Origin of the sequence: Arthrobacter sp. NQ7, from assembly GCF_029581595.2 — a bacterium.
In the GTDB taxonomy this organism is placed as follows: domain Bacteria; phylum Actinomycetota; class Actinomycetes; order Actinomycetales; family Micrococcaceae; genus Arthrobacter; species Arthrobacter phenanthrenivorans_B.
In genome coordinates this window covers 228442-343784 of record NZ_JARFXU020000002.1, presented here as the reverse complement: position 1 = coordinate 343784, position 115343 = coordinate 228442, and the positions used below count along the sequence as shown (strand labels likewise).

At 65.5% G+C, this 115343-nt stretch carries 90 protein-coding genes and 2 tRNA genes (2 of these 92 only partly in view); 57 read left to right on the top strand and 35 right to left on the bottom strand.

The genetic code is table 11. From position 1 onward, the window contains the following. Positions 1-1310, bottom strand: the 5' portion of a protein-coding gene (locus PUN71_RS04355; RefSeq protein ID WP_277797467.1) for a glutamyl-tRNA reductase. 7 nt of this gene lie to the left of the window's left edge; the window shows 1310 of its 1317 coding nt (coding positions 1-1310); the start codon lies at positions 1308-1310; the stop codon falls past the left edge of the window. A gap of 159 nt (positions 1311-1469) precedes the next feature. Between PUN71_RS04355 and hemE the strand changes: the two genes are divergently transcribed. The 10 genes from hemE (at position 1470) to hemL (ending at position 12499) form a co-directional block, all read left to right on the top strand. Then, positions 1470-2564 carry a uroporphyrinogen decarboxylase gene (gene hemE, locus PUN71_RS04350; RefSeq protein WP_277797466.1) on the top strand — a complete coding sequence of 365 codons (1095 nt, stop codon included), beginning with the start codon at positions 1470-1472 and terminating at the stop codon, positions 2562-2564. Between the two features lie 3 nt (positions 2565-2567). Further along, complete coding sequence (hemG, locus tag PUN71_RS04345; protein WP_277797465.1) at positions 2568-4016, top strand: protoporphyrinogen oxidase; 1449 nt, start codon at positions 2568-2570, stop codon at positions 4014-4016. A gap of 112 nt (positions 4017-4128) precedes the next feature. After that, positions 4129-5079 (top strand): hypothetical protein, encoded by a 951-nt coding sequence (locus PUN71_RS04340; protein ID WP_283532391.1) that lies wholly within the window; start codon positions 4129-4131, stop codon positions 5077-5079. 110 nt (positions 5080-5189) lie between these two features. Next, entirely contained in the window at positions 5190-5891 is a 702-nt protein-coding gene (hemQ, locus tag PUN71_RS04335) for a hydrogen peroxide-dependent heme synthase (RefSeq protein ID WP_277797463.1), read from the top strand. After that, complete coding sequence (locus PUN71_RS04330) at positions 5888-7132, top strand: ferrochelatase (protein WP_277797462.1); 1245 nt, start codon at positions 5888-5890, stop codon at positions 7130-7132. Before hemQ ends, PUN71_RS04330 begins: the two co-directional genes overlap by 4 nt. Further along, on the top strand, positions 7129-8127 hold the full coding sequence (gene hemC, locus PUN71_RS04325) for a hydroxymethylbilane synthase (RefSeq protein ID WP_043450618.1): 999 nt from the start codon (positions 7129-7131) through the stop codon (positions 8125-8127). The genes PUN71_RS04330 and hemC overlap by 4 nt, the downstream gene beginning before the upstream one ends. 25 nt (positions 8128-8152) lie before the next feature. After that, positions 8153-9016 carry a uroporphyrinogen-III synthase gene (locus tag PUN71_RS04320; protein WP_277797461.1) on the top strand — a complete coding sequence of 288 codons (864 nt, stop codon included), beginning with the start codon at positions 8153-8155 and terminating at the stop codon, positions 9014-9016. Between the two features lie 60 nt (positions 9017-9076). After that, on the top strand, positions 9077-10060 hold the full coding sequence (gene hemB / locus PUN71_RS04315) for a porphobilinogen synthase (protein WP_277797460.1): 984 nt from the start codon (positions 9077-9079) through the stop codon (positions 10058-10060). Continuing rightward, positions 10057-11133 carry an LLM class flavin-dependent oxidoreductase gene (locus tag PUN71_RS04310; RefSeq protein ID WP_277797459.1) on the top strand — a complete coding sequence of 359 codons (1077 nt, stop codon included), beginning with the start codon at positions 10057-10059 and terminating at the stop codon, positions 11131-11133. Before hemB ends, PUN71_RS04310 begins: the two co-directional genes overlap by 4 nt. Before the next feature lie 34 nt (positions 11134-11167). After that, positions 11168-12499 carry a glutamate-1-semialdehyde 2,1-aminomutase gene (hemL, locus tag PUN71_RS04305; protein WP_043450628.1) on the top strand — a complete coding sequence of 444 codons (1332 nt, stop codon included), beginning with the start codon at positions 11168-11170 and terminating at the stop codon, positions 12497-12499. A 146-nt stretch (positions 12500-12645) separates the two neighbouring features. On the opposite strand, the gene PUN71_RS04300 is transcribed toward hemL, so the two are convergent. From PUN71_RS04300 to PUN71_RS04285, 4 genes are all read right to left on the bottom strand, one after another. Then, positions 12646-13383 (bottom strand): amino acid ABC transporter ATP-binding protein, encoded by a 738-nt coding sequence (locus tag PUN71_RS04300; RefSeq protein WP_043450631.1) that lies wholly within the window; start codon positions 13381-13383, stop codon positions 12646-12648. Continuing rightward, positions 13380-14144, bottom strand: coding sequence for an amino acid ABC transporter permease (locus tag PUN71_RS04295; RefSeq protein ID WP_277797458.1), 765 nt, complete (start codon positions 14142-14144; stop codon positions 13380-13382). The genes PUN71_RS04300 and PUN71_RS04295 overlap by 4 nt, the downstream gene beginning before the upstream one ends. A 12-nt stretch (positions 14145-14156) precedes the next feature. Next, entirely contained in the window at positions 14157-15110 is a 954-nt protein-coding gene (locus PUN71_RS04290) for an ABC transporter substrate-binding protein (protein ID WP_277797457.1), read from the bottom strand. 334 nt (positions 15111-15444) lie between these two features. Then, positions 15445-16155, bottom strand: coding sequence for a 3'-5' exonuclease (locus PUN71_RS04285; protein ID WP_277797456.1), 711 nt, complete (start codon positions 16153-16155; stop codon positions 15445-15447). A 63-nt stretch (positions 16156-16218) separates the two neighbouring features. Here PUN71_RS04285 and PUN71_RS04280 point away from each other — a divergent pair, with 63 nt between their 5' ends. The 3 genes from PUN71_RS04280 to PUN71_RS04270 are packed head-to-tail and all read left to right on the top strand — an operon-like array spanning position 16219 to position 23557. Beyond that, entirely contained in the window at positions 16219-16635 is a 417-nt protein-coding gene (locus PUN71_RS04280) for an MGMT family protein (protein WP_277797455.1), read from the top strand. Then, a complete protein-coding gene (locus PUN71_RS04275) occupies positions 16632-20018 on the top strand; it encodes an ATP-dependent helicase (protein WP_502859977.1) in 3387 nt (1128 codons plus the stop codon). Before PUN71_RS04280 ends, PUN71_RS04275 begins: the two co-directional genes overlap by 4 nt. Next, positions 20015-23557 (top strand): ATP-dependent helicase, encoded by a 3543-nt coding sequence (locus tag PUN71_RS04270; protein WP_277797454.1) that lies wholly within the window; start codon positions 20015-20017, stop codon positions 23555-23557. The genes PUN71_RS04275 and PUN71_RS04270 overlap by 4 nt, the downstream gene beginning before the upstream one ends. A 96-nt stretch (positions 23558-23653) precedes the next feature. Here the strand turns inward: PUN71_RS04270 and PUN71_RS04265 are convergent, their stop codons facing one another. Beyond that, the gene (locus tag PUN71_RS04265; RefSeq protein WP_277797453.1) at positions 23654-24982 is read right to left on the bottom strand and encodes a macrolide 2'-phosphotransferase; all 1329 of its coding nucleotides are present in this window, start codon (positions 24980-24982) and stop codon (positions 23654-23656) included. A gap of 142 nt (positions 24983-25124) precedes the next feature. Between PUN71_RS04265 and nudC the strand changes: the two genes are divergently transcribed. From nudC to PUN71_RS04250, 3 genes are read left to right on the top strand one after another with little or no spacing between them, the layout of a single operon-like run. Further along, positions 25125-26147, top strand: a complete 1023-nt coding sequence (gene nudC / locus PUN71_RS04260; RefSeq protein ID WP_277797452.1) for an NAD(+) diphosphatase — start codon at positions 25125-25127, stop codon at positions 26145-26147. A gap of 54 nt (positions 26148-26201) precedes the next feature. Continuing rightward, a complete protein-coding gene (locus PUN71_RS04255; protein WP_043450642.1) occupies positions 26202-28337 on the top strand; it encodes an ATP-dependent DNA helicase UvrD2 in 2136 nt (711 codons plus the stop codon). Beyond that, a complete protein-coding gene (locus PUN71_RS04250; RefSeq protein ID WP_052259975.1) occupies positions 28334-28990 on the top strand; it encodes a M48 family metallopeptidase in 657 nt (218 codons plus the stop codon). Before PUN71_RS04255 ends, PUN71_RS04250 begins: the two co-directional genes overlap by 4 nt. A gap of 96 nt (positions 28991-29086) precedes the next feature. Here the strand turns inward: PUN71_RS04250 and PUN71_RS04240 are convergent, their stop codons facing one another. After that, entirely contained in the window at positions 29087-30544 is a 1458-nt protein-coding gene (locus PUN71_RS04240) for a zinc-dependent metalloprotease (RefSeq protein WP_349361801.1), read from the bottom strand. Between the two features lie 274 nt (positions 30545-30818). Between PUN71_RS04240 and PUN71_RS04235 the strand changes: the two genes are divergently transcribed. The 5 genes from PUN71_RS04235 to PUN71_RS04215 all read left to right on the top strand — a co-directional run bounded on the left by PUN71_RS04235 (position 30819) and on the right by PUN71_RS04215 (position 36475). After that, positions 30819-31847, top strand: a complete 1029-nt coding sequence (locus PUN71_RS04235) for a YlbL family protein (RefSeq protein ID WP_502860025.1) — start codon at positions 30819-30821, stop codon at positions 31845-31847. 176 nt (positions 31848-32023) lie between these two features. Then, positions 32024-35002 carry a UPF0182 family membrane protein gene (locus tag PUN71_RS04230; RefSeq protein WP_277797526.1) on the top strand — a complete coding sequence of 993 codons (2979 nt, stop codon included), beginning with the start codon at positions 32024-32026 and terminating at the stop codon, positions 35000-35002. A 120-nt stretch (positions 35003-35122) separates the two neighbouring features. Beyond that, positions 35123-35196 (top strand) — tRNA-Met (locus PUN71_RS04225). A 135-nt stretch (positions 35197-35331) separates the two neighbouring features. Then, a tRNA-Met gene (locus PUN71_RS04220) sits at positions 35332-35405 on the top strand. A 137-nt stretch (positions 35406-35542) separates the two neighbouring features. Further along, positions 35543-36475, top strand: a complete 933-nt coding sequence (locus PUN71_RS04215) for a cytochrome b/b6 domain-containing protein (protein ID WP_277797450.1) — start codon at positions 35543-35545, stop codon at positions 36473-36475. A gap of 40 nt (positions 36476-36515) precedes the next feature. Here the strand turns inward: PUN71_RS04215 and PUN71_RS04210 are convergent, their stop codons facing one another. The 3 genes from PUN71_RS04210 to PUN71_RS04200 all read right to left on the bottom strand — a co-directional run bounded on the left by PUN71_RS04210 (position 36516) and on the right by PUN71_RS04200 (position 40977). Next, a complete protein-coding gene (locus PUN71_RS04210; protein ID WP_277797449.1) occupies positions 36516-37943 on the bottom strand; it encodes a cryptochrome/photolyase family protein in 1428 nt (475 codons plus the stop codon). A gap of 88 nt (positions 37944-38031) precedes the next feature. Next, entirely contained in the window at positions 38032-38820 is a 789-nt protein-coding gene (locus tag PUN71_RS04205) for a PspA/IM30 family protein (RefSeq protein ID WP_043450647.1), read from the bottom strand. 105 nt (positions 38821-38925) lie between these two features. Further along, positions 38926-40977 carry a TPM domain-containing protein gene (locus PUN71_RS04200; protein ID WP_277797448.1) on the bottom strand — a complete coding sequence of 684 codons (2052 nt, stop codon included), beginning with the start codon at positions 40975-40977 and terminating at the stop codon, positions 38926-38928. A 282-nt stretch (positions 40978-41259) separates the two neighbouring features. On the opposite strand from PUN71_RS04200, the gene PUN71_RS04195 reads away from it, so the two are divergent. From PUN71_RS04195 to PUN71_RS04180, 4 genes are all read left to right on the top strand, one after another. Continuing rightward, positions 41260-42870, top strand: a complete 1611-nt coding sequence (locus PUN71_RS04195; protein ID WP_277797447.1) for a S1C family serine protease — start codon at positions 41260-41262, stop codon at positions 42868-42870. 235 nt (positions 42871-43105) lie between these two features. Next, complete coding sequence (locus PUN71_RS04190; RefSeq protein WP_043450652.1) at positions 43106-43897, top strand: electron transfer flavoprotein subunit beta/FixA family protein; 792 nt, start codon at positions 43106-43108, stop codon at positions 43895-43897. Positions 43898-43910: 13 nt separating this feature from the next. Beyond that, positions 43911-44858, top strand: coding sequence for an electron transfer flavoprotein subunit alpha/FixB family protein (locus PUN71_RS04185; protein WP_277797446.1), 948 nt, complete (start codon positions 43911-43913; stop codon positions 44856-44858). Between the two features lie 4 nt (positions 44859-44862). Then, positions 44863-45642, top strand: coding sequence for a PIG-L deacetylase family protein (locus tag PUN71_RS04180; protein WP_277797445.1), 780 nt, complete (start codon positions 44863-44865; stop codon positions 45640-45642). A gap of 75 nt (positions 45643-45717) precedes the next feature. On the opposite strand, the gene PUN71_RS04175 is transcribed toward PUN71_RS04180, so the two are convergent. The 4 genes from PUN71_RS04175 to PUN71_RS04160 form a co-directional block, all read right to left on the bottom strand. Next, positions 45718-46590 (bottom strand): anti-sigma factor, encoded by an 873-nt coding sequence (locus tag PUN71_RS04175; protein WP_277797525.1) that lies wholly within the window; start codon positions 46588-46590, stop codon positions 45718-45720. Positions 46591-46600: 10 nt separating this feature from the next. Next, the gene (locus tag PUN71_RS04170) at positions 46601-47209 is read right to left on the bottom strand and encodes a sigma-70 family RNA polymerase sigma factor (protein WP_056334776.1); all 609 of its coding nucleotides are present in this window, start codon (positions 47207-47209) and stop codon (positions 46601-46603) included. Positions 47210-47429: 220 nt separating this feature from the next. Further along, on the bottom strand, positions 47430-47897 hold the full coding sequence (locus tag PUN71_RS04165; protein ID WP_277797444.1) for a tRNA (cytidine(34)-2'-O)-methyltransferase: 468 nt from the start codon (positions 47895-47897) through the stop codon (positions 47430-47432). 22 nt (positions 47898-47919) lie between these two features. Beyond that, positions 47920-48867, bottom strand: coding sequence for a J domain-containing protein (locus tag PUN71_RS04160; protein ID WP_277797443.1), 948 nt, complete (start codon positions 48865-48867; stop codon positions 47920-47922). Positions 48868-49087: 220 nt separating this feature from the next. On the opposite strand from PUN71_RS04160, the gene PUN71_RS04155 reads away from it, so the two are divergent. Continuing rightward, on the top strand, positions 49088-49777 hold the full coding sequence (locus PUN71_RS04155) for a hypothetical protein (RefSeq protein ID WP_349361800.1): 690 nt from the start codon (positions 49088-49090) through the stop codon (positions 49775-49777). Between the two features lie 112 nt (positions 49778-49889). Here PUN71_RS04155 and PUN71_RS04150 read toward each other — a convergent pair whose 3' ends face one another. Next, a complete protein-coding gene (locus tag PUN71_RS04150; RefSeq protein ID WP_043450662.1) occupies positions 49890-50312 on the bottom strand; it encodes a DoxX family membrane protein in 423 nt (140 codons plus the stop codon). Positions 50313-50399: 87 nt separating this feature from the next. Between PUN71_RS04150 and PUN71_RS04145 the strand changes: the two genes are divergently transcribed. From PUN71_RS04145 to PUN71_RS04105, 9 genes are all read left to right on the top strand, one after another. Beyond that, positions 50400-51065 (top strand): helix-turn-helix transcriptional regulator, encoded by a 666-nt coding sequence (locus PUN71_RS04145; protein WP_277797441.1) that lies wholly within the window; start codon positions 50400-50402, stop codon positions 51063-51065. Positions 51066-51109: 44 nt separating this feature from the next. After that, positions 51110-52339: a cysteine desulfurase family protein gene (locus PUN71_RS04140; protein ID WP_277797440.1), complete on the top strand. Its 1230-nt coding sequence runs from the start codon at positions 51110-51112 to the stop codon at positions 52337-52339. Between the two features lie 125 nt (positions 52340-52464). Continuing rightward, entirely contained in the window at positions 52465-53598 is a 1134-nt protein-coding gene (gene mnmA / locus PUN71_RS04135) for a tRNA 2-thiouridine(34) synthase MnmA (RefSeq protein WP_082006986.1), read from the top strand. 253 nt (positions 53599-53851) lie between these two features. Next, entirely contained in the window at positions 53852-55492 is a 1641-nt protein-coding gene (locus tag PUN71_RS04130; protein WP_277797439.1) for an ABC transporter substrate-binding protein, read from the top strand. A 127-nt stretch (positions 55493-55619) separates the two neighbouring features. After that, positions 55620-56711 carry an ABC transporter permease gene (locus PUN71_RS04125; RefSeq protein ID WP_043450670.1) on the top strand — a complete coding sequence of 364 codons (1092 nt, stop codon included), beginning with the start codon at positions 55620-55622 and terminating at the stop codon, positions 56709-56711. Between the two features lies 1 nt (position 56712). Further along, on the top strand, positions 56713-57726 hold the full coding sequence (locus tag PUN71_RS04120; protein ID WP_277797438.1) for an ABC transporter permease: 1014 nt from the start codon (positions 56713-56715) through the stop codon (positions 57724-57726). Continuing rightward, positions 57723-59438 (top strand): ABC transporter ATP-binding protein, encoded by a 1716-nt coding sequence (locus PUN71_RS04115; RefSeq protein ID WP_277797437.1) that lies wholly within the window; start codon positions 57723-57725, stop codon positions 59436-59438. Before PUN71_RS04120 ends, PUN71_RS04115 begins: the two co-directional genes overlap by 4 nt. A gap of 102 nt (positions 59439-59540) precedes the next feature. Then, the gene (locus PUN71_RS04110; RefSeq protein WP_043450675.1) at positions 59541-59948 is read left to right on the top strand and encodes a chorismate mutase; all 408 of its coding nucleotides are present in this window, start codon (positions 59541-59543) and stop codon (positions 59946-59948) included. Between the two features lie 95 nt (positions 59949-60043). Continuing rightward, complete coding sequence (locus PUN71_RS04105) at positions 60044-61036, top strand: uroporphyrinogen decarboxylase/cobalamine-independent methonine synthase family protein (RefSeq protein WP_277797524.1); 993 nt, start codon at positions 60044-60046, stop codon at positions 61034-61036. A 12-nt stretch (positions 61037-61048) separates the two neighbouring features. On the opposite strand, the gene PUN71_RS04100 is transcribed toward PUN71_RS04105, so the two are convergent. From PUN71_RS04100 to PUN71_RS04075, 6 genes are read right to left on the bottom strand one after another with little or no spacing between them, the layout of a single operon-like run. After that, positions 61049-61762 carry a DUF4166 domain-containing protein gene (locus PUN71_RS04100; protein ID WP_277797436.1) on the bottom strand — a complete coding sequence of 238 codons (714 nt, stop codon included), beginning with the start codon at positions 61760-61762 and terminating at the stop codon, positions 61049-61051. A gap of 46 nt (positions 61763-61808) precedes the next feature. Next, positions 61809-63101 carry a DUF58 domain-containing protein gene (locus tag PUN71_RS04095; protein ID WP_277797435.1) on the bottom strand — a complete coding sequence of 431 codons (1293 nt, stop codon included), beginning with the start codon at positions 63099-63101 and terminating at the stop codon, positions 61809-61811. Then, a complete protein-coding gene (locus tag PUN71_RS04090; RefSeq protein ID WP_277797434.1) occupies positions 63101-64111 on the bottom strand; it encodes an AAA family ATPase in 1011 nt (336 codons plus the stop codon). Before PUN71_RS04090 ends, PUN71_RS04095 begins: the two co-directional genes overlap by 1 nt. Beyond that, a complete protein-coding gene (locus PUN71_RS04085) occupies positions 64108-65328 on the bottom strand; it encodes a DUF4350 domain-containing protein (protein ID WP_277797433.1) in 1221 nt (406 codons plus the stop codon). The genes PUN71_RS04090 and PUN71_RS04085 overlap by 4 nt, the downstream gene beginning before the upstream one ends. Then, positions 65325-65963 carry a DUF4129 domain-containing protein gene (locus PUN71_RS04080; protein ID WP_277797432.1) on the bottom strand — a complete coding sequence of 213 codons (639 nt, stop codon included), beginning with the start codon at positions 65961-65963 and terminating at the stop codon, positions 65325-65327. The genes PUN71_RS04085 and PUN71_RS04080 overlap by 4 nt, the downstream gene beginning before the upstream one ends. Continuing rightward, entirely contained in the window at positions 65953-66975 is a 1023-nt protein-coding gene (locus PUN71_RS04075) for a DUF7847 domain-containing protein (RefSeq protein WP_277797431.1), read from the bottom strand. Before PUN71_RS04075 ends, PUN71_RS04080 begins: the two co-directional genes overlap by 11 nt. Before the next feature lie 669 nt (positions 66976-67644). Between PUN71_RS04075 and mtrA the strand changes: the two genes are divergently transcribed. From mtrA to secA, 7 genes are all read left to right on the top strand, one after another. Then, the gene (gene mtrA, locus PUN71_RS04070; RefSeq protein WP_018768515.1) at positions 67645-68319 is read left to right on the top strand and encodes an MtrAB system response regulator MtrA; all 675 of its coding nucleotides are present in this window, start codon (positions 67645-67647) and stop codon (positions 68317-68319) included. A gap of 151 nt (positions 68320-68470) precedes the next feature. Beyond that, positions 68471-70243 (top strand): MtrAB system histidine kinase MtrB, encoded by a 1773-nt coding sequence (gene mtrB / locus PUN71_RS04065; RefSeq protein WP_277797523.1) that lies wholly within the window; start codon positions 68471-68473, stop codon positions 70241-70243. Next, positions 70240-71955, top strand: coding sequence for an LpqB family beta-propeller domain-containing protein (locus PUN71_RS04060; protein WP_277797430.1), 1716 nt, complete (start codon positions 70240-70242; stop codon positions 71953-71955). Before mtrB ends, PUN71_RS04060 begins: the two co-directional genes overlap by 4 nt. A gap of 396 nt (positions 71956-72351) precedes the next feature. Next, complete coding sequence (locus tag PUN71_RS04055) at positions 72352-73020, top strand: ComF family protein (RefSeq protein ID WP_277797429.1); 669 nt, start codon at positions 72352-72354, stop codon at positions 73018-73020. Positions 73021-73210: 190 nt separating this feature from the next. Then, on the top strand, positions 73211-73936 hold the full coding sequence (hpf, locus tag PUN71_RS04050; protein ID WP_043450750.1) for a ribosome hibernation-promoting factor, HPF/YfiA family: 726 nt from the start codon (positions 73211-73213) through the stop codon (positions 73934-73936). 32 nt (positions 73937-73968) lie between these two features. Continuing rightward, positions 73969-75195, top strand: coding sequence for a winged helix-turn-helix domain-containing protein (locus PUN71_RS04045; RefSeq protein WP_277797428.1), 1227 nt, complete (start codon positions 73969-73971; stop codon positions 75193-75195). Positions 75196-75278: 83 nt separating this feature from the next. Next, positions 75279-78020 carry a preprotein translocase subunit SecA gene (gene secA, locus PUN71_RS04040; RefSeq protein ID WP_043450694.1) on the top strand — a complete coding sequence of 914 codons (2742 nt, stop codon included), beginning with the start codon at positions 75279-75281 and terminating at the stop codon, positions 78018-78020. 95 nt (positions 78021-78115) lie between these two features. On the opposite strand, the gene PUN71_RS04035 is transcribed toward secA, so the two are convergent. Both PUN71_RS04035 and PUN71_RS04030 read right to left on the bottom strand, forming a co-directional pair. Further along, positions 78116-78616: an Rv3235 family protein gene (locus tag PUN71_RS04035; protein WP_277797427.1), complete on the bottom strand. Its 501-nt coding sequence runs from the start codon at positions 78614-78616 to the stop codon at positions 78116-78118. 99 nt (positions 78617-78715) lie between these two features. Continuing rightward, on the bottom strand, positions 78716-79591 hold the full coding sequence (locus tag PUN71_RS04030; RefSeq protein ID WP_277797426.1) for a LysM peptidoglycan-binding domain-containing protein: 876 nt from the start codon (positions 79589-79591) through the stop codon (positions 78716-78718). A 139-nt stretch (positions 79592-79730) separates the two neighbouring features. Between PUN71_RS04030 and PUN71_RS04025 the strand changes: the two genes are divergently transcribed. Beyond that, positions 79731-80309 carry a hypothetical protein gene (locus PUN71_RS04025; protein ID WP_277797425.1) on the top strand — a complete coding sequence of 193 codons (579 nt, stop codon included), beginning with the start codon at positions 79731-79733 and terminating at the stop codon, positions 80307-80309. Here PUN71_RS04025 and PUN71_RS04020 read toward each other — a convergent pair. Further along, positions 80306-80521 (bottom strand): helix-turn-helix domain-containing protein, encoded by a 216-nt coding sequence (locus PUN71_RS04020; RefSeq protein WP_018768505.1) that lies wholly within the window; start codon positions 80519-80521, stop codon positions 80306-80308. The genes PUN71_RS04025 and PUN71_RS04020 overlap by 4 nt on opposite strands. A 152-nt stretch (positions 80522-80673) precedes the next feature. On the opposite strand from PUN71_RS04020, the gene PUN71_RS04015 reads away from it, so the two are divergent. Genes PUN71_RS04015 through PUN71_RS04000 form a run of 4 tightly spaced genes read left to right on the top strand, consistent with a single transcriptional unit; the run spans position 80674 to position 89019 of the window. Further along, positions 80674-81315 (top strand): hypothetical protein, encoded by a 642-nt coding sequence (locus PUN71_RS04015; protein WP_043450700.1) that lies wholly within the window; start codon positions 80674-80676, stop codon positions 81313-81315. Next, positions 81312-82616 (top strand): CpaE/TadZ family protein, encoded by a 1305-nt coding sequence (locus tag PUN71_RS04010; RefSeq protein WP_277797424.1) that lies wholly within the window; start codon positions 81312-81314, stop codon positions 82614-82616. Before PUN71_RS04015 ends, PUN71_RS04010 begins: the two co-directional genes overlap by 4 nt. Positions 82617-82671: 55 nt before the next feature. Next, positions 82672-87525: an NAD-glutamate dehydrogenase gene (locus PUN71_RS04005; RefSeq protein WP_277797423.1), complete on the top strand. Its 4854-nt coding sequence runs from the start codon at positions 82672-82674 to the stop codon at positions 87523-87525. A gap of 27 nt (positions 87526-87552) precedes the next feature. Continuing rightward, the gene (locus tag PUN71_RS04000; RefSeq protein WP_043450705.1) at positions 87553-89019 is read left to right on the top strand and encodes a sensor histidine kinase; all 1467 of its coding nucleotides are present in this window, start codon (positions 87553-87555) and stop codon (positions 89017-89019) included. Positions 89020-89190: 171 nt separating this feature from the next. Here PUN71_RS04000 and PUN71_RS03995 read toward each other — a convergent pair whose 3' ends face one another. Further along, entirely contained in the window at positions 89191-89439 is a 249-nt protein-coding gene (locus tag PUN71_RS03995) for a WhiB family transcriptional regulator (protein WP_003804966.1), read from the bottom strand. Between the two features lie 231 nt (positions 89440-89670). Between PUN71_RS03995 and PUN71_RS03990 the strand changes: the two genes are divergently transcribed. Then, on the top strand, positions 89671-90156 hold the full coding sequence (locus PUN71_RS03990; RefSeq protein ID WP_043450707.1) for a hypothetical protein: 486 nt from the start codon (positions 89671-89673) through the stop codon (positions 90154-90156). Positions 90157-90256: 100 nt separating this feature from the next. On the opposite strand, the gene PUN71_RS03985 is transcribed toward PUN71_RS03990, so the two are convergent. Continuing rightward, on the bottom strand, positions 90257-94369 hold the full coding sequence (locus PUN71_RS03985; protein WP_277797422.1) for a type VII secretion EssC family protein: 4113 nt from the start codon (positions 94367-94369) through the stop codon (positions 90257-90259). A gap of 209 nt (positions 94370-94578) precedes the next feature. On the opposite strand from PUN71_RS03985, the gene glf reads away from it, so the two are divergent. The 6 genes from glf to PUN71_RS03955 all read left to right on the top strand — a co-directional run bounded on the left by glf (position 94579) and on the right by PUN71_RS03955 (position 103305). Beyond that, positions 94579-95766 (top strand): UDP-galactopyranose mutase, encoded by a 1188-nt coding sequence (gene glf, locus PUN71_RS03980; RefSeq protein WP_043450708.1) that lies wholly within the window; start codon positions 94579-94581, stop codon positions 95764-95766. Next, the gene (locus tag PUN71_RS03975; RefSeq protein WP_277797421.1) at positions 95763-97787 is read left to right on the top strand and encodes a glycosyltransferase; all 2025 of its coding nucleotides are present in this window, start codon (positions 95763-95765) and stop codon (positions 97785-97787) included. Before glf ends, PUN71_RS03975 begins: the two co-directional genes overlap by 4 nt. Next, positions 97784-98665 (top strand): ABC transporter permease, encoded by an 882-nt coding sequence (locus PUN71_RS03970; RefSeq protein ID WP_043450710.1) that lies wholly within the window; start codon positions 97784-97786, stop codon positions 98663-98665. The genes PUN71_RS03975 and PUN71_RS03970 overlap by 4 nt, the downstream gene beginning before the upstream one ends. Next, positions 98666-99391, top strand: coding sequence for an ABC transporter ATP-binding protein (locus tag PUN71_RS03965; protein WP_043450711.1), 726 nt, complete (start codon positions 98666-98668; stop codon positions 99389-99391). It abuts the gene before it with no gap. 111 nt (positions 99392-99502) lie between these two features. Further along, on the top strand, positions 99503-101518 hold the full coding sequence (locus PUN71_RS03960; protein WP_043450712.1) for a DUF6541 family protein: 2016 nt from the start codon (positions 99503-99505) through the stop codon (positions 101516-101518). 437 nt (positions 101519-101955) lie between these two features. After that, positions 101956-103305, top strand: a complete 1350-nt coding sequence (locus PUN71_RS03955; protein ID WP_043450713.1) for a hypothetical protein — start codon at positions 101956-101958, stop codon at positions 103303-103305. 14 nt (positions 103306-103319) lie between these two features. Here PUN71_RS03955 and PUN71_RS03950 read toward each other — a convergent pair whose 3' ends face one another. Beyond that, positions 103320-104543 (bottom strand): lipopolysaccharide biosynthesis protein, encoded by a 1224-nt coding sequence (locus tag PUN71_RS03950; RefSeq protein ID WP_277797420.1) that lies wholly within the window; start codon positions 104541-104543, stop codon positions 103320-103322. A gap of 146 nt (positions 104544-104689) precedes the next feature. Here PUN71_RS03950 and PUN71_RS03945 point away from each other — a divergent pair, with 146 nt between their 5' ends. Continuing rightward, the gene (locus PUN71_RS03945) at positions 104690-105613 is read left to right on the top strand and encodes a glycosyltransferase family 2 protein (protein WP_277797419.1); all 924 of its coding nucleotides are present in this window, start codon (positions 104690-104692) and stop codon (positions 105611-105613) included. 79 nt (positions 105614-105692) lie between these two features. On the opposite strand, the gene PUN71_RS03940 is transcribed toward PUN71_RS03945, so the two are convergent. The 3 genes from PUN71_RS03940 to PUN71_RS03930 are packed head-to-tail and all read right to left on the bottom strand — an operon-like array spanning position 105693 to position 108381. After that, positions 105693-106742, bottom strand: a complete 1050-nt coding sequence (locus PUN71_RS03940; RefSeq protein ID WP_277797418.1) for a glycosyltransferase — start codon at positions 106740-106742, stop codon at positions 105693-105695. Continuing rightward, positions 106739-107482: a glycosyltransferase gene (locus PUN71_RS03935; RefSeq protein ID WP_277797417.1), complete on the bottom strand. Its 744-nt coding sequence runs from the start codon at positions 107480-107482 to the stop codon at positions 106739-106741. Before PUN71_RS03935 ends, PUN71_RS03940 begins: the two co-directional genes overlap by 4 nt. Further along, positions 107479-108381: a glycosyltransferase gene (locus PUN71_RS03930; RefSeq protein WP_277797522.1), complete on the bottom strand. Its 903-nt coding sequence runs from the start codon at positions 108379-108381 to the stop codon at positions 107479-107481. Before PUN71_RS03930 ends, PUN71_RS03935 begins: the two co-directional genes overlap by 4 nt. Positions 108382-108646: 265 nt before the next feature. Here PUN71_RS03930 and PUN71_RS03925 point away from each other — a divergent pair, with 265 nt between their 5' ends. Further along, on the top strand, positions 108647-109528 hold the full coding sequence (locus PUN71_RS03925) for a glycosyltransferase family 2 protein (protein ID WP_277797416.1): 882 nt from the start codon (positions 108647-108649) through the stop codon (positions 109526-109528). A gap of 56 nt (positions 109529-109584) precedes the next feature. Here the strand turns inward: PUN71_RS03925 and PUN71_RS03920 are convergent, their stop codons facing one another. Genes PUN71_RS03920 through rfbB form a run of 4 tightly spaced genes read right to left on the bottom strand, consistent with a single transcriptional unit; the run spans position 109585 to position 113158 of the window. Continuing rightward, on the bottom strand, positions 109585-109995 hold the full coding sequence (locus PUN71_RS03920; RefSeq protein WP_043450719.1) for a DUF2304 domain-containing protein: 411 nt from the start codon (positions 109993-109995) through the stop codon (positions 109585-109587). 8 nt (positions 109996-110003) lie between these two features. Then, entirely contained in the window at positions 110004-110735 is a 732-nt protein-coding gene (locus PUN71_RS03915) for a glycosyltransferase family 2 protein (RefSeq protein ID WP_043450720.1), read from the bottom strand. Next, positions 110732-112156: a sugar nucleotide-binding protein gene (locus tag PUN71_RS03910; RefSeq protein WP_277797415.1), complete on the bottom strand. Its 1425-nt coding sequence runs from the start codon at positions 112154-112156 to the stop codon at positions 110732-110734. Before PUN71_RS03910 ends, PUN71_RS03915 begins: the two co-directional genes overlap by 4 nt. Positions 112157-112159: 3 nt before the next feature. Continuing rightward, positions 112160-113158, bottom strand: a complete 999-nt coding sequence (gene rfbB, locus PUN71_RS03905; RefSeq protein ID WP_043450722.1) for a dTDP-glucose 4,6-dehydratase — start codon at positions 113156-113158, stop codon at positions 112160-112162. Positions 113159-113213: 55 nt separating this feature from the next. Between rfbB and rfbA the strand changes: the two genes are divergently transcribed. Further along, a complete protein-coding gene (gene rfbA / locus PUN71_RS03900) occupies positions 113214-114080 on the top strand; it encodes a glucose-1-phosphate thymidylyltransferase RfbA (RefSeq protein WP_043450723.1) in 867 nt (288 codons plus the stop codon). 58 nt (positions 114081-114138) lie between these two features. Here rfbA and PUN71_RS03895 read toward each other — a convergent pair whose 3' ends face one another. After that, a protein-coding gene (locus PUN71_RS03895; RefSeq protein WP_277797521.1) for a lysozyme crosses the window boundary here: on the bottom strand, positions 114139-115343 show its 3' portion. 856 nt of this gene lie beyond the right edge of the window; 1205 of the gene's 2061 nt are visible here — the last part of the coding sequence; its start codon lies beyond the right edge, outside the window — the gene reads right to left on this strand; it ends in the stop codon at positions 114139-114141.

The window sequence follows — 115343 nt, the reverse complement described above, 5'->3', positions numbered from 1 at the left end:
GTTTCGCGGCCCTTGTGGTCCACCGGGCACTCGGCGGCCGGCGCAGCCTCGGCGGGCTGCTCCACGGTGATGCCGTACAAGGCCTCCAGCGCGGCAACGTAGTCGTCCTGCTGGCCGTTCGCGGCAAGCTCGCGGGCGCGGACAGTGGGGACATGCAGCAGCTGCTTGACCATGCGGCGGAGCGCGAACTCGACCTCCTCCGCGGCGGCGGTGCAGCCGTGGCGGGCGCGGACCTTTTCCATTTCGGCATCCAGCACATTCATGGTGTGCCGGCGCAGGGCAACGATGGCTGAATCGACCGAGCGGGCCTGGCGCTCCTGCTCGAAAGCCTTGGCGGCGCCCTTGACGATGCCGCTGGCCTGGACGAGGGACTCAGACTGTTCCTGCGGCGCGGCCAGGCGCACCGACTCAAGGGTCAGCAGCTCCACGCCGTCCAGTTCGCCGACCGCGGGGTCGAAGTCGTGGGTGAGGGCCAGGTCGATGGCGATCAGGGGCTGGGGCGAGTTGGCCCGGACCTGGGCGAGTTCGTCGGCCTCGACGCGGCTGTCGGATCCGCTGCAGCCGATCATGACGTCGGCGGCAGCCACGGCGTCCCGCAGTGAGTCGGCGTCCAGGGCCGTGCCGCCGCGCGAGGCTACGAAACCTTCGGCCCGGCCGGAGGAGGAGAAGACGGAAATGTCGGTGCAGCCGCGTTCCCGCAGCAGGGCCATGGTGGCGCCGGCGTAGGCGCCGGTTCCGAACAGCACAACCTTCTTGGTTGACCAGTCGGGATTTTCGGAAAGATCGGTGGCCAGGTCCAGGGCCACCGAGACGATGGACAGGCCACGGGAGCCGAGGGCCGTCTGCGCGCCCACTTCCTTGGCCGTCTTGGAAGCCGCCTGGAAGAGGCGGACCAGACCGGCGCTGGCGGTGCCGTCGTGCTGGGCCGTGATCAGGGCACGGCGTACCTGGCCGGCGATTTCGCGTTCGCCCACGACGGCGGAGTCCAGTCCGGCGCTGACGGCGAACAGGTGCTGGGTCACTTCAGGCCCGGTGCGGGTGCTGAACGAGCGTGAGACGAGGGGTTCGGGAAGTCCGCTGGCCTCGCTGATCCGGGCCACGACGGCAGCGCGGGCCGCTTCGACGTCGTCGGGATCGCGTGCCTCGCCGTAAATCTCGTAGCGGTTGCAGGTGGCAAGGACCACGGCGCCGGCGACGGCGGGGGATTCGGTGAGGGCGGATGCGGCAATCCCGGAGGAACCGTTGCTCAACTGAGCAACGGTTTCAAGGTCGATGTCGGCGTGTGTAGCCACCAATGAGAAAAGAACCACAGCAGACCAATCATAGCTTTTTCGTTGCCTGGTAGAACAACCTCCGGAAAGGATAGTCGCCACATGCGCCCGTGATCCCCGACACCTTCCCCCTGCAGGCGGCGGCGGGAGACAGGTTGTCGTTATCTTTTGGGGCTCTTTTTCGGCACAATCAAGAGCATGACTCCTAGCCCTGCCGTCTCCGCTGCCGGCGCCCTTGCCGCAGACCATCCACTGATGGACGGCCGCACAGCGGACTCACCGCTGATCACGGCCTACCGCGGGGGCAAGCCGTCCCGCCGTCCCGTCTGGTTCATGCGGCAGGCAGGCCGGTCGCTGCCGGAATACCTCAAAATCCGCGAGGGCATTGCCATGCTGGACTCCTGCCTGCGGCCCGAGCTGGCCTCCGAGATCACGCTGCAGCCCGTCCGCCGCCATGACGTGGACGCCGGCATCTTCTTCTCGGACATCGTCATACCGCTCAAGCTCGCCGGTGTCGGCGTGGACATCGTGCCCGGGGTCGGCCCGGTCCTCGATCAGCCCGTCCGGACGGCGGCGGACGTTGCCGCACTGCCCCAGCTCACGTGGGAGGCCCTGGAGCCGATCCGCGAAGCTGTCCGCCTTACCGTGGCGGAGCTGGGGAAGACGCCGCTGATTGGTTTTGCCGGCGCCCCGTTCACCCTTGCCGCCTACATGGTCGAAGGAAAACCCTCGCGCGACCACCTCGGTCCGCGGACCATGATGCACGCCGACCCGGAAACGTGGAACGCGCTGGCCAACTGGGCAGCCGACGCCTCGGGAATGTTCCTCCAGGCGCAGCTGGAGGCCGGCGCCTCTGCCGCCCAGCTCTTCGACTCCTGGGCGGGCTCGCTGGGACTGGCCGATTACACCAGGTACGTCGCACCGGCGTCGGCCCGCGCCCTGGACCATGTCCGCCACCTTGGTGCCCCGCTGATCCACTTCGGCACCGGAACCTCCGAACTCCTCGTTGCCATGCGCGACGTGGGCGTGGACGTGGTGGGTGTTGACTACCGGCTCCCCCTCGACGAGGCCAACCGCCGGCTGGGCGGAAGCGTGCCGCTGCAGGGCAACATCGACCCCGCACTGCTGGCCGCACCGTGGGACATCCTCGAAGCCCATGTTCGCGAGGTCATCGCCGCCGGTTCCATCGCTCCCGGCCACGTCCTGAACCTCGGGCACGGCGTGCCGCCGGAAACGGACCCTGATGTCCTGACCCGGGTGGTGGAGCTCATCCACTCCATCTCGCCGGAGTAACCGGTGGGCAGTGCTCCGGGCGGGCCCCGAACGGCGCTGGTGGTGGGCGGTGGAATCTCCGGGCTGCTGGCCGCACGGGACCTCGCCGCAACCGGCTGCACGGTGACCGTGCTGGAGGCGGGACCCGCCTGGGGCGGCTGCGTGGGCAGCCACAAGGTCGCCGGACTCACGCTGGACAGCGGCGCCGAATCCTTCGCCACCCGCTCGGACGCCGTCGCCCGCCTCTGCACCGAACTGGGCCTTGCCGGCAGGATCGTACCCCCGCGGCCGGGCGGTGCCTGGGTTCAGCTCCCCAGCGGACCCCGCGAACTCCCCAGGACCGGCGTTCTCGGCATCCCCGCCAACCCCTGGGACCCGGAGGTGCGCCGCACTCTGGGCGTCCTGGGCTCACTTCGGGCATCCCTGGACCGCCTGCTGCCTGCCTCCGTGGGGGCAGGCGGGGATGTCACCAGCGTCGCCGCCCTGGTTCGGGCCCGAATGGGATCGCGCGTCCTGGAACGCCTGGTCTCGCCGGTCGTGGGCGGCGTCCATTCCGGCGATCCCGGCCTGCTCGACGTCGACATGGTGGCCCCGGGCCTGCGCGCCGGCCTGCGGAAGCACGGTTCGCTCGCTGCCGCGGTGGCAGCGCAACGGCGAGGCCCCGGCACCTCCGCCACGTCTCCTGCTGCCCGGCCAGCCAAAGCCGGTTCCGCCGTCGCGGGCCTCGAAGGCGGCATGCACACCCTCGTGGACGCCCTGGTGGCGGACCTCCGCGGCCGCGGCGTCACCCTTATGGCGGGCACCGCCGCCGATGCGGTCTCCCGCACTCCCGACGGCTGGGAGATCGAAGCGGCAGGGAGCACCTTCCACTCGGCCCTGCTGGTGGTGGCCGTGGACGGTCCGGCCGCCGTCGGGCTCCTGGAAGGCGCAGTGCCGGCAATCGCCGGAAAGAAGCCGGCAGCCGGGCCCGACGTCAAGCTCGTCACCCTGGTCCTGGACAACCCGGACCTGGACCGCCGCCCCCGCGGAACCGGCATCCTGGTGGCACCCCAGACGCCGGGCGTCGAGGCAAAGGCGCTGACGCATGCCACGGGCAAATGGGACTGGCTTGAAGCCGCTGCCGGCCCGGGACGCCATGTGGTCCGCCTCTCCTATGGGCGGGTGGACGGTGCGCCGGCGCAACCGGCAGGCCCGGAAACCGACCAGGAACTCTTCGCGGCCGCGCTGCGGGACGCATCATCCCTGCTTGGCGTCCGCATCACGGAAGGGGACGTACGGGGCTGGGACGTCGTGCGGTGGCGGGGCTCCCTGCCGTTCGCCGCGGTGGGACACCGGGCGCGGGCAGCGGAGATCCGCCAGGCATGCACCGCCGCCGGCGGCCTGGCCGTCGTGGGCGGCTGGGTGGCGGGGAACGGCCTGGCAGCCGTGGTGGCCGACACACGTGAGCAAATCGGCCGACTGGCCGCCGCCTGAACATCTCCGCAGGTCAGCGACCCGGCCCGAGGGTGAACCCCGCCCGGGTTGCCCGCGCCGGCGCCCTTCCCGGTTTCCAATCGGGACGGCGTTCTGGTTAGGGTCGATGACTATGGTTCAACACAGGTCCGAGCTTTCCATGTCCCGGACCGGTATCCATGGGGGAATCCGACGCGGGGCCGCAGCCGCGGCCGTCGGAGCGGTACTGGTTCTATCCACCGGCGTCCAGGCGTCCCTGGCCGACGATTCCGCACCCCCTCCCCAGGACCCCGCCGCGGAAGCCCGGGCCCAGGACACCGCAGGCGGCGCACCCGCCCCTGCCGGCCGCACTCCCGGCGCCAAAGCCCCGTCCATCCTTGCCGTTCCCGGCGCCCTCGTGCCGGCGGTGAAGGCAACCCTGTCCACCGGTTCACCGACGGCCACGGCCGGCGCCACCGCCGATGCGTCCGCCAGCGCACAGCCCCTTCCCGACCTGACGCTTCCCACGGTCCCGGTGACGCCCCTGGCGCCCGGAGTGCCGTCAACCGCATCCGCGGCCGCCGGCAGTCCTTCGTCCCCGGCGCCTGCTGCGCCAGGTTCCGGCACAAAGGCAGGGACCGGCGCAGCGCCCGGGTCTGCTTCCCAGCCGGGACCCGCAGCGGCCCCGCCGCCCGGCACAGCACCTGCCGCCGGCCCTGGCAATGCCGCGGGCGCAGGCAACGGTGCAGGCGCGCCCGCAGCCGTCACTGAAGTCGACGCGGGCCCTGCGGGCGCAGGCGGGCCCGCAACGGGCCAGGACGGCCTGCCGGGAACAACCGGAGCGGCTGCAGCCGCACCCTGGGGCGCCGCCACAGCCGCCCCATCGGCTTCAGCCCTCCCGACGGCGTTGTCCATCAACGCACGAAACTCCCAACCCACCCGGGCGCCGCAGGCTGCCGCGGCTCCTGCCGGCCCCACGCGCGCAGTGTCCTCCACCCGGCCGCTGCCGGATCTGCAGGCGCCCATGGTCTGGCTGGGTGCTGGGCTGGTAGGCGTGGGAGCGGCGGCAGGGCTGGTTTTCCTGCGCATGCGCAGGCCCTTCTAAGGCTGGGGAGCGTGGCCCGCCGCACCGGGAAACGTGACATTGCTCACTTCTACGAGTTGTAGAACTCTTCGGTTTCGCCTTGGGGGCGGCGAAGGGGCAAACTTGTAACCATGAGCCACACTTCTGCCGAATCTGTCACTAAAACCGAAGAATCAGCCGAGCAGTTCTTTACCCTTTGGACGGTTTTCAAGCGGTCGGAGGCAGTGGTCCGCAGCGCTGATGCTGCGGCCGACTTCGAAGCACTGCTGGAACGCCTGGCCGCCGCCGGCGTCACGCACCGGGGCAGCTACGACGTCTCGGCCATGCGCGCCGACGCCGACGTCATGGTGTGGCTCCACGGGCCCAAGCCGGAGGCCCTCCAGCAGGCCATCCGCGACATCCGCCGCAGCACCCTGTTTGCCGGGACGGAGATCGTCTGGTCCGCCATGGGCGTTCACCGCGAGGCGGAATTCGCCAAGAACCACACGCCCGCCTACTCCCGCGGCGTCGCCCCGGCCGAGTGGCTCTGCGTCTACCCCTTCGTCCGCTCGTACGAGTGGTACATCCTGCCCGAAGCTGAGCGCGGCAAGATGCTCCGCGACCACGGCCTCCTGGGCCGCGACTTCCCCCAGGTCATCTCCAACACCGTCTCATCCTTTGCGCTGGGCGACTGGGAGTGGATCCTGGGCCTGGAGGCACCCGAACTTGTTGACCTGGTTGACCTGATGCGCCACCTGCGCGCCACGGAGGCACGCAACCACGTCCGTGAGGAAGTCCCGTTCTATACCGGACGGCGGATCACCGCCGATGAAGTAGCAGAGGTGCTCGCATGAATCCGCTCGACCCCACACTCTCCACCGCCGTCAACCCCGTCACCGAGGCCGGCCGCATGGCGCCCAAGAACTACGACGCCGTCCTGCTCGCCTCCTTCGGCGGCCCGGAAGGGCAGGACGACGTCATCCCGTTCCTCCGCAACGTCACCCGCGGCAGGGGCATCCCGGACGAGCGGCTCGAGGAAGTCTCGCACCACTACCGCGCCAACGGCGGCATCAGCCCCATCAACCAGCAGAACCGCGAGCTCAAGGCAGCGCTGGAAGCCGAACTTGCTGCCCGCGGCATCGACCTTCCTGTGCTGTGGGGCAACCGCAACTGGGCGCCGTACATCCCCGAGACCCTGCAGGCAGCGTACGACGCCGGCCACCGCCGGGTGCTGATGCTCACCACGAGTGCCTACTCCTGCTACTCCAGCTGCCGCCAGTACCGCGAGGACATCGGCATGGCGCTCACGGAGACCGGCCTGGACGGCCGGCTGGAAGTGGACAAGGTCCGCCAGTACTTCGACCACCCCGGTTTCGTGGAACCCTTCGTGGAGGGCACCGCCGCCGGCCTGGCCGAGGTCCGCGCCAAGCTCGCTGCTGCCGGGACGCCCGATGCCCCGGTGCACGTGCTGTTCGCCACCCACTCCATCCCCACCCGCGACGCCGAGGCCGCCGGCCGGTCCGAGGGTGAGCCGCGCGAATTCGAGGAAGGCTCCGCCTACGTCGCCCAGCACCTCGCCAACGCCGCCGCCGTCATGGGCAGGGTCGAAGCCGAATCCGGCCAGGCCGCGCCGTGGTCCCTGGTGTACCAGTCCCGCTCCGGCGCCCCGCACGTGCCGTGGCTTGAGCCGGACATCAATGACGCCATCGAGGAACTGGCGGGCCAGGGCGTCAAGGGCATCGTCATCGTTCCCCTCGGCTTCGTCAGCGACCACATGGAAGTCGTCTGGGACCTTGACACCGAAGCCATGGAAACCTGCGCCAACCTCGGCCTTGCCGCCACCCGGGTCCCCACGCCCGGCACCCACCGGAAGTTCGTCAACGGGCTCGTGGACCTCATCTGCGAGCGGACCGAGGCCAACAACATCAGCGACCGGCCTGCACTGACGGATCTCGGCCCCTGGTACGACGTCTGCCGCCCGGGCTGCTGCGCGAACTTCCGCGGCGAAAAGCCCACCATCGCAGGCGCCGACACCACCGTTGGCACCGGCCACGACCCGTACCCGGCAACTGCCGGCGAAACGGCCCAGCCGTGACCGTCCGCATCGGAACCCGTGCCAGCAAGCTGGCACTCACGCAGACCCAGCAGACCGCGGACCAGCTTGCCGCGGTCGGAGGATTTCCGGTGGAACTGGTGCATATCCGCACGGACGGCGATGTCCTCACCGGCTCGCTCTCCCAGATGGGCGGCACCGGCGTCTTCGTCGCTGCCCTGCGTGACGCGCTGCTGCGCAATGAATGCGACGTTGCCGTCCACTCCCTCAAGGACCTGCCCACCGGCGCGGCCGTGGGACTCAGCCTTGCCGCCACGCCGCGCCGGGTGGACGTCCGGGACGTGCTGTGTGCCCGTGACGGGCTGAAGCTGGCGGACCTGCCCGCCGGAGCCCGCGTCGGCACCGGTTCCCCCCGGCGTGCCGCGCAACTGCGCGCCGCACGGCAGGACCTGGAGATCGTGGACATCCGCGGCAATGTGGACACTCGACTGGGCCGCGTTCCCGGACTGCCCGGCAACGCCACGGACCAGGTGGTGCCCGGGAAGTCATGCGACCTGGACGCAGTGGTGCTGGCTGCCGCCGGACTGGAACGCATCGGCAGGCTGGACGCCGTGACCGAGTACCTCGAAACCGACGTCATGCTTCCCGCCGCCGGCCAGGGATCCCTGGCGATCGAATGCCGGACCGCCGACGCGCCGCCGAAGCCCGGCTCCGCCGAAGGCTCCCGGGAGGTTTTGGCCCAGGCCCTAACCGCCCTTGATGATCCCGACACGCGCCTGGCGGTTACCGCCGAACGCGCCCTGCTCGCCCGGCTGGAAGCCGGCTGCGCAGCCCCGGTGGGCGCCTACGCCTACCGGAAAGGCAGCATGCTGCACCTGGAAGCCGTGGTGTGCGCCGTTGACGGCACCGCGACGGTCAGGGACAAACGTGCCACGGACGGCCTGACGGAAGTCGGAGCCACCCTGCTCGGCATCGAGCTGGCCGAGGCACTCCTCGCCGCCGGCGCCGCCGGCATCGCAGATCTGCAGGCGTCCTGACCTGGCGATGACGGAGCCATCCCGCATGTCCGGATCCCGCCAGCCGCCCAGCGACACACCGCTGGGCGGAGCCAGGGTCCTGGTCACGCGCAGCCCGGAACGGTCGGCCGCCCTCGTATCGGCCCTCGCCAAGGCCGGCGCCGAACCCGTCCTGCTGCCGCTCATCGACTTCGAACGGGCACCCGACCAGCACGCCCTCGACGTCGCCTGCGATGCCCTGGCGGCGGGGGCCTTCGACTGGCTGGTGCTCAGCAGCGCCACTGCGGTGCACGTCCTGATCGAAAAGGCGGCCGAGCGGGGCCTGGGGCTGGGCAACCTGGTCCCCGCGGGCACGCGCGTCGCGGCCATCGGCCCGGCAACACGCAGGCTGCTCGAGGCCGGCGGACTGGCCGTTGCCCTCACCCCGCCCGAAGAACAATCCGCCGCCGGCCTGCTGACGGCCTGGGAGGGGAGCGGCAGGGTACTCCTCCCGCAGGCGGACATCGCCGCCCCCGCCCTGTCCGAAGGCCTGGCGGCAGCGGGCGCCGCTGTCACCGCCGTGACGGCGTACCGCACCGTCGACTATCCAGCGGCAGCGGAGCGCAGGCTCGCCGTGGCGCCGGAAGACGGCGACGGCGGCCCGCAGCCGCCGTCGTACGCCCTCCTCACGCCGGAAACGGCCGCCGCAGAAATTGCCCAGGGCCGGATCGCCGCGGTGATCGCGGCTTCTCCCAGTGCCGTGCGCCGGATCGCGGCGCTGGGCCCCCTGGCGGGCTGCCGGCTGGTGGTGATTGGCCGTTCGACGGCGGAACAAGCCACCACGGTGGGCCTCACCGTCGCCGCCGTGGCCGCGGAACCCACGCCGGAGGGGCTGGTGGCAGCCGTTGCCAAGGCCCTCAACCCGCCCTGACCGGCCCGATGTAAACCCCCGTTCGAGCACGCTTCTCCAGACAACGCGAAGACAGGATCCATGACTTTCCCCAACCAGCGCCCCCGCCGCCTGCGCACCACCCCCGCCATGCGCCGCCTGACCGCCGAAACCCGGTTGTCCCCGGCCGAACTCATCCTTCCCGCCTTCATCCGGGAAGGACTGACCGAGGCCAACCCCATCACGTCCATGCCCGGCGTGGTCCAGCACACCACCGACACCCTGAAACGGGCCGCCGCGGAAGCCGTTGAACTCGGCTTGGGCGGCATCATGCTGTTCGGCATCCCCGAGACCCGTGACGCCGAAGGCTCGGCATCCCTGGACCCGGACGGCGTGCTGAACAAGGCCATCCGCGACGTCCGCGCGGAGGTGGGCGATGACCTGGTGATCATGAGCGATGTGTGCCTGGACGAGTTCACCGACCACGGCCACTGCGGAGTACTCGACGCCGACGGGTACGTGGACAACGACCGCACCGTGGAAATCTACGCCCGGATGGCCGTGGCGCAGGCGGAAGCCGGCGCCCACATGCTGGGCCCCTCCGGCATGATGGACGGCCAGATCGCCGCCATCCGCACGGCACTGGACGACGCCGGCCATGCCAATACCTCCGTCATCGCCTACGCCGCCAAGTACGCCTCGGCGTTTTATGGGCCGTTCCGGGAAGCGGTGGACTCCCAGCTCAAGGGCGACCGGCGGACCTACCAGATGGATGCCGGCAACCGCACCGAAGCCCTGCGCGAGGTGGAACTGGACCTGGCCGAGGGGGCTGACATCATCATGGTCAAGCCAGCCATGAGCTACCTGGACATCGTGGCGGACACTGCCGCCATGAGCCCGGTGCCGGTGGCGGCCTACCAGATCTCCGGCGAGTACGCGATGATCGAAGCCGCGGCCGCCAACGGCTGGATCGACCGCCGCGCAGCCATCACCGAATCAGTCCTGGGCATCCGCCGGGCCGGCGCCCACATGGTCCTCACCTACTGGGCGGCGGAGCTTGCCGGCTGGCTGAAGGAGTCCCGGTGACGGAACAACCGTCCGCCGGACCCACCACGCCCGTGGGGGAGGACCGCATCCTCCTCGGCCTGAACACCTTCGGCGACGTCGGTGTCGAACCGGACGGCAGTCCCCAGCCGCACGCCCAGGTGCTGCGGCAGCTGCTCGAACAGGCCGAGCTGGCAGACGCCGTCGGACTCCATGCCTTCGGCGTGGGGGAGCACCACCGCAAGGACTACGCAGTCTCTGCGCCGGAAGTCTTCCTTGCCGCCGCCGCAGCCCGCACCACGCACATCCGGCTGGGCTCCGCCGTCACCGTGCTGAGCTCGGATGACCCCATCCGGGTGTTCCAGCGGTTCTCCACGGTGGATGCCATCTCGAACGGCCGGGCAGAGGTCATGCTTGGCCGGGGATCCTTCGTGGAATCCTTCCCCCTGTTCGGGCTGGACCTCGCCGATTACGAGATGCTCTTCGAAGAGAAGCTTGAGCTGTTCAGCAAGGTCCGGACCCACAAGCCCGTGCACTGGGAGGGCCGCACCCGGCCGGCCCTCCACGGCCTCAGCGTCTTCCCGCCCCTGGAGCACCACCTGCTGCCCACCTGGATCGGGGTGGGCGGAACGCCGGAATCGGTGCTTCGCTGCGCGCAGTACGGTTATCCGATTATTTTCGCCATTATCGGCGGCCAGCCGCGGGGCTTCCGTCCCCTGGCCGACCTCTACCGTGAAGCGATGGCCAAGTACGGGCACCCCATGCAGCAGATGGCTACCCATTCACCCGGCCACGTCGCCGACACCGATGAGCAGGCCCGCGAGGAGCTGTTCCCGCACTGGCTGGCCCTGCGCAACAAACTCGGGGCGGAGCGCGGCTGGGGTCCGGCTGGCCGCGGCGAGTTCGACGCCCTGTGTTCGTCCGAAGGTGCCCTCTACGTGGGATCGCCCGAGACGGTGGCGCAAAAAATCGTCCGGCTGAAACGGAATCTCGGCGTGGACCGCTTCGACCTCAAATACAGCAACGGGCCGCTGCCGCACGCCGCCATGATGCGTTCCATCGAACTGATGGGCACGGCCGTGGCTCCCCGCGTGGCTGAACTGCTCGCCGGCTAACTGAGCTTGCCGGCCAACTGAGAGAATAGGAACCATGACTTCCAGCAATCCTCGCAACGAGGCACTCTTCGACCGCGCCCGCCAGCTGATGCCGGGCGGGGTCAACTCACCGGTGCGCGCCTTCGGGTCAGTGGGCGGCACCCCGCGCTTCATGGTCTCCGCGAAGGGACCGTACCTCACCGACGCCGACGGCAAGGAATACGTGGACCTGGTCTGCTCGTGGGGTCCCGCGCTGCTCGGCCATGCCCACCCCGCCGTGCTGGAGGCCGTGCACGCCGCCGTTGACCGCGGCCTGTCCTTTGGTGCCTCCACCCCGGACGAGGCCAACCTCGCGGAAATCGTCAAGGAGCGCGTCCCGGCTGTCGAACGCCTCCGGATGGTCTCCACCGGCACCGAGGCCACCATGACGGCGGTCCGGCTGGCCCGCGGATTCACCGGCCGCAACCTGATCATCAAGTTCGCCGGCTGCTACCACGGACACCTGGACGGTCTCCTCGCCGCCGCCGGTTCCGGGGTGGCCACCCTGGCGCTGCCCGGCTCCGCGGGCGTCACCGAAGCCACCGCGGCCGAAACCCTGGTGCTGCCCTACAACGACCTCCAGGCCGTCAAGGAAGCCTTCGCCACCCACGGACCCAACATCGCGGCAGTCATCACCGAAGCCGCACCGGCCAACATGGGCGTCGTCACCCCGGCTGAAGGGTTCAATGCAGGGCTTTCGCGGATCACCCGCGAGCACGGGGCGCTGCTCATCGTTGACGAGGTCCTGACCGGCTTCCGCACCGGCTACTCCGGTTACTGGGGCCTGACCGGCGGCGCGGCGGACGCCGAGGATCCGTGGACGCCTGACCTGCTGACGTTCGGTAAGGTTATCGGCGGCGGCATGCCGACGGCGGCCCTTGGCGGCCGTGCCGACGTCATGGACCACCTTGCCCCCACCGGCCCGGTGTACCAGGCGGGCACGCTGTCCGGGAACCCGGTGGCCATGGCCGCGGGCGTCGCCACGCTGACCCATGCCACCCGCGACGTCTACTCGTTCATTGATGTCCGTTCGCTGGAGTTGTCCTCCGCATTGTCCACCGCACTGGACGCCGCCGGGGTGGACCACTCCATCCAGTTCGCCGGGAACCTCTTCTCGGTCGCCTTCGGCACCTCCGCCCACGGCGTCCACAACTACGCCGACGCCCAGGCGCAGGAAGCCTTCCGCTACGCACCGTTCTTCCACTCGATGCTGGAATCGGGCGTCTACCTGCCGCCGTCGGTCTTCGAGGCCTGGTTCCTGTCCGCCGCGCACGACGACGACGCCATGAACCGGATCTACGACGCCCTGCCCGCCGCGGCGAAGGCGGCCGCAGCCGCCCAAGGCTAGAACCGCCGTCGTCGTGCGCGACATGGCACATCGCGGCAATGTTGCGCCGCCGCATTGCCGTTAAGTGCCACTCGCAGGGCCTGAAATACAGGAAAACCCCGGTTTGCATGTGCAACCGGGGTTTTCCTGCGTCGTGGCCGGGTGGCCTAGAGGACGTCCGAGAGGAAGCCCTTGAGCCTGTCCGTGCGGGGCGCCGTGAAGATCTGCTCCGGGGGCCCGGATTCGACCACCACGCCGGCGTCCATGAAGGTCACGGTGTCCGACACGTTGCGCGAGAAGCCCATCTCGTGGGTCACCACCACCATGGTCATGCCGCCCTTGGCCAGGTCCGCCATCAGGGAGAGGACACCCTTTACCAGCTCGGGATCCAGCGCGGACGTGGCCTCATCGAAGAACATAACCTCCGGCTTCATGGCCAGCGCACGGGCAATGGCCACGCGCTGCTGCTGTCCGCCGGACAGGTTCGCCGGACGCGAGTCCGCCTTGTGCTTCAGCCCCACCAGGTCCAGCTGCTCCAGGGCCTGGCTGCGCGCCTCCTCCTTGGACAGCTTGCGCAGCTTCCGGAGGGCGAGCGAGATGTTCTCCTCCACCGTCTTGTGCGGGAACAGGTTGAACTGCTGGAACACCATGCCGATCCGGCGCCGGAGTTCGTCCGGGTTGTCCTTCAGCACCGAGCGGCCATCGAGCAGGATATCGCCCTGGTCCGGTTCGATCAGGCGGTTCATGACCCGCAGCAGCGTGGACTTGCCCGAGCCGGAAGGGCCGATCACGGAGGCCGTCGTGCCCTGCGGAACATGCAGGTCGATGCCCCGGAGGACATGGTTGCTGCCGAACGACAGGTGGATGTTCTTGGCGCTCAGTGTTCCGGACGTGAACCCGCTCATGCCTGCGCTCCCTTCCCGACGACGGCTGCAGCGTCATCCGGTTCTTTCTTTTCCGGCCGGCCGGTGCGCAGCCGGGCATCGATCCAGTTCACGAAGTGGGTCAGCGGGATGGTGAGCACCAGGTAGAACACGGCCGCAGCCACATACGGCGACAGGTTGCCTGTGGTGGCCGCCGCGTCCTTGCCGATCTGGAAGATTTCGCGTTCCGTGGCCAGCAGGCCCAGGAGGAACACCAGCGAGGACTCCTTGATCAGCGCGATGAACTGGTTCACCAGGGCCGGCAGGACCCGGCGGATGCCCTGGGGAACCACCACGAGCCGCATGGATGCGCCGTAGCCGAACCCCAGGGCCCGGGAGGCCTCGAGCTGTCCCTTGTCCACGCTTTGGATGCCGGAGCGGAAGATCTCGCCGATGTACGCCCCGGACATGAGCGACAGCGCCGCGATGGCCATCGGGTACGGGCTGGTGGAGCCAGTCAGCTCCCGCACGATGGGCCCGAACCCGAACCCGATGACCAGGATGGTCAGCACCGGTGGAAGGCCACGCAGGATGTCCGTGTAGACGCGGGCGATCCAGCGTGCCGCTGCGTTCCGGGAGATCCCCATCAGGGCGAGCAGCATTCCGAGAGCTGTGCCGATGATGCCCGAAATGATGGCCAGCACCAGGGTGTTCGGCAAACCGACGGCGAACATCTTGGGGATGACTTCGCCCATCGCCTTCCAGTCAAGGAAGGTGTCCGCGAGTTGCTTGAGGATATCCATGGAACGCCCTGGTTACTTGGCCGCGGGGATCTTGACGGCCTTGCTGCCCGGCTTCCAGCCCTGCGGGGTCTGCTCGGCGGCCGTGGGACGGTCCTTGTACCATTCCGAGGTCAGCTTGGTCCAGGTGCCGTCTGCAATCACTGCGTCCAGTCCGGAGTTCAGGGCGTCGATCAGCGGCTGGTTGTCCTTGTTCACGGCGTAGGCGGTGAAGTTCTGGGTGTTCACAACCTTCTCGGCGATCTTGGTGTTGTCGCCTTCCTTGACCTGGCCGGTGGCCTGCTGGGACGGTGCCACCCAGGCATCGATCTGGCCGTTCTTCACGTTGCCGTAGACCGTGTTGTAGTCCGGGAAACGGACCGGTTCAAGCTTCAGCGTGTTGGTGACGTAGTCATCCTGGACGGTACCCTGGACGACGCCGATCCGGACGCCTTCCTTCAGGTCGGCGAAGCCGTTGACCTTGGCACCGTTCTTGGTTACCACGGCCATGTAGCCGAAGTCGTAGCCGTTGGTGAAGCCAACGGTCTTGCGGCGGGCGTCCGTGGTGGAGATCGAGGAGGATCCGACGTCGAACTGCTTGTTGGCCACCTGGGACAGCAGGGCGGAGAAGTCCGTGGACGCGAACTCGACCTTGAGCCCGAGCTTGTCGCCGATGGCGCGCAGCAGTTCGTTGTCGTAGCCGGTGAACTTGCCGGACGGGTCGATGAAGATGTTCGGCGGGGCATCGGAAAGGGTTCCGACACGCAGGGTGCCCTCGGTGATGAGGCCGAGCTTGGTCTTGTCGATCTTGTCGATCGGGGTGACGTCGGCGGTGGTGTACTTGTCCAGCGTCTGCTGGTCGCTGCCGGCGAGTGCATCCGTGGGGGTGCCGCTGGGCTGGGAGGAGCCGCCGCCGCAGGCTGCGAGGGAAACCGCGAGGGCAAGTGCAACGGGAGCGGCAGTGAGCCACTTCATCGCTTTGATTTTCATCGGGTTGTCACTTTCGTATGAGTCATAAAGTCGACCGGGCCGCCAGGCAGCGCTGTGGCGCCTGGCACCTGCCCGAAGCCGGTCCGGCCATCCGGGGCAGGGGTGACCGCAAAACTTTATTGTCTCACTACGATGAATTCGGGGTGCTTCCCGAAGAACCGGCTCCTGCAGGAGACGTGGTCCGAATGATGTTCTGCTATTCGTGGAGTCCAGGTGCAGTGTGGGTCCTGCCCGGCGTGGATAGCGAATCCGTGCACGCCAGCGGGCAGGGGTTTTATTAACGAGCGTGACTGTGACTTGCCTCCCATATAGTTGGCGGCGTGCGCCGGGACCGCTAGAAGCCACCCGCCGTGGCATCCTGGGGCGGCAAGACCGGCCAGTCACCCTCGATGACGGCGGCCGGCTTCGTTTTCCGGAGGTACTCCTGGAAGTCCGATGCCTGGCTGGTGGCCCAGTCCACCTGCAGCTGGTGCAGCTGGCTGGCCGGCATCATCAGCTTGGGGAATTTGCCCGCCATCGCATCCAGGACCCGGAGGGTGGCCAGGGCATCAGCTGCCGAGGTGTGGGCGTTGTCCAGGACCACGCCGTACTCCTCGCACAGCGCGCTGAGGGTCCGCTTGCCCTTGCGGTACCGGTCCACCTGCTTGTTCATGATGTAAGGGTCCAGGACCGGGAAGCGGGTGAGCTGCGGGATACCGTAGCGGGCGGATTCCGCCGCGAGGACGGTGAAATCGTAGCTGGCGTTGAAAGCGATCACCGGGGTACCGGCATCAAAAAGCTCCTGCAGTACGGCGGCGACCTCGCGCGTGACCTCATGCGCGGGCCTGCCGTCCCGCCTGGCCTGGTCGGTGGTGATGCCGTGCACATCGCTTGCCTCGGTGGGAATCTCCACCCCCGGATCAGCCAGCCACTCGTGCTCCTTGATGACGCCGCCTTCGTGGTCCACCACGGTGATGGACGCGGTAACAATTCGTGCCGCCCTTGAATTGCGGCCGGTGGTTTCAAGGTCGAAGGCTGCGCGCGGGAGGGTATTCCAGGAACTCATGCTTCAACGCTACGGGGACCCACCGACAATTCCGGGGAACGCCACTGCGGCTACATTGGATCAATGCGCAACGAGTACGTCCAGGCGGTCCTGGCCATTGTCCGGCTGGTGCCGGCGGGGTCGGCAGTGGCGTACGGAGACGTTGCCGAGCTCCTGGGATCGGGCGGCCCGCGCCAGGTGGGCTGGGTCATGAGCCACCACGGGGGCAGTGTTCCCTGGTGGCGGGTCCTCAAGGCCAGCGGCCATGCACCCGAGGGCCACGAGGCGGAGGCACTGCTCCGCTACCTTGACGAGGGCACACCCCTCGCAGGCAGCTACAGCTCCTTCCTGAAAACGGGGGAGGGCCGGTGGCGGGTGGACCTGGCGGCAGCGCGCTGGGCGCCGACGGACAGTGATTTTGACCGCATTGACGCCATGGCCGAGGACCTGGAGCGCCGGCTCCATAAATTGTCGGTGCCTGATGATGGAATGATTGTGTGACAGTAACAATTCCTTTGACCGGCCCCCGGGGACCGCGCCGGCAGGAGCCTGACGAAGGCCAGGGGCAGGGCTATACCGGGGCTGGATCCCCGGCCGGCAGCCCGGCACCGCAAGCCAGCCCGGTCCTTCGCCTGCTGCCGCCACGGCGGGTGCACGCTGCCGCCCTTCCGCTCACCCCCGACCAGCAGGCGGCGGTCGACGTCGTCCAGGGTTCCGGGCCGGTCCTGGTGCCGGGGGCCCCCGGCACCGGAAAGACCACCGTCCTCGTTGAGGCAGCCGTCCAGCGGGTGGTCCGGGACGGCGTCGACCCGGAACGCATGCTGATCCTCGCGCCCACCCGCCTTGCAGCGGATTTCCTCCGCGACCGTTTCACTGCCCGGCTGGACCGGAGCCTCAGCACCACTCCGGCCAGGACGTGGGCCTCCTACGCGTTTGATCTGATCCGCCGCGCCAAAGCCGAAGGCGTCATCCCGCTTCCCCGTCCGCCCCGGCTGCTGTCCGGCCCGGAACAGGACCTCATCATCAAGGAGCTCCTGGAAGGCCACAGGATTCCGGGACTCGAACTGCCCTGGCCTGCAGATTTGCACGGTGCGTTGGAAACCCGCGGCTTCCGCCAGGAGGTGCGGCAGCTCTTCGACCGCATCATCGAGTCGGGCCGTACTGCCGGGGACCTCGCGCGGCTGGCGGATGAATGCGGCCGCCCGGACTGGAAGGCCGCAGCCGCCCTGTACGCCGAATACCGCGATGTCCTTGACCTGCGGATGCCGGAAGCCTTCGACCCCGCAGGGATCATCACCGCGGCCCGGCAAATCTTCCAGGACGCACCGGATTTCCTCGCCGCGGAACGCTCCCGGCTGCAGGTCGTCCTGGTGGACGATATCCAGGAGGCCAACCCGGCCATCTTCGAGCTGCTCGCAGATATCGCGGCCGGCAAGGACAGTTACATCACTTCCTCCCCGGACACGGTCGTCCAGGGTTTCCGCGGAGCCCGGCCCGACCTTGTCGCCGAGCTGCCCCGGCTGCTGTCAGCCCAGGGCCCTGTCCTTGAGCGGCCCCTGTGGCACGCCCACGGCCTGGCGCCGGCAGTGGCAAAGGCATGGATGAGTGTGGCCGGCCGCATTTCGCAGCGTGCGGGCGGACAGCTGGCACGGCGCCTGGAGCCTCCCGTCCGGTCCGGGCAGCCGGACTCCGGTGGCGGCTCCGGCAACGTTGAGGCACATCTGGTACCCACACCTGTGCACGAACTGCGGTACGTTGCGCAACGGATCCTGGACCAGCACATCAACCACAACCGCGACCTGGCGGACATTGCCGTGATCGTACGCAACGGCGGCCAGGTCAGCGAGCTGCAGCGCTACTTGTCCGGGCAGGGTATTCCCGTCCAGGTGCCCGTGGCCGAGTCAGCCGTCCGGGACGAGGTAGCCGTGCGCCCGCTGCTGGATGCTTTCGCCATCGCCCTCGATCCTGGGCTGCTGACGCCGGAGGCTGCGGTCTCGCTGCTTACATCCCGGATCGGAGGCGCCACCTCCATTGAGCTGCGCAGGCTCCGGCAGTCCCTGCGGCGTGAGGAACTCCTGGGCGGCGGCGGCCGCGCCAGCGACGCGCTGCTGGTTGAGGCACTGCTGGAACCCGGCGCGCTGGGTGCCTTGGGCATCGAAGGCCGGGCCGCGCGGCGTACGGCCCGGATGATCCAGGCCGGACGCGAGGCAGCCGGACTGGCCGGCGCTAATGCCGAATCCGTCCTGTGGGCCATCTGGAATTCCACCGGGTTGTCCACTGCCTGGACAGCCACCGCGTTGGCGGGGGGACCCCACGGGGCGCGTGCCGACCGCGACCTTGACGCGATGATGGCGCTCTTCCACACGGCGGAACGCTACGTGGACCAGATGCCCGGCGCCGGTCCGGAGCAGTTCCTGGAATACCTCCTCAACCAGGAGCTTCCCATGGACACCCTCGCCGCCCGGGCGCAGGTTGATGATGCCGTGGAACTGATGACGCCGGCCAGCGCGGCGGGGCGGCAATGGCCCGTCGTCATCATCGCGGGACTGCAGGAGGGAGTATGGCCCAACACCAGGCTCCGCGGTGAACTGCTGGGCAGCACACTGTACGCGGACGCGGTGGAACATGGTCCGGAGTACGCCCTCCGGCGCGACCCGCTAAGCCGGCTGCGCGACATCCGCTACGACGAACTCCGCAGTTTTTCCACCGCGGTATCCAGGGCGCGGGAACTGCTGCTCTGCACGGCGGTCTCGTCCGAAGACGACCAACCGTCGTCTTTCCTGGACTTTGTTGCACCCTTGGAACCGGGGGAGGAGGACCGGGCCTTCACCAAGGTGGAACGGCCCATGACGCTGCGCGCCCTGGTCGCTGAGCTTCGGCAGCACGCCCAGCTGGCCGGGAAGCGCTCCGGAGATGGGGCCGGCAATCTGAAGGACGGAACCGCGCAGGCGGAGGAAGCTGCACGGGTCCTGGCACACCTCGCGTCGGTGGAGCCGCCTGTCCCCGGGGCGCACCCCAACACCTGGTGGGGGCTTGCCCCGCTGACGTCCGTCGAAGCAGTGGTCCCCCCGGGAGGAACAGTGTCAGTATCCCCGTCCAAGGTGGAGACCGTGCAGAAATCGCCCCTGGATTGGTTCGTCCAGGCAGCGGGCGGGGAACCGGCCACGGACTTCGCCCGGAGCCTTGGCACGTTGGTGCATGCGATTGCGCAGGACATGCCCGATGCCTCCGGCTCCGAGTACGTTGCCGAACTGGTGCGGCGCTGGCCGGCCCTGGGCATGAAGGACAACTGGGAGGGCAGGCTGGACTTCCAGCGCGCCGAGGCCATGGTCCGCAAACTGGCGCAGTATGTGCTGACCATGAGGAGTGAAGGCCGGAGCCTGCTGGGAGTCGAGCAGGACTTTGAAGTGGCCCTGGGCAAGGTGACCGTGGACGAAGCGGCCCCGCGTGAAGCGGTGCTGCGAGGCCAGGTGGACAGGTTGGAGATCGACGGCGAAGGCCGTCTGGTGGTGGTCGACCTCAAGACAGGCAAGCGCCAGCCAGGCAAGGATGAGCTGTCCCGCCATCCGCAGCTTGGCGCCTACCAGGCTGCCGTGCTTGCCGGCGGCTTCGACGCCGGCCTGGGTGAAGCCCGGAGTTCATCGGGCGGCGCGGTGCTGGCCCAGCTCGGCACCAGTGCCGTCAACCCGGCAGTCCAGCAGCAGGAACCACTCGATCCCGTTGAGAACTGGGCACTGGACATGGTGACGGAGGCGGCTGCGGTGATGGGCGGAAACGAATTCACCGCCCGTCACGATCCGGCCAAGGGAAGCCACGGCGGCCACGGCTGCAGGCTCCCGGAGGTTTGCCCATTATGTGTGCGTGGAAGGCAGGTCACCGAATGAGCGAGGCCCTGGCAGCGGAGGACACCACCCCCGCGGTTCGCTTCAGTCCCGAAGAATTGACCGCGATGCTCGGCGGAAGCAACATGCCCACACCCGAGCAATCCGCCATCATTTCTTCCCCCCTTGCACCCAGGCTGGTCATTGCCGGGGCCGGTTCTGGAAAGACGGCCACCATGGCAGACCGGGTGGTGTGGCTGGTGGCCAATGGATGGGTCACCCCCGAACAAGTCCTGGGCGTCACCTTTACCCGGAAGGCGGCCGGAGAACTCGCCAGCAGGATCCGGTCCAAGCTCCTGGCTTTGCAGCGACTGGCCGCCAGGGAGACCGCACGCGGCGTCTTCCCGGACGGCCTGCTCAGCAGCGACGCCCTCGAACCCAAAGTATCCACCTACCACTCGTTCGCCAGCGGCATCGTCTCCGACTACGGACTGCGGCTGGGGGTGGAGCGCGACGTCGTCCTGCTGGGCGGCGCGCAGGCCTGGCAGCTGGCCAGCGAGGTGGTGGAGGCCTACGACGGCGAGTACGCGCACTTCCGGGCCGCAAAGTCCACCCTGGTGAAGGCCGTCATCCAGTTGGCGGGAGAGTGCGCCGAACACCTCCAGGAACCCGAGGACGTTGAAGCGTGGCTCATGGGGCGCCTTTCGGAGTTCGAGTCCCTGCCCTACGTGGCCGGCAAGAAACGGAACGCTTCCAAGGCCGCCCTGGATCTCGGGGCAATGCTCCGGACCAGGGCAAGCGTCGCGGACATGGTGGGGCGGTATGCAGCCGCCAAGCGGGGCCGTGGTGCCCTCGATTTCGGCGACCTGGTGGCGCTCGCCGCGAAGGTGGCGCAGGACGTTCCGCTGGCCGCCCGGATGGAACGACAACGGTACAAAGTAGTCCTCCTCGACGAGTTCCAGGACACGTCGCATGCGCAGTTGGTCCTCTTTTCCCGGCTCTTCGGCGAAGGCCATGCAGTGACGGCGGTAGGGGACCCAAACCAGTCAATCTATGGTTTCCGTGGCGCCTCGGCAGGCCAACTGTTCCATTTCGTCCGCGAGTTTCCCGTCCGAACCGATGCGACGGACGGGAGCAACGGCTGGGCGCCGGCTCCCACCTCATACCTGACAACAGCATGGCGGAACGGCCGGTCAATCCTTGCCGCGGCCAACGTGATGTCACAGTCCCTGAGCCGTACCGCGGCGCAGAATGCCCCTGCCGGAGGCAAGGCTGCCACGGCTGAAGTACCACCGCTCCAACCCAGCCCGCACGCCGTGGAGGGCACTGTGTTGCTTGGCCGCTTTGCCAGCGACGTCGATGAAGCTGCCGCACTGGCAGACGACGTCCTGAAATACCGGGTGACCGACTTTGAGCGGAAGGCTGACGGCACCACCGAACCGCCGGCGCTGGCAGTCCTGTGCCGCAGACGGGCCCAAATGGAGCCCGTCCGGCGCCAGTTCGAGGCGAGGGGGATTCCCTACGAGATCGTGGGTCTTGGGGGGCTCCTGGACACGCCGGAAATCGTCGACCTGGTGGCCACGCTGCGCGTCCTCGCCGATCCCGGCAGGTCGGACGCCCTCATGCGGCTGCTTGCGGGCGCCCGGTGGCGGATCGGTCCCGCCGACCTCATGGCTTTGCGCGACTGGTCCAGCCAGCTCGCCCGCAGGCGTGGAAAGGCGGTCAACAGTTTCGACGGCGATGACCCTGACAGCGACACCGATGAAGCTGACACTTTTGTCCTCGAAGGGGACCTGACCGACGGCGCCAGCCTGGTGGAGGCCTTGGATTTCCTGCCGCGGGAAGGGTGGACATCGTCCAACGGCCGCACCCTCACGTTCGAGGCGCGCAGCAGGCTGGCCCGGTTGTCCACGGAGCTGCGTCAATTGCGGGGTTACCTGGGTGACGACCTCATTACGCTTTTGGGCGAAGTGGAGCGGGCCATGTTGCTTGACATTGAAGTGGCGGCGCGGCCGGGGATCAGCATTCACCAGGCCCGGCGCAACCTTGATGCCTTCCACGACGCAGCCGCGGGATTCCTCCGCACCTCACAGCGGGTGGACATCCTGGCTTTCCTGGCTTGGCTGGAAGCCGCAGCGGCGGAAGAGAACGGATTGGAAGCCCCGGCGAGCGATGTCAACCGCGAAGCCGTCCAGCTGTTGACTGTCCATGCTTCCAAAGGCCTGGAATGGGATGTTGTTTTTGTCCCCGGATTGAATGCAGGTGCCTTTCCCAGCGACCGGGACTCGCGCTGGAGCAGCGGAGCGGCTGCACTGCCGTGGCCCCTTCGCGGCGACCGGGCCGACCTCCCGCAGTGGGATCTCGACCAGCCCGACCAGAAAGGCTGGCTGGACGCCGAGAAGGTCTTCAAATCCGACGTACAGGCACACGGTGAATCGGAGGAGCGGCGGCTGGCCTACGTCGCCTACACACGGTCGAAGCATGTCCTGTGGGTCTCCAGTTCCGCCTGGGTGGGTTCACGGGCCGGCCGCGCGGAAATGTCCCCCTTCCTGGCCGAACTCGAATCCTTGGCCCCGGCCGCCGGTGGTGCTGCCGCTGCCGGCGTCCGTGTTCATCCGTTATCGCTGGCGGAGGCAGCCCTGCCGGATTCGAGTCCGCTGACACTTGGAACGGAAGAAGCGTGCTGGCCCTACGACCCCCTCGAAGGACCCGTTGATCCTCAGGATGGTGCACGGTTGAGGCTGGTCCCGGGCCGCCGGACGGCCATGGAAGCGGCCGCGCAAAGAATACTCGCAATCCTGGAGGACGGCGGAAGCGGGTGGCAGCCCGCGGAAGCCCCGCAGGAAGGCAACGTCCCGACAGCGGGCAGCTCCGGGCAGGGGCGCGGGACCTTGGCGCAGGTACGGCCCGGCCTCAGCGGCGCGGCCGCGGGCTGGGCGCGGGAAGCAGCGCTGCTGCTGGAGCGCCGGTCACGGCGGCGGGATGGCCAGGATGTACACCTGCCCACCCATATCTCCGCCTCGACCCTGGTAGACCTGGGGGACGATCCGTCGGCGGTGCTGGGCCGGTTGCGGCGGCCCGTTCCGCGCGAACCGGGGATGTCGGCACGGAAGGGAACAGCTTTCCATGCGTGGGTGGAGGAGTACTTCGGAAATGCCGGAATGCTCGACCTCGGCGAAGCCCCGGGTTCAGACGACCACATCGATGCCGCCTACGATCTCGATGAGATGGTGGCTACCTTCAAAGCTTCCCCGTGGGCCCAGAGGTCCCCGGCGTTCGTTGAAGTCCCGGTGGAAACCAGGGTGGGGGAGGTAGTGGTGCGCGGCCGGGTGGATGCGGTGTTCCGCGACGCGGACGGTCGCTGGGACCTGGTGGACTGGAAGACCGGCCGCCGCCCGTCCGCCGCAGAACTGAGGACACGCTCGATCCAGCTGGCCGTGTACCGGCTCGCGTGGGCGCGCCTTAAAGACGTTCCACTGGAGGAGGTGCGGGCTGCTTTCTTTTACGTTGCGGACAACGCGATCGTGCGGCCGCACGATCTTGGCTCGGCGGCTGAGCTGGAGGGAATCATTGCCGCTGCCCTGAATCGGCCATCATCCTGACCAGGCGTTCAACCCGACCAGCCCTGACCCGGGCCTCCCACTGCGCGGTGGCAGGCACGATGGAAGCCGGGATGTTCCGGATGCCGGGCCGCTGGTTCAGCCTTGTTTGACGTTGATGACCGAGATGGCTGCCGTCGATGTATCGTCCGGATCGCCGGCCCTTTCGTCCGATACCCCGGCCGGCCCGGCGTGGGGCACGTCCGAGGGCTGCACACTTGCCGCCGGTGGTTCCACTGGGATGGGCGCCACGTGCACCGCCGGCTGCGCTGGTACAGGTATGACCGTCACGGCAGGAGCGACCGCGGAACTGCCGCTACCGGTGGCGGGGTTCACCATTGCCTTGACCGGCGGCGTTGCGGCTGCGCCGGCCGTTGAGGCAGGACCGCCGGCTGCGCCCGTACCCGGCCCTGCGGCAGGACCGGGGGTCGCTGCGGAACCGGGGCTCGACGCGGGACCGGGCGCCGCTGCGGGGCCGGGGGCCGGGAGCGGCTCGACGCTGATCGGCTGGCCCCCGTACTCGGCGATATCGCTCGCCAGGCTCGCCAGCATGCCCTCAGCCTCGGAGACCATGTCCTGGTCACCGGCCGCGAGGCCCTTGACCAGGTACTGCGCCAGCGCGAATTCAGCGGACAGGGCAGCACGGCGCAGCAGGTGCTGGTCCGGGGCGTCCCGCCGGCTGGAGGTGTACGCCGTCAGCACGGCATCGATGAAGTCCTGTTCATTGGAAGCGACCAGCCAGGCAAAGTCGTCCGCGGGGTCGCCGATGCGCAGGTCCGTCCAGCCGGTGACAGCGGTGACCCGTCCCTGCTCCACCAGCAGGTTGTCTTCGTGCAGGTCGCCGTGCACCACGCAGGGGTTGAAACGCCAGAGCGAAACATCCTCCATCGCGTGTTCCCAACGGCGCAGCAGCCCGGCCGGAATCTTGCCGGTGGTGGCTGCCTGGTCCAACTCGTTGAGCCTCCGCTGGCGGAACTCGTTCGGGGTGTAACTGGGCAGGTCGGCATTGCTGACCAGCGACCGGGGAAGGTCGTGGACCGCCGCCAGTGCCGAGCCGATCTCGCGCGCCAGTCCAGCCGGCCCTGAGGTCAGTTCCTCGACGCTGCGGGTGCTGCCGGACAGGTGGGAATAAACGAATGTAGTGAGGCTTCCGAGCCGTACGCTCCCGGCCACTGTCGGCATCAGGAACGGCAGTTCGGCCCGGACACCGGGAGCGAAAGCCCGCAGCACCAGGAACTCCGTTTCCAGCCTGGCACTGGCTTCGGCATGCCGCGGCGACCGGACCCGCCACCGCTTGCCTTCGGAATCAAGGAGCAGTGCCGAGTCGAAGTCCGCGGGGTCATCCGGCGCAGAGCTAACGGCCGTCGGGGTCAGTCCTGGGACTGCCGCGGTTGCAATTGCCGCCAGTTCAATCGGTTTTCTTCTCACCGTTCCACGGTAGATCGCCCGCAGTCCCAGACGGCGGTCCGGTCGCGGCGAGTCTCCAGATAGCTGCCGATCGTGGAGTTCCGGCCATCACATCCACCCGCTGGAAATGTGAAATGTCCGTGGCAGTCAGTACGGTGGAACCATGAGCCATGCGGAGTCTGTAACACCCGTCCACCAGGCTGCGCCGGCACGGCTGCCGGCAAACCATTTGGTGGATACCCTCCTCCCGGTACGGCCCGCCCTGGTGGACCGCGGATCTGTCGCACGCGCCAGGCCCGGAATGGTCGAGGACCTGCTCGCCGGACCGGATGCCGTGGCCGCCGTCCTGTCGGGGCGGCAGGGGATGGTGCGGGGCAGCGACCTGGTGCTGACCGGGGCCAGGGAACTCCTCGCCGCGCTGGCCGCGGCCGGATCCGCACCGGAGCTCGTGGTGTACCTGGGCTCGGCGCTGCCGGCCAGCGATCTTCCGGCCGGAACGGAACTGCTGCTGTTCGTCCTGCCCCAGCCGCAGGAACCGGGCACCGGCGGCATTCCCTCGGATGCGGCCTGGGCGGGGTTCCGGGAGGTGGCGGCCGGCCTGACGGCCACCTCCACAGCCTTGTTCGTGGAAGCCAGCGCCATCGCCAACTGGCACGCCGCCCACACGCACTGTCCGCGCTGCGGCACACCTACCGTGGTCCAGTCCGGCGGCTGGGTGCGGCGATGCCCCGCTGACAATTCAGAACACTTTCCGCGGACCGATCCCGCCATCATCGTCACGGTGGTCGGCCCGGACGGCCGGCTGCTCCTGGGCGGCGGCGGCCCCCTCGACGCCCGGAACTACTCCACCCTGGCCGGATTCGTGGAGCCCGGGGAATCCCTCGAAGAGGCCGTCGTGCGCGAGATCCAGGAGGAAGTCGGGGTCCGGGTCAGCGCCTGCCAGTACCTGGGCTCCCAGTCATGGCCGTTCCCTGCCTCCCTTATGCTTGGATTCACCGCCGCCACCGAAGACACCCAGGCAACGCCCGACGGCGTGGAGGTCACCAGGGCACGTTGGTTCAGCCGCGAGGAACTCCAGGACGCGGTACTCAGCGGAGAGATCACCATTTCCAGCAGGCTGTCCATCGCCCGTTCCCTGATTGAGCACTGGTACGGCGGCCGGATCCTGGACCACGGCGAAGCCTAAGCATTCCATCCACCAGACTCCAGCACGCGGTAGTCGAGAAACAAAGCAGCAGAAGTGACTACAGAACAATTTGACGGAGCAGCCTCCCTCGAGGACCGCATCCTTGGAGGGCTTGACGCGGAACAGCGTGAGGTGGCCAGCACCCTGAACGGCCCACTGTGCGTCCTCGCAGGCGCAGGGACCGGGAAGACCCGCGCCATCACCCACCGCATTGCGTACGGCGTGCACTCGGGCGTCTACACGCCGCAGCGCCTGCTGGCCGTCACGTTCACCGCACGGGCAGCGGCGGAAATGCGCAGCCGTTTGCGCGACCTGGGCGCCGGAAACGTGCAGGCCCGCACCTTCCACGCCGCGGCCCTGCGCCAGTTGCAGTTCTTCTGGCCGCAGGCCGTGGGCGGCACGCTGCCCAACCTGCTGGACCACAAAGCCCAGATGCTTGCCGAGGCCGCGCGGCGGCTGCGGCTCAGCACCGACCGTGCCTCCATCCGGGACCTCGCCTCTGAAATCGAATGGGCCAAAGTGTCCATGCTGACGCCGGCCAACTACCTCGAAAACGCGCAGGGGAGGGGGGCGCCCGGCGGTTTCGACCTCACCACCGTGGCACGGGTCTTCCAGTCCTACGAGGACGTCAAGACCGACCGCAATGTCATCGACTTCGAAGACGTCCTGCTGATCACCGTGGGCATCCTGCAGGAGGATGAAAGGGTGGCCGCCACGGTCCGGGAACAGTACCGGCACTTCGTAGTGGACGAGTACCAGGACGTCTCCCCGCTGCAGCAGCGGCTGCTGGAGCTCTGGCTCGGCGGACGGGACGAACTGTGCGTGGTGGGTGACGCCAGCCAGACCATCTACTCGTTTACCGGCGCGTCGCCCCGGCACCTCCTGGACTTCAAGGCCCGCTACCCGCAGGCGAACGTGGTCAAGCTGATCCGGGACTACCGCTCCACTCCCCAGGTGGTGAAGCTGGCCAACGACCTCCTGGGGGCCCGCCGCAGCGGCGGCCCCGCCGCCGACGCCGCCTGGGCTGCGCCACTGAAGCTCGTGGCGCAGCGGCCCGCCGGGCCCGAACCCCAGTTCACGGAGTGCACGGATGACGAGGCCGAAGCAGCCACCGTGGCGCAGAAGATCAAGGCACTGCTCGACGCCGGCACGCCGGCCAGCGAGGTGGCAGTCCTTTTCCGCACCAACGGCCAGTCCGAGGCGTACGAGCAGGCACTGGCGGCGGCAGGCATCGGATACCAGCTGCGGGGAGGCGAGCGCTTCTTCGCCCGCAAGGAGGTCCGTGATGCCATCCTCCAGCTCCGCGCCGCCACCCGGGCCGTGTCAGAAGCGGACTCCGCCGAACCCCTCGGGCAGCTCGTCCGCGACATCGTCTCCTCGCTCGGCTACACCGATTCGGCTCCGCACAGTGGTGGAGCGCTGCGCGAACGCTGGGAATCCCTGGCCGCGCTGGTGGCGCTCGCCGACGAACTTGTGCAGAACCGGGGGCCTGGATTCGGGCTGGCGGACTTCGTCAACGAACTCCAGGAACGCTCCCTCGCCCAGCACGCCCCCACCGTGCAGGGTGTAACGCTCGCGTCCCTGCACGCCGCCAAGGGCCTGGAATGGGACGCCGTCTTCCTCGTGGGCCTCAGCGAAGGCTTGATGCCCATCTCCTTCGCCGACTCACCGGAATCGGTGGACGAGGAACGCAGGCTCCTCTACGTGGGCATCACCCGTGCCCGCGAACACCTGTCCCTCTCCTGGAGCACCGCACGGACACCCGGCGGCCGGGCCAACCGCAAGCCCTCGCGCTTTCTTGACGGCTTGCGGCCAAACTCTGTTGCCACCTCGAGCACCAAGGGGAAGGGAAGCGCTCCGCGCCGCAAGGCTGCGGCCCCCGCCGTGTGCCGGGTCTGCGGCAGCATGCTCGCTACCGGCGCCGAACGCAAGGTGGGCCGATGCAATGCCTGCCCTCCCACGTACGAGGAACAGACGTTCGACGCATTGCGCAACTGGCGCCGGGACGTGGCGCAGTCCGCGGACGTCCCTGCATTCGTGGTGTTCACCGATGCCACCCTCACCGCCATCGCCGAAGCAAGGCCGGAGTCACTCGAACAGCTCGCGGGACTCGCCGGCGTCGGCCCGTCCAAGCTTGAACGGTACGGGGAAGACGTCCTCCGGGTGCTCGCCGAAAGCTCCGTCCTGTGAGGCGCGGCGCCGGCACCGGCCCCCGCCAGCCTGCCCCCGCCCTGACCACCTCCGACGGCTCTCCCGTTGAAGTACGGCGGTCTGCGCGGCGCACCCGTACCGTTGCCGCATTCTGGGAGGACGGAACGGCGGTGGTTGCCATCCCGGCCCGCTTTACGGCCGCCCAGGAGCGGGAATGGGTCCACCGCATGCTGGCCAAACTCCATAAACAGGGGGAGCGGCAGGCCGCGGCCGGCCGGCGGCGTCCCGCCACGGACGAAGCCCTGGCCGCCCACGCGGCGCGGCTGTCCGCCGACTACCTCGGCGGCCGGTCAGTGCCCACCTCCGTCCGCTGGGTCACGAACCAAAACTCCAGGTGGGGTTCCGCCACGCCGGCTGAGGGCACTATCCGGTTGTCGGACAAGCTCCGGCCCATGCCGCAGTGGGTCATTGACTACGTCCTGCTGCACGAACTGGCCCACCTTCTGGTGGCCTCCCACAACGCGGCGTTCTGGAAGCTGCTGGAGGCGTATCCCGAAACCCAGCGGGCCAAGGCCTTCCTCGAGGGCGTCTCGTTCGCCACGTCCCGTGGCCTCACGAAGGCCGGTCAACCGGCCGACAACGCCGGGGACGGCATGGAGCCTGCGGGCAGCTGGTCCGGCGACGCCGACTAGGCGCGCAGAACCTCTGCCGCGGGATCAGAAGAGTTGGTCAAAAGAGTTGCCTTAAAAAGTGGCGGGCCAGGAAGTCCTGGCCCGCCACTTTCTGTGTCAGTTCGTTGACGGCCGGCCGCCGCCGTCGTCGTCCTTGCCGCCGGCGTCTCCGGCACCGCCCTCATCCGGAGTGCCGGTGTCCCCGGCACCGCCCTCTTCACCGGGCGTTTCGTCGAAGCCGCCACTGAGCAGTTTCTGCAGGGCGTCGTCCACCTCGCTGTCGCTCGCCTCGGCGAGCTTGCGGCGCGAGCTGAAGCCCTTCGGATCGTCGAGGTCTTCGGCGGTGGGCAGCAGGTCGGGGTGGTGCCAGATGGCGTCCCGGCCCTCGATGCCGCGTTCCTCCTTGAGCGTGGCCCACAGGGTAGCGGCGTCACGCAGCCTGCGGGGCCGCAGTTCCAATCCCACCAGGGATGCGAAGGCGTGTTCGGCGGGGCCGCCGGTCGCCCGGCGGCGCCGCACCGTCTCGCGCAAGGCGCCGGCAGAAGGGAGGACCTTTTCCGTTGCAGCCGCAGTCAGCTCGTCCACCCAGCCCTCGACGAGGGCCAGCGCCGTCTCGAGCTTCTCCAGTGCCTGCTCCTGGGCGGGCGTCCGCTGGGGCATGAAAACGCCCTGCGACAACGCCTCCTGGATGCCCTCCGGATTGCTGGGATCAAGGTCGCGGGCCAGCTCCTCGATACGCGACGTATCGATATGGATCCCGCGGGCGTAGGCCTCGATGGCGCCCAGCAGGTGTCCGCGCAGCCACGGAACCTGCACGAACAGCCGGGCGTGCGCGGCTTCCCGGACGGCGAGGAACAGCCGGATGTCGTTTTCGGGGAGGGACAGGCCCTCGCCGAACGCCGCAACGTTGGCGGGCAGGAGCGCCATCTCAAGGTCGGCAAGCGGGACGCCGATGTCGGTGGAGCTCACAACGTCTTTGGAAAGGGCGCCGATGGCCTGCCCCAGCTGCATCCCGAAGATGGCTCCGCCCATGTTCTGCAGCATGGAGGAGGCGCCGCCCATCATGGACTTCATTTCCTCGGGCATCTGCTCCGTCATGGCGGAGGACAGCGCGTTGGCGATGCTGTTGGCCACGGGTTCGGTCAGCCGCTTCCAGGTGCCAAGGGTTGCCTCCACCCACTCCGCGCGGGACCACGCCTTGCCGATCAGGCCGGTTGCCGGCAGGTCCGTGACCGGGTCCAGCCACAGTTCGGCGAGGCGGAGGGCCTCGTCCACGTCGCGGGACTGCTGGGCAGTGACGGACGGGTCGGAACTGCCGGCGGCCACCCTGCGGGCATTGTCGTGGGCCAGCGTCCAGTTGACGGGCCCTTCGGACGGTGCGCTCATCATGGCCTGCACCTGGGAGAACATCTGGGCCAGTACATTGGGGTCGTCCGGGAGGCCGGCAGCCTTGGCGAGTTCGGCGGGGTCGAAGTTTTCCATCCCCTTGCCGCCCATCAGGTTCTGCAGCATTTCGGCCAACGGGTCCTTGGGGGTGTCGTCGCCGTTGGACGGATTGAGTGGGTTGGAGGTCATGGTCCCGCCGATCGCTGGTGTGACTGGTGATCAACCTTCACGGTACCCCGGCAGGGGTCGGCTGTCTGCCGCCCGCCGCCGTCGTTCGCTCTAGGCAAAGCGGCCCGCCGCGCCGCCAGCGCGTACTGTTGGTGGGGTGACTACAACCCGTGGCGGCCATCCCTCCGAGGACCACGTTCCCGATCTTTCCCCCGTCCCCAACGCCGTTGCGTACGGTGCAGACAGCAGCTTCACAACGGACGACGGCGGCCGCCGGGGAAGGCGGCTTTCCACCATGATGGTTGCCGGGCTGGCGGCGCTCGGGCTGGGAATCGCCGTCGGCACCCTGCCGGTGCCGTACGTCATTGAATCGCCGGGGCCCACCTACAACACGCTGGGGGACAGCCAAGGCCATCCCGTTATCAACGTGAGCGGCCACGAAACATACCCGGCTAAGGGGAACCTCGACCTGACCACGGTGTATGTCGACGGCGGACCCACCGGCCAGGTCAGTATCCTCAACGCCTTCTCCGCCTGGCTGGACGGGTCCAAGGCCGTATACCCCGTGGAACTGATCTACCCCACGGGCACCACCAAGGAAGAGGCGCAGGAACAGAGCGCCGTCGCCATGGCCACGTCCCAGGAGAACGCGGTGGCCTCCGCCCTGAATGAACTTCGGATTCCCTTCGGGCAGCAGCTCCAGGCGGCGGACCTGTCCAAGGACTCCGCGTCCGCCGGGAAGATCCAGCAGGGCGACATCCTCAAATCCATCAACGGCAAGGAAATCACCGCGCTCAGCGTGATCCAGGATGAACTTGCCGCGGGCAAGGGTGCCCCGGTTTCCGTGACGGTTGAACGCGCGGGCCAGCCGGTCACGGTGGAAATCACGCCCAAGGACAACGGCCAGGGCCGCTTCATCCTCGGCGTCATGCTCAAGTACCTCTTCAGTTTCCCTTTCCAGGTGCAAATCTCGCTGGACAAGGTGGGCGGCCCCAGCGCCGGGCTGATGTTTTCGCTGGGGATTATCGACACCGTCACTCCGGGGGACCTCACCGGCGGCAAGCATATTGCGGGCACCGGCACCATCTCCCCGGACGGTTCGGTGGGGCCCATCGGCGGCATAGGCCAGAAGATGCGCGGCGCCCGTTCGTCAGGAGCCACCCTCTTCCTGGCGCCAGCCGCCAACTGCGATGAGGTGGCGGGCCACGTTCCCGACGGCCTGCAGGTGGTCCGGGTGCAGAACCTGTCGGAGGCCCGGCACGCGGTGGAACTGGTCGGCAGCGGACAGGACACTTCCGGACTTCCGGCCTGCGCGGGCAACTAAGCCGGGCCCAACTAGACTGGGCCCAACTAGACTCGACAGGAACTAAGCTTTACCGCCAGTCGTGGCACAGATGACGGACGAAACCAGCCGTTTGACCGGTACCGTACGTCGCTCGCATGCTTCGAATCTCGACGACCAGCTATGAGGTACCCAGTTTGTCCCGACCCGCCAGCACCATGTCCACCGGCAGACCACCATCACGACGCGGCGCCCTGACGCCAACCCTGATCGTCGTGGCCCTGGTGGTTGTGGGCTTCATCTTCTTCGCGAACGTCTGGACCGACGTCCTCTGGTACCGGCAGCTGGGCTTCATCGAGGTCTTCGTCACCGAAAACCTGGCCAAGATCGCCACGTTCGTTGCAGGCTTCGCGCTCATGTTCGCGGCGGTCTTCTTTTCCATCCGCATCGCCTACAACTCCCGTCCGGTCTACGCCCCGGACTCTGAGATCCGGGACAACCTCAACCGCTACCAGGCACAGCTGGAGCCTGTCCGCCGGATCGTCATGGTGGGCCTGCCGGTCCTCTTCGGCCTGTTCGCGGGCAGCGCGGCAGCCAGCCAGTGGCAGAAGGTCCTGCTCTTCTTCAACCAGGTGGGCTTCGGGCAAACCGATCCACAGTTCAACATGGACATCAGCTTCTACCTGATGACCCTGCCGTTCCTGGGGTTTGTCACCGGGTTCCTGATCAGCGTGGTGGTGATCGCAGGCATCGCCGGCATCCTCACGCACTACCTGTACGGCAGCATCCGGCTGATGGAACGCGGCGTCTTCACCAGCCGCGCAGCGCAAATCCACATCGCAGTGACGGGCGCGGCCTTCCTGGTCCTGCTCGGCATCAACTTCTGGCTTGACCGCTACTCCTCCGTGCAAAGCAACGGCGGCCGCTGGGCCGGTGCGCTGTACACCGACGTCAACGCGGTCATCCCCACCAAGGCCATCCTCGCCGTCGCTGCCGTCCTGGTGGCCATCCTGTTCATCGTTGCCGCCGTCATCGGCCGCTGGCGCCTGCCCGTCATTGGCACGGCCATGCTGATCATCACCTCCATCCTGGCCGGGGGAGTGTATCCCTGGGTGATCCAGCAGTTCCAGGTCCGCCCGTCCGAGCAGACGCTGGAAAAGGAGTACATCCAGCGCAACATCGACAACACCCGCCGGGCCTACGGCCTGGACGGCGTCCAGGAGACCCGGTATGACGCCACCAACACGGCCAACACCGGCGCCCTCGCACCGGACGCGCAGACCACGGCCAACATCCGGCTCCTGGACCCGAACCTGATTTCCGACGCCTTTGCGCAGCTGGAACAGTACAGGCCGTACTACCAGTTCCCCAAGGCACTTAATGTTGACCGCTACGAGGTGGACGGCAAGATTCAGGACACCGTGATCGCGGTCCGCGAGCTGAACCCCACCAACGTGGCAACCAACCAGCAGGGCTGGCTGAACCAGCACGTGGTGTACACCCACGGTTACGGTGTTGTCGCCGCCAAGGGCAACAAGTTCACCGTGGACGGCAAGCCGGAGTTCCTGCAGTCCGGTATCCCGTCCACCGGTGTGCTCGGCAACGACACCACCTATGAACCCCGGATCTACTTCGGCGAATCCTCGCCCGAGTACTCCATCGTGGGTGCCCCCGACGGCGCCACCCCCCGTGAGCAGGACCGCCCCTCCGGCAAGGAAGGGGAGGGTGAAACCCAGTACACGTTCAAGGGCAACGGCGGCCCGAACGTCGGCTCCTTCTTCAACAAGGTCCTTTACGCCATCAAGTTCCAGTCCTCGGACCTGTTGCTCTCGGACGGTGTGAACCCGGAGTCGCAGATCCTGTACGACCGCAGTCCCCGGGAGCGTGTCCAGAAAGTGGCCCCGTACCTGACGGTTGACGGCGGAGCCTACCCCGCGCTGGTGGACGGGCGGGTCAAGTGGATCGTGGACGGCTACACCACCAGCCAGTACTACCCGTACTCGCAGCAGAAGCAGCTCTCGGATGCCACCACCGACTCCCAAACGAGTTCCGGCCGGGCAGTGGCCCTGCCCAACAGCACCGTGAACTACATCCGCAACTCGGTCAAGGCGACGGTGGATGCCTACGACGGTTCCGTCACGCTGTACGCCTGGGACGACACCGACCCTGTCCTGAAGGCCTGGCAGAAGGTCTTCCCGTCATCGCTGAAGCCGTACTCTGAGATGTCCGGTGCCGTGATGAGCCACGTGCGCTACCCGGAGGACCTGTTCAAGGTACAGCGTGAGCTGCTGGGCCAGTACCACGTGACCGACCCCATCAGCTTCTACAAGAACAACGACGCGTGGAGCGTGCCCGCCGATCCCACCGTGGACACCGACGTGAAGCAGCCGCCGTTCTACATGTCCCTGCAGATGCCCGACCAGGAGAAACCTGCATTCCAGCTGACCTCGTCGTTCATCCCGCAGATCGTCAATGGAAACGCCCGCAACGTCCTTTACGGCTTCCTGGCCGCGGATTCGGACGCCGGGGGCCAGGCAGGCGTGAAGGCCGACGGCTACGGCAAGCTCCGGCTGCTCCAGATTCCGCCGGAAACCCAGGTTCCCGGCCCTGGCCAGGCGCAGAACAAGTTCAACTCCGACCCCACCGTGTCGCAGGCCCTTAACCTGCTGCGGCAGGGCGCCTCGGACGTCCTGAACGGCAACCTGCTCACGTTGCCCGTGGGCGGCGGCATCCTCTACGTCCAGCCGGTCTACCTCAAATCCACCGGTGAGACGTCGTACCCCACCCTGCAGCGCGTACTGGTGGCCTTCGGTGACAAGGTGGGCTTCGCGCCGACGCTCGATGCCGCCCTCAAGCAGCTCTTTGGCGGGGATTCGGGTGCAGCGGCAGGTGACTCGGCCAACAACGGACAGACACCGGCCGGTCCGGCAGCGCCGGCGACACCTGCGGAAGCCGATGCCAAGGCGCAGCTGAAAGCAGCCCTGGACGAGGCAAACTCGGCCATCCAGGCAGGCCAGACGGCGCTTTCCGCCGGCGATTTCGCCGCGTACGGTGACGCGCAGAAGAGGGTTGCGGCGGCGCTGAAGAAGGCCATGGACGCGGAGGCCAAGATTCCGGTCACCGCTCCGGAGGCCAGCCCGGCCCCGGCGGCCTCGTCCTCCCCGTCGGCTTCGCCGTCGCCCTCGGCAGGCAAGTAGGACGACGGCGGCGGCCCGGCATCCGGACCCTTCGTGGACCGGGTGCCGGGCCGGCGTAACGGACGTCACGCCGCTCCGATTTGGCCTGTGGTTCACCTCCCGGTAGAGTAGTTCTTGCGACGCGGGGTGGAGCAGTTCGGTAGCTCGCTGGGCTCATAACCCAGAGGTCACAGGTTCAAATCCTGTCCCCGCAACTGAGGAAAGGCCCGGACACTGGAAACAGTGTCCGGGCCTTTTGCTTTGCCCGGCAGCGGCCGGCCGTGCCACCGCCGCCGCGCCCGGGGACTGGTCGGGGGAGTCGGGAAAATAGGGTAGTGTTGATCAAGCGACGCGGGGTGGAGCAGTTCGGTAGCTCGCTGGGCTCATAACCCAGAGGTCACAGGTTCAAATCCTGTCCCCGCAACTTATGAAGGCCCCGACCGGCAGTTACGCCGGTCGGGGTTTTGTTTTTCCTTGGATGACCGGTGTTCCTAGTATTCTCTTTCGAAGGGTCCGCGATGTGCGGTGAGCCCCCGTCATTCCTGAGAGGTACGTTGTCCCATGGCCACACCCACGAAAAAGCCCGCCGCCGCGACGGGTAAGCGGTCACGGCTCTACTGGGTGGTTCCCGCCGTCCTCGTGGCAGTGGTCCTGGTGGTCCTGCTTGCGAAGCTCCTCATGGGGCTCCCGGCCGTGGCATCCTTTGTCGCTGACTACCCGGGACAATCCGAACTGCCCGACAACGCTCCGGTCGGATTCCCCGCCTGGCTGGCCTGGCAGCACTTCCTGAACGCCTTCTTCCTGCTCCTGATCATCCGCACGGGTTGGCAGGTGCGCACCACCACAAAGCCCAGCGGACACTGGACCAGGAACAACAAAGGCCTGGTCAAGACCAAAAATCCGCCTACGAAGATTACCCTTGAGCTCTGGTTCCACCTGACCCTTGACGCCCTCTGGATTATCAACGGGCTCGTCTTCGCGGTCCTGATCTTTGCCACCGGACAGTGGATGCGCATTGTCCCCACCAGCTGGGACATCTTCCCCAACGCACTGTCGGCCGCCCTTCAGTACGCCTCGCTGGACTGGCCCACGGAGGATGGCTGGATCAACTACAACGCGCTGCAGCTCCTGGCATACTTCGTCACCGTCTTCATCGCTGCCCCGCTTGCCTTCATCACGGGGCTGAGGATGTCCTCCGCCTGGCCGAAAAAGGCCGCAGGACTGAACAAGGCCTACCCGATCGAATGGGCCCGCGCCGTCCACTTCCCGGTGATGATCTACTTTGTGGCCTTCATCGCGGTCCACGTCTTCCTGGTGCTCACCACCGGTGCGCTGCGGAACCTTAACCACATGTACGGTGTCCGGGACGACGACGGCTGGTTTGGCTTCTGGGTGTTCCTCGCCTCCGTGGCGGTCATGGTGGCAGCCTGGTTCCTTGCCCGTCCGATCTTCCTGCGGCCCATTGCGTCCCTTATGGGCAAGGTCAGCCGCTGACCGAAGGGGTGCAGGCGGCTTTCGGGCCGGCAAGGGATGCTTAGGCTTCCTTGATCTTCTGGTATGCCTCAAGTGCCCGTTGCCGGGACTCCGGCAGGTCCACGAGCGGCTTCGGGTAGCCATCCGCCGTGGCCTCCCAGGGCTCATGGATCTCCTTGCCCTGAAGAGTTCTGAGCTCCGGAATGAAGGCCTTCAGGTAGCTGCCGCCGGCGTCGAACTTCCTGCTCTGGGTCACCGGGTTGAAGATCCGGTAGTAGGGGGAGGCGTCCGCCCCGGATCCGGCCACCCACTGCCAGTTCGCCGGGTTGTTGGCGGCGTCTGCATCCACCAGTGTGTCCCAGAACCATTCCTCCCCGATCCGCCAGTCAGCCAGCAGATTCTTCACAAGGAACGAGGCTGCGGCCATCCGGACCCGGTTGTGCATCCAGCCTGTCTGCCACAGTTGCCGCATGCCTGCATCCACCAGGGGGTATCCGGTGTTTCCCTGCTGCCATGCCGCCAGTTCCTTCCGGCTTAATGAGGCCCAGGGGAAGTTATCGAAGGCGGGCCGGAAGTTTCGGGTAGCCAAATCGGGGTTGTGGAAGAGGAGGTGCCAGTTGAATTCGCGCCAGCCCAGTTCGGACTGGAAGGTACCGACGTCGGCGGGAATCTTTCCCGGGTGGCGCCGCCGGATCTCGCGCCACACCCGGAACGGACTGACCTCGCCGAAGCGCAGGTGCGGCGACAGCCTGCTGGTTCCCTCCGTGCCCGGCAGGTTCCGGCCGGTGCCGTATTCCTCAATGGGTCCGTCCAGGAAGTCCTCGAGGCGGTGGGCAGCGCCGTGTTCCCCCGGTTCCCAGGCTTCGGCCAGGCCGCCGCTCCAGTCGGGGGAACTGGGCAGCAGGTTCCAGCCGCCGAGTGTGTCGGTGGCGGGGAGCCCCCGGCCCGAATGTGCAGGTTCCGGCAGTTCCGTTGGGGCCTCCAGGGGGTCCCGGATCTCATGGGAGGCAAGGCAGGCCCGCCAGAAGGGGGAGTACACCTTGTAGGGGCCACCCGCGCCGGTGCGGATTGTCCAGGGCTCAAACAGGAGGTTCGCCTGGAAACTGGAGGCCTGGATCCCGTTGCTGCCGGCCCAATCCTTGAGGCCGGCGTCTATGGTCCGCTCCGGCTGGGCATACCGCCGGTTCCAGAAGATGTGGCTGGCGTTGGTTTGGCGGGCAAGCTTCCTGATGGTCTCGTCGGCGGGCCCCCGGCGGAGCACGAGCCGTGATCCCTTGCTTTCGAGGTCCGCGGACAGCGCGGCCAGCGAATGGTGCAGCCACCAGCGGGCGGCCCCGCCGAGCGGCCGCACGCCGTCGGACTCCTCGTCCAGGACGTAGACCACGGTCACCGGCTCCCCGCGGTGGGCGGCCTCGGCAAGGGCCGGGTTGTCATCCAGCCGCAAATCATCTCGCAGCCAGACCAGGGAAGTTCCTTCGGAAGACGTCATGGCACCACGCTACACACTGTGGAAACGCCAATGGCCGGGACCACGGTCCCGGCCATTGCCGTTTTGCCCCCTGGGATCGGGGTTGCCCTTAGAGTTTGTCGAAGTCGGCTTCTTCAACCGTTGATTCGGCGCCTGCCGGGTTGGCTGCGCCAAGCGCCGGCTTGGAGTTTCCTGCCTTCAGGGCCGCCAGCCGGGCCTCGATTTCCGTCTGCTCGCCCAGGTCTTCCAACTGGTTGAACTGGGCATCCAGGCTGGATGCTGCCAGTTCCTGCTGGCCGCGGACCTTGGCTTCCTCCCGGCGGATCTTTTCCTCGAAACGGCCCACTTCGCTGGTGGGATCCATGATGTCGATGCTCTTGATGGCATCGTGCACCTGGGACTGTGCCGCCGCCGTCTTGGACCGGGCCACCAGTTCGTTGCGCTTGCTGGTGAGCTGGTTGAGCTTGTTCTTCATCTGGTCCAGGCCGGATTTCAGCTTCTCGACCACTTCGCGCTGGGAGGCAATGCTCGGCTCGGCACCCTTGGCTTCGTTTTCGGCAGCCATCTGGCGCTGCAGCGCCACCTTTGCCAGGTTGTCGAATTTCTCGGCGTCGGCTACATCGCCGGCCGCACGGAACTCGTCAGCCTTTCGGGAAGCGGCAAGAGCCTTGTTTCCCCAGTCCCGGGCATTCTTGACGTCTTCGTTGTAGTCGTCTTCCAGCATCCGGAGGTTGCCGATGGTCTGCGCCACGGCGGATTCCGCTTCGGCGATGTTGTTGGTGTAGTCGCGGACCATCTGGTCCAGCATCTTCTGCGGATCCTCCGCGTTGTCCAGCAAGGAGTTGATGTTCGCCTTTGCCAGCTGCGCGATGCGGCCGAAAATGGACTGCTTAACCATGGTGTTTGCCTTTCGTCCTGCTCTGTGTTGACCACTGGAACCGGTGCACAGTGGTGTACTGCGTCTGTCCGCCCGCCGGGATCTGCCGGCGTCCGGCGGAAGTCTCTAGAAACTGCCGGAGTCTCCGCCGCCGAAGTCCCCGCCTCCGAAGCCGCCGTCCCCGCCGCCGAAGCCTCCGCCGCCGCCGTCGCCCCAGCCGCCTCCGCCGCCCCAGCCGCCGTGGCCGCCGTTGAGGATCGAGTTGATCAGGATGCCGCCGAGGATGGCTCCACCAAGGCCGCCGCCCCCGCCTCCGCCAAACATGCCGCCCCGGCCGAAGCCCTGGTTGGCATAGCCGTCGAAGTGCTCCACATCGGCCTGCGCCAGCTGTGCCGCCTGCGCCGCCAGGGCATGGGCCTGCTGCGCATAGGTGAGCGCGGTGACAGGATCGGTGCGGGCGATCGACAGGGCATAGTCGAGGTTGCGCTGGGACTCGGCCAGCCGGGTCCGTGCCTCCGTGCCCACCCCGCCACGGCGGGCCGTGATGTAGTCGGACGTCGCGCTGATCTGTGCCTGTGCCGACATGATGGTTTGCTGCAGGGACGCCTGCGCGCGCCGGGCCTGCTCCTGCTGGTCGCGGATCCCGGTCAAAGCCTGGTCCAGTGACTGGTGGGCTGTTTCAACCCGTTGGAGCGTGGCGATGGGGTCGATCTTTCCACCCTGGATTTCGGATTTGACCTGTGCCAGGGCGGCTTCCACCGCCGCGACCGGCCCGGCCAGCTCGGCGTGTGCCCCGGACTGGATCATGGCTTTTGCCTGGGCCAGGTCCTGCGACGTGTCCACGACTGCCGTTTCCAGGCCGTTCCGGGCTTCATCGAGGTTGGCTGCCACCTTGGAGATGGCGTCGAGGAGGACGTTGGTCTGGTGCAGGCTCTCCTCAGCGGCGCGCACGGCAACGGCGGCAAGACTTGCCTCGCCCTCGCCAAGCTTCTGTTGGGCCGTCTGGGAAGCGTTCTGCACAAAGGCAAGCCGTTCCTTGGCCTGGACGATGTTGTCAGCGACCTGGCTCAGGGCGCTGTCCGCGTACTTGGAGCGCATCCCGGCCAGCGACTGCTCGGCACTGGCAATCTTGGCATCGGCTTCGCGGGCCCCGGCGTTGACCGCCGCAAGGGCCTGCGGAGCGTTCTTCTCCAGTTCACGGAGGGAGTCGAAGTCCGCCTTCTGCTCCTGGAGGGATGCCAATGCGGCCTCGGACCGGCGGATGATCTCGCCGAGCCAGGTGCGCTGCTGCTCTTCCGTGTCCGGAATATGGTCGTCCAGTTGCTGCTGCAGCTTGAAGGACTCGGTCATGTGGGCCTTCGCTTCGGCCAGTGCCTTGGTGAAATTCCCGACGGCGGCGTCACCGTACTGTGCCTGCGCGAACCCAAGTTCCTGTTCGCTGGATTTGATGGCGTCATCGGCCTCGATCAGCAGGGAACCGCTCTTCCGGCGGAGCTCCTCGACGCTGAGCGATGCCAGCGGGTCCAGTTCGGCGCCCTGGGGACCGTAGCTTCCACTGGAAGCGGCCTGGCCGGCAGCAGCCTTCTTCCGCCGGTTCCGGTAGTACAGGTATGCACCGCCGCCGGCCACCACCACGCCGGCACCAACCAGGACTCCGGCCCCTGCCCCGGCACCCGATGACACATTGCCACTGCCTCCACCCGCGGCGTCACCAACGGCTGACGCGGTATCGATGGCAGCTTGCGCGAAGTCCTTCTTGCCGCCGGCAAGATTGGCCACGATGGCGTTCTGCGTGATGTTGCTGCGCTTGGAATAGATGGCACTGGCGGAGTTGGGGGAGAAGTAGTACTTGCCTTGGTCGGTCGCGATTGCCAGGATCACGTCTGCCTTGCCCATGCCCTTTGCCTGCGCGACGGCATTGGACCAGGCGGCGGGATCGCTGGGGTTCTCGAACGACTTCACCGTTACCACGTACAGGTTGTACTTGTGGTCCTTCAACAGCTTCTGGATGGCATCCTGGACTTCGCCCTTCCGGCTGCCCAACACGTTTGCGTTGTCAACAATGTTGGTCCCGGAGGGAATGGTGACCGGGTCTTCGGCCCAGGCCGCGCCGGCGGGTACCGCCAGCAGCCCGGCAAGGCCGATCACGGCGAGGATACGTTTGAACTTTGACCGCATGTGCAACCCTTCAGCACGCCTGACACCGATTCGGGACGAATCAGTCGTCGAATCCAGCAGCGCCCCCACGCTTGGTGTGAAGCCGCAGGTCGCTGTGGCAATTCATCTTGATTCTATGGTGCACCCCACAGGCCGTCCACGGCGCCGAATATGCCCCCAGCGAAACGGTCCGCCCGGCGCCCCGGCGTTCCCAAAGCGTTCAGGAAGCTCTCAGCAAACATCCGAGCTTGTTCCAGCGGGACCCGTCATAGTTAAAGGCAGACGAGGATGAAAGGAAGTCCCATGACTGAGAATCAAACCCCAGGACCGGTCCCGGAGGACAACCACGCGGGCAGCCGGAACCCCTGGCAGCAGCAGGACCCGCAGCAGCCCGGAGACCGCCAGGCGGCATCTCAGTTTGGGAACGGCGTCCGCAGCCCGGAACAGGGACGCGGCGGCACTGCCGGCGACCAGCCACACAACCCCACGGAGCGGCTGGACCGCCCGCAGCCCCATGACCAGGACCATACCCGGGAAATGCCGGGCTCCTCGCGTCCCGAGTATCCGCAGCGCCAGCCGTTCTACGGCCAGTCCGGGAACTACGGCCAGCAGCACCAGAACGGCCAACCGATCTACGGCGGTGCCGGCCACGGCACCCCCACCGGCAACGTCGGCCTGGCCCCCAACCCCAAGGATGCGCCGCGCCGGAAGGCAAGCTTCGGCGTCGGAACCCTGGTGGCGAGCATCCTGGCAGCAGGCCTGGTGGGCGGCGGAGTGGCAACCGTTGGCGCCGGCGAACTGTTCGGGAACACCGGGTCCAGCGCATCCACCGTGGGCAGCAACAGCCAGCCGGGCACGGTCATCGTCAACAACAAGGACGACGTCAATTCAATCACCGCGGCTGCCGTGAAGGCTTCGCCGAGCGTCGTGACCATCAGCGCCACCAGCGGCAGCTCCGGCGGTACGGGCTCAGGCATTGTCCTCGACGACCAGGGACACATCCTGACCAACACGCACGTGGTGACCCTGGATGGCCAGACCGCCAACGCCACCCTTGAAATCCGCACCAGCGACGGAAAGGTCCTGCCCGCAAAACTGGTGGGCACCGACCCGTTGTCCGACCTCGCGGTCATCAAGGTGGACGACACCTCGGGCCTCACCCCTGCCACCCTTGGAGACTCCTCCAAGCTCAACGTCGGGGATACAGCCATCGCCATCGGGTCCCCGCTGGGCCTCACCGGTACGGTCACCGACGGCATCGTCTCCACCCTCAACAGGACCATCAGCGTGGCCTCCTCCGCCGCGCCGAAGGGCGGCGACAACAGCCAGGGCGGTGACCAGGGCTTCCAGTTCGCCCCTCCCGGCGGCGGGCAGAGCCAGCAGAACACGGGCGAGGGATCCATCGCCATCAACGTGATCCAGACTGACGCGGCCATCAACCCCGGCAACTCCGGCGGCGCCCTGGTGAACACCAAGGGCGAGATCATCGGCGTCAACGTTGCGATCGCTTCCGCCGGTTCCGGGACCTCAACGTCGCAGAGCGGCAACATCGGCGTCGGCTTCAGTATCCCCATCAACAACGCCAAACGGGTGGCCCAGGAACTGATCAACAGCGGCAAGGCCTCGCACGGCCAGCTGGGCGTCAGCGTCAAGGCCAAGGCCTCGTCGGGAGCCACCTCCGAGTTCTCGGTGGGCGCCGACGTGGCGACGGTTGACCCCAACTCTGCTGCCGGAAAAGCTGGAATCAAGGTCGGTGACGTCATCACCAAGTTCAACGACCTCACTATCGGCGAACCCAACCAGCTGACCGCTGCCGTCCGCGAACAGCCCGCAGGCTCCACCGTCAAGATCACGGTGCAGCGCGGCGGCAAGGAGCAGACCTTCGACGTCACGCTGGGTGCCGCTGCCAGCTGACGCAACCGGACAAGCAGCCTGCAACGCGTGACGACGGCGGGGTCCCCACCCAAGGGGGCACCGCCGTCGTCACGCGTTACGGGCGGCCTGAAACAGGCGTTAACGGAAGAGGGCGCGGGGGCTCGCCGATATGGTTAGCTAGGAGCTACCCGCCTGCCGGGCATTCCGCGGCCATGCCCACCCGGCTGGCTGTCCACAAGCATGGAAGGCTGCTGTAAACACAGTGGAAGAGACATTGAAGATCGTAGTCCTGGTCAAACATGTACCGGACGCCCAGTTCGACCGCCACCTCAACGGCGAGGGCCATACCACGGACCGCGACGAGAGCATTCTGTCCGAGCTTGACGAATACGCCCTGGAGGCTGCCCTCCAGCTGGCAGAGGCACGGGGCGGAGGCAAGGCGGGCAACCAGGTCATCGCCCTCAGCATGGGCCCCGCCGGCGCCGTGAACGCCGTGAAGAAGTCGCTGCAGATGGGGGCCACCGAGGGAGTCCACCTGACCGACGACGCCCTGGCCGGTTCGGACGCCGCGGCCACCTCCCTGGCCCTTGCGGCAGCCGTCCGGCACCTGGGGGATGTGGACCTGGTCATCACCGGCATGGCGTCCACGGATGGTGAAACCTCGCTCGTCCCCGCGCAGCTGGCGGAGCGGCTGGGACTGCCGCAGGTGACCTTCGCTTCCACCCTGCAGGTGGACGGCGGCCGGCTGACGGCCCGCCGCGACGCCGATACCTACTCGGAGACGGTGGAGGCCCCGCTGCCCGCCGTTGTGTCCGTCACGGACCAGATCAACGAGCCCCGGTACCCCAATTTCAAGGGCATCATTGCTGCCAAGCGGAAGAGCATCACCACCCTGTCGCTGGCCGACATCGGTGTGGACCCTTCCCACGTGGGCTTCGCCGGTTCCTGGACCACCGTGACCAGCGCGGAACAGCGCCCACCCAGGACTGCAGGCACCATCATCACCGACGAAGGCGACGCCGGCATCAAGCTGGTTGACTTCCTGGCCGCCCAGAAGCTGCTCTAAGAGGGACACCGACATGGCAAAAGTACTCGTATTCATCGACAACCCCGGCGCAGCACTGAAGAAGAGCAGCCTGGAGCTGCTGACACTGGCCCGTTCCCTGGGCGAGAGCACCGTCGCCCTTAACGGGGACCTGTCCGACGCCGTCGCCGCCACCTTCGCCGAGTACGGAGTGGCCGGCATCCTGCGTCCTTCGGGCCAGGACCTGGATGACTTCCTGGTGGCGCCGAAGGCAGCCTACCTGGCCGCAGCGGCGGAAAACACCGGCGCCGGCATCGTGCTGCTGGACAACTCACCTGAGGGCAAGGAAATCGCCGCGCGGCTGGGCGTCCGGTTGAATGCCGGCGTCATCACCGATGTCGTCGCGGTGGACGCGGACGGCACGGCGCACAAGTCCGTCCTGGCCGGCTCCTACACCACGTCCTGCAAGGTCACGACGCCGGTTTCCGTGCTGACCCTCAAGGCCAACAACATCACCCCGGAACCTGCTCCGGCAGCCAGCACCCCCGCGTCCGGCACCGTGGAGGTCCCCGCCGTGGCCGCGGCGGCCCGCATCACCGCGCGGGAGCAGAAGGTGGCCAGCGGCCGCCCGGACCTGACCGATGCCCGGATCGTCGTGGCCGGCGGACGCGGCATGGACGGCGACTTTGGTCCCGTCGAAGAACTGGCCGATGCCCTCGGCGCAGCGGTCGGCGCGTCCCGCGCCGCCACGGACGCCGGCTGGATCAGCCACGACGCGCAGGTGGGGCAGACCGGCAAGACGGTGTCGCCGCAGCTGTACATCTCCGCAGGCATCTCAGGCGCCATCCAGCAGAAGGCCGGAATGCAGACGTCCAAGGTCATCGTCGCCATCAACAAGGACGCTGAGTCCCCGGTCTTCGAGATCGCGGATTTCGGCATCGTTGGTGACGTCTTTGAGGTCCTGCCGCAGGCCACGGCCGAAATCAAGAAGCGAAAAGGCTGACTCCTTGACAGCCTCCCTCCCAAGGGCACAGAGCCCGTTCAACCCGGAGACGCACCGGGTTGGGCGGGTGCTCTGTTTCGCGGCCCACCCTGACGATATCGATTTTGGCGCCGCGGGCACCGTCGCCGGCTGGACCGCGGCAGGCGTCGAAGTCAGCTACTGCATCATGACTGACGGCGACGCCGGCGGCTTCGACCCCGCGCACCGTGCCGACATCATCGCCATGCGCGACGCCGAACAGCGCCGCGCCGCCGAACTCGTAGGCGTCACCGACATCCACTATCTCCACCAGCGGGACGGGTACCTGGAACCATCACACGAGGTGATGCGGGACGTGGTGCGCCTGATCCGGAAAATCCGGCCCGACGTCGTCCTTGCCATGCATCCGGAGCGGAACTGGCAGCGGATCCAGAAAAGCCACCCCGACCACCTGGCCGTGGGTGAAGCGGTGACCCGGGCGGTCTATCCGGCGCTGGAAAATCCCTTTGCCTACCCGGAACTGGCAGCGGCAGGCCTGGAAGCCTACAAGCTGCCGTGGCTCTGGCTGTATGCCGGGCCGGAGGAGCGGGAAAACCACTTCGTGGACGTCTCGGGGCACGTGGACGCCAAGCTCGCCGCCATCCACGTGCATGTCAGCCAGCACCCGGATGTTGCCGCCATGGAGGCCACCGTCCGCCATGGGATGCAGGTAAACGCCGCCCGGGCCGGCCTGCCAGCGGGCCGCTCCGCGGAAGCCTTCCATGTGGTGGCAGTCAATGGACCCGGCACTATCGCCGGTTTCTAGGTCAACGGCCTTCAACAGCAAAGGCGCGCCCCGGTTCCTTCAACAGGAACCGGGGCGCGCCTTTCACGTGCGTCGTCAGGCGCCGAGCGGAGCCGCGGCCACGGTGGGCAGAGTGGGCGACGTGGAGCCGCCGGCCGGCTCAACGGTGATCCCGAGGGCGGCAGCCGAATGGATGCCCTGGACCACTGCGGGCTTGGACAGGGCCTGTTCGTCCATCAGCCCTTGCGATACCGGCGCCGACCCGTCCTTGGGGATCAGCCACATCTGGTACACCTTGCCCGCCGGGGGAGCGGGTACGCCGCTCATCTTCACCACCACCGAGTCCTTGGACTCGGAAATCAGCACGGTGGCCTTTCCGCCGCCGGCCACGTTCACGGATGCCTCCCGCAGGTCCGAGGCGCGGGCCACCTGGTTGACGGGATCGTTCTGGTCGGCAAGGTAGGCGCCAACGCCCACACCGCCGAGCGCTATGGCTGCGGCAGCCGCCACGCCCACCAGCCAACGCCGGGCACCGGACGGTCCACGCCGTTCCTCCCGGCGTTTCCGGGCCTGCGCCAGCTCGTCGAGCGGGCCGGTTCCGCTGTGGAGGCCGGGCTGGAAGCCGGGGCTTCCCGCTGCTGCTGCGGCAGCTCCGCCGTCCTGTCCCGTTTGTGCCGGGAGTTGGGCGGGAAGCTGGGCGACGATCCGGTCGAACAGGTCCGACGGCGGCTCCGCCTCGGCACGGAAGGTGCGGGCGAGCGCCTCCCGTGACTGCCGCACCCGTTCCAGGAAGGCCAGCCGCTCCGCTTCCGGAGCTGAGGAGATGTAGTGGTCGATGGCATCGCGTTCCTGGTCCGTCACCGCGTCAAGGGCGTAAAGTTCCGCGAGGTCGACGGCCCGTCCTGACGCGAGGTCCATGGCGACGGTGTCGCCGAAGGCGCTGGAACGTCCATTGTGTCCGTGGTCCATGCCGCTCATCTCAACTCACCCCCAAACAGGTCTTCAATCGGATCAGTCCATCGCGGATGCGGGACTTGATAGTGGGCACTGCTGCATTCAGGCGCTCCGCCACCTCCCGGTAGGTGAGGCCGCCGTAGTAGGCCAGGCGAACGGATTCCTGCTGGGTTTCGGTCAGCGTCCCCAGGCAGCGGACCACCGCCTCCGCCTCAAGCCGGCTGCCCACTTCATCTGACACGCTGTCGTGGTCGATGTCCTGCGTGCTCGCCCCGTACCGTGCCTCCCTGTCGGTGGAGGACTGCGAGGAGCGGACCTTGTCCACCGCCCGCCGGTGCGAGATGGTCATCAGCCAGGAGAGCGGGCTGCCCGCCTGCGGATCGAACTTGGCCGCGTTTTGCCAGACCTGCAGGAAGACTTCCTGGGTGGTGTCCTCGCTGAGCTCGGGATCGATCAGGACCCGCCGTGCCATGCCAAAGACCCTGCGGGACGTCAGCTGGTAGAACTCGGCAAAGGCCGCCTGGTCCCCGCGGGCAATGCCCGCCAGCAGGACCGAGAGGCGCTGGCTGAGGTCTGCAGGTGGGTCAGTCACCGCGGCCGAGCCTTCTGAATTGGGCGCGTTGGGAGTTTCCATTACGTCCAAGCATAAGTCTCTGTGCGGCGAATCCTCAGCAGTGCCGTGCCGGCTGCGGCTGTCCTGCCTGGATCCTGCCTCCAGTAGTGTCACCTGCAGCTCCTTGCTCCGCTCGAATGTCTTCAAAAGGCATTCGGGGCCGGACGCCCGGCGGATGGGAAGAAGGCAAATCTATTTGCCGGGACGGCCGGAAGGCCGCCGCAGCCGGGTGCCTGCCGCCTTAGAGCTTGGCGCCGGCGAATCCCTGCTGGCGCCACGCCTCGTACACGGCGATGGAGGCTGCGTTGGCGAGGTTCAGGGAACGCAGGGCGGGCAGCATGGGCAGGCGGACGGTGGCGGTGACGTGGGGGTCGTCCTTGAGCTCCGCCGGCAGGCCCACCGATTCGCGGCCGAACATCAGGACGTCGCCGGGCCGGTAGCTGATGTCGGTGTAGCTGGTGGTGCCGTCGGAGGTGAAGGCATAGACGCGCTCCGGCTGGAGGTGCTCCCAGGCGTCCTCAATGCTCTTATGCACGGTGACCACGGCGAGGTCGTGGTAGTCGAGCCCCGCCCGGCGCAGCTTGGCATCGGAAAAGTCGAATCCCAGGGGTTCCACGAGGTGCAGTTCAGCGCCGGTGATGGCGGCAAGGCGGATGGCGTTTCCGGTATTGCCGGGGATTTCTGGGGCATGGAAGAGGATGCGGAACACCACCCCATCCTAGCCACCGCCGTCAGTGCATGCCGCGCAGCAGCCTGGCAAGGACGGGGACGTTCACGGTATTGGGTGCGGGTCCCGAGGCCAAAAATTCCTTCAGCCCGCGCACCATCCCCGCGGCGTTGACGATCTGCACCGTTTCCAGGGCGCCCGCGGGCCGGCGGTGGTGGTCGATCACGGGTTCATGGAGATTTCCGTCCGGGCTGTGCACCACGGTCCACCCGGTGACGTTGAGCTCGGGGAAGATCTCCTGCATGGCCCACACCATCCGGGCAAGCTGCGGAGGCGCCACCGAGCGCCCTCCGTGGTTGAGGGTCCGGCCGTCCCAGGCGTAGGCGCCTTTCGGCAGGAGCATGGAGTTCACGAGGGCCAGCCGGTAACCGGCCAGGACCGCGTGGTCGATGTGGCTGTTGTCCGCCGGCGATTGCAGCCCATTGATGAGCCGCGCCGCCGGAATGGCCGGCAGTACCTGGCGCGTCAGCAGCTGGACCGTGCGCATCTCGCGCTGGATCCGCGCTTCAGCACCGAAGATCCCCCGTTTCCTCGGCATGCCGTGCACCTGCTGCCGGGCCTGGCCGAATGGGATGAGGGGAACTGCGGTGCCGCCTTCGCCGTAGGGCGGGACGTAGACCGGCGGGTCGCCTGCCGTGTTCCGGCTGTTGCCCGGCCGGCGGACAGTGGCGGAGGCCCGGCTACCGGCAGCGGGTGCGTCAAAGTGCGCGCCGCCGTCGGACGCAGCCTCCCGGGTCTCACCGGCACCGTAGGTGCGGTCGTAGGCGCGCCGGCGCGCGGGGTCGATCAGCGTCTCGTAAGCAGCCGTCACGCGGCGGAATGTCGCGGCATCACCGCCGTGGTCCGGATGGGCCGTCCGGGCGGCGCGGCGGTATGCCGCCTTGATTTCCTTCTCGGTGGCCGTGACGGCCACGCGAAGGACTTGGTAATGGGAGCTTCTGCCGTCGGTCAACCAATCTTCCTTCTCTTGTTGCGCGGATTCCTGGTTCCGGCGGGGAAAGCAACGTGCCGCCCAGTCTAGCCAGCACGGGCCCGCCGCCGTGGACCCTGCGCCTGCCCTGACAACGATCGTCCCGGGGCCCGCGGTTCCCTGCGACGCCGTGGCCGGCGTCTAGACTCTACGTGCGCGGCTGAACACCGGCCGGCAGGGATGCCATGGAGGAGAGATGCACATGCCGACGACGACGGGCCGGGCCGGCAAGGCAACGAACCGCGGAGTGCAGCTCACCATGGCCGGCGCCCTGGCAGTGTTACTCGGCGGCTGCAGCGTGGACGTCCGGGACCCCTCCGTGCCGGCTGCGCCGCCCAGTACCGCCGCCCTGTCCACGCCCACCATCACCCCGGGGCACGACGCTGCCGCCGTGGCGGCGCAGGACATGCCCTTTGCCGCAGGCGCCACCCTTGCCCCCGGTGTGCCCGTGGGCGTATCCGACGAGCTTAAGGGCGCACCGGGCTGGAAGCTCGAAAAAGACAACGTGGCCGGCGCCAGCCAGTACGCCAAAGCGGATGGCTGCAAAGTTGCCGCCAGGGTCAGTACCGGCCAGGGCCCGCTGGTCCGGGAAGGGGACAGGGAGTCCACCGTTGCCCTCTTCCAGTATCTGGATGCCACCATCCAGCCCTCCTACCTGAAGCCGGAAACCCTGCAGTGGGGCGGCACTGCGGAGAATCCCGGAAAGAGCGTGGAAGTGTTGGCACTGGAGCAGGCGGCTCCCGGCGGAAGGTCCACCGCCATCCTGGCAAGGATGTTTGGCACGGCCGGTTCCTCGGCCTATATATCGGTATCCTGCCCGGATGCGGCAACCCTTGCGTCCGCGCGGGCTGACGTTCGCCATTACCTGCCGTTGCTGCCCCCGTCTGCCTGAGCCCACGGGTTCCCGCCTGCCAGGCTTCGCAGGCCAAAACCGCCGGCGGCTGGAGGGCTCAGCTGCCGGCGGGTCTTGTTGGACGCATCGCCCGCTTGGGATGGTCAAAGCGTCATGCGGTGATCCGGGATGTCCCGATGGACAGCCGGTTCAGGGCCAGCGCGCCCACCAGCAGCCCAAAGTCCCGCAGGGCCACGTCATAGAAGCTTCCCAGCAGCAGGAGGTTGATGATGATCCCGGCCAGCCAGGCGGCCACCAGCAATGAACCGAACTTCGGACGCACGGCCACAGCCACGCCCGCGATGATCTCCACGACGCCCACCACATACATGAAGGTCTGCGGCGGCAGCGGCACCACGGCCGTGGCCTGGGGCGCGAGGTAGACGGTCCAGTCCGTCAGGATGTTCGTGAACTTGTCCAGGCCGAACAGGATGGGTGCAACGGTGAAGACGGTCCGCAACAGTACGAAGGCCTGCCAGGCGGCCGGCGCCGCGGTGGGAGAGTGCTGGGCCCGTACTGCCGATGCTGGTTTCATGGCTTGCTCCTTCTAAAAGTAGGTATGCCAATTTTAGAAAGCGCACGTTCTATAATCAATAGATCTTGACTTTGGATTGGTGGAACCATGTACCGACTTCCCTGGGCGGACAGGATTGCGGCCGTTGCTTCCCTGACAGATGCGAAGCGGCTGCAGCTCTTCGAACTGGTTGCAGCATTCCCGCGGCCCGTGGGACGTGACGAAGTGGCCGAGTCTGCGGGCATGGCAAGGAGTACGGCTTCCTTCCACCTCGACAGGCTGGTGCAGGACGGCCTGCTGGCTGTGGAGTTCCACAAACCGGCAGGCAGGGTGGGACCCGGCTCCGGCCGCCCGGCCAAGATGTACCGGACCGTAGGGGGCGAAGTCGGAGCGTCCGTGCCCGACCGGAACTACGACCTCGCCGGCGAATTGATGGCGGCCGCCATCGAAGCGTCGCAGGTGGAGGGGGCTCCCGTGGGGGAGTCACTGCGCGCCGGCGCGTTTGCCAAGGGCCGGGAACTGGCGGAACGTGCCGGTGGACTGGAGGAATTCCTGACGGAAGCCGGCTACCAGCCGCAGCCTGATGGTGACGGTGGGTTCCTGCTCATAAACTGCCCCTTCCACCGGCTCTCACGGTCCCACGCGGCGGTGGTCTGCGACATGAATGGCGCCTTCCTCCGGGGCGCAGCCGCCGGGTGCGGCAGTGATGAAGGGTGTGTTGCCGCGGTCTCCGGACCCGGACACTGCTGCGCCAGGATCACGGCGGGACGCTAAGGGCCGGCCCGGTCCGCCGTTCGGCGCCGCGATAGAATTGGAGGATGCCCGCCTACCTCGACCATGCCGCCACCACGCCGCTTTCCGATGCGGCGCTCGCCGCCCTGACACGCGAGTTGGCGCGGACGGGAAACCCCTCCTCACTGCATGGATCGGGACGCCGGGCGCGCCGGGCGGTCGAAGACGCACGGGAGGCGATTGCCTCCGCCGCGGGAGCCCACCCGTCGGAGGTAATCTTCACCTCCGGCGGCACCGAGGCGGACAACCTCGCCGTCAAGGGCCTGTACTGGTCCCGCGTGGCAGAAGACCCAAAGCGGCGCCGCATCCTGTGTTCCGCCGTCGAACACCACGCTGTCCTGGACACCGTTGAATGGCTCGAACGCCACGAGGGCGCCGAGGTGACCTGGCTGCCGGTGGACTCCGGGGGCGTGCTGGACGTCGCCGTCCTGGAGGCCGAGCTTTCCCGCGACCCCGGCACCGTAGCGCTGGTGACCGTCATGTGGGCCAACAACGAGGTCGGCACCATCCAGCCCGTCGCCCGCATTGTTGAGCTGGCCCATGCCGCAGGCGTTCCCGTGCACTCGGACGCCGTCCAGGCCTTCGGGTCGGTTCCAGTGCACTTCAAGGAATCCGGCCTGGACGCCATGTCCATATCCGGCCATAAGATCGGCGGTCCCGTGGGGGTGGGTGCCCTGCTTCTGGGGCGCGCGGTCAAACTGACACCGGTGCAGCATGGCGGCGGACAGGAGCGCGATGTCCGGTCCGGCACGCTGGACACGGCCTCGATCGCCGCCTTCGCCGCCGCGGCGGAGGCTGCCACGGCTGCACTGCCGGCGGAAGCGGCACGGATAGCTGCCCTTCGCGACCGCCTGATCGACGGCGTGCGTGACCTCATACCCGACGCCGTCCTGCGCGGCGCCCCGGGCGATGGCCGGCTCCCGGGCAATGCCCATTTCACCTTCCCCGGCTGCGAAGGCGATTCGCTGCTGTTCCTTCTCGACCTCGCCGGCGTCGAATCGTCCACAGGATCTGCCTGCACGGCCGGCGTGCCTAGGCCTTCCCATGTGCTCCTGGCCATGGGCCTGGACGAGGAAACCGCCCGTGGCGCCCAGCGGTTCAGCCTGGGGCACGCTTCCACCGAGGCCGACGTCGATGCCCTGCTGAAGGCGCTGCCCGAGGCCTATGCCCGGGCGCGCCAGGCAGGCATGGCGGGACACGAGTCCTCGATCCAGACGGCGGGGACCGTGGGCCGGCAGGGGCGCGGGGGACTGTAGCGGTCCATGCGGCCCGGCGGCGGCCTGATTTGCCTGCCGCCGTAGAATGGATAGGCGAAGATCGTTTTCGCTGCCGGCAGGTCCAGGCCGGCCGCCACATACACCCACCCCAACAGAAAGCCAGCATGCGAGTACTAGCAGCCATGAGCGGCGGAGTTGATTCCGCCGTTGCCGCCGCCCGCGCGGTGGAGGCCGGGCACGACGTCGTCGGCGTCCACCTGGCCCTTTCGCGCATGCCCGGCACCCTGCGCACGGGCAGCCGCGGCTGCTGCACCATCGAGGACTCCAGGGACGCCTGGCGCGCCTGTGACGTGCTGGGGATTCCCTACTACGTATGGGACTTCTCCGAGCGGTTCAAGGAAGACGTCGTCCAGGATTTCATCGACGAATACGCGGCCGGCAGGACCCCCAACCCCTGCATGCGCTGCAACGAGCGCATCAAGTTCGCCGCGCTGCTGGAGAAGGCCATGGCACTGGGCTTCGATGCCGTGTGCACGGGGCACTACGCCAAGGTGATCGAAGACGCCGACGGCAACCGCGAACTGCACCGCGCCGCCGACTGGGCCAAGGACCAGAGCTACGTCCTGGGCGTCCTTACCCACGAACAGCTCAAGCACTCCATGTTCCCGCTGGCAGACACCCCCTCCAAGGCGGAGGTTCGCGCCGAAGCCGAGCGGCGTGGGCTCTCCGTTGCCAACAAGCCGGACAGCCATGACATCTGCTTCATTCCCGACGGCGACACCGCGGGCTGGCTTGCCGAAAAGATCGAGATGACCAGCGGTGACATCGTGGACGAGACGGGCGCAAAGGTGGGGGAGCACCCCGGCGCCAACGCTTTCACGGTCGGCCAGCGCCGCGGGCTCAAGCTCGGAACCCCGGCTGCCGACGGCAAGCCCCGTTTCGTCCTGGAGATCCGGCCCAAGGAAAACAAGGTAGTGGTGGGTCCGCAGGCGCTGCTGGCGATTGACGAGATACGCGGCATCAAGGTTTCCTGGGCGGGCCTTCCCATCGCCGAGGTGGAAACCGGCGCCGAATTCGATTGCTACGCACAGGTCCGGGCCCATGGGGATCCGGTCCCGGCCACCGCCTGGGTGGAGCACGCCCCCGACGCCGCCGCCGGAAGCCAGTTGGTGGTCCGGCTGGTGGCTCCACTCCGGGGCGTGGCGCCCGGGCAGACGGTGGTGTTGTACCAGGGGACGCGCGTGCTGGGCCAGGCAACCATCGACGCTGCCCGCTCGCTTCAGCGCGCCGCGCTCTAAGCTTCCCGATCCCCGCACCGCCCCGGCTGTTGCCGGGGCGGTGCTTTGCTGTGCCGCGGAAATCCTGTCCTGCAGGCCGCGCCACCGCAGCAGGGGGCCAATGAGATAAATTTTGTGTTTCAACTCACAGAATTGGCCGTCCTGAGGGCAGACTCTCTGATTGAATCTAGGGATCAGCACTGCGCGCCGGAGGCAAGGGCACATGCACCCCTGTACTCGGCGCGCTCGTACTCATCGGACAGAAAGTTCACAGATGATCAAGAGCACAACTGCCCTGCACCGCGCCATCGCGCTGGCAGGCATCTCCGCCCTGGCCCTGACAGCCTGCACCGGGCCATCGGGTGGCGGCGGCGGAACGTCCACCGGCGGCAGCGCCGGCGGCGGTGCCATCACTTTCGGAACGACCGACAAGGTCGTCACCCTCGACCCCGCCGGCTCCTACGACGCAGGCTCCTTCCTGGTGATGAACCAGGTCTACCCCTTCCTGATGAACTCCAAGCCCGGTTCCGCCGAGGTCAGCCCGGACATCGCGGAGTCGGCTTCCTTCACCGCACCCACCGAGTTCACGGTGAAACTGAAACCCGGCCTGAAATTTGCCAACGGCCATGCGCTGACTGCCTCGGACGTGAAGTTCTCCTACGACCGGGTACTCAAGATCAACGACCCCAACGGTCCGGCGTCCCTGTTGTCCAACCTCAAGTCGGTTGACGCCAAGGACGACACCACAGTGGTGTTCAACCTCAAGGCCGGCAATGACCAGGTGTTCCCCAGCGTGCTTGGCACCAACACCGGGCCGATCATTGACGAGGAAGTCTTCCCGGCCGACAAAGTCATGAGCGATGAGGACATCGTTGCCGGCAAGCCGTTCGCCGGCCCCTACACCATCGATTCCTACAAGAAGAACGAGCTCGTCAGCCTCAAGAGCAACCCGGACTACAGCGGCCTGCTGGGCAAGCCGGCCAATGACAGCGCTGTCATCAAGTACTACGCAGACTCAAACAACCTGAAGCTGGATGTCCAGGGCGGCAACATCGACGTTGCCGGCCGCAGCCTGACCGCAACCGACGCCGCAGACCTGGACAAGGACTCCAAGGTCAAGGTCTACAAGGGCCCGGGCGGCGAGCTGCGCTACATCGTCTTCAACTTCGACACCATGCCGTACGGCGCCAAGACTCCCGAGGCTAACCCGGCCAAGGCCCTCGCGGTCCGGCAGGCCATGGCTGACATCGTGGACCGCCAGGCCATCTCCGACCAGGTCTACAAGGGCACCTACGTCCCCGCCTACTCGGTGGTTCCGGACGGACTGCCCGGCGCAACCCAGCCGATGAAGGAGCTGTACGGCGACGGCAACGGCAAACCAAGCCTCGACAAGGCGAAGAAGGTCCTGAACGACGCCGGGATCACCGGTCCGGTCAACGTGAAGCTGCAGTACAACCCGGACCACTACGGCAAGTCCTCCGGCGACGAATACGCCATGGTCAAGGAACAGCTGGAAAAGTCAGGCCTCTTCACGGTGGACCTGCAATCCACCGAATGGGTGACCTACTCCAAGGCGAGGACCGCCGACGCCTACCCCGTCTACCAGCTCGGCTGGTTCCCGGACTACTCGGATGCGGACAACTACCTCACGCCGTTCTTTATCCCGGGCAACTTCCTCAAGAACCACTACGAGAACCCCACGGTTACGGACCTGGTCCAGAAGCAGCTGACCACCCCGGACAAGACCGAGCGGCAGAAGCTGATCGGTGACGTCCAGACGGCGGTGGCCAAGGATCTTTCCACCCTGCCCCTCCTGCAGGGTTCCCAGCTCCTCGTGGCCGGGAAAGACGTCAAGGGCGTCGAAAAGACCCTTGACCCCTCCTTCAAGACACGCCTTGGCGTCCTGTCCAAGTAAGCACTCCACCCCCATCGGGCTCTGACAGGCCGGAGGCGGGACACCGCAACGGTGTCCCGCCTTTTGCCGGTCATCAGCCAGCACCGAGGGGAATGCTGGCTCCCGGTCACCACGAATACAGGTACCGATGACAACTTTGATTGACGCGCCGCCGAATGACGCGGACGGACTCCTTCCCAGCAAGAAAAAGTCGGCAGGGGGAGGGCTGGGCCAGTACATCCTGGTCCGTTTCCTGCTGATCTTCCCCACCATCCTTATCCTCGTCACCATGGTGTTCTTCCTCATGCGGATCACCGGTGACCCCATTACCGCTGCCATGGGCGGCCGGCTGCCCCCCGAGCAGCTGCAGGAACGCATCCATGCGGCCGGCTACGACCGGCCACTGATCGTGCAGTACTTCGAATACCTGGGCCAGCTGGCCACGGGCAACTTCGGCACCACCCTTTCGGACAACCGCAAGGTCACCGAGATGCTCACCACCTACGGCTCCGCCACTCTGGAGCTGGCCATCAACGCGCTCATCGTTGCGTTGCTGGTGGGGATCCCGCTGGGCATGGTCGCCGCGCACCGGCGCGACCACCTGCCGGACGCAGTGCTTCGCATCCTGGCCATCCTGTTCTATGCCACCCCGGTCTTCTTCGCGGGCATGCTGCTCAAACTCGTGTTCTCCGTGTGGCTGGGCTGGTTGCCGGTTGCCGGCCGTGCCGGCACCAGGACCGAACTGTCCCTGACCGGTTTGGAGGCCCCCACCGGTATCTACTGGCTGGATGCCCTGCGCAGCGGAAACATGGCAGCACTCAGTGACGTGATGTCGCACGCTGTCCTCCCGGCGGTGGCGTTGGGCTTCCTGACAGCGGGAGTCTTCCTGCGCCTGGTCCGGACCAATGTCATTGGCACGCTCGGCAAGGACTATGTCGAGGCCGGCCGATCCCGTGGCGTCAGCGAGTTCAGGCTCGTCACCAAGCACGCCTACAAACCGGCGCTGATCCCCATCATTACGGTCATGGGCCTGCAGATTGCCGTGCTGCTCGGCGGCGCCGTGCTGACGGAGACCACCTTCGAGTGGAAGGGCCTCGGGTTCCAGCTGGCCAATTACCTCACGGCGCGCGACTTCGTGGCCGTCCAGGGCATCGTGGTGCTGCTGGCCGTCATCGTCGCCGTCACCAACTTCATCGTGGACATCATTGCCGCGCTCATCGACCCCCGCGTGAGGTACTGACATGACTGCCAACACGATCGAACCCGTCGCCAACCCCCGGGCGCCCCTCTTCCGGCGGCTGCCGGTTGTTTCCCATTTCAACAAAAGCGTCGGCCTGCAGCGCTTCATGCTGGTGGTGGGGCTTGTCCTCACCGGCATCTTCCTGCTCACGGCGTTGGCCGCACCGCTGCTGGCACCCTACGGTTTTGCGCAGTTGTCGGATGCCGACGGCAACTTCCCCACCCAACAGGCGCCCGGCGGAAAGCACCTCCTGGGCACTACCGTGGGCGGTTACGACGTCCTGTCACGGATGATCTGGGGTACCCAGACAGCGCTGCTGGTCATCATCGTGGCCGTTGTCCTGTCCATTTTCGCCGGCGTCATCCTGGGCCTGGTGAGCGGATACATTGGAGGGTGGCTGGACCGCGTCCTCGTCGTCGTGGCCGATGCTGTGTATGCCTTCCCGTCATTGCTGGTGGCCATCGTGATGGCCATCGTCATCAGCGGCGGGCAGTCAAGCCTGCTGGGCGGCATCCTTGCGGCTGCCATTTCCATCACTGTGGTGTTCATCCCGCAGTACTTCCGGGTGATCCGGGCCGAGACGATCAGGCTCAAAGCAGAACCCTTCGTTGAGTCGGCCAAGGTGGTTGGCGCGTCCAACATCCGCATCATGACCCGGCACATCTACCGCAACGCCACCCGCACGCTGCCCCTGATCTTCACCCTCAATGCCTCGGAGGCAATCCTGACCCTGGCAGGGCTGGGCTTCCTGGGCTTCGGCATCGAGCCGAGCTCGGCCGCCGAGTGGGGTTTTGACCTGAACAAGGCCCTGGCCGACACCACGTCGGGCATCTGGTGGACCGGCCTCTTCCCCGGTCTCGCCATCGTGTGGACGGTCCTCGGACTCACCCTGGTGGGCGAAAGCATCAACGACCTGAACGATCCCCGGCTCCGCGGCCGGAAACGCGCGGGAGGCGGCAGTTCCCCGGCACCCGTCGACAACGCGGCCATCACCGCAGAAGTGAGGACCCCATGAGCGTCAACATCGACCCGGCACCGGAACCCGCCGGCCAGTCAGGCAAACCGGTTCTCGGTATCGACCACCTTAAGGTCACTTTCGCCAGCGACGCCGGCGACGTCCAGGCAGTCAAGGACGTCAGCCTCGACGTCTGGAAAGGCGAAGTGCTGGCCATCGTGGGGGAGTCCGGTTCGGGGAAGACGGTGACGGCCAAAACGATCCTGGGCCTGCTCCCCGAGACCGCTGTGAGTTCGGGCGCCGTGGTGATCAACGGCGCCAACGTCATCAGCCTCAGTCCGGGCAAACTCCGCCAGATCCGCGGGCGGGATGTCGCCATGGTTTTCCAGGAGCCTTCCACTGCCCTGAACCCCGTGTTCACGGTGGGATGGCAGATCGCCGAAGGCATCCGGGCCCATGCGGCAAGCGAAGGCGGCCGCCGCGTCTCCCGGAAGGACGCCAAGGAGCGGGCCATCGATGCGCTCCGGAAGGTGGGCATCCCCGACCCCGAGCAGCGCGTGAACTACTACCCGCACCAGTTTTCCGGCGGGCAGAAGCAGCGCGTGGTCATTGCAGCGGCTTTGGCACTGAACCCCGGACTGATCGTGGCGGACGAACCCACCACGGCGCTGGACGTCACGGTCCAGGCGGAAATCCTGGAGCTCCTCCGGGACCTGCGGGACAAGTACGGCACGGCCATCGTGCTGATCACGCACAACATGGGCGTCGTGGCCGACCTGGCCGACCGGGTGGTGGTGATGTACCAGGGCGACATCGTGGAGGAAGCCCCGGCGAAAAAGCTCTTCGCTGAACCCCGCCAGGACTACACCCGCAACCTCCTCGCCGCAGTTCCGCACCTGGGCCGGAATTCGGCGTCGGCCGGGCTTACGGAACGGCGCTACCAGGATGAGGAGGTGCTGGTAGCTGCCGACAACCTGGTCATCGAATACCCGGGACGGCTCGGCACCCCGGCCTTCAAAGCCGTGGACGGCGTCAGTTTCACGCTGTCCAGGGGCGAGGTGTTCGGCCTGGTGGGCGAGTCGGGTTCCGGGAAGACGACCATTGGCCGTGCCATCGCGGGCCTCAACCGGACCACCGGTGGCAGCCTCAAGGTGCTCGGGTACGAGATGCTGAACCTGCGCGAACGCACCTTTAAACAGCTGCGCAAGGACATCGGCTTCGTATTCCAGGATCCGGCCGCGTCCTTTAACCCGCAGCTGACCATCGGCGAGTGCATCGCCGAGCCCATGCTGATCCACACCCGGCCCAGCGCTGCCCAGGCCCGCAAACGCGTCGGTGAGCTCCTCGAATCAGTCCAGCTGCCGGCGTCGTATGCGGGACGTTACCCTCACGAACTGTCCGGCGGCCAGCGGCAGCGGGCATCACTGGCGCGGGCTCTGAGCCTGAACCCGCGGCTGCTGATCGCGGACGAGCCGACGTCGGCCCTGGACGTTTCGGTGCAGGCAAAGGTCCTGGAACTGTTTCGGGACATCCAGGAGGAGTTCGGATTCGGCTGCCTCTTCATCAGCCACGACCTGGCGGTGGTGGACATCCTTTCATCGTGGGTGGGCGTGCTGTACAAGGGCAGGCTGGTGGAGCAGGGGATCGGCAGCCAGGTCATGGGCAATCCCCAGCATGACTACACGCGGCGGCTGATCGCCTCCCTGCCGGTGCCGGACCCGGCCGAACAGGCCAAACGCCGGGAAGAGCACCGGGCCCTGCTGGGCATCTGATCCAGGCGGATGTTTCCGGGTGTGAAGCGCCGGTGCCGGCAACGGGCCGGCGCCGGCGCTTCACACCCGCGGTCATTCCCCCGGCTCCCATAGACTGGAGCCATGACGCAGCACAACCCCAGCTCTCCTGGCTCCGACGATTTCGACCCCTCCGCCAGCTCCCTGGCAGGCCACGTGGACGATTCGGTGATGGCTGAACTGCTGTCCATCCGCTCCAGCATTGACAACATCGATGCCACGCTGGTCTACCTCCTGGCTGAGCGTTTCAAAGCCACACAGAAAGTGGGCTTCCTGAAGGCAACGCACCGGCTCCCCGCCGGCGACCCCGGCCGTGAGGCAGCCCAGATCGCACGGCTGCGGCGGCTCGCCGAGGACGCCCATCTCGACCCCGCCTTCGCCGAGAAGTTCCTCAACTTCATCATCGGCGAGGTCATCCGCCACCACGAGGCCATCGCGGAGGACCACCAGGCATCGTCGGGGCAGCAGCCGCAGACCTCCGCGCTGGCGTGAGCCGGGAACAGCACCACCGGGATCCAGGTGCGGAGCCGGCCGCCAAAGCAGGCCCTTCCACGGCAGCCTCACCGCAGGAAGCCACCGCCACCGGCTTGGGCCCGTGGCCTGGCGAGGACCCGCTGGAAGCCGCCCGGATCATCCGGGGTGAGCTTGGCAGTCCGCACCTGCCGTTCCTCGCCGAACTGCCGGACCGCGGCGTCGGCTCCGATGCACTCGGACGTACCGCTGCGCTCCTGGAGGAACTCGCGGTGGATGTCCAGCCCTACGGATGGCGGCTCGTCGACCGGCCCGGCAAGGACATGCGCCGTGCGGCATCGGCGCTGTCCACCGACCTGAATGTCCTCGCGGACGTTGCGGGGGCCGAAGATCTCTCCGCCACAGACCTGAAGGTGCAGTTGGTGGGCCCGCTCAGCCTGGCCGCCGGGCTGCACCTGCACAATGGTGAACGCGCCCTGCTGGACCACGGCGCGCGCCGGGACCTGGCCGCCTCCCTCGCAGCCGGCGTCGGAGGCTATCTCCGCAGGGTTGCCGCCGCCGTTCCCGGCACCCGCCTCGTTGTGCAGGTGGACGAGCCCGACATTGCAGCCGTGCTGGCTGGAACCATTCCCACCGCCAGCGGATACCGCACTCTTCGCGCCGTGGCCGCTTCGGAAGCCCGCGAGTCACTGCGGCTGGTCCTCGAGGCCCTGCGCGCAGCCGGTGCAGCCGAGGTGGTGCTCAGTTTCCCCGAGATCGAGGCGCCGATCGAGCTGGCCCTGGCCGCCGGGGCCGACGGTGTTGCGCTGCCGCTGAAGGCACTGACCAACCGGCAGTGGGAGCAGCTGGCTGGCGCTGTCGAGGCAGGAAAGCAGTTCTGGGCCGGCGTCCTGGACGTCTCGTCAGGACGCCCCTTGCCGAAGGTGGCTGACTGCGTGGACTCCGTGTGGCGGCCCTGGCACCAGCTTGGCCTGCCGGCGTCGCTCCTCGGCTCCATCCGGGTAACGCCCTCAGCCGGACTGGCCGGGCAAACGCCCGCTCAGGCCACCGAGGTCCTGGGCAGGCTCACCCAGGTGGCCGACGGCCTGAACCAGCTGGCGCTCGGTTAGCAGGGCCAGCCGTCACACCCTGTTCTCCCAGCGGTCCGGCTGGGCGTAGCGGGGGAGGTAGCTCTGGGCGGAACTGCCGCCGGTGTACGGGCGGAGGCGGTAATCGAAGGCTCCCGCGTAGACCAGCACCAGGCCGATCTGCGGCTGGATGACCTTCACCTGGATGCGGTGCCGGCCGTTGCTGCCCTCGGCCGGCTCCCACCATTGTTCGGCGTAGGCTTTGGCGTCCAGTGCGGCCGGCAGCGGTATCCGGAGCGGGCCCAGGAAGAGCCGCGACGCCTCTGATACGCCGCGGAGCCGGCCCTCCGCCGTGACGCTCAGGTTCAGGTCCGTCACCAGGCGCCGGCACCGCCCGACGTAGTCCACCAGCTGCGGTGCACCGTTCCGGGCCGTGACGCTGGTGGTGTCCTGGAAGAGCCGGGTCCGGCCGGGAAACCGGATTTCGCGCCGTGCGGTCAGGCTGGACCGGCCGAAAGGATCCTGGTGCGCGTGGTTCTCGATCCGGAACGGGATGTTTTCGCCGTATTCAGGGAAGAAAGCCTCCTCGCCGCCGGTGAGCCGGAGCAGGGGGCGCAGCCACCGCTGGCGGCACCCCACGACGTCGAACGTTCCTTCTCCCACGCCGTACTGGCCGGACCCCGGCACCAGCGAGAAGTACTCCTGGAGCTCCGGCTGCAGCCGTGAGTACGCGCTGCCCAGGGCCTGCTGGTAGATCGGAACGTTCATTGGAATGGCCTCCTGTTGCCTGTGGCGGCGCTGCTTGCCTCCGGACTCACAATCTACCGGCAGCCTTGAGCCGGATGTACATGTCCGCCAGCCGCGGAGGCAGCTCCTGTGGCTCGGCGTCCACCACTTCCACTCCGTACCGGCGCAGCTCGGCCGTAACCGCGGCCCGCTGCAGGAGGGCGCGTTCGGCTGCGGCGGCACGGTACACCCCGGTGGCATCAGTGCGCTCCCGCAGCATCTCCCCCAGCTGGGGATCGCGGACGGCGGCCACCACCACCACATGCCCGGCAGCCAGCCGCTCGGCAACGGGAAGCAGTCCCTCCTCCGGCGCTCCGCTGTCCAGCGACGTCAAGAGCACCACAAGGGACCGGTGCGCGGACACGGCGCGGACCTGCCCCGGGACCGCGGGCCAGTCCATCTCGATCAGTTCGGCGTCAAGGGGAGCCATGGCCTGGACCAGCCGGCCCAGGATGTTGCCCTGGCCGGCGGAACGGGCCCGCGCCCTGGTCCTTCGGTCGAAGGCCAGGAAGTCCACCCGGTCACCGCCACGCTCGGCCAGGACACCCAGGAGCAGCGCGGCCTCAATCCCGGTATCCAGGCGCGTTTCATCACCGATCCTTGCGGCGGCGGTGCGGGACGTATCAAGGACCATCACCACCCGCCGGTCCCGTTCAGGACGCCAGGTCCGGACCACCACGGCGGAACGCCTGGCCGTGGCGCGCCAGTCAATGGAACGGACGTCGTCGCCGCGGACGTAGTCCCGCAGTGAGTCGAACTCCGTACCGGCGCCGCGGATCTGCACGGCCGCCTTCCCATCGAGTTCCCGCAGCTTCCGCAGCTTTGAGGGCAAATGCCGCCGCGACCGGAACGGCGGAAGCACCCGTACCAAGCCTTCGCAGGCGACAGTCCGCTGGCGCGCCGCCAGGCCCAGCGGGCCGAATGAGCGAAGTGTCACGTGCGGCGCTTTGAGGTCGCCGCGGCGGGTGGGCCGGAGCCGCACCGTAAACCGCCTGCCTTCGCCGGCGGGGACGGTGATGTCCTGGACGGAATCCTGTGCGCCGGCGGAAGGCTGCCAGCCGTCCCGGAACGATCCCCGCAGCATCCTGTGACCGCCGTTGCGGATGGTGAGCAGGGCATCCACCGCATTGGTGAGCGTTACGTTTTCCGGCTCCGCCCGCGCCACGGTGACCTGCCGAAGGGATGCGGCGAACACCAGCTCCGCGACCAGCAGGGCAGTGAGCAGGGCGGCCGTGGCCAGCACGGTCAGCCAATTCGGGAACAGCAGCACAGGCACCAGGCCCAGCAGCACCAGGGCCACGAAGCGCCCCGAGATGGCCATCAGCGCGGAACGGGGACGGAGGTCAGGATGCTGCCCAGGACGTCGTCCACCCGGACTCCATCCATTTGCGCCTCGGGCTGCAGCGCCACCCGGTGCCGCAGGCAGGGCAGCGCCAGCACCTTGACGTCGTCGGGGGTCACGAAGGGACGGCCGGAGAGCCACGCCCAGGACCGTGACGTGTTGAGCAGGGCCGTGGCACCGCGCGGCGAGACGCCAAGCTGGAAGGAAGGGGCCGCCCGGGTGGCGCGCACCAGGTCAACGATGTAGCCGATGATCTCCGGTTCCACTGCCACGCGGGTCACGGCATCCCGCGCCCGTTCCAGGTCCCCGGCCCCGGCCACCGCCCGGACACCGGCCGCTGACAGGTCCCGGGGATCGAACCCGGCGGCGTGGCGGCGGATGACCTCGATTTCTTCCCCGCGCGCCGGCAGCGGCATGGTGAGCTTGAGCAGGAACCGGTCCAGCTGCGCCTCCGGCAGGGGGTAGGTCCCCTCGTACTCCACCGGATTCTGGGTGGCCGCCACCAGGAAGGGCGCGGGCAGCCGCCGGGACACACCGTCAACGGATACCTGGCGCTCTTCCATGGCCTCGAGGAGCGATGCCTGCGTCTTCGGCGGGGTCCGGTTGATCTCGTCGGCCAACAACAGGTTGGTGAAGACAGGTCCCTCGCGGAAGCTGAATTCGGAGGTCCGCGAGTCGTAGACCAGGGAACCGGTGACGTCTCCCGGCATGAGGTCGGGGGTGAACTGCACCCGTTTGGTCTCCAGGCTCAACGCCGAGGACAGTGCGCGGACCAGCAGGGTTTTGGCTACGCCGGGGACGCCTTCGAGCAGGACGTGGCCCTGCGAGAGCAGGGCAATCAGGAGGCCGGTCACCGTGGCGTCCTGTCCCACCACTGCCTTGGCCACTTCCCGCCGGACAGCAAGGAGTGCCTGCCGCGCGCCGTCGTCGAAAGGGCTGCTGGGGTCTACCGAATTCAGGACCCCCTGGCCGCTGCCTTGTTCACTCATCGGGTCATGACCTCTTTCTCCAGTTTGTCGAGGGCCTGGGACCAGGCCACCAACGCTGCTTCTGACGTGGGATGTTCGTTGATGATCGCCCGAATGTCCCTCGGGTCCCTGCCCAGCAGCCGCGCGGCCGCGGCAATGGTGTCCTCCGGGGTGGCCCCGGGGCCGAGCCTTAGCCTGGCGGACAGCCGCACCAGCAGTCCGGCCCGCAGGTTGTCCCGGGCCTGGCCGACGGCACGGGAGTCCTGGTAGAGCCGGGCGCGGCCTTCCGCGGTTTCCACCGCCTTGACCACCACCGGCAACGGCTCAAAGACGAGCGGCCCATGACGGCGGCCGCGCCACAGGACTGCCGCCAGCGCCACCACCAACAGCCAGGGACCCAGGAAGCGGGCCCAGGCGGGGGCGAGGTCGTCGAGGGTCTTCCCGGCCCCGTCGACAGTGACGTCCTGAAGCGAAGGGATGTACCAGACGAGGTCCTTTGAGGTTCCCAACATCCTGGTTGCCAACGCGGCGTTGCCCAGTTCATCCAGCCCGCCATTGCTGAGGATGGCCGTGCTGCCCAGCACCGCCAAGCGCCCGCCGTCGCTGACGGCAAGCATTCCGGCGGTCCCTGCCGCCCGGAAGCAGGTGGTGCCGCCTTCGTAGACGAACGCCCCTTCGCCGCTGACCTGGCCGGCGGCTTCCGCGTCGGGCAGGGCGCATCCCGGTTCCAGGACGGGATGCGCATCGGGAACCACGCCGGCCTGGCGGATGCCGCTGTCAAGGACCGCAAGGGTCTCCAGCCGGGGAGAGACCACCACAACGTGGCCGGCCGCTGCCAGCAGGCCCGCCAGTTGCGGTTCAGCCAGGATGCCGTTCCGGTCGTAGAGGAGGAGGGTGGGGGAGTCGCTGGCGCGAAGGTCGTCCAGTGCCGCGTCAAAGCGTTCCGGCGCCTGGACGGTAACTCCGTGCCGGCCGAGGATTTTGGCCAGCGCCCTGGCTCCTTCCGCTCCGGCATTGTGGATTGAGAGGGGAACGGTGTCGCCCTTGGGCGCAAGCTGGGTGCCGATGACCAGTGCCAGCGCGGCGGCCACCACCACTGCCGCTGCGGCCGCGCCGCGGTGGAGATTCAGCCAGCCCAGGATGGCTGCAGCCCTCGTCTTGCGGGGGCGGGGCGCTGATCCGCCGTCCTCCTTGCCGGCTCCGTGATGTTCGACGACTGCGCGCCGGCGGGCCGTCATGGGAGCAACACCGTGGTGCCGGCAGGGGCGGGCTTTGCCTGCTCCAGCGCCGCATCAAGGTCCACCATGTCCCTGTAGCCGGCGTTGCCTGCTGTCTTGTTCCCGTAGCGGATGGCATCAAAGGCCGCAGCCGCGCCTGCCAGGCGCGGGGCCAGGGCGCTGAAGTGCAGGGACAATGCCCCGGCCGCTTCGTCCGCCGTCCGGCCCGGCTGGGGGTCAAGGATGGCGCGGTCCTCTGCGCTGCGGACGATGGCGCGGAAACGTTCGACGACGGCGTCCCCCCAGTTGCCGGCGGCCGCTGCCGCTTCCGCGCGGCTGCGGTAGTCCGCGGCGCCGAGGGTGGCATCCGGCTCGAAGACCTCCCGGGCCTGGCGGCGGCGGGCGTTCAGCCGGGGCCGGGCGAGGATGACCGCTGCGGCGATGATCGCCGCAATCACGAGGGCGATGACGGGGCTGGGCGCGGCCGCGGCGTCACCGCCGGTCCCGTCAAGGGATTGCAGCCAGTCCAGGAAGTTACGCCAGAGGGTGCCAAGCCAGGAGGGGGCATTCTCGCGGTATCCGGGTTTGGCAAGCTCCTCCGCCGCCCAGCGCCGGGCCTCCCCGGCATCGGGAAGCACCGGAGGCTCAGCGGCCATAAGGCGATGCCCCCGGGCCGGGCCCGTACCCGGGGTAGGGGAGCGTGCCGCCCGGGCGGAGGCCACGGCCCGGGATGCCGTCAGGATCGGAACCGGTTTCGAGCTGTCGCAGCAGCGCGATATCCAGTCCGTCCTGGCGCATCCTCAGGTCCATGTAGAGCAGTGCCATGACGGAGGTTTGGAAGGCGTAACCCACCGCGCCCACCAATGCCCCGAGCACTGCCGTGACGATGCCGGTGGCCACGGCCAGGGACGCCTGCTGTCCGCTGCCGCCGTGAGGGGAGACGACGCGGGACAGGACGGCAGGCAGCATGCCCGCCGGGATCAGGACCACCTGGGTGACCACGGCAACCAGAATGCCCACCACCAGGGTGATGCCGAGGATGCGCCACCAGTTGGCCCGGGTCAGCTCCCATGAGCGCCGCAGCCCGGCGAGGGCGCCGAGTTCTTCGATGACGACGGCGGCCGGCGCCACCAGAAGCTTGACCGCCACCCAGACGAATCCGGCACCGAAGCCCAGCATCAGGGGGATGGACAGCAGCGCGCCCGGCCCGCGGACGCTGGAGAACAGGAGCACAATCAGGACGATAAAGAGCACTGCCGCGGCCAGGGCCGCCGCCACCAGGAGTGCCGCGAGCCTGAGCAGCGCGCCGATCCGTGGGCGTACCAGCGACAGCATCCGGCGGAAGCCGGTGGGTCGGTTCAGGACCGAGCGGGCAACAGGCACCACCATGGCGCCCTGGAGGACAGCTGACATAAAGACAGAGAGGATGGATACGACGACCGCCGTTGCCATCAGCCCCATGCCCGCGGCCGCGATGTCAGCCCGGCTCGCCCGTGCCGCCCAGGTTTCGATGGAGCCGGCTGACGTTGCCGTCATTCCCGCAAACACCGCAGCAAGAATCGCCGACAGGGACTGGGCCAGGAGGCCGGCGCCGAGCATGGCTTTGGCGTTGCGCCTGATGGCCTGGAACGAGCCGTCCAGGATCTCGCCGAACATCAGGGGCCGCAAAGGGATGATCCCCGGCTTGGGAGGTGCGGCGTAACGGGGTTGCCAGGGTTGTCCCGGGCCAGCAAATTTTTGTCCACCGTAGGCGGGTCCGCTGGGGGCCTGGCCGCCGTACGCCGGCCCGCCGTAAGCCTGGCCACCGTAAGCCGGGCCGCCAGAGGGAAGTCGACCGGGAGGCAGGGCGCCGGGGGACTGGCTGCCCGGGTATGGGGCGCCCGGGTACTGTCCCCCGGGGTATCCAGGGTTACCGTTTCCACCCTGACCGGACCATTGCTGCCACTGGGGTGCCTGCGGCGGACGCTGTTCCCACGGGGACTCCTGTGGCCACCCTAGCGCCTGCCGCCAGGGATCCTGCGCCGACCCTGACGGCGAAGCCCATGGCTGCTCCGGCGGTGGCACCTGGCCGGGCCTATCCGCACCGGCCGGGCCGCCGTCGTCCTGCCCGTTGCCCCGCTGCTCCCGCGTGGGCTCTTCGGGCCCCGGCTCCTCTGGTGACACTGATTCCTCCCCAATACCAGTCCGCCTGCCCCGCGGGCCACCCGCCATAGGGGTGCAGCGGCAACGCGGAGCATGAGCCCAAGACTATAGTTCCGTTGCCGGACGGCCTAGTGTCCCGCCATGCCGGGGGCCGCTCAACAGGACAAACGCATCCCGATAAGGGAATATATAGCTATGAAGGCACGCATTCTGGTGGTAGACGATGATGAAGCGCTGGCCGAGATGATTGGGATTGTCCTCCGTAATGACGGCTTCGAGCCGGTCTTCTGCGCCGACGGCGCCCAGGCCCTCGACGTTTTCCGGTCATCGCGGCCGGACCTGGTCCTGCTCGACCTCATGCTTCCAGGTATGGATGGCATCGAAGTGTGCCGCCAGATCCGCGGGGAATCCGACGTTCCCATTGTCATGCTGACCGCCAAATCGGACACCTCCGACGTCGTCCGCGGCCTGGAATCCGGTGCCGACGACTATGTGCCGAAACCCTTCAAGCCTGCCGAGCTGGTGGCCCGCGTCCGGGCGCGGCTTCGTCCCGGTGACCAGAAGGCCCCCGAAACCCTCCGGATTGCCGACATCACCATCGACGTCGCCGGCCACACGGTCAGCAGGGGTAATGAGCGGATTTCCCTGACGCCGCTGGAATTCGACCTCCTGGTCGCGCTGGCCCGGAAGCCCTGGCAGGTCTTCACGCGGGAGCTGCTGCTGGAACAGGTCTGGGGCTACCGGCACGCCGCTGACACCCGGCTGGTCAACGTCCATGTCCAGCGACTGCGGTCCAAGATCGAGCAGGACCCGGAAGCCCCGGAAGTTGTATTGACGGTGCGTGGTGTCGGCTATAAAGCAGGGGTCTGACCCCGCCGCGCAGGACGGGGAACCGGACCTGCGCGGCACCACGCCCATCCTGCCCGACGACGCCGGAGCAAAGCAGGACGGAAGCGGCAACAACGATTCCGGGGACAACGGAGCCGGTCCGGACACCGCCCCGGCTCCGGGCCTTCGGCATGTGGCATTCCGGGCACGCATCTGGCAGCGGCGCGCCCTGATCGTGGCACTGCGCGTCGCCAGGCTGGTCCGGACCGGCGTCAGCCGTTTCCTGCCCGGACTGAAATACCTCGGCCGTGCCCTGCAGAAGCGCTGGCGGCGCTCCCTTCAGTTCCGGACCGTCCTCACCACCCTGTTGCTGGCCGTGACCTCGTTTGCCGTGGTGGGCGCATACCTGTCCAACCAGATTGCCAACAACCTGTTCCAGGAGCGGCTGACCCAGGCCGAATCGGAGACCCGGTACAACGTCAAGCAAGTGCAGGATACGTTCGACGGCGCCCAGGTCACCGACCAGTCCAGCGTTATCACCCTGGTGTCAGACACCCTCAGCGCTGTGGAAGGCCGCGGCTCCGTGATCCAGAGGCGCTACGTCTTTGAGGCCATGCCCAACCAAACCAAACCCCGGAACCGCTGGGTGGAGTCCCGCGCCTCCGACCAGCTGACCGTCAGTGTCATCCCCCCGGACCTGCGTAAGGCCGTGCAGGAGTCGGGCAAGGACCAGTACTGGGCATCCACCGTGATTCCCGTGGGCACCGAGGACCGGCCCGGAATCGCCGTCGGCAACAAGGTGACCTTCAACGGCACCGTCTATGAGCTCTATCTGATCTACGATCTGAACACCGCTCAACAGACGCTCAATGAGATCCAAAGCGTGCTCTGGGCCGGCGGCGCGGTCCTGGTCCTCCTGATCGGCGCCGTCGCCTGGTACGTCACCCGCAACGTGGTCAGCCCGGTCAGCCACGCGGCGATGGTCTCCGAGAAACTGGCCGCCGGCCAGTTGCAGGAACGAATGGTGGTCAAGGGAGAGGACGAAGTCGCCCGGCTCGGAGCATCCTTCAATCACATGGCCGCCAGCCTGCAGGAGCAGATTACCCAGCTGGCCACCCTTTCCCAGATGCAGCAGCGCTTTGTCTCCGACGTCTCCCATGAACTGCGGACGCCCCTCACCACCGTGCGCATGGCGGCGGAGGTGCTCTATGACGCCCGCGACGACTTCGACCCCATCAATAAACGGTCTGCTGAGCTGCTCTACAACCAGGTGGAGCGCTTCCAGTCCCTTTTGTCGGACCTGCTTGAAATCAGCCGCTTCGATGCCGGCGTGGCCGTTCTCGACGCCGAACCGGAAGACCTCCTCCAGGTGATCGCCCACGTCATCGAAGGCGCCGCGCCGGTAGCCGCCGAATACGGCTCGGAGATTATCTTCACGCCTCCCCAGGGTGCCCTGGTGGTGGACATGGACGCCCGGCGGATCGACCGGATCCTGAGGAACCTGATACTGAACGCCGTGGAGCACGGTGAAGGCAAGCCGGTGACCGTGACGGTGGCGGCAAACGAGACGGCCGTGGGTGTCGCCGTGCGGGACCACGGCATCGGAATGGACCCGGCCCAGGCTGCCCGGGTTTTCGACCGGTTCTGGCGCGCCGACCCCGCCCGCGCACGCACCACCGGAGGCAGTGGCCTGGGGCTCTCCATCGCCATGGAGGACACCAAGCTCCACCACGGCTGGCTGCAGGCCTGGGGCAGGAAGGGCGACGGCGCCAACTTCCGCCTGACCCTTCCCCTGCGTCAGGACGGTGTGATCACGGAATCTCCCGTCCAGCTCGAACCCAAGGACGTCACCAATCCAGGCGCACCGGGAAGCGTCCCCGGGGAACAGGACTACAAGAACATGCTGGTGCTGCAGACGGGTGCGGCCCGGCCCGTCCCGCCCCGTGATTCCGGGGAGACACCATGAGGCCTGTAAACCGCCGGACCCAATTTCCGGCTGCACTGCTTGCCCTGCTGATCGTCCTCCTGGCAGGGTGTGCCCGGATTCCCACGTCCGGGCCGGTGGGAAAGAGCAGCGAAAGCAGCGCCGGCAACGTGAGTGCACCCGTGTTCCTTCCGGCAGCACCACAGCCCGGGGCGTCGCCCGAGACCATCATTGACTACTTCTACCGGGCCGGCAGCGGGTACGAGGACGACTACGCGGTTGCCCGCCAGTACTTGACGCAGGCTTCGGCTGTCTCCTGGAAACCGGATAAACGCGCACTGGTGTACCGGGAAGCGCGGGTTGTGCCCACCGGCAACGAAAACGTCTTCAACTACGAACTGGATGTCTCCTACACGGTGGACGCAGACGGCATCGCCACCCAGTCACCGCCGGGCACCGTGGAACGCATCCCCGTGACGGTGACCCAGGTGGACGGCGAGTGGCGGATCTCCGGAATCCCTGACGGAACTGCCATCGCGGAGGAAACGTTCAAGGTGATTTACGGGGCCTACCCGATCTACTTCTACGACCCCACCTTTACCTACGCCATCCCTGACGTCCGCTGGTTCCTGAAGAACAAGACCGTCAAAGCCATGACCAGCGCCCTGCTGGCCGGACCCGCGCCCTACCTGCGCGGCGCCGTCGCCAGCGCCTTCCCTTCAGGGATCAAGCTTGCCCGCGAATCCGTTCCTGTGGTGTCCGGCGCCGCGCAGGTGGACCTGTCGGCCAAGGAGCTGACCGAAACGTCGGCGGAGGACCGCCTTCGGATGCAGATGCAGCTGACCCTGACCTTCCGGAGCCAGCCGGACGTGGTCAATGTCGAGCTGCGTGCCAACCAGGACCTGGTCCGGGTGGAGGACAACGGGTCCGTCCTGCCTCCGGTGCTCGACAAGACTGTTCCGTCGCGCCAGATCGCCGTGAGCGGCAACGAATTGGTGCGCTACGAAAACAACCGCGTCTCGCCCCTGCCGGACATGCAGCCGGTGTCCGCGCTCAATCCCCGCTACCCGGCGGAGTCGCCAGTCTCCCAGACAGCTGCCTTCCTCAACGACGGCCGCACCACCTTGTACAGCATCACTCCGGGCCAGCCTGCCCGTGCCCTGACCACCCGTAGTACCCTCAGCCGGCCCTCCTTCAGCGTCAACGACTGGGTATGGACGGCGGGGCCGGGGGCCACCGGGGCCACCGAAGTCGTGGCGTTCCGCCCCACCGGGGTGGCGGAAGGCGGAACGGTCCCGTCCGTTACCCTTGCACCCCCCTGGCTTGCGGGCCGCGCCGTGAAGGAACTGCGGATCTCGCGCGACGGCGTGCGTGCCCTGGTCATCTCCGAGCAGAACGGAAAAACCAAGGTGCAGGTCAGCGGCGTCATCCGCGCGGGCGACGGCACGCCCCGTGAACTGACCGCGCCCATCACCCTGGTGGCCGACGGCGATCCGGACCAGGGCGTCTGGGTGAACGGAACCACCCTCGCCGTCATGAAGGGCGCGCCCGGTTCCAATGTCACGCCCGAGCTGCTGTCCCTCACCTCCGGACAGCCCCAGCAGCTGGCTCCGTGGCCGGGCCTGGTGTCCATCAGCGCCGGCAATGGTGCCGATGATATCTACGTCCAGTCAGGGGAGGGGATCTTCCAGCGGCTCGGCAACGGCTGGTCCCCACAGATCAAAGGTCCAGTCGACCCGGCATTCCCCGGCTGACGCCACGGCAGGCGCACCCCAGCGGCGGGTGCACGACCCGGGGGATGTGTCAACGCGGCCCTTTCCACATAGGGCCGCCGGGACTGCGGAATGCAGGACGCCAGCGGGCACAGTGGAACCATGAACAGCGCACTCCGCGGAACATGTCCAGGAAAGCCTTCGCAAAAGCCTCCGCGGACTGCCCTGCGTACCCGGGAACTGGACCCCGACCTGCGGCCGCCCCCACTCCGCGCGGCACTGCACCGGGGCGAACACCAAGCTGCCCTCCTTCGGCTTCTCGATTGGCTGGCAGATGCGGCAGGAGATTTCCTGGCGCTGGCGGTTCCCGTTGACTGTGTGTGCTGCGGCGCGGAAGACCGCACCCTGTGTCCGTCCTGCGCCGGCAGAGTCCGGCACTTGACCCGCCGGCCCTTCCGCGCGGAGGCCGGCGCCCCTGCCTTGATGGACGTCACCGGTACGCCCCTGCTGCCCGTGGTGGCCGCCGGTGTCTACCGGGACGAGCTTGCCCAGGCACTGTTGTCCTTCAAGCGGCACGGCCAGTACCAAATCCGCAGGTGGCTTGGCGGGGCCCTGGCCGGCGCCCTCAGGGCCGCCGCCCAGGGCGACCACGGATTGCTGCTGGTCCCGGTACCCACCAGTACCGGCGGGTATCTAAAGCGGGGGTTCAGTCCCGTCCATCTCCTCCTCAAGGAGGCGTCACGGCAGCTTCCGGGCCTCGACGTTGCGGATGTCCTGGACAGGGCACCGGGACGGGGCCGGCTGTCCGCCGGAGTGAACAGCGGCCAAGCCCGGCAGCGGACGTCGGCGGGGCAAAAGGGCCTGGGGAGGGGAGCCCGCGCACAACGGGTCAGGGGGTCCATGCGGACCAGGCGAGGCTCGCGCCCAGAGGTCGCAGGACGGCCCGTCCTCATTGTCGACGATGTCCTCACCACGGGTTCCACCCTCGGTGAAGCAGCCCGCGCACTCCATCACGCCGGGGCCCGGGTGAGGGGCGCCGTCGTTCTTGCCGCGACACGCCCGCCGGACGCGCAGGACCCGGCACCAGCGCCCGCCGGGCCGGTGTAAACAGCGCATGACTTAGAAAAAAATAAACCGGGAAAGGATGAATAACGGGTGGCTATGAACTAACGTCGGTGGTGGGTACCAAGAACAGAATGTACCTTTCGATGGCGGCTCGGAGAGGGGCTCGACTGTCAAGCCAGCCCGGCCCAAGGAAGCGCCGCCGTCGTGTCACCGAAGTCATTTGGAGGGCACCATGGAGTTTATGATCAGCGGACGAAATCTGACTGTTTCAGACCGGTTCCGCGAATATGCCGGGGAAAAAATCGCAAAGATCGAATCACTGGGCGACAAGGTCCAGAGGGTCGACGCGAAAGTCTCCAAGGAGACCAATGCCCGGCAAACCGGCGACCAGCTGACCGTCGAAGTGACAGTCCTGGGCCGCGGGCCCGTGATTCGTGCCGAAGCCAGCGCCGCAGACAAATTTGCCGCCTTTGACCTCGCCTACAACAAACTGCTTGAGCGGCTCCGCCGGGCCAAGGACCGCAAGAAGGTCCACCACGGCCGGCACACTCCCAAGGCCGTCCGCGAAGCAACCGCGTCGCTTGAGCCCGCCAGCGCCCACGAGCCGCTGTACCTTGAAGCAAACCACCGGGACGAAGCTGCACAGGCCACCAAAGACACATCCCCTTACGATGTCGAGAACGACATCCCCGCCGGTAATTCCCCGGTCCTGATCCGCCGCAAGGTCTTCCCCGCGGCCTCCCTTTCCCTCGACGACGCCGTGGACAACATGGAGCTCGTCGGCCACGACTTCTATCTCTTCGTGGACAAAGCGACCAACACGCCCTCCGTCGTGTACCGCCGCCGCGGCTGGACGTATGGGGTGATCACCCTCGACCACGAATGCGAGCCCGGGGACACCGTCATCGAGGAAAAGGTCCTGGCCTACCGTTCGGACGACGCCCCCGCCAACGCTTAGGGTGGACTTCAGCACCACCAGAGAGGACTGACTTGTCAGCAACGCTGAGCCTCGACCAGGCACGGCGGATCGCACTGGCAGCGCAGGGACTCCACAAAGGACGGCCCACCGGCCCCGTGTCAGCACGGGCGGTGGGCCGGACTTTTGCCCGTCTGCAGCTCGTCCAGATCGATTCAGTGAATGTCCTGGTCCGCAGCCACTTCCTGCCCTTCTATTCGCGGCTTGGAAACTACGACCGGGACATCCTGCAGCGCATGGCCGGCAGCCACCCCCGCCGCATGCTCGAATACTGGGCGCACGAGGCAAGCTACATCCGGCCGGAGCACTACCAGGACCTCCTGTTGTGGCAGAAGCGGTCCTGGGTGGGGGCGTCCCGGCTGGACCCAGCGCTGCGCAGGGACGTGGAGGGCAAGATCCTGGAGGTCCTTGCCCGCTCCAGGCCCATGACGGCCTCTGAACTGACCAGGCGCATCGGGCACGTCGAGGAAAAGCGTGCGGAGAATTGGGGGTGGAACTGGAACGCTGTCAAGCGGGTTCTGGAGCACCTTTTCGAGGCGGGCCTCGTGTCGGCGGCTTCACGGACCGGGCAGTTTGAACGCAGGTACACACTGACGTCCAAAGTCCTCCCGTCCGCCCCTGTCCCGGCGCCGGACGTGGACCCGGCTACTGCGCTTCGGCGGCTGACCGATGCTGCTGCGCAGGCCCACGGCATCGGAACCGTCCGCTGCTTCGCCGACTACTTCCGGACGCCTGTCAAGGCCACCGCAGAAGCTGTTGAGCACCTGGTGGGGCAAGGCAGGCTGGAACCGGTCAACGTCACGGGCTGGGGTCGGCCTGTCTTCCGGCATGTTGAATCAGCCTTGCCGCGGCAGGCCACTGGCCGTGCGCTCGTTAGCCCGTTCGATTCCCTGGTCTTTGAGCGCCGGCGGCTGCTGGAACTGTTCGGCTTCCATTACCGCATCGAGATCTACACGCCGGAAGCCAAACGCCGCTACGGCTATTACGTCTTGCCATTCCTGCTGCGTGACCGCATCGTGGCCAGGGTGGACCTCAAAGCGGACCGGACTGGCGGCCGGCTGTTGGTCAGATCGGCTTTTGCCGAGCCGGACGCGCCGGGGGACACCGCCGTCGAACTCGCTGCAGAGGTGGCCTTGATGGCGCAGTGGCTTGGCCTGCACGACGTGCAGGTGGGATCCGCAGGGGACCTGTCCGCGGGGCTGGCCAAGGAACTCCTGCGGCTCCAGGGCGTATCGCTCTGAGGGAAAAGGGGCACCGCCAAGGTGTCTCTCCCGTAGACTGAACACGCCAGAATTCGGCGGCATCAAACTGGGAGCAACTTCACGTGGCATCACTTATCGAAAAAATCCTCCGTACGGGTGACAAGAAGACACTCCGGCAACTGCGGAACTATGCCGATTCCATCAATGCCCTCGAAGACTCATTCAAGACCTTTACCGACGCTGAGCTCCGCGAGGAGACGGACCGCCTCCGCGAACGCCACCGGGACGGCGAGAAGCTGGACGACCTGCTTCCAGAGGCCTTTGCCGCCGTCCGTGAGGCCTCATCCCGGACCCTGGGGCTGCGCCACTTCGACGTCCAGCTGATGGGCGGCGCCGCCCTGCACCTGGGCAATATCGCCGAAATGAAAACCGGTGAGGGCAAGACCCTGGTGGCGACTGCTCCCGCCTACCTCAATGCCTTGACCGGCAAGGGCGTCCACGTTGTCACGGTCAATGACTACCTTGCCGAATACCAGTCCGAACTCATGGGCAGGGTTTACCGCTTCCTCGGCCTGACCAGCGGCGTCATCCTCGCCAACCAGGATCCGTCCGTACGCCGCCAGCAGTACGCCGCCGACATCACCTACGGCACCAACAACGAATTCGGGTTCGACTACCTGCGCGACAACATGGCCTGGGACCGGAGCGAACTGGTCCAGCGCGGCCACAACTTCGCCATCGTCGACGAAGTGGACTCCATCCTCATCGACGAAGCCCGGACGCCGCTCATCATCTCCGGCCCGGCGCAGGGGGACACCAACCGCTGGTACAGCGAATTCGCCAAGGTTGTCCTGCGCCTGGAAGCAGGCAAAGACTACGAAGTCGACGAGAAGAAACGCACGGTCGGCGTCCTGGAGACCGGGATCGAAAAGGTCGAGGACTACCTGGGCATCTCCAACCTTTACGAGTCGGCGAACACCCCCCTGATTGGGTTCCTTAACAACGCCATCAAGGCCAAGGAACTGTTCAAGCGGGACAAGGACTACGTCATCCTGGACGGCGAAGTACTGATCGTCGATGAGCACACGGGCCGCATCCTGGCCGGCCGGCGCTACAACGAGGGCATGCACCAGGCGATCGAGGCCAAAGAAGGCGTCGAGATCAAAGCGGAGAACCAGACCCTGGCTACCGTGACGCTCCAGAACTACTTCCGCATGTACAGCAAGCTTTCCGGCATGACCGGTACCGCCGAGACTGAGGCGGCCGAATTCATGAGCACGTACAAGCTTGGGGTGGTGGCCATCCCCACGAACCGGGACATGCAGCGGATCGACCAGCCGGACCTCGTGTTCAAGAACGAGGTTGTGAAATTCGACGCCGTGGTGCGGGATATCGCCGAACGGCACGAAAAGGGCCAGCCGGTCCTCGTGGGCACCACCAGCGTGGAGAAGAGTGAGTACCTCTCCAAGCTCCTCGCGAAGGAGGGCATCCGCCACGAGGTCCTGAACGCCAAGAACCATGCCCGGGAAGCTGCGATCGTCGCCCAGGCAGGCCGGAAGGGCGCGGTCACTGTGGCGACCAACATGGCCGGCCGCGGCACCGACATCATGCTGGGCGGCAATGCTGAGTTCACCGCCGTGGCAGAACTGGCCAAGCGCGGCCTGGACCCGGAGGAAAACTCCGAAGAGTACGAGGCAGCCTGGCCGGCCGCCTTCGAAGCAGCCAAGCAGTCCGTGAAGGATGAACACGAGGAGGTCCTGGACCTGGGAGGCCTCTATGTGCTGGGCACCGAGCGGCACGAATCCCGCCGCATCGACAACCAGCTCCGCGGCCGTTCCGGCCGTCAGGGCGACCCCGGCGAATCCCGGTTCTACCTTTCCCTGACCGATGACCTCATGCGGCTCTTCAATTCCGGTGCTGCTGAACGTTTGATGAACAGTTCTGTCCCGGACGACGTCGCGCTTGAGTCCAAGCTCGTTTCCCGCGCCATCGCCTCCGCCCAGGGACAGGTGGAAGGCCGCAACGCAGAGCAGCGGAAGAACGTCCTGAAGTACGACGACGTCCTCAACCGCCAGCGCGAAGCCATCTACAGCGACCGCCGCCGCATCCTGGAGGGCGATGACCTGCATGAAAAGGTGCAGTTCTTCGTGGAGGACACCATCACCGCCCTCATCGACGCCGCAACCGCAGAAGGCAACGGCGACGACTGGGACTTCCACCAGCTGTGGGCGAACCTGAAGACGCTTTACCCGGTCAGCCTGACGGCTGAAGAGATCATCGAAGAGGCCGGCGGAAAGTCCCGGGTAACGGTGGAGATGCTCAAGGAAGAGATCCTCTCCGATGCGCGCCTGGTGTACCAGGCCCGTGAGGAAGCCATCGGCTCCGAGAGCATGCGCGAACTGGAGCGCCGGGTGGTGCTTTCGGTCATCGGCCGCAAATGGCAGGAACACCTCTACGAAATGGATTACCTCAAGGAAGGCATCGGGCTGCGCGCCATGGCACAGCGCGATCCGCTGGTGGAGTACCAGCGTGAAGGCTTCGCCATGTTCCAGAGCATGATGGAGGCCATCCGCGAGGAGAGCGTCGGGTTCCTCTTCAACCTTGAAGTGGAAGTGACTCCTGCCCAGGACGTGGTGGTCCAGGACGCGTCCGGCGGACACACCGAGCATGTCGATCCTCAGGTTCACGCCGCCGGTCTGGAAGCGCCGGAGAAGCCGGCACAGCTTCAGTACACCGCCCCCAGCGAGAGCGGTGGAACCCAGACCCGGGTGGAAACCCGCCAGGGAGCCGGCCGTTCAGGAAACCCAGCCAAGGCGGCCGCCCAGGACGCAGCGAAGCGGACCGGCAAGAAGAAGAAGCGCTAGCAGGTCCGCCGGCAGCATCGGCAAGAGTAAACAGGGCGGGGACGGCATCGTCCCCGCCCTGTGTGCTTCCTTGGACCGGGCGCTCTTTCAACTGCTCAACCGATAACGAGCTCGACGATCCGCCAGACCTGCTTGCTGCGCTCAAGCCGGACAGCAACGGCACGGGCGCGGACGTCATCCACCACGACGGCGCTGGCTTCGTAGATTCCGTCAGTCACTTCGCACACGCGCACGGAGCGGACTGTCGAATTCCGGTGGAGCCGGGCCAAAGCAGGATTGCCGGTCCTGGTAAGTTCGCGCCTGATAAGTGCTGCCCGGTGCTGCAGCGCTGCCAGGCATCGCGGGTCCAGGCGTCGCGCCAACTGGTGGATAGGCCGAATTCCAGCCAGGACCTCCATTGAGGCCTGGACCGTGCCGCGCGTAATCGCCCTGACTTCCGCTGCCTCACTGACAGGCCGCAGCGGCGCCGGGTTGGTCCCGGCCGCTTGTCCAGCCGGCTTCGTTGCGACAGTTCTGCTGCTTCCGATGCTCCTCCTGCCGTTTTTGGTGTCGGTGGCCAGCCCCTGGACGGCCCGGGCAGGTGTCACTGCGGTCATGGTGTTCCCCTTGGTTGGTTGGCTGCGTGGAGCCGGCTGGCGCTTGGTCTGCCTGGTTGTTGGGCATGCTGTGGGTTGACGGGTGGGCGTCCTGAGCGGCTAGGGAGCTGCGGGCGCCTGGAGGACCTGGCCGGGCAGCAGGACGTCGGGATTTCCACCGATCTGCGCACGGTTGGCGGCGTACCATCGCGGCCATTCGAGGGCGATATCCACATCCGACGCGTCCGGGCCCAGGTACTGCGCCACGATGTCCCACAGCGTGTCGCCGGCGAGAACTGCCACTTCCCCTGCGCCGCCACCGCCGGTGCCGCCGCTACCCGGGACAGTCCTGGTCTGGGGCGCGGCCAGCAGGCCCGGTTCCACCACCGGGGGAGCAGGCTGCCATCCCGGGTCAAGCGTGGAGGCCTGTTGTCGGCCGGACCCTGTTCCTTCCAGTCGCAGTTCCTCCCCGCCGGCTGATGGTTTCCATTCCGGGACGAACTGTGGCCGGCCACTGGTGCCAGCGGACATGCCGTATCCGCCGTGCTGTGCCATTTCCGGGCTTTTCGCAGGGGCCGTCGGCGAGGATGACTGCACCTGGGTGGGCGTCCATTCTGGGCTAGGTGGAGCCGGTGCAGCATGTGCTGCGACGCCCGTTACGAGTTGAAGGGACAGGCCTGCAATCACTGCCCGCTGCATGAAGCCGGGGGAGAACTTGCGCGCGGCCGCGGCGGCGCTGCGCTTCCCCAGATGCTCCAGCAGGACGGCTGCCGCGGCGCCCAGGATCGAAATTGTCCACCACAGCAGCAGGCCAAGGCCTGCAGCTGCTGAAGCTGCTGCCAGGAGGACGCCGGCGGACGCCTCGTGATGACGTGCGGATGATTCCTGCCACTCTGCCAGCAGGCCCGCCCCGAGGAGGCAAAGCAGGAGGCCAAGTGCCAGGACTGCCAGGGCCATGGACGCATCGGACCATTTCCCGCCGACGGAATGTACCATTTCCCCTCCTTAGATACGTTTTGATGCAGTTTGATGTTGTTTGCTTAGTCTGATCCTGTGATGCGACGTTTGTCCATACGTTGGAGAGAAAAAATTCCGAAGCGTTGACCGGGGGACAGAGGGTCCCTACGCTGACGGGATGCGCTGGGATGCACTGTTCAATGACATGGAAAGCCAGTTGGCGGAGGCCGATCGACTGGCCCTGGAGACGGAGGTCAATGATCGGGCGCGGGCCGAGATGGTGGGCCTGCCGCTTGAAGACCGGCTCCGGGCAACGATCGGGTGCAGGATCGGCGTCCACTTGCTCTGCGGTGATTCGATACAGGGGGAACTGGTGCACGCGGGAGCGGATGCGCTGGTGCTGGACGCGGGCCGGCACCAGGTCCTGATTCCCTATTGGGCCGCAGCGCGCTATACGGGGCTGGGCAGGCATACGCGGGCAGAGAACTCGCGGGTCCGCCGGTCACTCGGCTTTGCCCACTCCCTGCGGAGCCTGGCGCGGGACCGTTCCGAGCTGGTGGTGACGATCGGGGGTGGGGCTGGAATGACGCGGCTGGCCGGAGTCATCGACCGGGTCGGGAGCGACTACCTTGACCTGGCCGCCGTTGTGCCGGGCGAGGCGCGACGAAGCGGCAGCGTGGGACAGGTATCAGCCATCCCGTTCTCCGTGGTGGCAATGGTCAGGTCGAACAACTCCGGCGCCCCGCAGGCGGGCTAGACCGACTTGGAGCGCGATTCCTGGATCATGCGGCTGGCCTCGGCGTAGCGTTCCTCGATGTACTGCTCCAGCATCTTCTCCTCAACGCGCCATTGACCGCGCCCGCCCACCTGGATGGCCTTGAGTTCGCCGCTGCGGACCAAGGCGTAAGCGGCAGGGGAATTGATCTGGAGCTGCTCCGCGACATCCGCGAGGGTGAGGAACCTTGGCATGCATCTATTTTGCCATCATGTGGCATATTTTGTTGCTGTTATCCACAGTTTGGCGGCATATAAGAAAATGACTTTTGTTCCCGGACTCTTGCGGCAACAATGAGGAAACCGGCCGCCGGGTGGAGGTCCGGTATGCCTGGGGGGAGAGCGGTATGGTTCCAGAAGCAAATGCCACTGCAGCGCGGCTTAAGCGGCCATCGTGGCGGGATCCACGGCTGCTTTTGGGTGTTCTCCTGGTCCTGGTGTCCGTCGCTGGAGTCATCTACCTCGTCGACAGCGCAGACCGCACCACGGAGGTGTATGCGGCGCGGGACGGAATTGCGGTCGGAGAACGTCTGACGCCGGAAAACGTCGTCCGGGCCAAAGTCCGGCTTGGCGACACCGAACAGCACTACATCACGGTGGAGTCGGGCCTGCCAGAGGGCGTCGTGGCCCTGCAAAGGATCGCCAAGGACCAGCTGGTTCCACGCGCAAGCCTCGGTGAGGTTGACGGGCTGGACCGGAAACCCGTCGCCCTCAACATTGAGCAGACGCTGCCGTCGCAGGCAGTTGCGGGCGCCCGCGTCGACGTCTGGGTCGCGCAGCCGGACGCAAAGAACGGGTTCAATGAACCCAGACTCCTTCTCCCCGGCGCTGAAATCGCCGAGGTCACCAGCGGGTCGACTGCACTTGGATCCTCAAAGAGCACGGTGTTGATGGTCCTGGTGGATGACAGGCAGATGCCCGCCCTGCTGGGTGCCCAGGCCAATGAGGCCAAGATCTCCGTTGTGTGGAATCCGGGCGGAGCCAAGTGAGTATTCCCGTCATCACCGTTGGGCAAAGCCGCGAGGACCTGGTGGGCGGACTCGAAAGACTGCATGGTCCGGTCACGGTGGTGCGAAGGTGTGCGGAACTACCCGAACTGCTCGCAGCGTGCCAGAGCGGTCTGGCGAGGGCGGCAGTGGTGGCCGAGGGATCCGAGGGGCTGACAGCCTCCCTGGTAGACCGCCTTGGGGCAGTTGGTGTTGTCGTGGTTGCGTTGACCGACAGCGCGGAGGAAGCCGCAAGGCTTCGGAAGATCGGTGTTGCCTCCGCCCAGACGGGGGTTGAGTCCGCCCAGCTTTCCGACCGGATCGCCGAGGCTTTGGCGCAGTTGACCGGGGGCACCCGTCCAACACGCCTCAGCGCAGGTTCTGACACTGGAGCTGCCCTGCTCACGGAACCTGTTGAGCCGGCTCCTGATACGCAGGGTCATGGAGGCGGACGAGTTGTGGCCGTCTGGGGTCCAGCAGGGTCCCCGGGACGAACCACGATCGCCGTAAACATCGCCGGCGAGCTGGCGGCGGACGGGCAGGACGTCCTGCTGGTCGACGCCGACACGTACGGTGCCAGCGTCGCGGCCGTGCTGGGCTTGCTGGATGAGTCAGCCGGCCTGGCACAGGCGTGCAGGCTTGCCGACCAAGGCCTGCTCGACGCCGATGCCCTCCGTAAGGTGGCGGCCACGGTCGCCACGTCATCCGGGACATTCCGGGTGTTGACGGGCATAACGCGGGCAGACCGATGGACCGAGCTGCGGGCCACCGCCCTGTCGCTGGTCCTGGAACGAGCCCGTGAGGTGGTCGACGTGGTCGTGGTGGATACCGGCTTCTGCCTCGAGGCGGATGAGGAAATCAGTTTCGACACGATGGCGCCCCGGAGGAATGCGGCGACCCTGCGTCCCCTGGAACTGGCTGACACGGTCTATGCCATTGGGGCCGCCGACCCCGTGGGTGTGCCCCGGATGGTTCGTGGCCTCGCGGACCTGGAGGCGGCCGTCCCCCAGGTGTCTCCGACTGTCGTCATGAACAAAGTGCGGGCCTCCGCGGTGGGCAGGAATCCGGAGCGGCAGCTGCGGGACGCATGGGAACGATATGGGCCGGCCGCTGGGCTTGCGGCTTTCATTCCCCACGACCCCGCCGCGGCAGACGCTGCGCTCCTCGGCGGCTCGCTGCTTCTCGAAGCTTCCCCGGAGTCGCCCCTGAGACATGCGATCCGCGGTTTGGTTTGTGCACCTGGCCAGCGAAAAGCAAAATCCTCTGTATTTTCTTCCACACCACGGCGAAGGGCAAACGACTAGGCTCGCCATAAGAGCTGCAAAGGTGCGGCGAATATCTCATATGGAGGCGTTGTCGATGTCGTCTGGATCCAGCGTGGAGGACCAGCCCCTCTCCATTGAAGGCTTTGAAGGCTTCATGGGGGACTACTACCAGCACCTGGCTGAGGAGGATGCCCGCAGCTACCCCCGCGATGTCCTTGAGGCGCGGGCCAGCCAGCACCGGGCCGCTGCTGCCGTCCGGCAGCCCGGACAGGCAAAGATCTCGATCATCGACGAAGAGGACAGCAGCGTCATCTTCGTCGTCACCGACGATATGCCGTTCCTCGTCGACTCTGTCAATGCCGAACTCGTCCGTCAGCACGCGGCAATCAAACTGGTGGTCCACCCGCTTTTCGTGGCTACCCGGAACCGGGAAACCGGTGAACTGGTCAAGGTCAACAGGGTCCCCGCGCACCTGGGAATCTCCAGCGGAGATACCGCGGCAATGCCGAACCTTTCCCACCTGATCGCGCAGGGCGAGGACGCCTCGCACATGGAGTCCTGGATCGCCGTCGAAATCTCCCGCGTGTCCGACGACGCCAAGCAATCCCTCCTCGCAGGCCTGACCCGCGTGCTGAAGGACGTCCGGGCGGCCGTCGAGGACTGGCCCAGGATGCGCCAGAAGGCACTGGAAATCGCCGAAAGCCTGGACCAGGTGGCCAACTCCGCCCAGATTGCGGAACTGCGGCAGGCCAAGGATCTGCTGCGCTGGCTTGACGACGGAAACTTCACCTTCCTCGGCTACCGCGAATACGACCTGCTCAACGTCGAGGGCGAAGACGTCCTGGAACTGCGTGAGGACAGCGGCCTGGGGCTGCTTCGGGCGGCCGCCGACTCCCCACATATCCAGCACCTCACCGACACCGGCCGCAAAAAGGCGCGGGAAAAGCGCGCCCTCGTAATCACCAAAGCCAACTCCCGTTCCACAGTGCACCGTTCTGCGTACCTGGACTACATCGGCGTCAAGAGTTTCGATGCGGCAGGCAACGTCAACGGCGAGCGGCGCTTCATCGGGCTCTTCGCCACCAGCGCCTACGCCGGTTCTGTCCGCGACATTCCCATCGTGCGGGAAAAAGTCGACGCCGTGCTGCAGAGCGCAGGCTTCCCGCCGGACTCGCACTCCGGCAAGGACCTCCTGGGGATCCTGGAAACCTACCCGCGTGACGAGTTGTTCCAGATCGAAATCCCCGATCTTGCGGCAACAGCGCTTGGTATCCAGAAGCTGCAGGAGCGGCGGCGGACCCGGTTGTTCCTGAGGCCGGACATTTACGGTCGGTTCATGTCCGCTGTGGTCTACCTGCCCCGCGACCGGTACACAACAAACGTCAGGCTCCGCATTGAGCAGGAACTGCGCGAGACATTCCAGGCGGTGTCGATCGACTACGAAGCCCGCATGACCGAATCAGCCCTCGCACGGTTGTTCTTCCGCATCCGGCTGCCCAAGGACGCTGACGTCAGCCACGTCAACAGCGACGAGCTGGAAAAGCGGCTGGTCCGCGCGGCACGGTCCTGGAGCGAAGGCATCGCGGAAGTACTGCGCGAGGGCCGGGACCCGGCGGAAGCCAAACAGCTTGCCGCCATCTGGGCCGAGGCGTTCCCTGCAAGCTACCGGGTCGACTACGAAGTCGAAGACGCGCTGGAGGATATCTCGCGTTTCGAGAAGTACGGTGCGGCCGCCGAACGGAACACCGGCGCCCGTCAGGACCGGCCCGGCGTCCATGTATACCTTCCCGAGGGTGCCGGCGCCACGCTGGAGGAAGACGCCAGGGTCAAGCTCTACATGCTGGAGCCCAAGAGCCTGAGCCAGATCCTGCCCTATTTCCACAACCTGGGACTGGAAGTCCTCGACGAACGCCCCTTCGAAATCGAAACAGCCGACCACCGCGACTTCTTCCTTTACGACCTGGGGCTGAAGTACCCGGCCGGGGTGGATCCGGTGTCCACGGGTGAGCTCCTTGCCGAATCATTCGGCGCGGCGGTCACCGGCGCTGCCGAATCGGACAGCTTTGACCGGCTGGTCCTGCGCGAAGGGCTGCACTGGCGCCAGATCACTGTGCTTCGGGCCTATGCCCGGTACATGCGCCAGATGGGCAACAGCAGCTCCTTCGGCTTCATGGCGGACACCCTCCTCGCCAACCCGGATGTGACCCGGGGGCTGACAGCACTCTTTGCCGCCCGCTTTGATCCCGCTGTTGGCGAAGCCGGCCGCGGTGGAGCCCAGACGACCGTCCGGCAGGAACTGGCAGTGTCGATCGAGAAAGTCGCCACCCTCGACGCCGACCGCGTCCTGCGCACCTTCGTTAACCTCATCGAGGCCACCCTCCGCACCAACTTTTACCAGGACAAGCCACACCTGAGCTTTAAGCTGGATCCGGCGCAGATCGAGGGCCTCCCGTTCCCGCGGCCCATGTTCGAGATCTGGGTCTACTCCCCGCGGGTGGAAGGTGTCCACCTCCGCTTCGGGAAGGTTGCCCGCGGCGGCCTGCGCTGGTCCGACCGGCGAGAGGACTTCCGGACCGAAGTCCTGGGCCTCGTAAAGGCGCAGACCGTCAAGAATGCTGTCATCGTCCCCACCGGGGCAAAGGGCGGCTTCTTCGCCAAGCAGCTCCCGGACCCATCAACCGACCGGGCCGCCTGGATGGCGGAAGGGGTTGAAAGCTATAAGACCTTCATCCGCGGCTTGCTCGACCTGACTGACAACCTCGTCACTGAAGCCGGCGGCGAGCGGCTTGTCCCGCCGTCGAACGTCGTCAGGCATGACGATGACGACTCGTACCTCGTGGTCGCGGCGGACAAGGGAACCGCGACGTTCTCGGACATCGCAAACGGACTGTCCGCGGAGTACGGATTCTGGCTGGGCGACGCCTTCGCTTCCGGCGGCTCGGTAGGGTACGACCACAAGGCCATGGGCATTACCGCCCGGGGTGCCTGGGAATCGGTCAAGCGGCACTTCAGTGAGCTGGACCTGGATACACAGACCGAGCCCTTCACCGTGGTGGGCGTGGGAGACATGTCAGGGGACGTCTTCGGCAACGGCATGCTGCTGTCCCGGCACATCCGCCTCCTGGCCGCCTTCGACCACCGCCACATCTTCCTGGACCCCAACCCGGACGAGGAAAGCTCATTCGTGGAACGGCAGCGGCTGTTCGATCTGCCGAGGTCCTCCTGGGACGACTATGACAAGTCGCTGATCAGCGAAGGCGGCGGGGTCTTTGCCCGCCAGGCCAAGTCCATTCCTGTGTCCCCCCAGGTACGCGCCGCGCTGGGACTTCCGGCGGAGACCACCGAATTGAGCCCGCCCGAGCTCCTGCGCGCCATCCTGCTCGCCCCCGCCGACCTGCTGTACAACGGCGGAATCGGAACGTACGTGAAGGCGGGCTCGGAGACGAACGCCTCGGTAGGCGATAAGGCCAACGACGCGATCCGCGTCAACGGCCGGGACTTGCGGGTCAAAGTGGTGGGCGAAGGTGGAAACCTGGGCATGACCCAGCGCGGACGCATTGAAGCCGCCCTTCAGGGGGTCATTCTGAACACGGACGCGATCGACAACTCGGCCGGCGTCGACTGCTCCGACCACGAAGTGAACATCAAGATCTTCGTGGACCGCATGGTCGCCGCGGGCAAGCTGCCCGCCGCCGAGCGGGCTGATTTCCTCGCGTCAATGACCGATGAAGTGGGCCGCCTGGTCCTGGAAGACAACATCGACCAGAACATCCTGCTGCTGAACGACCGGACGCGGGTCGCCGAATGGAGCCCCAGCTATGAACGGCTCATGGACTGGCTGGAGAAAAGCGCAGACCTGAAGCGGGACCTGGAGGCGCTGCCGACCACGGAAGCGCTCCGGGACCGGCTGCAGCAGGGGCAGGGCCTGACCTCTCCTGAGCTGTCGGTGCTGGCCGCCTACGCCAAGATCGAGCTTGCCTCAGCGCTGCGGGACAGCGACCTCGCGGACGACCCCTGGTTCAAGGACACGTTGCGTTCCTACTTCCCGCATCAGCTGCGTGAACGCTTTGACGCTGAGCTGGATACCCACCCGCTGCGCCGCGAAATCATCGCCACCGTGGTGGCCAACGACATGATCAACCTCGGTGGAATCACGTTTGCCTTCCGGGTCATGGAGGAGACATCTGCCAGCGAAGTGGCTGTGGCGAAGGCTTTCGTGGCACTGCGGGAGGTGTATGAGCTGGATGCGATGATGGCTGAACTGAACAGCCTGCCTGCTTCCTTCCCCACCGAGCACTGGAGCACGGTCCATCTGGACATCCGCCGGCTTCTCGACCGGGCAGTGCGGTGGCTGTTGAGCCAGGAAAGCGTCTCGCGCCCCATCGCGGACGTTGTGGGCGAGTTCAAGCCGCTCATGGATCCGATGCGTGCCCGTCTCCTGGACTACCTGCGCGGCGATGACCGGCAGCGGGTGGCCGAGTGGCTGGAGAAGGGACGCGAATGGAACCTTCCCGAGAACCTCGCGCTGCGCTGGGCTGAGCTGTTCGAAAGCTTCGTGCTGCTGGATATCGCCAAGATTGCCCGGACGCGGAAGGATCGCGTCGAGGACATTGCGGCCGTCTACTACACCGTCTTCAACCGGTTCCATGCGGATTCCCTGCTGGAGCGTATCAGCAGCCTGCCGCGGCAGGACCGCTGGCAGGCCTTGGCCCGCGCGGCGCTGCGGGATGACCTGTACTCCACCGTCTCGGATATGACGACGGCGGTGCTGGACGCCACGTCCGCCACTGATGCACCCGAGGCGCGGCTCAAGGATTGGGAAGGGCAGAACGCCGAGCAGTTGGGCCGGGCGAAGAGCATGTTCGACGAAGTGAATGCGCTTGAGGCCGACGACATGGCCTCACTGTCGGTAGCATTGAGGCTCTTGAGGTCAATCGTCCGGCGCTAGCAGTGCGGCGTCGCAAATGGAGGTGCAGTGGCAATCTTTACGGACCCTATCAGGGAACATGCTGATTTCGGGCCGGGCGATGCCGAATGGCTGCACCTCCTGGTGGGGGACTGGCAGATGGTCGCGGACCTTGCGTTTGCCGACCTCGCGCTGTGGTTCCCCCACCCCGAGCTTGGGTACATTGCCCTGGCGCATGTGCGCCCCTCCACCACGCATACCGCGTTCCACAGCGACTTCGTGGGGGAGGGGATCCGCTCCGACCTGAAGCCCCTGGTGGACAAGGCCTGGCACAGCAAGTCCATTGAGCGCTCCAGTGAAACGAACTGGAACAGCGAAATGGCGCTGCGGGTGGAGGCCGTCCCCATGGTCCGGAACGGCCGGACCCTTGCCGTGGTCACCACCCACATGGACCTGTCCAGTTCGCGGATGCCGTCCCGGCTTGAGCTGACCTACCGCCAGTGCGCGTACGACCTGCTTCGGATGGGAACGCTGGGGCTGTGGCCGGACTTTGCCTCGCCCACCGGGTCCCGCCGGGGAGCGCCGCGCGTGGGGGACGGGCTGATCCGGCTCGATGCCGACGGCATCGTGCAGTACGCCAGCCCCAATGGCGTCTCCGCCTTCCGGCGCCTGGGTGACGGCGAATCCCTGGAAGGGCGCTCGCTTGCAGAGGTCACCGCCGGACTCCTGAAGGACCGGCGCATGGTTGATGAGACCCTGCCCCTGGTGGTTACCGGGCGTATGCCGTGGCGCAGCGAGATCGAGTCCCGTGGAGTGAGCCTGTCCCTGCGGGCGATTCCGCTCCGGGACGAACAGCAGCGGTTCGGTGCGCTGGTTCTTTGCCGGGACGTCTCTGAGCTTCGCCGGCGTGAGATGGAGCTGGTGACCAAGGATGCCACCATCCGGGAGATCCACCACCGGGTCAAGAACAATCTCCAGACTGTGGCCGCGCTCCTGCGGATGCAGTCCAGGCGCATGGTGAGCGACGAGGCGAAGCAGGGGCTGGAGCAGGCCATGCGCCGGGTCGCGACCATTGCCCTGGTCCACGAAACCTTGTCGCAAGGCCTGACCCAAAGCGTTGATTTCGACGAGCTGATCGGGCGCCAGTTCCGGTTGTCGGCTGAGGTGGCTTCCCCGTCGCAGCAGGTCAGGACCGAGCGTTCGGGAACCTTCGGCGAGCTCCCAAGCGATTTGGCCACCCCGCTTGCCCTGGTCATCAACGAACTGGTCACCAACGCGGTTGAGCATGGCCTCGAGGGCCGGGCGGGAACAGTGTGGCTGCTTGCTGACCGCTCTGAAGGCGAAGACGGTGAAGAACTGACAGTGACTATCGCCGACGACGGCGTGGGACTGCCGCAGACCCCGCATGTCGAGGGGCTGGGGCTTCAGATTGTGCGCACTTTGGTAACCAGCGAACTGGGCGGCACCATTACTTGGGAACGCCGTGACGGCGGTGGGACTGAGGTTAAGATCCGGCTCAGCCTCGCCGGGAAGTAGCCGCCGACGCGGCACGGCCGGTGCTTAGTTCCGGAAACACGAGCCGGGCCTCCGGAGGCTGAACCAAGCAAAGACCCCGGGACAATCCAGAGTGGATTGTCCCGGGGTCTTTGCAACGCCAGGCTGATTGGCTTAAGCCATATTCGGGCGGGCTACGTGTGGCCGGCCGTCCTAGGAAGCGCGGCGTGCACGGGCAGCACGGCGCTTGAGGGCCCGGCGCTCGTCCTCACTCATACCACCCCAGACACCGGCGTCCTGGCCGGACTCAAGGGCCCACTGCAGGCAAGTGTCTACGACCGGGCAGCGGCGGCAGACGCTCTTGGCTTCCTCGATTTGCAGGAGGGCCGGTCCTGTATTTCCGACGGGGAAGAACAGTTCCGGGTCCTTGTCGAGGCACGCTGCGCGGTTACGCCAATCCATGCTGATCAGTTGCTCCATTTCTGGGAAGAGCCTTTGTGAAATTATTCACTAGTGGCTACAAAGGAAAAGGGCCCTTGGGGCCCCCTTGGTCATCTGCATTCAAGCCTGTCATGTTAACGCTGTGTAAACAAGGGGTAAGAACGCACGATATCCCTCGAAACCCTGAGCGATACATCACAGTGGCGGCTCCGGCCCTCACCAGTGTCCGACTATGTCCGGTAGGGTGCGAGTGTGTCAAGACCCCCCGCAGAACCAGCAGGCAGCGCATCTTCTCCCGACGGCCACGACGGGATGACCCCTCCGGGCGGTCACCTGCCGGGCACTGTCCCCGGCGCGGCAAAAGTGGTGGCCATCGTTGCAGCTGCCGAGGCCACCGCCCTCCTCGCCGCTGCCGGCTGGTACGCCTACGAGTTGCTCTCTGGAAGCCCTGTCCTGTCATTCTGGGGAGCTGTTTTCACCCTCGGCCTCCTGCTGGCCTTTTCAGCGTGGCTGTTCGCTGTGGCTGTCTTTCTTTACCGCGGGTACCGCTGGACCCGGGCCGCTGCGCTGGTAGCGCAATTGTTCGTCCTGACCATTGGAGTGCCGGCGCTGACCAGCGGGCTGGTCCTGCCCGGGCTGGCAATGCTGGTTCCGGCGATCGTCGCCATTGTCCTCCTGTTTTCCACCCCAGTGATCACCCATGCCTCCCGGACAGGTAGCGCACCTCCCGCCCTCTGAGGTGGCCGCGGTCGACGGTCGATGTCTTTTCCGGCGTGGACCACTGGTTAGGGGTCCGTGCCCCACGGCCGGGACCTGTCTTCTCAAAACGTGTGTGCCCTTATCCGGGCCCGGCGGCCTTCTCTCCCGGGCCTCCCCACGCCACCTGCAGGGCGAGGGACATGCCCGCGGAAATGAGGACACCACGTCCGGGCGGGGAGTGCGGCTCCACTTCGAAGCGGACCCCGTAGAAGTCGCCGTCGGCAAAGGAGCGGGGGCCCAGCAGCAGTCCCACCCCTGAGGCCCTCGCACCCATCATGAGTGGAACGCGCTGGATAAGGACAGGGCTGTAGGCGGCGGCAACCACGAGCGAATGGCCCAAGGCGTTTAACTGCTCCAGCGCCCTCCACTCCAGCGGGCCAAGGAGGTCGACGTCATCGACGAGCAGAACGGTCTCCCGTGGCAGTACGCCTCCCTCGGACTGCAGGAGCACGTCCGCCCAGCAGTCTTGCGTGGACGTAGGAGATCCGGATGGCAGGCACCACGGTTGATCAGGGTTAAGCGCCACCAAGGACTTCAGGGTATTGCTCCTGCCGCTTCCGGGGTTGCCAAGAACAGCCACGACGCCGGCATGCGGAAGCCGGACGGAGACCGCGCCCACCTCGTCCCCGGCCACTCCGAGGAGTACCTCCTGATGCCTGCCACCCCTCTGGATCTGCCCCGCACTGCTGCTCCCACCCCGACGAAGTGGATTCCCGCCCACTGGCTGCAATGCCGGCTTGCCCGGCTTCGACGACGAAGGGCGTGCCACCGTCAGTTCCGCCAAAGCTGCCACCTGGCCTGTTGTGATGACGGCGGGGAGGGGATCCACGCGAAATGGCGGTGACAAGGCCTTCGGGTGTTTGGACGCGTTCACGTCACCGCCCTCCCGACCTGGATGTCGGTAAAGCTGACAGACAGCAGGGCCATCTCCAGCGATGGGACCGAAGGCCACTGCCCTGCCTTCGACTGCCGCAATGGCAGGCATCCTGGGCCACAGTGCCCGGCTTTCCTCCGTGGATCCAGCCGGGAAGTAAAAGCGGTTCGGAACGACAGCGAAGAATCTGGCGGTAACCAACTCCCGCTCTCCCGACAGCAGAACTGTAATTCCCGCCATGGCACCGTCGCGGACGAGGTCATGGACCAGATCCTCTGCCCACGCCAACGGCCCCGACCGGAAAGCGGAAACCCAGGACCCCCACCCTGAAATGGCGACAGTGAGAGGTATGTGCTCAGCCGCTGGTTGGGCCAGGCGCCGGCCCAGTTCCCCGACAAGCCGCTCAAGCACGCGTACCCCTCGCCGAAGATCGTGTACTCCTGCATGCGCACCTGTCCGGCTTTCGCCGGCGAGCCCCAGGAAGCTTCCCGCCCCGTCGAGGAAGTAAAAATGTGTTTCACTGGGGCTGTCCATCAAACGGTCAATCATCACTTCCAAGGACCCTGCGGCCCCGGAAGCGGGGCCGCCGATAAAGGCCGCATGGCTATGGACCTCAGGACGCCACACCAAGTACTCCACCTTTTGTTTGCCAGGTAGATCCATCAAGCCAAGCCTTACCTGGCCACTTGAGCGCTCGGGCGCTTGGCACCAGGATTCAAAAAATGCAGAACCGGCTGAACAGTCCGGAGCACTTTCCTCCAGGTCCATCGGCAGGGGAGGAACGACAGGTTTCCTCGGATCCGGCACGCCCCCGGCAGCGCAGAGGCTGCTCACCATTGCCACCAGTGGTTCCACGGCCTGTGCTGGAGCCAGTGGACTGGGCGCCTCCGGTACCGGGTGGGCCGGAGGCCGGGCGAGGCAATCGGTTGTCAGGTGGACGGCGATGCCCGGCATCCGGAATTCCCCTCCGCCGGAAGCGGAGGACGCCGCCTGGAACTCCTCCGCCGGCTCCGTCCCCCGCGCCAGGAAGGCACGGCCCGGGGTGTTAACACTGATGGCCGCCGCCGCTTTGGAATTGATGATGTCGACCGATTCCATGTCGGACTGCACCCGGAGGGCGATGCTGGAGGTGACATTTGCACGGATGTCCGCGGTCAAGGCTCCTTGGGGCCTCTGGGTTGCCATGACCAGATGGATGCCCAATGACCGCCCAATGGATGCCAGGCGCATCAGTTCACGGAGGGTCTCCGGTGCTTCATCAACGAGCATCCTGAACTCATCAATGACAATGATCAAGTGCGGGAGGACAAGTTCATGGGCCCACGGTGTGTTCCGGTACATGGAGATGTCGGGGACGTCCGCCGCAGCAAGGCGTCTTTCCCGCAGTTGGACCTCGGCGCGAAGTGATGTCAGCGTCCGCTCCAGTTCCGGAACGGAAAGATCCGTCTGCAGCCCGACGCAGTGGACAAGCCTGCTGAGCGGGCCGAGACCGGAACCGCCCTTGAAGTCGATGAAGAAGAAGTTGACCCGTTCGGGCGGGTAGCTCAGTGCCAGTGCAAGCGTGAGGCTCCGGAGGAGCTCGGACTTTCCCGCGCCGGTGGTGCCCGCCACCAGTAGGTGTGGCCCATCCGACCGGAGATCCAGCATTCTGATTCCCGCCGCGCTGACGCCCACAGGGACCGCCAGGCTGTCGTCCAGTCCACTGGAGTTCCACCGTTCGATCGTGGCGGCGGCCGTCAAGGGGAGGACGTCGTGCAGGCTGCACGCCGTGGGCACACCGTTCGGCTGTTCCTCTTTCCGCCGAGCGCTGCCAGCCAGGGACCGGCAGAAATTTGTGAACACGTCCTCCGGCGCAAGGTCCGCCACAAAGAGGGTTTGGTCGCCATCCATACGGAGGACTGAATTCCGCCCCGACAACAGGACATCGGCCTCGGGGCACACTCCGTCCGACGGCTGGAAGTGAAGTACTGCCCACCCCTGTTGAAGGGCGGCTTCACACACGGAGTTCCCGGACACCGTGGGGCCTTCTCCCAACAGCAGAAGGACTCCGCGCTCGCAGCCTTGGGGAAGTTTGCCCTTAACTGTGTCCACGCCAGCCAGGGTTCCCGATATCAGAGTCACCCGGGGAAGAAACCGGGCAGCGAGTGGCAGGTCGTCCGGGCGTCCATGGATCAGGACATGCGTCCTGCACCCGGAGGGGTACCCTGCCAGTTGCATCAGCAGCGACCTGATGGCGCCGTCGACTGCACGGCGCGGGCCAGCCACAGTGGTCAGCGGACGGGCGGGGTCGAGGAGGACTGGCACCATGCCGGCCGAGGGAACGGGTTTGACATCGCCTGCGCCTTCAATTCGCACGTTCGCCGCCTGTTCTGCCAGCCCCAGCCGCAACCAGACGCCGTCATTGGACTCAGAACTGGGCGCCTCCGCAGCTTGCCCGGCCGCAAGAGCTACCAGCGGTAGGGACGGCGCGGACCGCCGTCGTCGTTCCCTGTCCTGCCGGACCGCTTCCTGTACCGCCAGCGACAATTGCCGCCGCTGGCGGCGTCCGTTGGCTGCCGGTATCAGGACGGAAAATACCGAGGCAGCAGAGAACGCCAGGAACATCCACATCCCTGTAAATACGGCCAGGAGGATTCCGATCGCCAGGGGGAGCATCGCGGTCAGAAGCAGGCCCAGGCGGTTGCCCGGGTCGGTGCGGCCTGGCACCACGATAGGTTCCGCAACCGACCTGCCAGCGTCTTCAAGAACTCTTCCCGGCAGATCAGCGAACACCAGTGACAAGCAGGACTGCCCGCACCTGATGCGGGAATCGGTGGTGATGACTGCGTTGCGGATCCTTTCACCGTCAACAAATGTGCCGTTGGCGCTGTCCAGGTCCACCAGGATGATGTTCGTCTCCGTGACGACGACGCGTGCATGTTCACGCGAGAGTTCAGGGTCCGGAATGACGACCCGCGTACCGCTGCGGCCGATGCTGTAGCTGCCACGGCGGAGCGGTACGACGGTTCCCGCTGCTGCTCCGCTGTCCACAGTGAGGGCCAATTGGGCTGGAACGTCGTCAGCCCGGCGCCGCGTCCGTGTGCTGGCGGGCGCCGACCCGCAGTCGACGAGCACTGCCGCCTCGACAAGGGGATGAGTGCCGACGACGAGGGAACGAAGGTCCTCACCACCAACATTGACGGTGCCCGCGCTGAACTTGCACACCAATTGTTCGTGAATGGCGTGGCCGGGCGTGCCGCCGGGAGCATCGATGGACAATTCCAGGGATTGCTGCAGGCGGGATCCCGGGCCGGCGACCAAGGTGCAATTAAGCGTCATGTGTTGGCGTCCTTCGTACGTTTCCCCACACGCTAGTCAGGGGGTAAAACACGTCCCAGGTGAACCACGCCCTATGTGGATAAAACGCTAGGGTCGTGTGCAGCATCACAGGGGAGGCCTGATTCGACGGGCCGTACAGTCCCTCGGGTAGGCTAGAGCAGCAGACAATGCGCACCATTGCGCTGCCCGCATTCGAACCAGGAGATTTTGTGACCGCTGACCTTGTCATCGTAGGGTCCGGCTTTTTTGGCCTGACAATCGCAGAACAGGCCGCCACTGAGCTCGGCCTGAAGGTCGTTGTCCTCGACCGGCGCCATCACATCGGCGGAAACGCGTACAGCGAAAAGGAAGAGCAGACCGGAATTGAGGTGCACCGCTACGGAGCGCACCTCTTCCACACCTCCAACGAGCGCGTGTGGGAGTACGTCAACCGCTTCACCACGTTCACCGACTACGTCCACAAGGTTTACGGCGTACACAAGGGCGAGGTCTACTCCCTGCCCATCAACCTGGCCACGATTAACCAGTTCTTCCGCGCCAACATGACCCCGGGCCAGGCCCGCGAGCTTATCCAGGAACAGGCCGGGGAACTGGCAGGCACCGATCCGCAAAACCTGAATGACAAGGGCATCCAGCTGATCGGCCGCCCGCTGTACGAGGCTTTCATCAAGCACTACACGGGCAAGCAGTGGCAGACCGATCCCAAGGACTTGCCGGCAGGCATCATTTCCCGGTTGCCCGTTCGTTACAACTACGACAACCGCTACTTCAACGACAAGTATGAGGGTCTGCCGACCAACGGCTACACCGCCTGGATCGAAAAGATGGCGGAACACCCCAACATCGAGGTCCGGCTCAACACCGACTTCTTCGATGAGTCGCACGAATACAGCAAGAACAAGGTCGTAGGCAACATCCCGGTCGTCTACACGGGCCCGGTCGACCGGTACTTCGACTACGCCGAGGGCGACCTCTCCTGGCGCACCATCGACTTCGAGGAAGAAGTCCTGGATATGGGCGACTTCCAGGGCACGTCCGTTGTGAACTACAACGATGAGGACGTCCCTTACACGCGGATTATCGAACCGCGCCATTTCCACCCCGAGCGTGACTACCAGACCGAGAAGACGATCATCATGCGCGAATTTTCGCGTTTTGCTGAAAAGGGCGACGAGCCCTACTACCCGGTCAATACCTCCGCAGACAGGGAGCGGCTGCTCAAGTACCGCGACCTGGCCGCCGCGGAAAAGGATGTCCTCTTTGGTGGCCGCCTCGGCACCTACAAATACCTGGACATGCACATGGCTATTGGTTCCGCACTCAGCATGTTCGACAACAAGATCCGGCCGCACTTCGAAAGCGGCGTGCAGCTTGAAAGCGGGGGAGTCGACGCATGAGCGTCCCTACCGACAACAAGACCAAGAACACCTCGAGGGCGAAGACAGCCGAAGCCCGTCAGGCGTGGCAGACGCTTCAGCGCGTGATCCTGCCCAGTGCCAGCCAAATGGACACCGTGCCCCTCTATATGGACATGGGCACCGCGACCGGGATCCAGCTGCCCACTGCCGGTGACCGCGACGGGAAGACCGCGAAGCCCCGGACCATCAGCAGCCCCACCAAAGAAGCGCACGTTGAAGACTTCCTTTCGCGGCATTCAACGTCTGTCCGTTCCGGCGAGCGGGTGTCTTTCGGTACGTACTTCAACGCTTTCCCTGCCAGCTACTGGCGCCGGTGGACGACTGTGGACACTATCCGGCTCCAGGTCCGGACCCAGGGCACCGGCTCGGTCATCGTCTACAAATCAAATGCCCGGGGGTCCTTGCAACGGGTGGACACACGGCGGGTCGAAGGCAACTCCGAGAGCGTGTTTGAACTTTCGCTGGCGCCCTTCGGCGACGGCGGATGGTACTGGTTCGACCTCCTGGCCGGCACTGAGCCCTTGATCATGCTCGACGCCGAATGGCAGGGCCCCACGGTCGAAAAGACGCCGGGTTCCGTTACACTCCAGATCACCACCCTGAACAAGACAGACTTCTGCTTGAACAACCTGCGGCTCCTCGCCGACAGCGAGGATGCCCTTGCCCACGTGCAGGAGATCCTGATTGTCGACCAGGGTACCCAAAAGCTTTCCGACGCTGAAGGTTACGACGACGTCAAGCGATCCCTGAAGGGCAAACTCCGGATCATCAACCAGTCCAACCTGGGTGGATCCGGCGGCTTCGCTCGGGGCATGTTCGAAGCTGTTGAAAACGGCAGCGATTACGCCCTGTTGATGGATGACGACGTTGTCGTTGAACCGGAGAGCATTATCCGCCTGCTGACGTTCGCGGATCGCTGCAAGACCCCGACGCTCGTCGGCGGGCACATGTTCGATCTCTACAACCGGACCGTCCTCCATACTTTCGGAGAGGTGGTCAACCCTTATAGGTTCCAGCCGTCCCTCCCGAGCGAGGACATGATCCTCGGCCACGACTTCCTCTCATCCAACCTTCGCCAGACCCCGTGGCTGCACCGGCGGTGCGACGTCGACTACAACGGCTGGTGGATGTGCCTTATCCCGACCGAGGTCATCCGCGAGATTGGTCTCTCCCTCCCGTTGTTCATCAAATGGGACGACTCCGAGTACGGGTTGCGGGCGAAGGCGGCCGGTTACCCAACGGTCTCGCTGCCTGGTTCTGCCGTATGGCACGTTTCCTGGATCGATAAGGACGACCTCGTCGGGTGGCAGGCCTACTTCCACGCCCGCAACAGGGTGGTGGCGGCACTCCTGCACAGCCCCTACGAGTTCGGCGGCCGGGTCATCAAGGAGTCGCAGTACGCTGACGTAAAGCATCTCGTGTCGATGCAGTACGCCACCGCTCAGGGCAGGCAATGGGCGCTGGAGGATGTGTTGAAGGGGCCGGAGGCCCTGCCCGGACTCCTGTCAGAGAAGCTGCCCCAGATCCGTGAGATGATGTCCGCGCACTCGGATGCGGTCTTCCGTCCTGACCCGGAGGACTTCCCTGCACCCAAGATGGACAAGCCGCCCCGGCGTGGGCATGGACCGTCGCAGCCAGGGAAGTTGACGCTGTTGCCGTGGGCGGCCAAGACCGTTGTCCGGCAGTTGGCCAGCCCTGTCAAGGGAACCAGCGCGGAGCGGCCGCAAACCACCATTGCCCACCAGGACAACCGCTGGTGGCGGATGGCGCAGTATGACAGCGCCGTGGTATCCAATGCCGAAGGCACCGGGGCGTCCTGGTACCGCCGCAATCCCAAGCAGTTGAGGAAGATGCTGGCCGAAAGCGCCCGGCTTCACTCCGCCCTGCTCAAGGAATGGCCGGCCCTCAGCAAGAAGTACAAGGCCGCAGTCTCGGACCTCACCTCTATGGAATCCTGGAGGAAGACCTTCGAGCAGCATACCCAGAACGAAATAAAGTGAGCGCACTTGTATCCGGGGAGTTAACCACTCCCGGACTCGGAGGTGGCCTCCGGGATATCAGGCAGTCAGGCTTCCTGTTGAAGCTGCTGGTCCGCAAAGAGCTGAAGGTACGCTACCGGGGCTCCGTGCTGGGTCTGCTCTGGTCGTATGTGAAGCCGGGCGTGCAGTTCATCGTGTTCTACGTTGCCCTCGGAGTCTTCCTCGGCCTCGAACGAAGCGCGCGGAATCCCGAGGGTCTGGCCAATTACGCCGTCTACCTGTTCTCCGGCATTGTCCTGATCAACTTCTTCTCCGAAGCGCTGGGAAATGCAGCGAGGTCAATAGTCAACAACGGAAACCTCATCAAGAAGATCTATCTTCCACGCGAGCTTTTCCCTGTGGCTTCTGTGTGGGTGTCGGCAGTGCACTTCTTTCCGCAGCTGGTGGTGCTCGTGATCGGGTGCCTTTTCGCCGGCTGGCACCCCAATGTGTTCCAGCTGCTCGCAGCCGTTGCCGGTTTTGTCATCGTTGCCCTGCTTGCTACAGGGCTGGGACTTCTGTTCGGCGCGGCAAACGTCTACTTCCGCGACTCAGAAAACCTTGTGGATATGCTCCTGATGGTAGCCACCTGGGCTTCGCCCGTGATGTATGCCTGGTCTATGGTGCAGGAGAAGCTGGGAGCGGGGTGGTTTGCCGTCTATCAGGCAAATCCGATAACCATCGGTGTGGAATTGTTCCACTACGCGTTCTGGTTCCCGACGACTGACGGATCAGTCGCCATGCCCCCGAATCTGTTCACTCTTTGGTTGCCAATTGGACTGGGAGTCGCCTTGGCGGTCCTCGTCCTGGGCCAGTTCACCTTTCGGCGCCTTGAGGGCCGTTTTGCGCAGGAGCTTTAAGTGGTCAACGCAATTGAAGTTTCCGACATCAGCAAACAGTTTGTCCTCCGCCACACGCGCTCCATCAAGGAAGCCGTTGTTTGGCTCGTGAAGGGACGCAAGGGTGACCTCTCTGAAAAGTTTCACGCGCTCAAGAATGTGTCCGTTGACATCGAGGCAGGGGAAACCGTTGCCCTCCTGGGCCTGAACGGTTCAGGAAAGTCCACCCTGCTCAAGCACATTTCCGGAGTCATGCTCCCGGACACCGGATCGGTGAAGACAAGGGGCCGGGTCGCGGGACTCATCGAAGTAGGAGCAGGTTTCCACCCGGACCTGTCCGGGCGCGACAACGTGTTCCTCAACGGCGCCATCCTGGGTATGACCGAACAGCAGATCAAGGACCGGTTCGACGACATTGTCGAGTTCTCCGAGATCGGCCAGTTCATTGATACTGAGGTCAAGTTTTACTCGTCAGGAATGTACCTGCGGCTGGCCTTTTCCGTTGCTGTGCACACAGACCCTGAAGTCTTCCTGATCGATGAAATCCTCGCGGTAGGCGATGAGCCTTTCCAGCGGAAATGTATCGACAAGATCCAGGAACTGGCGCGGGACGGCAAGACCCTGGTTGTGGTGAGTCATGACCTGGACCTTGTCTCCAGGATCTGCAGGCGGGGTGTTCTCCTTAAGCATGGGGAGCTGATCTTCGACGGACCGATCCACGAGGCTGTTGGCCTTTTGCGGAATTGAATCATTAGCTCTTTTTCACGGGTTCTGGTTTGCGCCTCCCGTTGTGATTTCAGCCGGATGCTGCGGAGAACCCAGAAATTTTCCGCGCTCCGATAAACGTACGGAGGATTCTTGTCTTGGTTTGACGCGGTACCACAGTTCGTCCTCGCGGTGGCACTGCTGATGATCCCAGGCCTGGTCGTTGTCCTTGCGGCCCGGCTGAGTGCATTCCGGGCTCTAGCAGCAGCCCCGGGCATCAGCGTGTCCATCGTCGCCGTGGCAGCCATGCTGGCGCCCCTCGTTGGAGCCAGTTGGTCCCTGCTGCCTGTGGTAGTGGTAACCGTGGGAGTCTCCGCGATAGCGTTTGCAGTGTCTTTCCTGATCAGGAAGAGGCCAAGCGTGGTTACGGAAACATTGGACGACCGGCCGCGCTACTGGTTGCCCGTGTCGTTGGCCTCGATCGCCGCGGCTTCTGTCCTGATCGGCCGCCGATTGCTGAACGCCATCGGTTCCCCAGAGTCGTTCTCCCAGACTTTCGACAATGTGTTCCATCTGAACGCAGTACGCTACATTCTCGACACCGGTTCCGGTTCATCCCTCACCCTGAATACCATGACCGGGGCTGGTTCGTATCCCGCGGCCTGGCACGACCTTGTCTCGTTGCTCGTCAGCGTAGGTGGCGGCGAAATAACTACGGCCGTAAACGTCGTCAATATTGCCGTGGCCGCCTTCGTTTGGCCGCTCGGATGCGTGTATCTGGCTCAAGCTGTGTGGGGCCGTCGTCCCGCCGTCACTCTGGCTGCAGGCATCTTGTCGGCGGCCTTCGGGGCCTTTCCGATTTCCCTGCTGGACTTCGGGGTTCTTTATCCAAACTTTTTGGCACTGGCCTTGCTGCCCCTGGCGTTGGCCTTGGGGCTCGACGCTATTGGCCTGACCACTGAGGCCCAGGGTTCAAAGATCATGAGCCTGCTTCTGTTGCTGGCCGTCCTTCCGGGCATGGCCCTTGCGCACCCCGGCGCCGCCATGGCATGGCTGGCTCTGATGTTGCCTCCGGCCCTCTATGTTTACGTGCGGGTTTTCGCGGACATGCTCACGTTCAGGAGGGGCAGGAAACGTGTCACAGTCTCGCTCGTCCTGGGACTCATCTTCGTTGCCGCCGTCCTGCTGATCCGCCGTCTATGGGACATCGTACGTCCTCCGGCGGAGGCTGCTTTCTGGCCGCCAGTGGAGACAACGGGCCAGGCCATCGGAGAACTCATTGCCAGTTCAGCCATCGGGCGCCCCGTCGCGTGGGCAGTCATGGCACTGACGCTCCTTGGCATCTATCTCATCCTTCGCTCCGGCCGGCAACTCTGGCTGCTGGGAATCTACGCGGTCGCTGCAGTTCTCTTCGTCGTCGTCAGTTCCTTTCCGGCGGACGACTTCCGGCTAACTCTCACGGGCATCTGGTACAACGACCCGCCCCGCTTGGCGGCTCTTCTGCCAATCGTGACGATTCCAATCGCATGCAGGGGCGCCGTCGGGGTTTGGAAATGCCTGACGATAGCCTTGGCAGCCGGGGTCCGGTTCCTGGACAGCAGGCGGGGTTCACGCCCCTCAGAAGGGGTCGCCGGAGGCCGCAGGCTTGACCCCGCTGTTCTTGTTGCGGCAGGTGTGGTTATGGTTTTCGTTCTGACTGGAGCCACGCAACGCGGAAATGTGGCACAGGCGCAAGCGTCCATGGCCGGGTCTTACCGTCTGGCCGAGGATTCGCCGCTGATATCCAGTGATGAAATGGCACTCATCAAGCGGCTGCCCGCCGAAGTGCCCAAAGACGCTCTTATGGTGGGCAATCCCTGGAATGGCAGTTCCCTCGCTTACGCCTTCGCCGACCGCAAACTCGTCCAGTTGCATATCCTCAGCGCTGTTCCCCAAGGGGCAGCGCGCCTACTCAGCGGTCCTGCCCCCACGAAGGACGATCCGGCCGTATGCCCGGCCGTGGAGAGCCTTAAAATCGAGTACATCCTCGACTTCGGGCACCGTGAGGTACATGGCAGGGACAGCGGCTACAAAGGACTGGACGCCCTGATAGCCGCAGGGATGACAACTCTCGAAGACTCTCAGGGTGACGCGAAACTCTACAAACTGAATCTGTGCCCTTCCTCATAGGATGTTCTCTACCTTCGAATCGGTCGGGCTGGACTTCCGTGAACGCAGGGGACTTCGGCTCCCACCCAATGTCCCTGGCACCTCGGAAGCTCCGGAGGGGAACAGAGCCTCAGGGCAGCCGGCCATGAGGCTCCGGATTAGTCGGGGAACAAAAGTCCGAACGTTTATGATGACTATGGTGCAATGATGGAAAGATGAGCGGTACGCGGCCGTGAAAAGCGCGCAATTCTTCATTTCCACGTCGCTTTCGGCCTGAGTGCTCGATGTTCACACGCACGAATTATTTCAGAGTTGGCGGAGTGTCCTGTCGTCTTATATAAGACGCTAGGGGCGTTGCAACCAGACGCGCAATTTAGAGCTCCAGACCAAGGCGGGCGTCATTGCGGGCAGGGCGCCAATATGTATGAGACGAACATGGGGAAGGACGGCGCGAGTCTATGGAGACAGCATTGCGGGGACGAATCGGTCAGATGGAGGAAGCTGAGGGCCTGCAGAACAGTTGGCGCCGGTTGGCATTCTGGATGCTGAATGCGGTGATCGTCGTCGCAGGTGCCTCGGTCGCCTTTGGGAGAATGCCGTGGGACGCGCAGCGAACTATTTGGGCCGAAGATGGCGGGATCTTCCTTAATGATGCGCTGAATGGCAGCGGATGGGCGGGAATCTTTTCGCCCTACGAAGGGTACCTGCATATTGTTCCTCGACTGGGTGCCAATTTGGTTGCGAGTTTTGTTCCGGTCCAGGGGTATGGGATCGCGATGAATTATGCGAGTTGCCTGGTCGTATCCCTCGTGGCCTTGTGCGTTTTCTACTTATCGAAATCCGTCGTCGGAAACACGCTCATCAGGGTGTGCCTGGCTTCTCTGGTTATCTTCGTCGCGCCTGGTCCGCTGGAAACGCTGGCAAACTTCGCCAACGTTCACTGGTATCTCCTCTGGCTTACTCCGTGGCTCTTAATGGCGCAAGCGCAAAGCCGGGCCGGCCGATTTGGCCTTTTTGCCCTGTCGCTTCTCGTGTCTCTTACCGAGATATTGTCGCTCTTATTTGTTCCGTTGTTTCTTTACGACTTACGCAATCGGTCCAAGTGGTTTGCGCGGACGGGGTTGCTCCTTGGTCTCCTGTGCCAGGTTTTAACTACGCTCAGTTTTCCTCGATCGCCATCTTCGGGCTACCCAGTTAACCTTTTGTCCGTGCTTGAAGGCTGGTTCCTTAACAGCAGCAGCGCCCTGATGTTTGGGAACTCAGTCACTATCGCTGGCCTTATCCAGGCTTACGGTCCGTTGCCGATAGTTTGCGCGGCCATACCGTTCCTTGTGGTCTTCATCTTTATCATGTGGAAGGGAAATTCAGTTCACCGCCTTGTCGCGGCGGTCATGGTATTGGCTTCGTTTGGTACTTGGGCGGCAACCCAAGTCGTCAACCCGCAGTCCTTTTTTGACTACTCGACCTTCACAAACGCAGATTGGGACAGGTTCTTTTTGTCCCGCTATTCCACAGCGCCGTCGACTTTCCTACTGGCCCTCCTGCCGCTGGCCGCTGCTGTTTTGGCGCCTCTTTCCCGCGCGGCTGCCGCGGCCATCCTCGGCGGCTTCCTGGTCCTGCAACTTGTCTTTTTCTTTCCCACTGTTGTGGCGCGGACTGGTGGTCCGGTGTGGAGCGACGGTGTTAACGCTGGACGTGCCGCCTGCCAGCAGGACCCGGGCCTGGCAGAGGCAGGAGTCCAGATTGCACCAAAGGGATGGTTTGCAGACAAAGTGTACGTACGGTGCGATAAGCTTCGGGACGAATGACGGCAGGGCGTTTACTAGGCTTTCCCGCTAAGGTGACGTCTGAGCACAACTATTTGGAACACCGCGACAGCGGCTTCAGAAAAGGCCATCCCCCAAACCACTCCGGCGACTCCTAGGCTAACTGCCCCCAAAAGTATCAGAGGCGTCCCCAGGGCGGCGCCGACCAGGGTGGAACTTGCCAGCTCGCGTGCCTTGCCTATTGGCACCAGACATGCAAGTCCGATAATTTGAGAAACTGCCACCGCCGCAAAGCTGACACCCACCGGAACGCTGAGACTGTATCCGAAATTGTTGGAGCCGGGGACAAGAAGTTGGGCTGCCCACGGCCCTGCCGCGGCAAGAACAGAACCCCCCAAAACTCCAAGGATCGGCGCAAGCTGCGAGGCCCTTTTGATCCTATGGTCAGAGGCGCCAGCGCCTCCGTCTGGAATCCATCCCTGTACGAATTGCAGGATCGGGGAGAAGGCTGTGACCGCAAAGCGAAAGAGCCGGTCAGCGATCGCATAGCTTGCCAATTGCGTCGGAATGATCGCATTGACTACCAGCATGGGTAAATTGACGTAAAAACTCCCTGTAGCTGCTGTGATAACTCCATGTCGTTGCTGCGCCATTTGACGAAGGGAATTCCGCGGAGAGAAGTTCGCAGTAAGGCGCCCTGCACCATCACGGAGCACGACGGTGGAACTAATGACCACCGCGATGAGGTTGAAGACCAATTGTGTGGTGACCAACAACGTGAAGTCCCTGGTTGCTACCAAGACCCCTACGCCCGCGACTGTGCCGAGCAACTGTGGCAGAGCGTCAAAAAGAAAGAGCCTCATCGGGCGTCCCTCGCCAACAAAATACCAGGAAGCTCCAACGAAGGGCATCAAGTATGCAGCTGAGGCCAGGGTAACAAAAAGGGCTTCCCTCGGCCGGAGCACTGCCAGGAGGATCATCATTACGGGAGCTGCCACGCAGAGTAGGTAAGAGCGTGTGATTAGCGAGTCCAGAAAGAGCTGGGGGCGTTCCTTACTGTCAAGGGAAGCAACGAGACCTGGGCCTACCGTCCCCCAGCCGAATGCGACGACCACGCCAAACAGTGTTGCCAGAGTCTGCACAAGAACCTGGACGGCCCAGGCATCGGCGCCGACCACCCGCGTAATGATCGGAATCGCGAGGAGCCCGACTACAGTTCCCGCGCCCACAGTTAGTGCGAAGGTGCCTACGCGAAACAGTGCGCCTATGATTGCCTTCACGACGCTAAGACCAACCTTTCATTCACAGGCGCAGCTTCAGCACCAAAGTCTCCAGCTTAGAGCAGCGGGAGGTCCACCAGGTCCGCGAGTCGGCGCCGTTCCACTAAGCTGTATTGGTAACTCGCACCGCAAAGTCAGGATGGTCCATGTCCGTAGCAGCCGTAGTTGTGTCCTTCAACAGACTGGACTACCTGAAGAAGTGTCTGATGGCTTTGGAGGAGCAGACTCGGCCACTGGACGAGATCATCGTGATCGAAAACGGGTCTACAGACGGCAGCGCCGAATACGTCAGGACCAGTCATCCGGGGATAACTCTCTATGAGACGGGCGCCAATCTTGGCGGCGCTGGAGGTTTTGCGTGGGGTATTGAACTGGCGTTGCAGCGCGGTCATAGCCTTGCCTGGTTGATGGACGACGATGCCGAGCCGCACAGAGACGCGCTTGAGCCCTTGATGCGGGCCATGGAGAGCGAACCTCGGCCGAGCTTCGCCGCGCCTCTGGTGGAAGACGTAGATGGGGCAGTCGTACAGGGAAACCTGCCAACCGTTAGTACCGATGCAACTGCTCAGCTGGCTGCACAGAAACTGGGCGGAATTGCGCTTGCCCATACGACATTCGTAGGTGTTCTGATTGATTTGCGGTTGGCAGCAGCGATGCCGCTTCCATACGCCGACTTCTTCATCTGGTTTGACGATGTTGAGTATACGAAACGGCTGGCACAATCGTCGTTCGGCATCCACGTCGTAAGCGCCCGGATGATCCATCCGAACAACGCTGGACTGAAGGACATGGGCTGGCGGCTCTACTACTACCTTCGAAACCAGTTGTGGCTAACGCGCCTTAACCCGCGCCCCTGGTCGCTGACCCAGCGTCCAGTGTTCCGTTTCGCGGAACTCTTTGTGCTGGCCATTCAGCAGTTCCGGGTTGCGAAAGACAAAAAGCAGTGGTTGTCGGGCACCTTCAAGGGTCTCAGCGAAGGGATGCTCAGGCTCCCCGCTGTGCTGCAGCCAGGCGACTTGTTCCGTACTCTGGACGCTGAAAAGCGTTATCAGCTCAGCAGCAGGGCTTAGTCAAGCCCCGGCTGGAGGGCCGGCAAGTACGTCGTGGGCGGTCAGGGTGATCCTTTCGGGCTTTCCCCCAACGTTGGGACTATTGTTGCGTTGAGCCTGCGAAGCGCCGAAGCGCCACACTGAGCAAGATTTCAAAGGCCCGCATGTTCGAGACAGTTCCGTTTCGGCTGCCGCTGATGATCAGCCGTACAAGCGGGAACATCCGGGGGTGCGCATACGTACGGAGGCTTCCGGGCAGATCAGCAGGGCGCCCCGGGGTGTCAGGGCCCATCCGGTCGAGCAATGTTTTGGCCATCAGCGTCCGCCACCCCAGCCCGGTCTTGTAAATGATCCTGCAGATGCTCCGCGGTGACGTACTACCCTCGTAGCGTTTTACAAAACGGAGAGTATTGCGGACCGACGTGGGCAGGCTCTGGCGCGACTCGCCAACTACGTTGTGGCTGTGCTGGATGTAGTCCTGCAGGACAACGTCTTTAATAGTTATTCCTCCGCTGGCGAGGGCACAGAGTCCGATCCAGTGATCGTGGTACTGGGACGGCGTGGCGAGCGACGGAAATGGGAGGGCCAGGTCCAGGACTTCGCGACGAAATACACAAAGAGACCCGGTTACCTGGTTATTGGCAATGAGGTCGGCAGCACCGACGCTTTTCCTGTCGGTGAGGCGGCCCTTCGTTGGATCCTGGTCGGTCGCGGAAACATCCGGCGGCACTACCCGTGCTTGACCCGTCACCAGAGCAGCGCCGGCCAGGCCGGGGAGTAGGCTTTCGAGTTTTTCCGGATACCAGTAGTCGTCCTGGTCGCTAAGAGCCACCCAACGGGCATTCTCGGGAACCGCCTTGAGTGCCCGCTCGAAGTTGTGGTGGAATCCGAGCCGGTCCTCGAAGCCGAGAACGCGGAACCGCTCATCGTCGCCGCAGGCGCGCTGCACCATGGCCGCTACGCGTTGGTAGTCGCCATCGACGGAGATGAGGCAGACGAAATTTTTGTGCGTCTGGGCCTGGATGGAACGTAGCTGGCGCGCGAACATGGGTTCGTCCGGTTGGTATGCAGCCAATGCGATGGCGCCGAAAGAGGAGGCAAAACCATCTGCGTCGGAATTGTCCGGGGACGGATACGGATACGTTGTCATCGGGTTGCAAGCCTCCTGCCCAGAGCAATGAAGAAGGCACGAAGGAGCATGACCCTCGCCCGGAGAATTACCCCAACAGGGCGACGGGATTTGGGCGTCGTATTATCGTCGTGGAGCCGGCGTGAAACAGTCGGTGCTGCCACATGTATCATCTCCCGGTTGAGGTTTGCCACGATTGCGATCCACTGATCGTGGGTTTCAGTAAGGAATTCGGGGAACGGGAGAATTAGTTTCTTTGCTGCGGCTTTGAATGCCATAGTGCAGCCGTAATACGGCCGGATGCCGATCCACGTCGTTACCAGGTTTGCTGCCCAACGCCCGCTGTCCGACTCTCTAAGCTGCACCTTGTGGTACCTGTTGGCCGGGCCGCCAAACACGGTGAAGTTGCTTGCAGCAAAGTCTTTGGTCTGCAGTGCAGCGATCAAAGTATCAACGCGACCGGCCAGCCATACGTCATCCTGGTCCGACAGCATGATGTATTCGCCCCGGCTGGCAGCTATGGCTCTTTCAAAACTGGCAACGTAGCCCATGTTCTCCGCGTTTGGCAGGAGAACGATGCGCGGATCCTGAAGTCGGCGGACGACGTCGGTCGTAGAGTCCTTCGACGCGTCGTCGACGATGATGAGTTCGTCGTCGGGTGACAGTTGGGCAAGGATGGATTGAATCTGCTCCTCGACGTACTCCTGACCGTTGTAAGTGGCCATACAAACGGAAACACGCACTGCCCCGTTCCCGCTCATGCGCTGATCTTGCGCTGGAACGAGGGATCGATTTTGCCAAGCCGTCCAAGCCAGCCATCCACGAAGCCACGGCCAAAAGCCCGGTACTGTCCCTTGCGGTTGGCTCCATACAGCATCCTGAACACGTCGCTTTCGACTTGGAAGCGAAGCCTGCGGATCAGCCAGACTGGGAACCTCGAACCATACTGCCGCCAAAGGTGAATATTGTTCCGGGTCATGTAGTACACCCGAAAGGGCGCATGTGAATGGACGTGGCGCTTGCGGCCCAGAACCGAAACGTGCCAACCGAAAACCATCATCGGCTGTGCCTGGCCCAAGGCATGGGTCATGTTGCAGCCCTTACCCACCAGGGTCGCCAGGCCGTGGGACCTGACTCGAAGGTTGTACTCGGAGTCGACGCAGTCGATGAACAACCGTGCGTCGAGCATGCCGGCGGTCTTCAACGTGGAAACCGGGATGACAGCCCCCGACTGAAGGGGGTCGAAGGCTTCTGGAAAGCGGGCCCTCCGGGCGAGCAGGGGGACGTTCAGTCCGTTGTGCGATTGGGCGCTGACCAGCCCGACTTCGATTCCGTTGGCCCGGGCCTCCTCGAAGGTATCCAAGGCGGCTGAAATGTAGCCGTCGTCCAAAGCGGAGTCCTGGTCGAGAGTGACCACGAAGTCCGGAGACCAGGCTTCCAGTGCCACCTCGATGCCTTTGTTCAGTGCCGCCGCGATCCCGACGTTGTCGGGCATGCGCACCACCGAGCATCCCAGGTTTTCCAGTTCCTGAAGAACGTTGCTGGTTTGTTGCATATCCGAGCCGTCGTCCACCACCACGGTATGAACGACCTGCTTGTTGAGCTGCTTGACCCTCTCCGGGAGGTCCAGGGGAGGGTGGAATGCTGAAATTACAGCCACCACCCGCGGGTCACTCTGGTGCGTCACGTCTTATGGTTCCTTCTCGCTCACCGAAATAGACCGTTCCTGTGCGTCAGGGAACTGTCAGACAGCAGGCTTCAGTCTATCGCTGGCCGCAGGGACCCTCCATTCGGTCGCCCGCGGTCTCGGGCCCGCTCTTCGGCCAAGCCGGCCGGAGGCAACGCGGTAGCATTGACGGGGTGCTCATCTCCGGGCAGACAGATCCAACCCCTGTGAATCTTCAAGAAAAGGACCTACCTGGCACATGGCCATTGATGTATTGCTTCCCTATTACGGGGACGTCGACCTGATGAAACTTGCGGCCCAAAGCGTCATGAGCCAGCAGTTCGAGGATTGGCGCCTCATTGTGGTCGACGACGGGTACCCCAGCCCGGAACCCCAGCGCTGGTTCGAATCCATCGCAGATCCCCGGGTCACCTACCAGAAGAACGAGACAAACCTTGGCGCCAACGGTAACTACCGCAAGGCCCTGGAACTCGCTGAAGCCCCCATTGTCGTGGTCATGGGCGCGGACGACATCATGCTGCCGAACTACCTTGATGTCGTCGCCAAAGCGTTTGAAACCTACCCGGAAGCCAGCGTTGTGCAGCCGGGGGTCCAGGTCATAGATGAACAGGGGATTGCCTGCACCCCGTTGGTCGACGCTGTCAAGAAGATCTATGCACCCAAAACCAAGGAGCGCGTCCTCCTGCAGGGCGAAAAGATGGCTACCAGCCTTGTTCGCGCGGACTGGGCCTATTTCCCTTCCCTTGCATGGCGTACAGATGTCGTTCGCCGCATCGGTTTCACTGAGGGTCTTCATGTGGTCCAGGACCTGGCCCTGTTGCTGGACATTGCCGCCGAGGGCGGCTCCATGGTGGTCGATCCGACCTTGGCATTCCTCTACCGCCGTCACTCAGCCTCAGACTCATCAGTGAAGGCTTTGGATGGCCGTCGTTTCGATGAGGAACGGGCTTTCTTCGAGGGCCAGGCGCGCCGGTTCCGTGAACTGGGCTGGCAGCGAACAGCACGTGCGGCTGCTTTTCACACCACGTCACGCCTGAACGCAGCTACTTTGGTTGCGCGTTCACTCGCTGTTGGAAAGACTGATTCCCTGCCGCGGCTGTTGAAGCACGTGGTTTCGTAACAAGTCCTGGCTGATTCAGGTGGCTATCGGTTTTGACCGGCAGCCACCTGAATAGGTTAAAGAGTGGTTTCGGGCGGCCTTGCATCGCTCCGCGCTTCACTGGGCGGCGCTGGCTGATCAAGTTTCCGGCCCGTTTCCAGTTCTTCGACCTTGAGCCGAAGTATTCCGACTTCCTCAGCCAGAACCCTGATCTCATCTTCGGCCTGTGACTGCTCGAAAGACAAATGAAGGCAGACCAAAACGAGCAACAGCAGTGCCATCGCAAATAGGAGATTTGAGGGTACCTGCACGCCGAGAGCGCCGCTGGCCCAGAAGAGTAGCTGCGGGAAGGCAACCAGGACCAGCATTCCGATACCGATGATGATCCAGAGAACCGCGTACTTCTCCCGCAGGTGACGCCGGCGGAGCATCTCAAAGATGATGAGCAGAATGACCAGCACAAAGATAAAGCCAACGAGGGTGGCCATGTGAACTCCTAGTTGGATGACGGGTCGTTCTTCTTGCGCGTTAAAGCGAAGAGAAGGGCAAAGGCGGACCGGCCAAGGTAGATAGCGGCCTTCACCGGGTCGTGGCTCGGCGTTCCGCCCTGGCGCTCCCGCATTGCTACCCCAACCTGGCGTACGGTGCAACCGGACCGGATGGCCACAACCAGGGAGTCGATGGTGTCGCCGAGGTACTCGGCCGGGTAGTGGTCGACATATTGCCGGATAGCCTTTGCATTGGCGGCGCGGAACCCCGAGGTTACGTCGGTCAAGCGGGTTCCTGCAATGTTTGATATGGCCCAGGCCAGGACATTCATGGCCCACTTACGTGGTCCGCGTACCGTGTAGTTACCTTTGTCCGCGAAGCGGGCGCCGATGACGATGTCGGCTTCCCGAAGCCCGTCGAGAACAGCCTTAATGTCCCGGGGATCGTGCTGGCCGTCCGAATCTACCTGGATGACCTGGGTGTATCCATGCATCTTCGCGTATTTGAAACCGGTCCGCATAGCTCCGCCCACGCCCATGTTGAACGGGAGCTGGACTACTAAGGCTCCCGCCTCCCGGGCCACCCGTGCAGTGCTGTCACGCGACCCATCGTCCACGACGAGGACATCGCACTCAGGCCCGAACTCGAAAACTTCACGGATAGTATTCCCGATGGCTTCCGATTCATTCCACGCTGGCATGATTACCAGAGTGCGCTGCGGCTGGTGTGCCGGGATCATGCGGTTTCGACGCCTGACTTCAGATACGCTGCCAGCCGTTCGTCGGCATCTGCAGGATCAAATCCGGTCGCCCGTGCCTTCGACAGGTCCAGGGCGCTGGACAGCGGCCGCGGGGCAGCCTTCTTGTCCCGGAAATAGTCTGCGGTCGTTACGCCCGTGACGTCACTCCTGGAAGCGCCTGACTGCTCGAATACATCCGCGGCTATCTCCGCCCAGCTTTTCACTTGTCCGTCGTTGGTGAAGTTGTAGGTGCCGTAAGGGGCTTCCGTCGCCAGCAGGTGCCGGATGAACGCTGCGATGTCTTCGGTGAAACTCAGCCTGCCGGTCTGATCGTTTACGACCGAGGGCTTGACGCCTCTGCGCGCCAGGTTGGCCATCGTTCTTACGAAATTATTGCCCTCGCCAATGACCCAGCTGGTCCTGACGATGTAATGGCGGGGAACAACGCTTGCCACGGCGTCGCCGGCGGCTTTGGTCTGGCCGTAGACGCCCAGGGGAGTGAACGGCTCCTCCTCGCTGTGGCTTTCACGGCTGCCATCAAAGACATAGTCCGAGGACACGTGGACGAGGGTGAGGTTATGCTCGACGGCGGTACGCGCCAAGTGAGCCACGGCTGCAACGTTGAGGGACCAGGAGGCCGCCCGTCCTTCCGCCGTCTCTGCGGTGTCGACGGCGGTGTAAGCGGCAGCATTGATGATCGCGGAGTAGTTCTTCCAGTTCCGGCCAGTAAAGCTGTCCGCCCTGGTGAGGTCGAACTCAGTGCGGCCTGCAAACTCAACGGATGTGTCGCCGTCGTACTGGGCGCGAAGTGCCTTGCCCAATTGCCCGTCGGCACCCAGCACAAGGACTTTTTTGGCCGGCATCGGGGTGACGTCCGCCATGCGCGGGTGCGCTTTGTCCTTGTCCGAGAGTTCAGCCCGGTCGAGCGGGATCGGCCAGTCGATCGCAGCGGTCTCATCGGCGAGGTTGAGGAAGGTGTATTGACCCTGCGCATCCGCGGACCAGTGGTCGTTCACCAGGTACGTGTAGGCAGTATTGTCCTCGAGCGTCTGGAACGCGTTGCCCACGCCCCGGGGAATGAATATTGCTTGGCTGGCGTCAAGTTCGGCCGTGAAGACCGTGCCAAACGAGGGCCCTTCACGAAGATCGACCCAGGCTCCAAAGATGCGGCCCGTGGCAACCGAGATGAACTTGTCCCACGGCTCGGCGTGGATCCCGCGGGTGGTGCCGGCCTTTTCGTTATAGGAGATGTTGTTCTGGACGGGCCGGAAGTCAGGCAGCCCGAGCGTCACCATCTTCGCCCGCTGCCAGTTCTCCTTGAACCATCCCCGGTTGTCTCCGTGGACCGGAAGGTCGTAGAGTACGACGCCGGGAATGGGTGTTTCGTGCGCAGCAAGCTTTTTCGAAAACTCCAAAGACATGGATTACTGTCCCTGTTCCTTGTACTTCGCTTCAGTAACGGCCTTCTGCGGGCGCCACCAGTCCTCGTTATCCCGGTACCACTCAATGGTGGCTTCGATGCCTTCGTCGAAGTTGGAGAACTGCGGTTCCCATCCAAGCTCGTCGCGCAATTTGGTGGAGTCAATGGCATAGCGCAGGTCGTGCCCGGGCCGGTCGACAACGTGGTCGTAAGCATCCGGGGCCTGGCCCATGTGCTTGAGGATAAGTTCAACGACCTCTTTGTTGTTCTTCTCGCCGTCGGCCCCGATCAGATAGGTCTCGCCGATCTTTCCCTTGGCGATGATCGCCAGCACGGCCGAGGAATGGTCGTTGGCGTGGATCCAGTCCCTGACGTTCTCACCTTTGCCGTAGAGCTTGGGGCGGATCCCATCAATAACGTTGGTGATCTGACGGGGAATGAACTTCTCCACGTGCTGGTAAGGACCATAGTTGTTGGAGCAGTTGCTGATCGTGGCCTGAAGGCCGAACGAGCGTACCCATGCCCGTACCAGGAGATCGGAACCCGCCTTGGTGGATGAGTACGGGCTTGACGGGTTGTACGGCGTCTGCTCAGTGAAACGCTCAGGGTCATCCAATTCCAGGTCGCCATAGACCTCATCAGTTGAGATGTGGTGGAAGCGTTTGTTGTGCTTGCGTGCTGCTTCGATAAGGGTGTAGGTGCCGATGATATTGGTGTCCAGGAACGGACGCGGATCGTGCAGGGAGTTGTCGTTGTGCGACTCGGCTGCGTAGTGGACCACAACGTCGGAATCGGCCACCAGACCGTCGACTACGGAGGCGTCAGCGATATCGCCCTGTACGAAGGTGAACCGTTCCTGCGGGAGGCCCTGCAGCGACTCAAGGTTGCCTGCGTAGGTCAGCTTGTCCAAAACCGTGACGTGGTCTTCGGTGTTTTCCAAAACGTAGTGGACAAAGTTCGAGCCGATAAAGCCGGCTCCGCCGGTCACGAGAAGTCGCTGCATAATTCCCTAGACTACCGGATTTGCTGCTGCCCTTAGCGAAGGGAAAGATGGGGGCATGCGCGGAATAATACTTGCCGGCGGAACCGGCTCCAGGCTTCATCCCATCACCCTGGGTGTCAGCAAGCAATTGGTACCGGTTTACGACAAGCCGATGATCTACTACCCGCTGTCCACTCTGATCCTGGCAGGGATCCGGGACATCCTTATCATCACCACCCCGCACGACGCGGACCAGTTTGAACGGCTTCTCGGGGATGGCTCCCGCTTCGGGGTCTCCATAACCTACAAGCAGCAGCCTTCCCCTGATGGCCTGGCGCAGGCATTTGTGCTCGGAGCCGACCACATCGGTGATGACACTGTCGCGCTGGTCCTGGGTGACAACATCTTTTACGGCCAAGGGATGGGCACCCAGTTGCGCCGGTTCAAGACCATCGACGGGGGAGCAGTCTTTGGCTACTGGGTCAAAGATCCTTCCGCCTACGGTGTTGTGGAGTTTGACGGCAACGGCAAGGCGCTGTCCTTGGAAGAGAAGCCGGCGGCGCCCAAGAGCCATTACGCCGTTCCCGGGCTTTATTTCTACGACAATGATGTGGTGGATATCGCCAAGAATTTGAAGCCATCTGCCCGCGGCGAACTGGAAATTACGGACGTTAACCGGGTCTACCTCGAGGCTGGAAAGCTGCAGGTTGAGATTCTGCCGCGCGGAACGGCGTGGCTCGATACCGGGACCTTCAATGACCTCAACGATGCTTCGAACTTCATACGGACGGTCGAGAACCGGCAGGGCCTGAAGATCGGTGCCCCTGAAGAGATTTCCTGGCGGCTCGGATTCCTGACCGATGATGAGCTTCGTGAGAGAGCAGAACCACTGGTCAAGAGCGGCTACGGAGCGTACCTACTGGAACTCCTGGCCGAGAAGTAATCCTGGCAGCTGACACAAATAGGGGGTGAAGCCTTGGCTTCACCCCCTATTCGTTTGCCTAGTAAGTCAAAGTACGGCATCCCAACTGGGCGTTGTACGAGGCGAAGACTGACACTGCGACTCCATAGGTGCAGACGCGGTACTGTCCGCGGGCCGTAACCGGGACGGATGTCGAATAGCCATGGTCTCCCACAGTTTGCAGTGCACTGTTGACGTCGGGCCGCTTGAGGTTGGCCGTGAACGGGTAACCCTTAGTGCTGCCATCGGGGTATGTGATGTAGACGTGGACAGGATTCGAGAGAGCGGGCAACGCCGGGTCCAAAGTCCACCCTTGGCTAACCACGGCTGCTTGCCCATTAGTTACCTGGATACCTGCGCTGTCCAGAAAGCCTGCTGTAGGGGGAGTGGCTGCAACCGATATGTTCTTGCAGCCGAGGAGTGCAGGTCCGGCGGAGACCGGGGCCGCACCGGTGGCTCGTACACAGACGGAATAGGTGCCGGTGGAAGTGATGGCAAGCGCGGCTTGGAAACCATGGTCGCCGACTGTGCCTAGTGCCGCATTGACGTCAGGCCGCTTTTGGTTGGCTGCGACGTTCACCGGACTGGGGTTTGTCACCGGTATTCCGTCCTTGGCGGAAATATAGACACTCGCATTAATGCTGGTAGCCGGGACGGTGGGGTCCAGGGTCCAGCCACTTACTTGCAGACTTGCCGTATTCGCAGCCAGATTGAGGGCCAGCGAATCATAGCTGCCAATGGGGGAAGGGTTCGACCCAACGTTTACTGCCTGGCAGCCGAGCGGGACATTTGAATTCTGGCCAATCGCATAGGTGCAAGCCTTGTAGGTTCCCGGTGCCGTAACAGGAATCTGGTAGTCAAAGCCATGGTTCGCGCCCAACCCGGTGGCTGCCTGAACGTCCGGTCGTGAGGTATTCGCGGTCATGCGATAGCCGGTGGTCGTTCCATTTGGTGCGGTTACATAGGTATCGGCAAAGGATGAAGCTCCAGGGTTTGCCTGATCCACGGCCCACCCCCGTAGCTGCAGGTTGACGCTGTCCGTACTCCGGACTTGTCCAATGCTGTCGAAATTACCCATTGGCACTCCGATTCCTGTGGCGGTCACACTCTTGCATCCGAGAGGTGTGTTGCCGAAGGTTCCAATGGAGTAGGCGCAGGCCGAGTACGTTCCCGAGCGGGAAATTGGAATAGTGCCGTCAAAGCCGTGGGACGGGCCATAACCGAGCGCCTGGTCCACGTCAGGCC

What these genes read in the sequence shown, in the direction of transcription:
- PUN71_RS04090 (WP_277797434.1), bottom strand. Translation starts at nt 64,111, where the DNA reads ATGAGTGAACAAGGCAGCGGCCAGGGGGTCCTGAATTCGGTAGACCCC.
- PUN71_RS03925 (WP_277797416.1), top strand. Translation starts at nt 108,647, where the DNA reads ATGGCCATTGATGTATTGCTTCCCTATTACGGGGACGTCGACCTGATG.
- PUN71_RS03935 (WP_277797417.1), bottom strand. Translation starts at nt 107,482, where the DNA reads ATGAGCGGGAACGGGGCAGTGCGTGTTTCCGTTTGTATGGCCACTTAC.
- PUN71_RS04115 (WP_277797437.1), top strand. Translation starts at nt 57,723, where the DNA reads ATGAGCGTCAACATCGACCCGGCACCGGAACCCGCCGGCCAGTCAGGC.
- PUN71_RS04285 (WP_277797456.1), bottom strand. Translation starts at nt 16,155, where the DNA reads ATGAGTTCCTGGAATACCCTCCCGCGCGCAGCCTTCGACCTTGAAACC.
- PUN71_RS04320 (WP_277797461.1), top strand. Translation starts at nt 8,153, where the DNA reads ATGTCCGGATCCCGCCAGCCGCCCAGCGACACACCGCTGGGCGGAGCC.
- PUN71_RS03995 (WP_003804966.1), bottom strand. Translation starts at nt 89,439, where the DNA reads ATGGATTGGCGTAACCGCGCAGCGTGCCTCGACAAGGACCCGGAACTG.
- PUN71_RS04145 (WP_277797441.1), top strand. Translation starts at nt 50,400, where the DNA reads ATGTACCGACTTCCCTGGGCGGACAGGATTGCGGCCGTTGCTTCCCTG.
- PUN71_RS04235 (WP_502860025.1), top strand. Translation starts at nt 30,819, where the DNA reads ATGATGGTTGCCGGGCTGGCGGCGCTCGGGCTGGGAATCGCCGTCGGC.
- PUN71_RS04295 (WP_277797458.1), bottom strand. Translation starts at nt 14,144, where the DNA reads ATGGATATCCTCAAGCAACTCGCGGACACCTTCCTTGACTGGAAGGCG.
- PUN71_RS04175 (WP_277797525.1), bottom strand. Translation starts at nt 46,590, where the DNA reads ATGGACCACGGACACAATGGACGTTCCAGCGCCTTCGGCGACACCGTC.
- hpf (WP_043450750.1), top strand. Translation starts at nt 73,211, where the DNA reads ATGGAGTTTATGATCAGCGGACGAAATCTGACTGTTTCAGACCGGTTC.
- PUN71_RS04100 (WP_277797436.1), bottom strand. Translation starts at nt 61,762, where the DNA reads ATGAACGTTCCGATCTACCAGCAGGCCCTGGGCAGCGCGTACTCACGG.
- PUN71_RS04185 (WP_277797446.1), top strand. Translation starts at nt 43,911, where the DNA reads ATGGCAAAAGTACTCGTATTCATCGACAACCCCGGCGCAGCACTGAAG.
- hemE (WP_277797466.1), top strand. Translation starts at nt 1,470, where the DNA reads ATGACTCCTAGCCCTGCCGTCTCCGCTGCCGGCGCCCTTGCCGCAGAC.
- PUN71_RS04030 (WP_277797426.1), bottom strand. Translation starts at nt 79,591, where the DNA reads ATGGTACATTCCGTCGGCGGGAAATGGTCCGATGCGTCCATGGCCCTG.
- PUN71_RS04005 (WP_277797423.1), top strand. Translation starts at nt 82,672, where the DNA reads ATGTCGTCTGGATCCAGCGTGGAGGACCAGCCCCTCTCCATTGAAGGC.
- PUN71_RS04085 (WP_277797433.1), bottom strand. Translation starts at nt 65,328, where the DNA reads ATGACGGCCCGCCGGCGCGCAGTCGTCGAACATCACGGAGCCGGCAAG.
- PUN71_RS03945 (WP_277797419.1), top strand. Translation starts at nt 104,690, where the DNA reads ATGTCCGTAGCAGCCGTAGTTGTGTCCTTCAACAGACTGGACTACCTG.
- PUN71_RS03920 (WP_043450719.1), bottom strand. Translation starts at nt 109,995, where the DNA reads ATGGCCACCCTCGTTGGCTTTATCTTTGTGCTGGTCATTCTGCTCATC.
- PUN71_RS04170 (WP_056334776.1), bottom strand. Translation starts at nt 47,209, where the DNA reads ATGGAAACTCCCAACGCGCCCAATTCAGAAGGCTCGGCCGCGGTGACT.
- PUN71_RS04015 (WP_043450700.1), top strand. Translation starts at nt 80,674, where the DNA reads ATGGTTCCAGAAGCAAATGCCACTGCAGCGCGGCTTAAGCGGCCATCG.
- PUN71_RS04210 (WP_277797449.1), bottom strand. Translation starts at nt 37,943, where the DNA reads ATGACGTCTTCCGAAGGAACTTCCCTGGTCTGGCTGCGAGATGATTTG.
- hemB (WP_277797460.1), top strand. Translation starts at nt 9,077, where the DNA reads ATGACTTTCCCCAACCAGCGCCCCCGCCGCCTGCGCACCACCCCCGCC.
- PUN71_RS03955 (WP_043450713.1), top strand. Translation starts at nt 101,956, where the DNA reads ATGGAGACAGCATTGCGGGGACGAATCGGTCAGATGGAGGAAGCTGAG.
- mtrA (WP_018768515.1), top strand. Translation starts at nt 67,645, where the DNA reads ATGAAGGCACGCATTCTGGTGGTAGACGATGATGAAGCGCTGGCCGAG.
- PUN71_RS03910 (WP_277797415.1), bottom strand. Translation starts at nt 112,156, where the DNA reads ATGTCTTTGGAGTTTTCGAAAAAGCTTGCTGCGCACGAAACACCCATT.
- PUN71_RS04150 (WP_043450662.1), bottom strand. Translation starts at nt 50,312, where the DNA reads ATGAAACCAGCATCGGCAGTACGGGCCCAGCACTCTCCCACCGCGGCG.
- PUN71_RS04140 (WP_277797440.1), top strand. Translation starts at nt 51,110, where the DNA reads ATGCCCGCCTACCTCGACCATGCCGCCACCACGCCGCTTTCCGATGCG.
- hemL (WP_043450628.1), top strand. Translation starts at nt 11,168, where the DNA reads ATGACTTCCAGCAATCCTCGCAACGAGGCACTCTTCGACCGCGCCCGC.
- PUN71_RS03940 (WP_277797418.1), bottom strand. Translation starts at nt 106,742, where the DNA reads ATGACAACGTATCCGTATCCGTCCCCGGACAATTCCGACGCAGATGGT.
- PUN71_RS04110 (WP_043450675.1), top strand. Translation starts at nt 59,541, where the DNA reads ATGACGCAGCACAACCCCAGCTCTCCTGGCTCCGACGATTTCGACCCC.
- PUN71_RS04280 (WP_277797455.1), top strand. Translation starts at nt 16,219, where the DNA reads ATGCGCAACGAGTACGTCCAGGCGGTCCTGGCCATTGTCCGGCTGGTG.
- PUN71_RS04130 (WP_277797439.1), top strand. Translation starts at nt 53,852, where the DNA reads ATGATCAAGAGCACAACTGCCCTGCACCGCGCCATCGCGCTGGCAGGC.
- nudC (WP_277797452.1), top strand. Translation starts at nt 25,125, where the DNA reads ATGAGCCATGCGGAGTCTGTAACACCCGTCCACCAGGCTGCGCCGGCA.
- PUN71_RS04230 (WP_277797526.1), top strand. Translation starts at nt 32,024, where the DNA reads ATGTCCACCGGCAGACCACCATCACGACGCGGCGCCCTGACGCCAACC.
- rfbB (WP_043450722.1), bottom strand. Translation starts at nt 113,158, where the DNA reads ATGCAGCGACTTCTCGTGACCGGCGGAGCCGGCTTTATCGGCTCGAAC.
- PUN71_RS04020 (WP_018768505.1), bottom strand. Translation starts at nt 80,521, where the DNA reads ATGCCAAGGTTCCTCACCCTCGCGGATGTCGCGGAGCAGCTCCAGATC.
- PUN71_RS04120 (WP_277797438.1), top strand. Translation starts at nt 56,713, where the DNA reads ATGACTGCCAACACGATCGAACCCGTCGCCAACCCCCGGGCGCCCCTC.
- PUN71_RS04060 (WP_277797430.1), top strand. Translation starts at nt 70,240, where the DNA reads ATGAGGCCTGTAAACCGCCGGACCCAATTTCCGGCTGCACTGCTTGCC.
- PUN71_RS03915 (WP_043450720.1), bottom strand. Translation starts at nt 110,735, where the DNA reads ATGATCCCGGCACACCAGCCGCAGCGCACTCTGGTAATCATGCCAGCG.
- PUN71_RS04215 (WP_277797450.1), top strand. Translation starts at nt 35,543, where the DNA reads ATGGCCACACCCACGAAAAAGCCCGCCGCCGCGACGGGTAAGCGGTCA.
- mnmA (WP_082006986.1), top strand. Translation starts at nt 52,465, where the DNA reads ATGCGAGTACTAGCAGCCATGAGCGGCGGAGTTGATTCCGCCGTTGCC.
- PUN71_RS04240 (WP_349361801.1), bottom strand. Translation starts at nt 30,544, where the DNA reads ATGACCTCCAACCCACTCAATCCGTCCAACGGCGACGACACCCCCAAG.
- PUN71_RS04080 (WP_277797432.1), bottom strand. Translation starts at nt 65,963, where the DNA reads ATGGCCGCTGAGCCTCCGGTGCTTCCCGATGCCGGGGAGGCCCGGCGC.
- PUN71_RS03975 (WP_277797421.1), top strand. Translation starts at nt 95,763, where the DNA reads ATGAGCGTCCCTACCGACAACAAGACCAAGAACACCTCGAGGGCGAAG.
- rfbA (WP_043450723.1), top strand. Translation starts at nt 113,214, where the DNA reads ATGCGCGGAATAATACTTGCCGGCGGAACCGGCTCCAGGCTTCATCCC.
- PUN71_RS04200 (WP_277797448.1), bottom strand. Translation starts at nt 40,977, where the DNA reads ATGCGGTCAAAGTTCAAACGTATCCTCGCCGTGATCGGCCTTGCCGGG.
- PUN71_RS04290 (WP_277797457.1), bottom strand. Translation starts at nt 15,110, where the DNA reads ATGAAAATCAAAGCGATGAAGTGGCTCACTGCCGCTCCCGTTGCACTT.
- PUN71_RS04340 (WP_283532391.1), top strand. Translation starts at nt 4,129, where the DNA reads ATGGTTCAACACAGGTCCGAGCTTTCCATGTCCCGGACCGGTATCCAT.
- PUN71_RS04035 (WP_277797427.1), bottom strand. Translation starts at nt 78,616, where the DNA reads ATGACCGCAGTGACACCTGCCCGGGCCGTCCAGGGGCTGGCCACCGAC.
- PUN71_RS04195 (WP_277797447.1), top strand. Translation starts at nt 41,260, where the DNA reads ATGACTGAGAATCAAACCCCAGGACCGGTCCCGGAGGACAACCACGCG.
- PUN71_RS04205 (WP_043450647.1), bottom strand. Translation starts at nt 38,820, where the DNA reads ATGGTTAAGCAGTCCATTTTCGGCCGCATCGCGCAGCTGGCAAAGGCG.
- PUN71_RS03985 (WP_277797422.1), bottom strand. Translation starts at nt 94,369, where the DNA reads ATGACGCTTAATTGCACCTTGGTCGCCGGCCCGGGATCCCGCCTGCAG.
- PUN71_RS04025 (WP_277797425.1), top strand. Translation starts at nt 79,731, where the DNA reads ATGCGCTGGGATGCACTGTTCAATGACATGGAAAGCCAGTTGGCGGAG.
- PUN71_RS04270 (WP_277797454.1), top strand. Translation starts at nt 20,015, where the DNA reads ATGAGCGAGGCCCTGGCAGCGGAGGACACCACCCCCGCGGTTCGCTTC.
- PUN71_RS04095 (WP_277797435.1), bottom strand. Translation starts at nt 63,101, where the DNA reads ATGGCCATCTCGGGGCGCTTCGTGGCCCTGGTGCTGCTGGGCCTGGTG.
- PUN71_RS04300 (WP_043450631.1), bottom strand. Translation starts at nt 13,383, where the DNA reads ATGAGCGGGTTCACGTCCGGAACACTGAGCGCCAAGAACATCCACCTG.
- PUN71_RS04125 (WP_043450670.1), top strand. Translation starts at nt 55,620, where the DNA reads ATGACAACTTTGATTGACGCGCCGCCGAATGACGCGGACGGACTCCTT.
- hemQ (WP_277797463.1), top strand. Translation starts at nt 5,190, where the DNA reads ATGAGCCACACTTCTGCCGAATCTGTCACTAAAACCGAAGAATCAGCC.
- PUN71_RS04330 (WP_277797462.1), top strand. Translation starts at nt 5,888, where the DNA reads ATGAATCCGCTCGACCCCACACTCTCCACCGCCGTCAACCCCGTCACC.
- PUN71_RS04155 (WP_349361800.1), top strand. Translation starts at nt 49,088, where the DNA reads ATGCCGACGACGACGGGCCGGGCCGGCAAGGCAACGAACCGCGGAGTG.